83 protein-coding genes, 3 pseudogenes and 1 other annotated feature (1 of these 87 cut by a window edge) are annotated in these 115,343 nt (G+C 43.9%); of the genes and pseudogenes, 60 read left to right on the forward strand and 26 right to left on the reverse strand.

The genetic code is table 11. The annotated features are described in order from the left end of the window. The 6 genes from MKY28_RS07905 to MKY28_RS07930 all read left to right on the forward strand — a co-directional run. A protein-coding gene (locus MKY28_RS07905) for an aldo/keto reductase (protein WP_340935519.1) crosses the window boundary here: on the forward strand, nt 1-201 show its end. It extends 756 nt beyond the left edge of the window; only the last 201 of its 957 coding nucleotides appear in the window; the start codon falls outside the window, past its left edge; the stop codon is at nt 199-201. A gap of 138 nt (nt 202-339) precedes the next feature. Continuing rightward, complete coding sequence (locus MKY28_RS07910) at nt 340-936, forward strand: cupin domain-containing protein (protein WP_036613444.1); 597 nt, start codon at nt 340-342, stop codon at nt 934-936. A 206-nt stretch (nt 937-1,142) separates the two neighbouring features. Next, a complete protein-coding gene (locus MKY28_RS07915; protein ID WP_127549464.1) occupies nt 1,143-1,823 on the forward strand; it encodes a hypothetical protein in 681 nt (226 codons plus the stop codon). A gap of 549 nt (nt 1,824-2,372) precedes the next feature. After that, nucleotides 2,373-3,962, forward strand: coding sequence for a methyl-accepting chemotaxis protein (locus tag MKY28_RS07920; protein ID WP_340935522.1), 1,590 nt, complete (start codon nt 2,373-2,375; stop codon nt 3,960-3,962). Nucleotides 3,963-3,986: 24 nt separating this feature from the next. Further along, nucleotides 3,987-4,412: a chemotaxis protein CheW gene (locus MKY28_RS07925; protein ID WP_017687852.1), complete on the forward strand. Its 426-nt coding sequence runs from the start codon at nt 3,987-3,989 to the stop codon at nt 4,410-4,412. Between the two features lie 14 nt (nt 4,413-4,426). Further along, nucleotides 4,427-6,442: a chemotaxis protein CheA gene (locus MKY28_RS07930; protein ID WP_340935523.1), complete on the forward strand. Its 2,016-nt coding sequence runs from the start codon at nt 4,427-4,429 to the stop codon at nt 6,440-6,442. Between the two features lie 98 nt (nt 6,443-6,540). Here the strand turns inward: MKY28_RS07930 and MKY28_RS07935 are convergent, their stop codons facing one another. Beyond that, entirely contained in the window at nt 6,541-7,425 is an 885-nt protein-coding gene (locus MKY28_RS07935; RefSeq protein WP_036613457.1) for a LysR family transcriptional regulator, read from the reverse strand. Between the two features lie 112 nt (nt 7,426-7,537). Between MKY28_RS07935 and zwf the strand changes: the two genes are divergently transcribed. The 4 genes from zwf (at nt 7,538) to MKY28_RS07955 (ending at nt 12,592) form a co-directional block, all read left to right on the forward strand. Further along, nucleotides 7,538-9,061: a glucose-6-phosphate dehydrogenase gene (gene zwf, locus MKY28_RS07940; RefSeq protein WP_036613459.1), complete on the forward strand. Its 1,524-nt coding sequence runs from the start codon at nt 7,538-7,540 to the stop codon at nt 9,059-9,061. A gap of 36 nt (nt 9,062-9,097) precedes the next feature. Next, entirely contained in the window at nt 9,098-9,763 is a 666-nt protein-coding gene (fsa, locus tag MKY28_RS07945) for a fructose-6-phosphate aldolase (protein WP_340935526.1), read from the forward strand. Between the two features lie 60 nt (nt 9,764-9,823). Next, entirely contained in the window at nt 9,824-11,242 is a 1,419-nt protein-coding gene (gene gndA, locus MKY28_RS07950) for an NADP-dependent phosphogluconate dehydrogenase (RefSeq protein WP_340935528.1), read from the forward strand. A gap of 246 nt (nt 11,243-11,488) precedes the next feature. Further along, a complete protein-coding gene (locus MKY28_RS07955) occupies nt 11,489-12,592 on the forward strand; it encodes a metallophosphoesterase (protein WP_100527321.1) in 1,104 nt (367 codons plus the stop codon). A 170-nt stretch (nt 12,593-12,762) separates the two neighbouring features. On the opposite strand, the gene MKY28_RS07960 is transcribed toward MKY28_RS07955, so the two are convergent. Further along, on the reverse strand, nt 12,763-13,785 hold the full coding sequence (locus MKY28_RS07960) for a hypothetical protein (RefSeq protein WP_340935531.1): 1,023 nt from the start codon (nt 13,783-13,785) through the stop codon (nt 12,763-12,765). Between the two features lie 272 nt (nt 13,786-14,057). Between MKY28_RS07960 and licT (MKY28_RS07965) the strand changes: the two genes are divergently transcribed. The 4 genes from licT (MKY28_RS07965) (at nt 14,058) to MKY28_RS07980 (ending at nt 19,211) form a co-directional block, all read left to right on the forward strand. Beyond that, nucleotides 14,058-14,912: a BglG family transcription antiterminator LicT gene (gene licT, locus MKY28_RS07965; protein WP_340935533.1), complete on the forward strand. Its 855-nt coding sequence runs from the start codon at nt 14,058-14,060 to the stop codon at nt 14,910-14,912. 132 nt (nt 14,913-15,044) lie between these two features. Beyond that, nucleotides 15,045-16,964 carry a beta-glucoside-specific PTS transporter subunit IIABC gene (locus tag MKY28_RS07970; protein WP_340935535.1) on the forward strand — a complete coding sequence of 640 codons (1,920 nt, stop codon included), beginning with the start codon at nt 15,045-15,047 and terminating at the stop codon, nt 16,962-16,964. A 49-nt stretch (nt 16,965-17,013) separates the two neighbouring features. Next, entirely contained in the window at nt 17,014-18,477 is a 1,464-nt protein-coding gene (locus MKY28_RS07975) for a glycoside hydrolase family 1 protein (RefSeq protein WP_076328481.1), read from the forward strand. Nucleotides 18,478-18,644: 167 nt separating this feature from the next. After that, nucleotides 18,645-19,211 (forward strand): 5' nucleotidase, NT5C type, encoded by a 567-nt coding sequence (locus MKY28_RS07980; RefSeq protein ID WP_047843459.1) that lies wholly within the window; start codon nt 18,645-18,647, stop codon nt 19,209-19,211. 9 nt (nt 19,212-19,220) lie between these two features. Here MKY28_RS07980 and MKY28_RS07985 read toward each other — a convergent pair whose 3' ends face one another. Continuing rightward, entirely contained in the window at nt 19,221-20,105 is an 885-nt protein-coding gene (locus MKY28_RS07985; protein ID WP_340935538.1) for an AraC family transcriptional regulator, read from the reverse strand. A 134-nt stretch (nt 20,106-20,239) separates the two neighbouring features. On the opposite strand from MKY28_RS07985, the gene MKY28_RS07990 reads away from it, so the two are divergent. From MKY28_RS07990 to MKY28_RS08040, 11 genes are all read left to right on the forward strand, one after another. Continuing rightward, nucleotides 20,240-22,969, forward strand: coding sequence for a family 78 glycoside hydrolase catalytic domain (locus MKY28_RS07990; protein WP_445670887.1), 2,730 nt, complete (start codon nt 20,240-20,242; stop codon nt 22,967-22,969). A 114-nt stretch (nt 22,970-23,083) separates the two neighbouring features. Next, on the forward strand, nt 23,084-23,566 hold the full coding sequence (locus MKY28_RS07995; protein WP_340017731.1) for a putative immunity protein: 483 nt from the start codon (nt 23,084-23,086) through the stop codon (nt 23,564-23,566). Further along, on the forward strand, nt 23,532-24,071 hold the full coding sequence (locus tag MKY28_RS08000) for a GNAT family N-acetyltransferase (protein WP_340017730.1): 540 nt from the start codon (nt 23,532-23,534) through the stop codon (nt 24,069-24,071). Before MKY28_RS07995 ends, MKY28_RS08000 begins: the two co-directional genes overlap by 35 nt. Nucleotides 24,072-24,142: 71 nt before the next feature. Then, nucleotides 24,143-25,300: an acyltransferase gene (locus MKY28_RS08005; RefSeq protein WP_340935543.1), complete on the forward strand. Its 1,158-nt coding sequence runs from the start codon at nt 24,143-24,145 to the stop codon at nt 25,298-25,300. Nucleotides 25,301-25,465: 165 nt separating this feature from the next. Next, nucleotides 25,466-26,026, forward strand: coding sequence for an AAA family ATPase (locus MKY28_RS08010; RefSeq protein ID WP_339304702.1), 561 nt, complete (start codon nt 25,466-25,468; stop codon nt 26,024-26,026). Nucleotides 26,027-26,083: 57 nt separating this feature from the next. Next, complete coding sequence (locus MKY28_RS08015; protein ID WP_340017728.1) at nt 26,084-26,389, forward strand: hypothetical protein; 306 nt, start codon at nt 26,084-26,086, stop codon at nt 26,387-26,389. Nucleotides 26,390-26,613: 224 nt separating this feature from the next. Then, on the forward strand, nt 26,614-27,453 hold the full coding sequence (gene licT / locus MKY28_RS08020; protein WP_036613486.1) for a BglG family transcription antiterminator LicT: 840 nt from the start codon (nt 26,614-26,616) through the stop codon (nt 27,451-27,453). A 167-nt stretch (nt 27,454-27,620) separates the two neighbouring features. Continuing rightward, nucleotides 27,621-29,558, forward strand: a complete 1,938-nt coding sequence (locus tag MKY28_RS08025) for a beta-glucoside-specific PTS transporter subunit IIABC (protein WP_036672803.1) — start codon at nt 27,621-27,623, stop codon at nt 29,556-29,558. 445 nt (nt 29,559-30,003) lie between these two features. Then, the gene (locus MKY28_RS08030) at nt 30,004-31,917 is read left to right on the forward strand and encodes a beta-glucoside-specific PTS transporter subunit IIABC (RefSeq protein WP_036672802.1); all 1,914 of its coding nucleotides are present in this window, start codon (nt 30,004-30,006) and stop codon (nt 31,915-31,917) included. Between the two features lie 34 nt (nt 31,918-31,951). Continuing rightward, entirely contained in the window at nt 31,952-33,394 is a 1,443-nt protein-coding gene (locus MKY28_RS08035; protein WP_036613491.1) for a 6-phospho-beta-glucosidase, read from the forward strand. Between the two features lie 314 nt (nt 33,395-33,708). Next, on the forward strand, nt 33,709-34,107 hold the full coding sequence (locus MKY28_RS08040) for a RidA family protein (protein ID WP_036613496.1): 399 nt from the start codon (nt 33,709-33,711) through the stop codon (nt 34,105-34,107). A 121-nt stretch (nt 34,108-34,228) separates the two neighbouring features. Here MKY28_RS08040 and MKY28_RS08045 read toward each other — a convergent pair whose 3' ends face one another. Then, nucleotides 34,229-35,386 carry a S8 family peptidase gene (locus MKY28_RS08045; RefSeq protein WP_036613498.1) on the reverse strand — a complete coding sequence of 386 codons (1,158 nt, stop codon included), beginning with the start codon at nt 35,384-35,386 and terminating at the stop codon, nt 34,229-34,231. A 221-nt stretch (nt 35,387-35,607) separates the two neighbouring features. Between MKY28_RS08045 and MKY28_RS08050 the strand changes: the two genes are divergently transcribed. From MKY28_RS08050 to MKY28_RS08075, 6 genes are all read left to right on the forward strand, one after another. Further along, entirely contained in the window at nt 35,608-36,129 is a 522-nt protein-coding gene (locus MKY28_RS08050; RefSeq protein ID WP_340935547.1) for a GNAT family N-acetyltransferase, read from the forward strand. Nucleotides 36,130-36,246: 117 nt separating this feature from the next. Then, on the forward strand, nt 36,247-37,107 hold the full coding sequence (locus MKY28_RS08055; RefSeq protein ID WP_100527337.1) for a Cof-type HAD-IIB family hydrolase: 861 nt from the start codon (nt 36,247-36,249) through the stop codon (nt 37,105-37,107). A 420-nt stretch (nt 37,108-37,527) separates the two neighbouring features. Continuing rightward, nucleotides 37,528-38,733 (forward strand): ACP S-malonyltransferase, encoded by a 1,206-nt coding sequence (fabD, locus tag MKY28_RS08060; protein ID WP_100527338.1) that lies wholly within the window; start codon nt 37,528-37,530, stop codon nt 38,731-38,733. A gap of 274 nt (nt 38,734-39,007) precedes the next feature. After that, nucleotides 39,008-50,893: an amino acid adenylation domain-containing protein gene (locus MKY28_RS08065; protein ID WP_340935550.1), complete on the forward strand. Its 11,886-nt coding sequence runs from the start codon at nt 39,008-39,010 to the stop codon at nt 50,891-50,893. Nucleotides 50,894-50,927: 34 nt separating this feature from the next. Continuing rightward, nucleotides 50,928-60,749: an amino acid adenylation domain-containing protein gene (locus MKY28_RS08070; RefSeq protein ID WP_340935552.1), complete on the forward strand. Its 9,822-nt coding sequence runs from the start codon at nt 50,928-50,930 to the stop codon at nt 60,747-60,749. A 472-nt stretch (nt 60,750-61,221) separates the two neighbouring features. Then, entirely contained in the window at nt 61,222-61,404 is a 183-nt protein-coding gene (locus MKY28_RS08075) for a YjfB family protein (RefSeq protein WP_036613510.1), read from the forward strand. A 130-nt stretch (nt 61,405-61,534) separates the two neighbouring features. Here the strand turns inward: MKY28_RS08075 and MKY28_RS08080 are convergent, their stop codons facing one another. The 5 genes from MKY28_RS08080 to MKY28_RS08100 all read right to left on the reverse strand — a co-directional run bounded on the left by MKY28_RS08080 (nt 61,535) and on the right by MKY28_RS08100 (nt 67,178). Further along, the gene (locus MKY28_RS08080; protein WP_340935554.1) at nt 61,535-62,272 is read right to left on the reverse strand and encodes an HAD family hydrolase; all 738 of its coding nucleotides are present in this window, start codon (nt 62,270-62,272) and stop codon (nt 61,535-61,537) included. Nucleotides 62,273-62,343: 71 nt separating this feature from the next. Continuing rightward, complete coding sequence (locus tag MKY28_RS08085) at nt 62,344-63,393, reverse strand: zinc-dependent alcohol dehydrogenase (RefSeq protein WP_340935555.1); 1,050 nt, start codon at nt 63,391-63,393, stop codon at nt 62,344-62,346. A gap of 274 nt (nt 63,394-63,667) precedes the next feature. After that, nucleotides 63,668-64,906 (reverse strand): aspartate aminotransferase family protein, encoded by a 1,239-nt coding sequence (locus MKY28_RS08090; RefSeq protein ID WP_100527344.1) that lies wholly within the window; start codon nt 64,904-64,906, stop codon nt 63,668-63,670. A gap of 89 nt (nt 64,907-64,995) precedes the next feature. Then, entirely contained in the window at nt 64,996-66,204 is a 1,209-nt protein-coding gene (locus tag MKY28_RS08095) for an MFS transporter (RefSeq protein WP_339283066.1), read from the reverse strand. 341 nt (nt 66,205-66,545) lie between these two features. After that, nucleotides 66,546-67,178, reverse strand: a complete 633-nt coding sequence (locus MKY28_RS08100) for a DUF1963 domain-containing protein (protein WP_340935558.1) — start codon at nt 67,176-67,178, stop codon at nt 66,546-66,548. Between the two features lie 205 nt (nt 67,179-67,383). Between MKY28_RS08100 and MKY28_RS08105 the strand changes: the two genes are divergently transcribed. Next, nucleotides 67,384-68,085, forward strand: coding sequence for a pseudouridine synthase (locus MKY28_RS08105; protein ID WP_340935559.1), 702 nt, complete (start codon nt 67,384-67,386; stop codon nt 68,083-68,085). Between the two features lie 71 nt (nt 68,086-68,156). On the opposite strand, the gene MKY28_RS08110 is transcribed toward MKY28_RS08105, so the two are convergent. From MKY28_RS08110 to MKY28_RS08120, 3 genes are all read right to left on the reverse strand, one after another. Continuing rightward, nucleotides 68,157-69,095, reverse strand: coding sequence for a DMT family transporter (locus MKY28_RS08110; RefSeq protein WP_340935560.1), 939 nt, complete (start codon nt 69,093-69,095; stop codon nt 68,157-68,159). After that, complete coding sequence (locus MKY28_RS08115; protein WP_340935562.1) at nt 69,092-69,943, reverse strand: AraC family transcriptional regulator; 852 nt, start codon at nt 69,941-69,943, stop codon at nt 69,092-69,094. The genes MKY28_RS08110 and MKY28_RS08115 overlap by 4 nt, the downstream gene beginning before the upstream one ends. A gap of 226 nt (nt 69,944-70,169) precedes the next feature. Next, nucleotides 70,170-71,285: an NADH:flavin oxidoreductase gene (locus MKY28_RS08120; protein WP_076328504.1), complete on the reverse strand. Its 1,116-nt coding sequence runs from the start codon at nt 71,283-71,285 to the stop codon at nt 70,170-70,172. 223 nt (nt 71,286-71,508) lie between these two features. On the opposite strand from MKY28_RS08120, the gene MKY28_RS08125 reads away from it, so the two are divergent. The 3 genes from MKY28_RS08125 to MKY28_RS08135 are packed head-to-tail and all read left to right on the forward strand — an operon-like array spanning nt 71,509 to nt 73,260. After that, entirely contained in the window at nt 71,509-72,090 is a 582-nt protein-coding gene (locus tag MKY28_RS08125; RefSeq protein WP_036613529.1) for a TetR/AcrR family transcriptional regulator, read from the forward strand. Between the two features lie 53 nt (nt 72,091-72,143). Further along, nucleotides 72,144-72,443 carry a Dabb family protein gene (locus tag MKY28_RS08130; protein WP_036613530.1) on the forward strand — a complete coding sequence of 100 codons (300 nt, stop codon included), beginning with the start codon at nt 72,144-72,146 and terminating at the stop codon, nt 72,441-72,443. A 46-nt stretch (nt 72,444-72,489) separates the two neighbouring features. After that, nucleotides 72,490-73,260, forward strand: a complete 771-nt coding sequence (locus MKY28_RS08135; RefSeq protein ID WP_340935567.1) for an NRDE family protein — start codon at nt 72,490-72,492, stop codon at nt 73,258-73,260. A 73-nt stretch (nt 73,261-73,333) separates the two neighbouring features. On the opposite strand, the gene MKY28_RS08140 is transcribed toward MKY28_RS08135, so the two are convergent. From MKY28_RS08140 to MKY28_RS08150, 3 genes are all read right to left on the reverse strand, one after another. Next, entirely contained in the window at nt 73,334-74,056 is a 723-nt protein-coding gene (locus tag MKY28_RS08140) for a hypothetical protein (protein WP_340935569.1), read from the reverse strand. Between the two features lie 65 nt (nt 74,057-74,121). Continuing rightward, nucleotides 74,122-75,117, reverse strand: coding sequence for an ABC transporter substrate-binding protein (locus MKY28_RS08145; RefSeq protein WP_340935571.1), 996 nt, complete (start codon nt 75,115-75,117; stop codon nt 74,122-74,124). A 129-nt stretch (nt 75,118-75,246) separates the two neighbouring features. Further along, on the reverse strand, nt 75,247-76,899 hold the full coding sequence (locus MKY28_RS08150) for an AraC family transcriptional regulator (protein WP_340937863.1): 1,653 nt from the start codon (nt 76,897-76,899) through the stop codon (nt 75,247-75,249). A gap of 332 nt (nt 76,900-77,231) precedes the next feature. On the opposite strand from MKY28_RS08150, the gene MKY28_RS08155 reads away from it, so the two are divergent. The 5 genes from MKY28_RS08155 to tyrS all read left to right on the forward strand — a co-directional run bounded on the left by MKY28_RS08155 (nt 77,232) and on the right by tyrS (nt 83,049). After that, the gene (locus MKY28_RS08155) at nt 77,232-78,548 is read left to right on the forward strand and encodes a nucleobase:cation symporter-2 family protein (RefSeq protein WP_307411299.1); all 1,317 of its coding nucleotides are present in this window, start codon (nt 77,232-77,234) and stop codon (nt 78,546-78,548) included. Between the two features lie 316 nt (nt 78,549-78,864). Then, on the forward strand, nt 78,865-80,334 hold the full coding sequence (locus MKY28_RS08160) for a protein adenylyltransferase SelO (protein WP_340935574.1): 1,470 nt from the start codon (nt 78,865-78,867) through the stop codon (nt 80,332-80,334). 95 nt (nt 80,335-80,429) lie between these two features. Next, nucleotides 80,430-80,873: an Imm63 family immunity protein gene (locus tag MKY28_RS08165; RefSeq protein WP_340935575.1), complete on the forward strand. Its 444-nt coding sequence runs from the start codon at nt 80,430-80,432 to the stop codon at nt 80,871-80,873. Nucleotides 80,874-80,893: 20 nt separating this feature from the next. Further along, nucleotides 80,894-81,343: a DMP19 family protein gene (locus MKY28_RS08170; RefSeq protein ID WP_340935576.1), complete on the forward strand. Its 450-nt coding sequence runs from the start codon at nt 80,894-80,896 to the stop codon at nt 81,341-81,343. A gap of 98 nt (nt 81,344-81,441) precedes the next feature. Next, nucleotides 81,442-81,669, forward strand: a binding site (T-box leader). 117 nt (nt 81,670-81,786) lie between these two features. After that, nucleotides 81,787-83,049, forward strand: a complete 1,263-nt coding sequence (gene tyrS, locus MKY28_RS08175; protein WP_340935578.1) for a tyrosine--tRNA ligase — start codon at nt 81,787-81,789, stop codon at nt 83,047-83,049. 154 nt (nt 83,050-83,203) lie between these two features. On the opposite strand, the gene MKY28_RS08180 is transcribed toward tyrS, so the two are convergent. The 4 genes from MKY28_RS08180 to MKY28_RS08195 all read right to left on the reverse strand — a co-directional run bounded on the left by MKY28_RS08180 (nt 83,204) and on the right by MKY28_RS08195 (nt 85,399). Then, complete coding sequence (locus MKY28_RS08180; protein ID WP_017687903.1) at nt 83,204-83,482, reverse strand: YxcD family protein; 279 nt, start codon at nt 83,480-83,482, stop codon at nt 83,204-83,206. Nucleotides 83,483-83,487: 5 nt separating this feature from the next. After that, a complete protein-coding gene (locus tag MKY28_RS08185; RefSeq protein WP_036613538.1) occupies nt 83,488-83,985 on the reverse strand; it encodes a hypothetical protein in 498 nt (165 codons plus the stop codon). A gap of 98 nt (nt 83,986-84,083) precedes the next feature. Then, the gene (locus MKY28_RS08190) at nt 84,084-84,650 is read right to left on the reverse strand and encodes a PadR family transcriptional regulator (protein ID WP_036613540.1); all 567 of its coding nucleotides are present in this window, start codon (nt 84,648-84,650) and stop codon (nt 84,084-84,086) included. A 173-nt stretch (nt 84,651-84,823) separates the two neighbouring features. Continuing rightward, nucleotides 84,824-85,399, reverse strand: coding sequence for a beta-class carbonic anhydrase (locus tag MKY28_RS08195; protein ID WP_100527356.1), 576 nt, complete (start codon nt 85,397-85,399; stop codon nt 84,824-84,826). A 349-nt stretch (nt 85,400-85,748) separates the two neighbouring features. Between MKY28_RS08195 and MKY28_RS08200 the strand changes: the two genes are divergently transcribed. The 19 genes from MKY28_RS08200 (at nt 85,749) to glnA (ending at nt 110,578) form a co-directional block, all read left to right on the forward strand. Beyond that, on the forward strand, nt 85,749-87,263 hold the full coding sequence (locus MKY28_RS08200; RefSeq protein ID WP_340935580.1) for a carboxypeptidase M32: 1,515 nt from the start codon (nt 85,749-85,751) through the stop codon (nt 87,261-87,263). A 159-nt stretch (nt 87,264-87,422) separates the two neighbouring features. After that, on the forward strand, nt 87,423-88,427 hold the full coding sequence (locus tag MKY28_RS08205; RefSeq protein WP_307411315.1) for an ABC transporter substrate-binding protein: 1,005 nt from the start codon (nt 87,423-87,425) through the stop codon (nt 88,425-88,427). 29 nt (nt 88,428-88,456) lie between these two features. Beyond that, the gene (locus tag MKY28_RS08210) at nt 88,457-89,251 is read left to right on the forward strand and encodes an ABC transporter ATP-binding protein (RefSeq protein WP_047843426.1); all 795 of its coding nucleotides are present in this window, start codon (nt 88,457-88,459) and stop codon (nt 89,249-89,251) included. A 38-nt stretch (nt 89,252-89,289) separates the two neighbouring features. Continuing rightward, complete coding sequence (locus MKY28_RS08215) at nt 89,290-90,081, forward strand: ABC transporter permease (protein ID WP_370511416.1); 792 nt, start codon at nt 89,290-89,292, stop codon at nt 90,079-90,081. Nucleotides 90,082-90,429: 348 nt separating this feature from the next. Further along, a complete protein-coding gene (locus tag MKY28_RS08220; RefSeq protein ID WP_036613548.1) occupies nt 90,430-91,407 on the forward strand; it encodes an aromatic acid exporter family protein in 978 nt (325 codons plus the stop codon). Between the two features lie 75 nt (nt 91,408-91,482). Continuing rightward, entirely contained in the window at nt 91,483-92,043 is a 561-nt protein-coding gene (locus tag MKY28_RS08225; protein ID WP_017687912.1) for an outer spore coat protein CotE, read from the forward strand. A gap of 201 nt (nt 92,044-92,244) precedes the next feature. Continuing rightward, complete coding sequence (locus tag MKY28_RS08230) at nt 92,245-93,495, forward strand: putative amidoligase domain-containing protein (RefSeq protein ID WP_340935583.1); 1,251 nt, start codon at nt 92,245-92,247, stop codon at nt 93,493-93,495. A gap of 208 nt (nt 93,496-93,703) precedes the next feature. Then, the gene (gene mutS, locus MKY28_RS08235; RefSeq protein ID WP_340935585.1) at nt 93,704-96,505 is read left to right on the forward strand and encodes a DNA mismatch repair protein MutS; all 2,802 of its coding nucleotides are present in this window, start codon (nt 93,704-93,706) and stop codon (nt 96,503-96,505) included. A 21-nt stretch (nt 96,506-96,526) separates the two neighbouring features. Then, nucleotides 96,527-98,761, forward strand: coding sequence for a DNA mismatch repair endonuclease MutL (mutL, locus tag MKY28_RS08240; protein ID WP_340935587.1), 2,235 nt, complete (start codon nt 96,527-96,529; stop codon nt 98,759-98,761). A gap of 17 nt (nt 98,762-98,778) precedes the next feature. After that, complete coding sequence (locus tag MKY28_RS08245) at nt 98,779-99,564, forward strand: class I SAM-dependent methyltransferase (protein ID WP_340935588.1); 786 nt, start codon at nt 98,779-98,781, stop codon at nt 99,562-99,564. Beyond that, complete coding sequence (gene miaA / locus MKY28_RS08250) at nt 99,545-100,495, forward strand: tRNA (adenosine(37)-N6)-dimethylallyltransferase MiaA (protein WP_340935589.1); 951 nt, start codon at nt 99,545-99,547, stop codon at nt 100,493-100,495. Before MKY28_RS08245 ends, miaA begins: the two co-directional genes overlap by 20 nt. A 373-nt stretch (nt 100,496-100,868) precedes the next feature. After that, nucleotides 100,869-101,111, forward strand: coding sequence for an RNA chaperone Hfq (hfq, locus tag MKY28_RS08255; RefSeq protein WP_017687918.1), 243 nt, complete (start codon nt 100,869-100,871; stop codon nt 101,109-101,111). 170 nt (nt 101,112-101,281) lie between these two features. Continuing rightward, entirely contained in the window at nt 101,282-103,942 is a 2,661-nt protein-coding gene (locus tag MKY28_RS08260; protein ID WP_340935591.1) for a PBP1A family penicillin-binding protein, read from the forward strand. 288 nt (nt 103,943-104,230) lie between these two features. Beyond that, entirely contained in the window at nt 104,231-104,794 is a 564-nt protein-coding gene (locus tag MKY28_RS08265; RefSeq protein ID WP_062835000.1) for a DUF402 domain-containing protein, read from the forward strand. A 110-nt stretch (nt 104,795-104,904) separates the two neighbouring features. Next, nucleotides 104,905-105,876, forward strand: a complete 972-nt coding sequence (locus tag MKY28_RS08270) for an AAA family ATPase (protein WP_340030600.1) — start codon at nt 104,905-104,907, stop codon at nt 105,874-105,876. Between the two features lie 124 nt (nt 105,877-106,000). Then, nucleotides 106,001-107,287 (forward strand): GTPase HflX, encoded by a 1,287-nt coding sequence (gene hflX / locus MKY28_RS08275; protein ID WP_036613565.1) that lies wholly within the window; start codon nt 106,001-106,003, stop codon nt 107,285-107,287. A gap of 83 nt (nt 107,288-107,370) precedes the next feature. Continuing rightward, complete coding sequence (locus MKY28_RS08280; RefSeq protein ID WP_036613567.1) at nt 107,371-108,624, forward strand: methionine gamma-lyase family protein; 1,254 nt, start codon at nt 107,371-107,373, stop codon at nt 108,622-108,624. Nucleotides 108,625-108,706: 82 nt separating this feature from the next. After that, on the forward strand, nt 108,707-109,120 hold the full coding sequence (locus tag MKY28_RS08285; RefSeq protein ID WP_017687924.1) for a MerR family transcriptional regulator: 414 nt from the start codon (nt 108,707-108,709) through the stop codon (nt 109,118-109,120). A 129-nt stretch (nt 109,121-109,249) separates the two neighbouring features. Further along, entirely contained in the window at nt 109,250-110,578 is a 1,329-nt protein-coding gene (glnA, locus tag MKY28_RS08290; protein WP_036613569.1) for a type I glutamate--ammonia ligase, read from the forward strand. Nucleotides 110,579-110,647: 69 nt separating this feature from the next. On the opposite strand, the gene MKY28_RS08295 is transcribed toward glnA, so the two are convergent. Both MKY28_RS08295 and MKY28_RS08300 read right to left on the reverse strand, forming a co-directional pair. Beyond that, a complete protein-coding gene (locus MKY28_RS08295; RefSeq protein ID WP_340935594.1) occupies nt 110,648-110,944 on the reverse strand; it encodes a tyrosine-type recombinase/integrase in 297 nt (98 codons plus the stop codon). 127 nt (nt 110,945-111,071) lie between these two features. Continuing rightward, nucleotides 111,072-111,227, reverse strand: a complete 156-nt coding sequence (locus MKY28_RS08300) for a hypothetical protein (RefSeq protein WP_256719985.1) — start codon at nt 111,225-111,227, stop codon at nt 111,072-111,074. A gap of 711 nt (nt 111,228-111,938) precedes the next feature. Here MKY28_RS08300 and MKY28_RS31695 point away from each other — a divergent pair. Then, a pseudogene (locus tag MKY28_RS31695) lies at nt 111,939-111,992 on the forward strand (hypothetical protein); the annotation flags it as partial. On the opposite strand, the pseudogene MKY28_RS31700 reads toward MKY28_RS31695, so the two are convergent. From MKY28_RS31700 to MKY28_RS08320, 5 genes and pseudogenes are all read right to left on the reverse strand, one after another. Then, a pseudogene (locus tag MKY28_RS31700) lies at nt 111,988-112,035 on the reverse strand (toxin-antitoxin system HicB family antitoxin); the annotation flags it as partial. The pseudogenes MKY28_RS31695 and MKY28_RS31700 sit on opposite strands and share 5 nt — an antisense overlap. Before the next feature lie 77 nt (nt 112,036-112,112). Next, the gene (locus MKY28_RS08305; protein WP_047843417.1) at nt 112,113-112,577 is read right to left on the reverse strand and encodes a hypothetical protein; all 465 of its coding nucleotides are present in this window, start codon (nt 112,575-112,577) and stop codon (nt 112,113-112,115) included. A gap of 334 nt (nt 112,578-112,911) precedes the next feature. Next, complete coding sequence (locus tag MKY28_RS08310; RefSeq protein ID WP_179087839.1) at nt 112,912-113,238, reverse strand: hypothetical protein; 327 nt, start codon at nt 113,236-113,238, stop codon at nt 112,912-112,914. Nucleotides 113,239-113,538: 300 nt separating this feature from the next. Then, nucleotides 113,539-114,318: a bacterial surface protein gene (locus tag MKY28_RS08315; RefSeq protein WP_340935599.1), complete on the reverse strand. Its 780-nt coding sequence runs from the start codon at nt 114,316-114,318 to the stop codon at nt 113,539-113,541. A gap of 151 nt (nt 114,319-114,469) precedes the next feature. Next, nucleotides 114,470-115,142: pseudogene (locus tag MKY28_RS08320) on the reverse strand (SOS response-associated peptidase). Nucleotides 115,143-115,343: the final 201 nt, after the last annotated feature.

Raw genomic sequence — 115,343 nt, forward strand, 5'->3', positions numbered from 1 at the left:
ACGGTCTCTCAACTTGCTCTGGCTTGGTTGCTTGGAAAGGGAGAACATATCGTTCCGATCCCGGGGACTCGCAATCTGGAAAGAGTTCACGAGAACTTAGGAGCGCTACAGGTTTCACTTACGGATGATGAGATGAACCAGATAGATCACATATCTCCCCAAGGCATTGCAGCCGGAGGCAGATTCCCTGGTCAAGTCTAGTTTGTTTATACAAGATTCTAAGAAATCTAAAGTTCAGGATTAAAAACAATATATAACATGTGTCAACGGTATTATCTTTCTATTCTCCGGCATACAGTACAACAATGAGATGTATGCCCAAGGAGGAGAAATGATCGAATGATGAATCCGATTTTACAAGCCCCGAATGTTCCGCTGGCAGCCGATTCCAATGCGGTTGTCAATTATCAGAGGGATTCACGCAACTATGTAACCCAGTTGTTTGGAGAACAGCTGCCGACCATTGCAAATGGGTTCTTCAACGTGTACTTAAGCAAAGGAATCATTGTGCAGCCACACTGGCACACCAATGTCACGGAGATGGTTGTGGTCATCACCGGTGAAATTACAGCGTCAGTCTTCAATCCGTTTACGCGTGAACGATTGACATATCGTCTGAAACCAGGTCAGGTAGTGGTATTTCCGAAAGGCTGGTTTCACTGGTTTGTCGCTGAGACAGATGATGTATATGTATTAACTATCTTTGATCAACCAACGCCTGATATTGTGTTTGGAGCGGATTTCTTGGCAGCTACACCGCCGGAGGTGGCTCACCGCGCGTACTGTTTGGATGAAGAGGCATATGCGAGAGCTGTTGCTTCCATTAAAAATGATGCGATTCTGGGCCCTCCAATAGGGTGTGATACGCAGGTTTCTGATCAATCGACCTCACCTTCCAAGACGTCCGTGTCACCATCCAATAAGCTGAAATCTTAATTCAAGATTCCGTATTCATGATCAAAGTACACAGCCTGTAACTGGAGAATATCAGTTGCAGGCTTTTTGATGTGTCGATGTAATAATCGTATGAAGTCCATAGAGGGGCTGGTATTCTATTAGAAAAAATTCAAAATGCCTGAGTCAGTGGGTTACGTTCTCTGTTAGTATAGTATGAACATCCAACCAAAACGGAGGACTCACGAATGAACATGTCAGAAATGAAAACGCTTGAAACTGCAATGAGTTATGCACCTATTTTGATGTTTGACAGAGCCGAACCCTTTTATCCTGATTTTGTTGGCATTTCTGTGTTGCATCAATCTGGGCCTTCACCATCGTTCAGAAGGGACATTAAGTTTCCGACCGAGGTAGTACAATATGTAATTGAATATGCAATCTGGTGGGATTATGAGATTGGACATCTGTATGAAATGGAGCATGTATGGGTTTATGTGGGTCATGACGGAGAGGTAGTAGACTGTGAAGCCAGCTTTCATGGGAAGGTGCTGCGCGGATTATTGAAGGAACGGGTCAATGTGGTTGGACATCATGTATGTCTGTACTCACAGCCTGGCAAACATGCTTTCTCACCACTTCCGGTTGTATTTGAGTTATTGCCAAATCTGTATAGTGCAGCAGGTGCCGAAGCTGGATGTGATGGGCTACTTGTGAATGAGTTGTTTCAAGATTATTTTGAAACAAATGAACAGATCGATGATCAGGTAGAGCGTTATCTGCAGACCAAAGCGTTTGTACCTACCATGGAGTTCGAAGAATATTTACTAAAACCGGAGATGTTCATGACGTGGGATAATCTGTTTGGAATTATTCCGCACAGGATTAAGGACCGCTTAATGGAACTGGAGCAGCTATATAACACATAAGTAATTAGTTTTAAACGGGTTTAATGTTAATTTAAAGTGTATTTTTTCGCTTCAAAACCAAACTTTGTTGATTCGGGTTTGGTTTTTTTTATGGGAAAATGGACTCAGTATAAGTAATCATTTATTAGACTTAGGTCTTGAAATGTTGAGTGTGTACAGAAAAAATACATAATTTTTTGTGTGGAAAATGATATTTGTTAGACGTAAGAACTATATAACTTCTTGTATAAATATAAGAAGATCATCTCACATGAAATTTTTGTATGGAGATGTATGTGAAAGTCAATGCAGAATGCTGAATATACGTATATGTGTAAGTAGAAATAACCGTTAAATAGGTAAAAAGTATAATTTATATTAAAAAGAAGATTCTTTATATCTGAAATAAAAATTCATAATAGTGCAAATTTATAGAAATAAAAATCTCCTATTCAGTTTTAATATATTTATGTCGAAATAGATCGTAAGTTGTCTGGAGCGCGACCAAGAGAAGGGTTTACCAAGCGTTATATACATAACTGGACACTACGATGCCTAGGAGGAGATTACATGAAGTGGTTTGGAAATTTGAAAACAGCAACAAAGATTATCTCAGCGTTTTTAGTTGTGTCGATAATCCTTGCGGCGCTTGGCGTCTACTCTGTAGTAACATTGAGAAGTACGAATGAACGAATGCAAGAGATGTATAACAACAATCTAATCTCTGTGAAAGAATTATCCTCTGCTCAGATTGATTATCAAAGAATGCGTGTGAACGTGCGTGATTTGAGCTTCGAAACCGTTGAAACCGAAAAAACTCGGATCACGGAGAACATCGCTTCGATCCGTCAGAGTGTGAATGATCGCCTGACCATCTATCGTCCGCTTGCAACAACCCCTGAAGAAATAGAGTTACTCCGTAATTTTGATGCGGAATATCCAGGATATTTAACAATGTTTGAAAGAGCAACTAATCTGGCTGTCGCAGATGATCAAAGTGCCTTTAATACCTACCTTAAAATTGAGCTTAAACCACAAGGGGACAAAATTGTTGAACTCCTTACCAATTTGATCGACCTTAATGAAAGTATGGCTGAACAGGCGAATATACAATCTCAGGCTGCCTATTCACAAGCATTTAAAGTAACGATAATTCTTGTGGTTCTGTCCGTACTCTTCAGTATTCTCATTGGATATATCATCTCTCGCTCCATTTCGAAGCCACTCATGGCCATGCTGGGTCTAGCTACGGAAGTTGCCAACGGAAATCTGATCCTTAAATCAGACATCTCTAGCAAAGACGAAGTGGGTCAACTGGCTGCGGCATTGAATCGTATGGTCGACAACCTGAAAGAGTTAATCAACAATATCGTGATGAACTCTCAAAGTGTTGCAGCTTCTTCGGAACAGATCTCAGCCAGCACACAGGAAATTGCGAGCACCAGCACGAGCCAATCCAGTGAGGCAGGAAATATCTCCGAATTGTTCAAGGAGCTTTCACTTGCCATTAACTCCGTCGCTGCAAGTGCAGAAGAAGCGGCTGAACTGTCCAACGATACGGTGAAGACTGCTCGTGAAGGTGGACTTGTTGTACAGACTTCATTGGAAGGTATGCAAGCTGTTAATACAAAAATGACCAAGCTTGAAGATGATTCTCGTAAAATCGGTGACATCATTGAAGTGATTGACGATATCGCTGAGCAGACCAATCTGCTCGCGCTGAATGCTGCAATTGAAGCGGCACGTGCCGGAGAACAAGGGCGAGGATTCGCCGTAGTAGCAGATGAAGTCCGGAAGCTTGCCGAACGAAGTGGCGAGGCGACCAAAGAAATTACAGCCATCATCAAAGCAATGCAGGAAAATACGAGACAAAGTGTGCAAGCCGTAGCAGCCAGTGTTGAGCAGTCTTCCATGACGGGACAGGCGTTTGATCAGATCATTGATATGGTCAATAACTCTTCACAGAAAGTAAACGAAATTGCTGCTGCATGTGAAGAAGAAGCAGCCCAAGCCGCAGAGGTGATGAGCTCTGTTGAATCCATCTCGGCTTCCAGTGAGGAATCCGCAGCAGCGTCTGAAGAGACAGCGGCAACATGCCAGTCTCTGGCAAATCTGGCGGAAGAACTGGCGAATTCGGCAGCTGCCTTCAAAACAAATTAATAAAATTGAATTGAGGGTGAATTGATGTCTTCACTTCAGAAGGAACAATATATTGAACTGTCTGTAGGTGCAGAGACTTGCGCCATTCGAATCGAAGAAATTCACGAAATTATTAAAATGCTCAGCATTACAGATATCCCATTCAGCCGCCCAGAGATCAAAGGGGTAGTTAATCTGCGTGGCAAGGTTGTATGTGTGATGAGTCTGCGGAACCTGCTGGGTATGCCGGATGAACCGGACACCAGAGCAACGCGTATTATCGTAGTTCGACATCAGGAAGAATATATTGGCTTGATCGTGGATCGCGTGAACAAGGTAACCACATATTCCGAAATTCATCCGCCAACCGGCGGATATGGTCGTAACCGTGAAGGTTTATTCCATGGTGTGGGTCAACAGGAAGACAAGCTTGTGGGCATTTTGAAACTGGACGAAATATTGGGCGGTTAGGGAGGTATATACGAATGATGGATTTGTCTGCCTACCGTGACATCTTTATCGAAGAACTGAATGATCAACTGGAACGTATGGATCAGTCTTTATTGGCATTGGAGCTTTCGCCATCTGTAGAACTGGTTCAGACGCTGTTTCGGGCAGCCCATACCATCAAGGGATCGGCATCCACAATGGATTTCCGTGAATTAAGCGACCTCACGCATGAAGTGGAGTATGCTCTTGAATGGGTCCGGGAGAAAAAACCGGAGATGACTTCGGAGCTAATTGATACGTTGTTCCGCTCTTTGGACGCCATGAAGGTACTTCGTGATCAGTACATCCGTGGGGAAGCCTATGCAGATTTTCGAGCAGTAGTAAGAGAAATAAAGGATTTAATTCAGACTCCGGCAGTAGTCGGAAAACTTATAATACCTCAATTGCAACCAGCAGAATCGATTATGGCACAGGTAGCTATTGTGTCAGGGAAGCAGTTATTGTCCATTCATGTTGTGCTGGAGCAGAAGTGCATGATGAAAGCGGCCAGATATCATATTTTACGACAACGCATTGAGGACATCTGTGGTACGGTTGTCGCTACTTCGCTCATGGAGAGTCAACCGGGCGCGCAGAATGAAGATGATCATTATGGTCAGTTCATCATCATCGTAGCAACGTCGAATGACCAACAGCAGCTTAAGGCAGAGCTGTCTTCAGACTCGGATATTCATATGCTGGAGATTGATCCATATCTGCTGGAATCCAATGAGGTTGCAGCGACTTCTGCACCACTTGAATTAATCTCTGAAACAGAGCAAACGAAACAAAGCTTGCCTACCGTAAATACAACTGGGCCGGATGAGAAAGTGAAAGCTGCTCAACCTACAGTTCGTGTGAGTGTTGAACGTCTGGACCATTTGATGAATTTGGTCGGTGAACTGTTAATTGATCAGACATCCCTTGCAGATCTGAGTGGATCGGGTGCGCGTAAGGAGTCTTCAACACTCATCCGGAGTATTAGTGGTGTATCCGATCATATGGGCAGGGTAATCAAGGAACTCCAAGAAGGTGTAATGAAGACACGGATGTTACCCATTGATCAACTATTCAGTCGCTTCCCGAGATTGGTTCGTGACCTATCACAGAAGCTGGGTAAGGATCTGGAACTGGTTATTCAAGGTGGAGAGACTGAGCTTGACCGGATGATTATTGAAGAACTGAGTGACCCGCTGATCCATCTCATCCGCAACAGTGCAGATCATGGCATTGAAAGTGCAGAGGTTCGGGCGGAGAACGGTAAGCCGTCCAAAGGACGTATTACATTAACTTCGTTTCATGAAGAAAATCATGTTGTCATTCGTTATTCGGATGATGGCAAAGGTATCGATGGTGAGAAGATTAAAGCTTCTGCCTTGGGCAAGGGCATCATTAGTGAGGAACAGGCTGCACGCCTAACAACACAGGAAGCTGTCCACCTCATATTTGAACCTGGCTTCTCGACGGCCTCTTCTGTCAGTGAAGTATCAGGACGCGGTGTTGGAATGGACATCGTGCGTAGTCAGATCGGGCGACTCAACGGCATCATTGATATTGATACGGAGGTTGGTGTGGGTACCACGTTTACGATTCGTCTACCGCTCACACTGGCGATTATTAAAGGTCTGTTAGTCAAAGTATCGGGTCGTGTGCTGATCTTGCCGATGTATAATGTTGCTGAGATTGTTCGAATTTCACCTGAAGATATTCAGATGATCCAGGGGCAACAAGCGATCCTGAATCATGGACGAATTGTACCTTTTCACCGACTGTGTGACAGGCTCAACTATCCACGAACAGACCGCAAATCCAAGACCATTCCACTGGTGATCGTGCGTTCCGTTGATAAAATTGCAGCTTACGCAGTAGATGAGATTATAGGAAATCAGGAAGTCGTTATTAAGACACTTGGTACGTATCTGGGAGCGATGAACCATCTATCTGGAGCAACGATCCTCGGTAATGGTAAGGTTGCCCTTATATTGGACGCGTCCTATCTGGTGAGTGTTTAATCGTTAGATAAACACAAATTTTTATGAAGGCCAAAAAGCCTCATCATCCATAACTGGACGGTGGGGCTATTTGTTGTACCTTTTGACATTGTGACCACTCAGGATTTGAAAATGAGATCCATAAACCGGTTGGCTGCCAGAGAGATCGGCATATTGCGTTTGGTCATAATCCCCACATGGGAAGGGGGGAGCGGGACATCAAGCTGAATTTCGAAGAGAGAGCCTTCCTCCAGCTCTTTGGAGATAAATTCACGTGTGACATAGGAAATACCCAGTCCTCGACGCGCAAACTCAATCAACAGATCAACACTACCAACCTCAATCTCAGGTTTTAACGTGTAATTATAGCTGTTAAACAACTCAGTTATAGCCATCCGAACACGGCTGTTCCGGGAGAAGAGGATCAGTTGATGCTCCAGAAGCATCTCAAGTGTCATGATTTTACCCTTCAACTGAGCATAACGTTCCCCAGCTACAAAACAGTCCTTCAACTGAATACTTTCCCTGACTTCTAGCTGTGGATCAACAATGGGCATCCGAACAACACCAAGATCAATCTTGCCTTCTTTCAGAAAGGTGATGACTTCCGGCGTAGTTCCATGACTCAGATGTAGCTTGATATTAGGGTACAAGGTGTGAAATTCCTCTAGATACGCCAGCATGTAATGCTTGAACAGGGAGTCACTGCCACCAATTCTCAATTCACCATTGTCGAGATTCTTCAGTGCGGCCATTTTTTCTTCTGCAAGTGAGATCAGAATCTGGGATTGTTCAATATAGGAGTATAGACTGGCACCTTCCTGTGTCAGCGCTACACCCTTGGAATTTCGATAAAACAAGGTAAGACCAAAGCTCTCTTCCAATTGCTTAATGGCATGACTGACGCTGGGTTGAGTGATATACAGTGCTTTCGCAGCCTGTGTCAAACTTCCCGTTTTGGCGGCCCAATAAAAGACTTTATATAGTTCGTAATTTGTAGTCATAGATGTGGTCTATAGCTCCTGTGAAATATATTAATTACTTGTATGGCTATAAAACGTATTATAGTGTAACTACAACAAAGAAACCAGAGTTACTTGGAAGGAGAACGGTAAGATGGAACCAACTACCATTGTTTTATTTGGTGCAACTGGCGATTTAGCCAAAAGAAAAATATATCCTGCCTTATATAACTTATATCTTGAGCAGAAGCTTCCTGAAACCTTCTCATTGATTGGTCTGGGGCGTAGAGATTGGTCTGATGAATTCTTTCAGGCACAAGTGGAAAAATCATTAAATGAATTTTCCAGACGCCAAGCTGATCCTGAAGTTGTGAAGTCATTTGTGAAAGCTTTCCGCTACAGTGTATTGAATATAAGCCATAAGGAAGATTATATAAAGCTGTTGGGATTAGTTGAACAAAGAGAAGCTGAACTTGGCATTCCGTCCAATCGCTTGTTTTATCTCTCGGTTGGTCCGGAATTTTTCGAACCGATTGCCGAGAACATTCAAGAAAGTGGACTGGGTTCCACAGAGGGATGGAAACGCCTCGTTATCGAGAAGCCATTTGGTCACGATCTACAGTCCGCCAGAGACCTTAATCGCAAATTAAGCGAATCGTTCACGGAGGAAGAGATTTATCGGATTGACCACTATTTGGGCAAACCGATGGTACAGCGTCTGGAGACGTTGCATCAGAGTAACCCAATCATGAAGGCGTTATGGAACAACCGTTACATCTCCAATGTGCAAATTACGGCGAATGAGACTGTAGGTGTCGAAGAACGTGCATCCTATTATGATCATGTTGGTGCAGTGCGAGACATGTTCCAGAATCATATGTTGCAATTGCTCATGATGATGGCGATTCAGCTTCCATACAACAGTACTTCCGAAAAAGTTGGATTGAAGAAAAAACACATTATGGAATCGATCCAGCCGTTACAAAAACAAACTGTGGGCGCAAACATCATCCGTGGACAGTATGCAGAAGGCAACATTCAAGGTAAACCGGTAAATGCGTATACTGCTGAACCGGGTGTAGCCGAGAATACGATGAATGACACATTCATTGCTGCCAAATTGCAAATTGATGATTTCTTCTGGCGTGGTGTTCCGTTTTACATTCGCACGGGTAAAAGAATGAAGGAGAAATCAACACGTATCGTGATTGAATTCAAAGAACCTTCAGGACAGACAAATGTGCTGAAAAATAAGGGTTCCAAGCCAAACCTGCTTGTCATTGAGATGAGTCCGGATCAGAGCATGACATTGCAACTGAATGCAAGTGATCCTGAGAATAAAGGTGAATTCAAACCGGTTCATATTGATCTTTCTCCGGACAAAGGTGACCTTGCGGAAGCTTATGAGAATCTGATTCGTGATGCTTTGCTGGGTGATCCAACCTTCTTTGCCCACTGGGATGAAGTAGAATTGTCATGGGCATGGGTGCAGCCAATTCTGGATGCATTCCAGGAAAATCTGTTGCCACTTCACCTGTATCCTGCGGGTAGCTATGGACCGGTTGAATCAGATGTTATGCTTGAAGAAGAAGGTCACCACTGGTGGTTTGATGAGCCGGCGGATCAGGAGTCTGTAGTTACAAATAGCATACCCTTGGCGGTTAATGCGAATCTCTAAACCAAAATAAAAAATATATCTGGAGGTAATTTAATCATGAAATTTTTTATCGATACAGCTAACGTGGAAGATATCCAAAAAGCATACAAAATCGGCGTATTATCTGGCGTAACAACAAACCCATCTTTGGTAGCCAAAGAGGGCGTGAAATTCGAAGATCGTATTGAAGAAATCTTGCGTTTGGTACCTCAAGTGGAGTCCGTTTCTGCGGAAGTGACACCAGATGCCCTTACTGCTGAAGAAATGATCGCGCAAGCAGACGAATTGATCAAAATTAACAACAGTGACAAAAACATTACGATCAAATTGCCAATGACACTTGCAGGACTTGAAGCTTGCCGTTACTTGACCAAAAAAGGCGTGAAAACCAACGTAACGTTGATCTTCACTGTGAACCAGGCGCTCCTGGCTGCTCGTGCTGGTGCGACATATGTATCCCCATTCCTGGGACGTCTTGATGATATCTCCGAGGATGGCGTACAATTGGTTACCAAAATTGCTGAATTGTTCCGTACACATAACCTGGATGCACAGATTATTGCGGCTTCTGTAAGACATCCGGATCACGTTACACGTGTAGCGATGGCTGGAGCACATATTGCTACTGTTCCATTCTCCGTCATTGAACAGATCTCCAAACACCCGCTGACAGATCAAGGTATGGACAAATTTGCAGCGGACTGGAAAAAAACAGTACAATAATCTATAACCATTCATTCGTTTCAACTTACTATATAAATAATGGAGTATTGGGAGGACATAATGAGTAAACAACAGATTGGTGTTATTGGATTGGCAGTAATGGGTAAAAACCTGGCTTTGAATATTGAAAGCAAAGGTTTCTCGGTATCGGTATTTAACCGTTCCCCGGAGAAAACGAACGATCTTCTGAAAGAAGCCGAAGGTAAAAACCTGACAGGTGCGTTCACTATTGAAGAATTCGTGGAATCCCTGGAGTCTCCGCGTAAAATTCTGATCATGGTGCAAGCAGGTAAAGCAACAGATGCAACGATCGAGCAACTGCTTCCTCACCTGGATGAGGGCGACATCATCATTGATGGAGGTAATGCTTACTTCCCTGACACACAACGTCGCAGTAAAGAACTGGAAGAAAAAGGTTTCCGCTTCATCGGAGCAGGTGTATCCGGTGGTGAAGAAGGCGCACTGAAAGGCCCGGCAATCATGCCAGGCGGTCAGGAAAGTGCTTATCAGTTGGTAGAACCGATCCTTACAGCGATCTCTGCCAAAGTTGGCGATGACGCTTGCAGCACATATATCGGACCAGACGGTGCCGGACACTATGTGAAAATGGTGCATAACGGTATCGAGTACGGAGATATGCAGTTGATTGGTGAAGCTTATCACTTGCTCAAATCCGTATTGAACGTTTCCGTTGAAGAGCTGCATGAGATCTTCACCGAGTGGAATCAAGGGGAGCTGGACAGCTACCTGATCGAAATCACGGCAGATATTTTCTCCAAATACGATCCAGAAACAGGCAAACCAATGGTTGACGTTATTCTGGACGCGGCTGGACAAAAAGGAACAGGTAAATGGACAAGCCAAAGTGCGCTGGATCTCGGCGTTCCCTTGTCCATGATTACGGAATCCGTATTCTCCCGTTTCCTGTCTGCCATGAAGGACGAGCGTGTAGCAGCTAGCAAAATCCTGAGTGGACCAGCAACTGAAGCATTCTCTGGCGACAAAAAAGCGTTCATCGAGAACGTGCGTAAAGCATTGTTTGCAAGTAAAATCGTATCCTATGCACAAGGATTTGCACAAATGCGTGCAGCTTCCGATGAATACGGCTGGGATCTGAAATACGGCAACATTGCCATGATCTTCCGTGGCGGCTGCATCATTCGTTCGCAGTTCTTGCAAAACATTAAAGAAGCATATGACAAAGATGCAGAACTCAAAAACCTGCTGCTTGATCCTTACTTCCAAAACATCGTTGAGTCTTATCAAGGCGCATGGCGTGAAGTTATAGCGGCTGCTGTAAAACAAGGTATTCCAGTACCTGGTTTCTCCAGTGCACTGTCTTACTATGACAGCTACCGTACAGAGCGTTTGCCAGCAAACTTGCTGCAAGCACAACGTGACTACTTCGGTGCTCACACATTCAAACGTGTGGACAAAGAAGGTTCATTCCACTTCCAGTGGATGGACACAAACGAGTAATTTTAATTCCGAAAATATAGCATTCCTGCAGTTGCCCTTGAATTTAGCTATTCAGGGCGGCTACGGGAATGCTTTTTCTCGTTAATGGTTCGAATTTGAATATCATCAAATTGTAATAAAATGTACGAATCTGAGTTTGGCAAACAGATGATCTGACCCTTCAACTACGTTATACTTGTTCAGACGGACCTGTGTCCGTGATGAAAATTCAGAATACAACTTATTGACGTGGAGGTTAGACCGGGCATGTTTGTATTAGCAGGTATATTGTTTTTGGTCGTATACGGTTTATTAGTGTTCTACATAGGTTGGAGCGGTTGGAGTTGGATGAAACCAGTTGTGTCCGCCAGATTTCGATGGTTTTATATTATAGCGCTTGTATTCCTTGCCGTTTCTTTCATTTTGGCACGGGTATTTGGAAGCATTTCGTTTCTAGGTATCATCGGTTCTTACTGGCTGGCAATCTTCTCGTTGTTATTGTTGATCCTGCCCGTCGTCCACCTCACGATGTGGTTGCTGAGATTAACCCGCATTCCGAGACATCACACACAGAAATGGGCGGGAGTTGTTACGCTGGTGCTGTTAGTGTCCACAATGGGTTACGGAATTTTCAACGCTTACAGCCCTGTAGTGAGAACATATAATATCCAGATTGATAAAAAAGTAGAAGGTGTAGACAAGCTCAACATTGTCATGGCTGCCGATATGCACTTTGGACTTCTGTCTGGCCCTGCACATGCCAAACGCATGGTGGAGGAAATTAATGCACTGAAGCCGGATCTGGTGCTGTATCCTGGAGATATTATTGATGACAATCTGGATATGTACCGCAATAGCGGAATTGCCGACATTATCAGTGACATTCAGGCTCCATACGGTGTCTATGCTTCACTCGGGAATCACGATAAGTTCGATGGTCCGATTGAAGATCTGATTGCTGCGCTGGAGAAGAGCAACATGCAAGTTTTGTACGATGACAAGATTGTGCTGAATGACAAGATCACCCTCATTGGTCGGAAAGACCGAACAGAGAAGGATCGGGCAGAAGTAGCTACGTTAATGCAAGGTACTGACTTGAACCAACCGGTACTTATGATGGATCACCAGCCGTATGATCTGGATATTGCGGAGCAGAATAATGTAGATCTGGTCGTATCTGGTCACACCCATCGTGGTCAGATTGCACCGGCTCAGTTCATCACACAGGCCATTTATGAGAACGATTGGGGTTATCTGCAAAAGGGCTCTATGCACTCCATCGTAACCTCAGGATTTGGCTTCTGGGGACCACCAATTCGTACTAGCAGTCGTTCGGAGATTGTACAGATTAATGTGACGTTCCAGCAATGATGAAAGGCCCTTCGAAAGAAGGGCTGCCTAATAAGCACGTCAAGCGTAGATTGATGATACCGGCTCCGCTTTTATGATGACAAGATTAAATCTACTGTCGTCATAAAGCGGAGTATTTCTTATGCAATTTTAAATCGGCGCTTCAAGCCGCCTGTTTCTTATTATGTAAGTTAGTTTCTTACCCCTTTTGAAGGAATGGCTTCAAACGAATAAAATGCGCCTTTTGTATTGATTTTACCGATAAGCGTTGTGGCTCCTTTTTTCGTGAAGGTGTACTCGTTCTCTTGGATACGAACGGAATAACCTTTTAGCTCAATACCAAATATAGATCTGACTGTAGGTACAGCGATAGATAGTGCTTTGTTTTTGCTGAGCTTGGGCTTGGCAAAAGACTTTTTGAAATCAACATCATTTTTCCAGTTGATACCTAATTCGTTGGTGACTTTCCATACCTTTCCGGTCTTGCTGCCGATATGTACGTAATTTAGATTGTCGTCATCCCTATACTGCCATAACATATCTTTTCCTTCTACGGTAAATAAGGTGTAATCAAAAGCTTTTACTGAGGGTATTCCAAGTGTTTTGAGTGAATTTCGTGCTATGTTTGTCATCCAGGCATAGGAATCATCAATTTTATATTGCAGAATTGCCGACATTTGATTTCCTTTGTCCACATCGATGTAAAGTTGTTGACTTGGTCCAAAGATTACCCAGTAGTTTTGGAGTAAATGTCCATGGTCCTGATCATTGGCTTTGAAACGCCAAAAACCACTTTTAATGAAGATATCTTCATCCTCAAATGTTTTTAAGAAGGCATCAAGCTTCAGGCGCAGCGCATTATCCATGACTTTATTGAGATCAGCGGTATCATACATGATAAGGGTGGACGCGACATGATTTGTATCAGGATCGTATCTTTGTGTGAAATCTGCGAATCCAGTTCCATCTATAGTTCCGTTAATGACCCACGGATCAAATGATGTGTCTATTTTGATGAATTGAATGTTCTGTTTCCCCACGAGTTTAACTATTTCATCATTCAAAAGTTTTTGTGTCTTCCGATCCAGCTGGTCAGCGGACATGTAATTCTCTATTAACGAGAGTTCATTGGATTTTGCGGCCAAGGTGGGCGGCGCTGATAACAATAGCGAGATGGCAGCAATGACGGCGGTAAACGAAGTGATTTTTTTCAAAGTGAATCCTCCTGATTAGTTTGGGTCATATCATTAAATATCAAAGGTTATATCTCATTTCAAAATAACATAAAAGGTAAATGTTTCATATGATCTAAAAAAGTGGAATAGAGCGGTAGTATTTTTGGGTTGACACCGTTTTCAGGTTATGATAAATTATATCCGAGGCTTGTTACCGGTAATGCGGGCAAAACCACTATGGAAATGATTTTATTATTTCTGTTTTGGTTTTGCCCTTTTTTATTCCTCAAAAAAAACCAGGTGGGTCCATAATGATTATTAAACAGATATTTAATAACAATATTGTCAGTACCGTGGATGACAAAAATCAGGAACTACTGATCCTCGGCCGGGGTATCGGATTTAAGTTCAAAGCAGGCGATGAGATTGATGAAGAGCGGATTGAGAAGGTTTTTCGTCTTCAGGATACATCGATCTATGAGAAATTTAAATCCATCGTAGCTGAAGTGCCTATTGAGATTCTGCAGGCAACAGATGATATTGTGACACTGGCGCGAACGCAACTGAACAAAACCATCAGTGACGGGATCTATGTCTCGCTATCTGATCACATTCACTTTGCCGTTCAACGCTTGGAAAAAGGAATGATTACTCGTAATCCACTTTCCTGGGAAGTTCAGCACTTCTATAAGGCGGAGTACGATGTGGCCAGAGAAGCACTGACCTTGCTGAAGGAAAGACTGGATATTGAGTTCCCCAAAGATGAAATCTGTAATATTGCTTTGCATTTCATCAATGCGGAAGTCAATGATTCCATGAACGATGTCACTCATCTGATGCAGCTGTTGCAGGAGATTATGAATATCATCAAATATCACTTCAACGTCGAATTGGATGAAGATAGCGTCAACTATTTCCGCTTCATTACCCATTTGAAATATTTCTGTCAGCGTGTCATTACCCATTCTTCACATGATGATGCCGAGGAGTATTTATATGAAGTGGTTCGGAAAAACTATCCGGAGACATTCAAATGTATTGGCAAGATCGAGACTTTTATCCATAAGAACTATCAGTATGACATGACTCACTCTGAGCAGTTATATCTAACGCTCCATCTGGAACGTTTGATGAAAACCAAGCGGGACGAAAAGTCCACGCAATAGAATCAAATTACAACTGGATATCCTATGGGCTTGTTACTGTTCAATCAGGCAATACCCGAATGAGATGGCGCCATCAATATGCGCTAGATTCGTTCGGGTATTTTTTATTGGAAAAATGAGGAGGAAAACATCATGAAACATCAGGATACGGCGCAGGAAATCATTAAAGCCGTTGGGGGAACAAACAATATTAACTCAGTTTATCACTGCGTCACACGTTTGCGCTTTGATCTGAAAGACAACGAGAAAGTTGATAACGGCTCACTCAAGAAACTGGATAAGGTCATGGGAACTAACATTTCCGGCGATCAATTCCAGGTCATTATCGGTAATGATGTGGCAAAAGTATTCGATGCCATGGTGAAGGAAAATCCAGCAATCCAGCAAACTACAGAAAAGAAAGAGCCAAAGTCGGATAAAAAACAAAATGTCGTGCTGAAAATTTTCGAAACAATTGCAGGTGTCTTTGCGCCGATGCTTCCAGCGATTACTGCGGCAGGTATGCTCAAGGGATTACTTGCACTATTCGTGTCTGTAGGTTGGATGTCTGCTGGAACGGATACGTACCGTATTCTTTCAGCCATTGGTGACGGCGTATTCCACTACCTACCTTTACTGATTGCAGTCAGCACTGCTCGTAAATTCGGCAGTAACCCGTTTGTTGCGATTGCACTAGGTACGGCACTCATGTATCCAGACATGACAGCATTGTTATCTAGCGGTGAATCGGTTGGATTTTTGGGAATCCCGGTTACAGCAGTAAGTTATGCTTCATCGGTTATCCCGATTCTTCTTGCAGTATGGTTGATGTCCTATGTTGAGAAATGGGTTGACCGCGTTATCCCTGCTGCACTCAAGCTGCTGCTTGTGCCGCTGATTACCTTACTTGTTATGGTTCCGGTAACGCTGATTGCGATCGGCCCATTGGGTACATTTGTAGGTAGTGGATTGTCTGGTGGCATCAACTGGCTGCTGAATGAAGGCGGATTGATTGCAGGTATTGTTCTTGGCGGCGCGATGGCGCTCATTATTATGACAGGAATGCACTATGCACTTGTGCCGATCATCCTGAGTAATATCGCTACACTGGGCTTTGATAAATTCTTGCCATTAACCTTTATCTCCAATATGGGTCAGGCTGGTGCAACACTCGGCGTATTCTTCCGGGCAAAAGATAAAAAACTCAAAACCGTGGCATTGTCAACGAGCTTCACCGCACTCATGGGTGTAACGGAGCCAGCCATGTACGGGGTTAACATGAAGTATAAAAAACCATTTGCCGCAGCGATGATTGGTAGTGCAGTGGGTGGCGGATTCGCCCTTGCTTTTGGCGCGAAAGCGTATGTACTTGCGGGTAACGGTGGTCTGCCAGGACTTCCTTCCCTGATCGGACAAACCTTCTGGTATTCCTTTGGGGGTATGATTTTGGCCTTTATCGTAGGTGCAATCATGTCTACGATATTTGGTATCAAGGAAGAAGAAGGAGACGCAGAGGCGTTAGCTCAATTCTCACCGGGTGCTTCTACAGCACCAGCGAAAGTTGTTTCCAACGATGCTGCAACCGTAAATGTGGACGACATGAGCGATCCAACACCAACAAGTGATGCAGTAGCTGTTGCACCGATGACAGGTAAATCCATCCCGCTCAAAGAAGTCAACGATCCAACATTTGGTGATGAATTGATGGGTAAAGGTGTAGCATTTGTTCCAACGGTGGGCGAATTGGTTTCTCCAGTGACAGGTACCATCATGAATGTGTTCAAAACAAAACATGCGATCGTTGTCCGCAGTGATAACGGAATGGAATTGTTGATTCATGTTGGAATTAACACGGTGAAGTTGCGTGGACAGTATTTTGATGCACATGTTGCTACAGGAGCACGTGTACAGGCTGGAGACAAGTTGCTTACATTTGAACTGGCCGAGATTGCAAAAGAATACGACATCACAACCGCTATGGTTGTTACCAATACGGCTGATTACAAGCAGGTTCTACCTGTGAAATTGGGCGAAATCACGATGGGTGAAGACGTCTTGAAAGCTGAGATTTAAACTGTCCGTCTTAGGACTAACAATATCAACTAAAGAAGGAGAGATACGAATGATTAATCGACAAGGGTTTCCGGAAGGTTTTCTATGGGGCGGCGCTATTGCCGCCAACCAGGCTGAAGGTGGATTCGACGCTGGCGGCAAAGGATGGTCGACAGCAGACATGGTTCCTTATTTTGAGAAAAAGGACTACACCAACCTTAGAGAACTGATGCATGTTACCAGTGCAACGGTTGAGAAAGCAATGGCACATCACAGTGCAGAAGGTTATCCGAAGCGTTACGGGATTGATTTTTACCACCGTTTCAAAGAGGATATTGCGCTGTTCGCTGAGCTAGGCTTCAAGACATTCCGTCTGTCCATCAACTGGCCGCGTATTTTCCCAAATGGTTATGATGCCGAGCCCAATGAAGAGGGACTGCGTTTCTATGACGAAGTGTTCGATGAACTCCGTAAATACGATATTGAACCACTTGTAACACTCTCGCATTATGAGATGCCTATGGCGCTTGTCCTCAAATATAACGGCTGGGCTGGCCGCGAAGTGATTGGACATTTTGTAAGATATGCAGAAACGGTGATGACCCGGTACAAGGACAAGGTTAAATACTGGTTGACGTTTAATGAGATTAACACAACTATTATTGAACCGTTCACAGGCGGCGGTATTATTGAAGACCGGGTTGAAAACACGATGCAGGCTTCTTATCAGGCACTTCATCATCAATTTGTAGCCAGCAGCCTGGTAACAGAAAAAGCACGTCAGATTAACCCGAACTTCCAGATCGGATGTATGCTTGCACGCATGATTCACTACCCAGCGACGTCGAAGCCAGAGGATGTGCTACAAGCACAGATCGATAACCAGCTGAACCTGCTGCATACGGATGTACAAGTTCGTGGTAGTTATCCAACGTTTATGGCTCGGTACTGGGCAGAGAACGAAATTACCATTGCCATGGAACCGGGGGACGAGCAGATCCTGCGTGAGCATACGGTTGATTTCATCTCGTTCAGTTATTACACATCCTTGGTGTCTGCAGTGAACCCAGAGGAATATGGAGTAACTGGAGGCAACCTGTACAGTACGATCAAGAACCCGAACCTGGAGCGTACGGAATGGGGCTGGCAGCTTGATCCGATCGGTCTGCGCGTTGCACTGAAAGAGCTGTATGACCGTTATCAATTGCCATTGTTTGTGGTAGAGAACGGCCTTGGTGCCAAAGATACCGTTGAAGCAGACGGTTCCATCAACGATGATTACCGGATTGATTATCTGAGAAAACATATTACACAAATGAAAGAAGCCGTTATGGACGGAGTGGACCTGATGGGATATACCAACTGGGGAGCGATTGATATCATCAGTGCATCCACTTCGGAAATGTCCAAACGTTATGGCGTGATCTACGTGGATCAGGATGACAACGGACAAGGCACATTGAATCGGTATAAGAAAAAGAGCTTTGGCTGGTACCAAAAAGTCATTGCCTCGAATGGTGAGAACTTGGAATAGATTAATCTATAAAGGCACTCCGGGCGTAGCTGGTATTAGGCGCCGGGGCGCCTTTTTAATATAATCAGGTAGAATTCTCATCAACGTTATTGGCATTTCAAGGTAAAAAAGATGACTACATAACATTCTGGATGGTATACTGTGTTCGTATTGGGGGAGGGATAACCATGAAGAAGCCTATTATTGCTGTAGATATGGATGACACGATATGTCATCTGGTCAAGCGGGCTATATATCACAACAACCTCAACTTCCCGACCCATCCGTTGCGCTATGAGGATATGATTCATTGGGATACATCCCATTTGCGTCATCCAGAGAGCACGCATGATGTATTTTATGGTCGGCCGGGTCTGTTCGAGGAATTGGAATTATACGACGAGTATGTTGTAGATGAGATGCGAAAGTTGAACGATGCTTATGATGTTATTGTTGTGACGGCAGCAGAACCAAGAACAGTCGTTGAGAAGTGGAACTGGCTTCAGCAGCATATGCCTTTTATAACCGCAGAACAGTTTATTACATGCAAAAGAAAAAACCTGCTCGCTTTTGATTTGCTCATTGATGATGGAGCACATAACCTGATTCCCGCGCATGAGGACGGCAAAAAGGTCATCTGTATCCCACATCCATGGAACATACAGGAGCGTGAGCGATACAACTTTCCGTTGATGTCTTCATGGAAAGAGGCCAAGGCATACATAGATGAAGTGTTACAGGTTGTTGGTGTCTGAAAGTAAATCTTATTGTCCAGAGTGCTGTGCTCTGGATTTTTTGCGATAGGCGAGAGGTGTTTCGCCTGTTATTTTTTTGAATGCAGCATAGAATGAATCCAAATCCCGATATCCAACCAGCTCTGCAATCAGGCTGACTTTGTGCTGTGAACTCTTAAGCAGTTCACAGCTTTTTTGTATACGGAGGTGTTGCAGGTGGCCGCTAAAGTTCTGTCCGGTATGTCGCAGAAACATTCGCCCAATCTGTTTTTCGCTAAAGCCCGATACACGTACCAGATCAGACATTCGGATTCGGTCGCTCACGTGTTGTTTGAGATAATGAAGAATGTAATCAAAACCGGTGGAATGATGCTCTTCATCATGATCCTTTTGATAAAGTTGTCTGTAGGTCATCAATACCAACTGGCTTACCAAGGTGTATAACATGGTAGACGAACCGATTCCCGGAACGGAGGATTCACGGTACAGCTTCACCATTAGTTCTTCAATCCGGTCGTTGTGATCCACAACGGATATATAAGGAACCTGATTTTGTTCCAGATCCATCAGATGTTGAATGATTTCTTTTTCCTGAATGATTGCTGTCAGCGTGTGGATCAATTCAGCATTAAATAAGCAATTATATATAATTAACGGATGCTCGGTTACGTTGGTGCTGACAGGACGAAAGACATGAGGAACGCCGACAGGAATGACAAACAGCATCCCCTTTGTCACCGGAATGACATCTTCACCGATATGATGAAAGCCCTTTCCTTCGGCAACGTAGCTATATTCAATAAAATCATGTGCGTGAAAAGGAAGCACAAAATCTTCAGAGCAACGATTGACAAAAAGTTGCAAATGATTATGCAGAAAGTATTCACTTTTCATGAGTTGTACAGATGAATTCACAAGCAACCTCCTCGCACAGATGGCTGAATCACCGGATGAAATAGTCCTGATTACCGGGTATTTAGGGCAACAGGATCGATATAATTATATCGTAACCCCGAATGGGAAGCCAAGATGGAAAGGACGATCTGCTAATGTTCAACGTTAGTCACCTTCGCTGTGAGTATAGAATCAATCCGATAGGCCTTGATGTCAAATCACCGAGATTAAGCTGGCAGTTACAGTCTGATCGTCGAAATTGCATGCAATCTGCATACCAGATCCAGCTGTCCCTGTCAGAAGATTTTGATGAGATTGCATGGGATTCTGGCAAGATAAACACGGATCAATCCATACATGTGGAATTAAACCATTTTCAGCCTTCCCCGCAAACGCGATACTATTACCGGATTCAGGCATGGGATGATGCAGGAAATGATTCGGGCTGTTCCGAATCGGCTTATTTCGAGATGGGACTTATGGATAGTCATAACAAGTGGCAAGCAGAATGGATCACAGCTCAACCATCAGATGATGGAGATACGTCATGCCCGCGTATGCGCAAGCAGTTTAATGTGAAACAACCTGTTACTTCTGCCCGCATATATGTTACAGCACTTGGATTATACGAGTTGCATATGAACAACACAAGAGTAGGAGAAGATTATTTTACACCTGGTTGGACCTCTTATCGTAAGCGATTACAATATCAAACTTATGATGTCACCCACCTGCTTCAGGATGGACAGAATACTTTAGGTGCTAATCTGGGAGATGGCTGGTACCGAGGATATCTTGGCTGGAACAAAGAACGGGAGATATTTGGTTCAACGTCCGCATTGCTGCTGGAACTGCATATGAAATACGCAGATGGATCAGAGGAATGTATTATATCCAATGGGGATTGGACCGCTGCTCCAAGTGCCATTCGTATGTCGGACATCTATATGGGGGAGACGTATGATGCACGTATGGAGTCCGACTGGTCGGATTCATCTCAGACGAATTGGTCACCCGTGAACGTACTGGATCATCCCAAAGATATCATCGTTGCTCAGGAGAACGTACCCGTTACCCAAGTAGAACAGCTACAGCCAATCGCCTTGTTAACAACCCCAAAGGGAGATCGTGTAGTAGACATAGGGCAGAATATGGTGGGATGGGTGAGATTCAGCATTCAAGGTGAGGCGGGTCAGACGGTTGAGCTGCACCATGCTGAGATATTGGATCATGAAGGCAACTTTTACACCGATAATCTTCGTGCCGCCAAGCAGTGTATTCGCTACACGTGCAAGGGGGATGGCGTGGAATCATTTGAACCGCATTTTACATTCCAAGGCTTTCGCTATGTGAAGCTGGTTGGCTTCCCGGAACACATTCGTCTGGATGAATTCACCGGAGTAGTGCTGCACTCTAATATGGAGCAAACAGGTCAGTTCTCATGCTCCAGTCCACTGGTGAACCGACTGCATCACAATATATTGTGGGGGCAAAAAGGAAATTTCCTTGATGTGCCGACAGACTGTCCACAGAGGGATGAACGGCTTGGATGGACCGGGGATGCACAGATGTTTATCCGAACGTCCTCCTACCTGATGAATACGGCTCCCTTCTTTACCAAATGGCTGCGGGATCTGGAAGCGGATCAGGGAGAAGATGGCGGTATTCCATTCTTCGTTCCGGATCTGAGAGGTTCCACCTCAGAAGGGTGGGGAGACACCAGTCATTCTTCCGCCGCTTGGGGGGATGCAGCAGTTATTTGTCCTTGGACCATCTATGAGATGTATGGGGATGCCAGATTACTGGCCGAACAATATGAGAGTATGAAGCAGTGGATCGAGTATATTCATGTGCAGGGTGACAATCCGTATCTGTGGAACACGGGATTCCACTTTGGCGATTGGCTGGGACTGGACTCCAAGCCTGATAGTTATGTTGGCGCAACGGACACGGAATATGTGGCATCTGCCTTCTATGCCTATTCGGTTTCGTTAACTCAAAAAGCGGCTGAGGTCCTTGGAAAGACAGATGATGCTGAATATTACAAGGAGTTGCACACAAACATTGTTCATGCGTTTAGAAATGAATTCGTGACTCCAGCTGGCAAAATTGCTGTTCCTACGCAAACAGCACATGTTCTTGCGCTCCAATTTGACCTGCTGGACGCCACTGCCCGAACTCGTGCTGTCGATCAATTGGCAAAACTCGTGAAAGAGGCGGGCAATCATCTTACTACAGGCTTTGTGGGTACACCTTATCTGAATCCGGTATTGAGTGATGCAGGTCTTCACGACCTGGCATATACATTACTTTTTCAAGAGGATTATCCGTCCTGGCTATATCAGGTGACTCAAGGCGCAACGACCGTCTGGGAACATTGGGATGGGATCAAAGAGGATGGCAGTCTCTGGAGTGCTGATATGAACTCATTTAACCACTATGCGTACGGAGCGATTGGAGAATGGTTGTATCGTTACGTTGCCGGCATTCGGTCCGATGAACATCAGCCAGGATTCCGAATGGTGCATATCGAGCCGCAACCCGGACCTGGACTGGATTGGGTGGAAGCGAGTCTGGAGACGATGTATGGTCATGTTGCTTCAAGCTGGCACCGGTTGGCGGATGGTAAAATGGATATACGGGTGCATATTCCCGCCAACACGAGAGGTACGGTACGTCTTCCTGGAGCAGGTGCACAGATCGTTCTGGAACAAGGGAAACCGTTGAATCAGTTGGATCAGATAAGTGGAGTTCAGGATATTCAAAACATTGGAGACGATGTTGAAGTCACACTTGGATCTGGAAGTTACCGATTTACGTACAAAGACACGGATGCGAAAAAGGATCGGGATGTTCAGGAGGCTACATTGACAGAGTCCGTATAATGATAGAATAAGTGGTAAGATGTACACTTGAAGAGGATCTGCACACACGCAGGTCCTTTTTCGAACTTGTTGAGAGTAAATTTGTAGTATTTGAACAATGAAAGGAGCATGACCATGGCAAAACCTGCATTCAAAGATGCACCTTTACGTAGTGAAATAGAGGATTTGGCTAAGCAACAGGATCACCATACATTGGCTTGTTGGGCTGCGGAGTGTGCGGCACGTGTCTTGTATATATTTGAGAAGAAGACGGAGGATCTCCGCGCCCATGATGCCATTGATGCAGGAAGAGGTTGGATCCGTGGAGAGATTGCCATGGTTGATGCACGAAAGGCGGCTTTTGCAGCTCATGCTGCTGCACGGGAAGCCGATCATGTCGCTGCCTCTGCTGCCTCTCGTGCGGCGGGACACGCAGCTGCAACGGCACATGTCAAAGGCCATGCGGTACATGCCGCAACCTATGCAGTGAAAGCTATCTTTTATGACTCTTTGATGGAAGAACAAGAACGTCGTGTCTTGGAAGAGAGAACGTGGCAATATCAATATCTGTTGGGAGGATGTAATGATCATGGGGAAAGAACACGTGAGATTAATTAAACCATCAAAAGCCTATAAGGATGCGTATTTGGCATTTTATGAAGACTGGGTCAGAAGTGGAGAATTGATGGTTCCTTGGATCATTTCCAAAGATCCTTATGCGTTCGATGAGATGTTGGCATTTTTGCAGCGTAATGAACAAGGGATCGACATCCCGGAGGGCTGGGTCAAAGACAGTACATATTGGCTGGTCACGGAGAGTCAACAAATCGTGGGTGCTGTGAATATAAGGCATGAGCTTAATGATAAATTGTTCAACAGTGGAGGACATATTGGATATGGTATTCGTCCAGGAGAGCGGCACAATGGCTATGGTTCCGAAATTCTCAGGCTTTCTTTGGAGAAAACGAGAGAGCTTGGAATTTCCAAAGTATTGGTCGTATGTGATGCGGTTAATGAGCCTTCCAGAAGGGTTATCCTTCGAAATGGTGGCATTCGGGATGAAGACTATGTGGAGTCCAATGGCAACGTTGTTGAACGATTCTGGATAGAGAATGTCGAATAATGCAGAATAATGATGAAATAAAACGAAAATAATATGGATTATGATTGTATTACCCTCGTGTGCTGATTAAAATGAAGCATAGAATCTGGATTGCGGCCGGAAACTATCATCCCATATCAGGCACAAGTGAGGTTATCTTTATGAATCAACCGGTTAATCGGCCCCGGCGAATTGAGTATCTGGATCTCTTTCGTGCTTTTGCCATCATGGCAGTGGTAGCTATTCATGCAACTTCAACAGCAGTTGCGCATTACCCCAAGCATACATTAGATCATGATGTGTATTACTTCTGGAACACGTTTTTGCAATTTGCCGTTCCAGCGTTTCTGTTCCTGTCATCCCTGGTCTTGTTCTACAACTACAGCTCCAAGGTGAATGAGAAAGGTTGGATGCTCGCTTTTTATAAGAAGCGTTTATTTAATGTATTTGTTCCCTATGTGGTGTGGTCCCTTATCTATTTTGCCATTAAACAGTTGCTTGCGGGCAAAGAACCTTTGACCCATAGTGTTCAATTTGCCAAACAATTAGTGATGGGAACCGCTCATACGCACTTGTACTTTTTTCTGATTATTCTTCAATTCTATATCGTTTTTCCGTGGCTTCTGTACCTTACACGCCATCGTTTGTTTAATCGTTATTTGCCACTATTCTTTATTGCGGGCCAAGCGATCTTCTATGCACTACATTTGCAGTTTCACTTCGAACGGACAGGAAGTTTGTTACCCAGTTATCTGATCGTGATTGGATTTGGCGCATGGGTTGGGTTGAACTTTGAGTGGGCATTGAACAAACTGTATACTCACCGTTATGTGCTCATAGCTGCGTTGATAGGTGGAGGTGCCATTTTTATATATGGTAATGCTTATATCAAAACCACTTTTGCTGCATACCCGGTTATTACCTATACCGTGCTGTTCCTGTTCCGTAATCTGTTTACCTTGTCAGCCTGCTTGCTCCTGTTGATCTTTAGTGAACGAATCGGCACAGGAAAACATACCGAGGTTCGTAAAGCTACTCGTATTCTGGACTCCTTGGGTACAGTTGCGTTCGGTGTATTTTTAATGCATCCACTCGTATTGCTCTTCTGGAGACGTGAATTCACAGATGACCTGGCTCGGCACTTCAGCGTGGGCATCATTCTATCTTATATTGTGGCGCTCCTGATCTCATGGATCTGCGCGATGGGATTGCGCCGGATGAAGTGGGGATGGGTACTGATTGGACGTTAAGTTAGAATAAACATATGTAATTTAAGATAAGAGATTTCAAGCCCTCACGCGTTGAGGGAATCACTTGAAACCTCTTTTTTATTTGCCCTAAAGAAGTTATTATAGAGTTTAATGTCCATAAAATTGAATTAATGGAATGAACACTACCTTGTCAGGAGTGATCAAATGAAATTAGTGATTATTTTTGGCCCACAGGCTGTGGGCAAAATGACGGTGGGGCAAGAACTGGAGAAGATAACAAAGCTAAAATTGTTTCATAACCACATGACCATTGAATTGGTGTCTCCTTTCTTCAGCTATGGCACACCACAAGGCAAAAGACTGGTGAGTCTGTTCCGGCAGGAGATTTTTGAAGAAGTGGCAAAGAGTGATTTGCCGGGTCTGATTTTTACATTTGTGTGGGCATTGGACGCGGAGTCAGATGGTGAATACATCCGTAAGATCAGTGAGTTGTTTACATCTCAAGGGGGTCAGGTCTGTTATGTGGAACTGGAGGCCGATGCATCAGAAAGACTAGAGCGCAATAAAAGTCCGCATCGTCTGTTACATAAACCAACAAAGCGTGACATTGCGTGGTCTGAGCGAGATTTGCTAGATACGATGAAGCATTATCGATTGAATTCGGAACCGGGAGAAATCAAGCATGAGCACTACATAAGGATTGATAACACACACAAGAGCCCGGATGAAGTGGCAAAGTTAATTCAGGAACGATTTAATTTGTAATCTGAGAAACGTCTAACTTAGCAAAGTAGATACTTTATATGAGAGGGGCACTACATCATGTACTTTGTTATATTTTTGCTCATAGGACTTGTTCTATGTTATCTGATCCCATTCGGTCCGATTTTGGCTGGGGGCATTGTTTTCGCACTTGTGATAGATCATTACCGTCAGACGATGCATATGCGTGAAGATGTCCGGGATATCAAAAATCATCTGGGGTTAATGAACAAAGGTGAGGCGAAAGAGTACGAGATGGATAAGCAATTTAAAGATGTCGATCGTTTGAGTTCAGAAGAAATGAACATGATTAATCGAAGAATCGAAGCAGAGCTGGAGAAAGAAAGCAAAAACAATAAACCGTGAATTCCTGTAAAATAATTCTTGATTTGCTCACTCCTGTGAGTATATTTACCTAGATCAGGAGTCATGCTAATTCGATATTAACTTTTTGTTGCACTGTGTAGAAATATGTAATATTATGAGGGAAGCGCGTACAACATATCGGGTTGTAACTGTTGAATCAGGCAAAGCCGTATACCTTGAGAAAAGGGATTGGTTTGTCTTTTTCTGTATATTGGAGTGATAAAGTGAAAATCGAGAAGGTGCTGAACAATAATGCTGTAGTTGCAATGAATGACGAGCAGGAAGTTATTATCATTGGCCGGGGGATTGCTTATCAGAAGCGGGCGGGTGATATGGTTTCCGAGCAGCATATCGACAAGATATTTACTTTACAGAATGAAGATATTCAGGAAAACTTCAAGGCATTAATCTCAAGTATTCCTCTGGAATACATGAAAGTATCCGAGGAAATCATCGCTTACGCCAAATTAAAACTTGGCAAGAAATTAAATGAGAGCATTTACTTACATCTTACAGACCATATTCACTTTGCCATTGAGCGGTATCGCAAGAATCTGCCCATACGCAACGGTTTAATCTGGGAGACAAAGCAGTTATACAAAGAGGAATATGAAGTTGGAATGGAAGCGCTCAATATGATCTGTGATCAGTTTGGTGTGATCTTGCCCGAGGACGAAGCCGGTTTTATGGCACTTCACTTTGTCAATGCAGCTTTGAACGAGGAAATGCCCAACATCAAGAGTATGACGCAGGTCATGCAGGAAATCCTGACAATCATCAAGTATCATTTCAAGATTGATTTTGATGAGAACTCACTGACATTTTATCGCTTTGTGACACATTTGAAGTTTTTCGCCCAACGTTTGGTGAAGGGAAAACATTACAAGAGCAACAACGATGATGAACTGTTCCTGATGATTCAGAAAAAGTATCCAGCAGCGCACAAGTGCTCGGAGAAAATCAAGAAATTCATTGAAAGCAACTACACGTATCAACTAACTGACGAAGAATTGATGTACTTAACGATTCATATTGAGAGAGTTGTGAATGCAACTTCTGAATAATCCCATAGATCAGCTTGCAGGGTTGCAACCACTAGGGCAAAACCTGAACGCTTGAATGACTGAACATACCGTTAACCGGGTGTTCCATACATTCAGATGTTCAGGTTTTTTTATTCTCTCCAATATGCTTTGAATCCGTGTCTAGCCAGAAAGGAAGAAAAGACTTCATGAAACACGAGCAATTAGCCAAAGACATTCTGTCTGGCGTTGGTGGAAAACAGAACATTAACAGCGTGGTGCACTGTGCGACCAGACTTCGTTTCAAATTAAAAAATGACAATAATGCCAAAACAGACGAACTCAAAAATCTGCCTGGAATCATAACGGTAATGCAAAGCGGGGGGCAATACCAGGTAGTTGTGGGTAACGAAGTGTCTGATGTTTATAAAGCCTTGTTACAGGTGGGTAATATGAATGCGGATGAACCGGTCTCAAGTGATGATTCAGAATCTTCCGGTAAAAAAGAGAGTCTCTTGGGTCAGTTTATCGACTTGATCTCAGGTGTCTTTACACCAATTCTCGGATTGCTAGCTGCAACAGGGATGATCAAAGGTTTCCTGTCCATGTTTACTTCTCTCGAATGGTTGGACCCGTCTTCAGGAACATATCAATTGTTGAATGCTGCAGGTGACTGTCTATTCTACTTCTTCCCGATCTTCCTGGGTTACACAGCTATGAAAAAATTCGGTGGATCTCCATTCCTCGGGATGGCTATCGGAGCATCACTTGTATATCCGACCTTATCTGGTCTTAGTGGTGGGGAACCGCTCTATACGCTGTTTGCAGGCACATTGTTTGAATCACCGATTCATATCACGTTCCTGGGTATTCCCGTTATCTTGATGAGTTATTCCTCATCCGTCATTCCGATTATTATTGCTGCTTATTTTGGAGCAAAGGTAGAAGCATTCTTCAAAAAGATCATTCCATCTGTTGTGAGAACGTTCCTCACGCCATTCTTTACAATTCTGATTGTTGTCCCTGTAACATTCCTCTTGATTGGTCCAATTGCGACATGGGCAAGTCAGCTGATTGGTGCCGGGGTATCGGGTATCTATGACTTGAGTCCGTTGGTGACTGGTATTGTTGTTGGTGGATTGTGGCAAGTATTGGTTATCTTCGGGTTACACTGGGGTATCGTACCAATCATGCTGCTGAATCTGTCCACACTGAAAGCAGATCCGATTCTGGCTATGATGTTTGCTGCTTCCTTTGCTCAGATTGGTGCTGTTCTTGGCGTTATGCTTAAAACGAAAAATACCAAACTCAAATCACTGGGTGTTCCTGCCTTTGTGTCCGGGATTTTTGGTGTAACTGAGCCTGCTATTTATGGACTTACTTTGCCATTGAAAAAACCATTTATTATGAGTTGTATTGCTTCTGCAACCGCTGGTGGTATTATTGGCTTCGCTGGCTCCAAAATGTTTGTATTTGCTTCAGGAATCTTTGGTGTTCCAGCGCTGATTAGTCCCACAGAGGGAATCAACTATGAATTCTGGATGGCCATGATTGCCACTATCATTGCTTTTGTACTAGGCTTTGTTCTCGTTTATTTTGTAGGATTCAAAGATCCTGCTAATCCAGAGGCTGCCAAACAGGCTCCAGAGCCAGTAAAAGAAGAGAAGGCTGCACTTGAGCCTAATCCAAACAATCGCTACGAAATTGCCAGCCCGATGACGGGTGAGGTAGTTCCTTTGCAAGAAATTAATGATGCTACATTTGCTGGTGAACATATGGGTAAAGGGATTGCTATTCGCCCAACCAGTGGGAGAGTTGTATCCCCGATTAATGGTGTGGTACAGACGATTTATCGTACCAAACATGCAATTGGACTTGTAGATGATCAAGGTGTAGAGATTTTGATCCATATCGGTCAGGATACGGTACAGCTCAAAGGTCAACATTTCACTGCACATGTGAAAGATGGGGATCGTGTGAGTGTTGGCGATCTGATCGTTGAATTCGATCTGCAGGCCATTATTGAGGCGGGATATGAGACCGTAACACCGATTATTGTAACGAATACGGCTGATTATTTGGACGTGGTTGCTACAACAAGTCGTGAAGTGCAAGAAAAGGATAAATTGGTTACGGTTATTGGTTAATTCTGCTTTAGTGCGTATTTTATTAATCTGAGCATTAGCTCTATAGAGACCACTTTGATGTTTTCGAAGTGGTCTCTTTTTTTCATTTTCGGTCACTCAAATGTATTTGTGAAATTAATAAAAATAAGTGTTGCAAACGTAGTTCAGATGTACTATGATGAGTTCAAGAAGTAAGCGCATACATCAATCGGATTGTAACTGTTCAATCAGGCAATGCCGACCATCCTCAGTTCAGAGGGTATGGAATGTAACTTACTTTCGTTATCCAAATAATTAAATACCAATGTGTACAGCCTTACAGGGTTGCAACCGTTAAGGGCAAAACCTGAATTGCTGAATAACACGACTGATTTCCGGACGATCCGGTATGTTGTGTATGTTCAGTGGTTCAGGTTTTATTTGTTTCAAAAGTCATGGGGAGTCTACTTAGAGAGGGAGAATTACAATGAGCAACTACGATCAATTGGCTAAGGACATTCTGGCACGTGTAGGTGGTCGCGAGAACGTAAATAGTGTATTCCATTGCGTAACAAGACTGCGGTTTAAACTGAAAAATGAAAGCGTAGCCAAAACAGAAGAACTTAAAAATCTGCCAGGTGTTATTACCGTTATGCAAAGTGGTGGACAATATCAAGTTGTTATCGGCAACGAAGTGCCGGATGTATATAAAGCAGTCGTTAAAGTAGGGAATTTCCCAAGTGAAGGACAAGTGGAAGAGGAAACGGACAACTCAGGCAAAAAAGTAGGGTTGTTCAGCCGATTTATCGACATGATCTCGGGTGTGTTCACACCACTACTCGGTTTGCTGGCTGCCACAGGTATGATCAAAGGTTTTAACGAGATGTTTGTAGCCTTTGGCTGGATAACTCAGGATTCCGGAACGTATCAATTATTGAAAGCAACGGGGGACTGTCTGTTCTACTTCTTCCCGATCTTCCTGGGTTACACTGCGATCAAGAAGTTTGGCGGTTCACCGTTCCTGGGTATGGCGATAGGTGCATCTCTTGTTTATCCGACATTGGGCGGTCTTAAGGCAGGAGATCCACTGTACACCTTGTTTACAGGTACATTGTTTGAATCACCTATCCACATTACGTTCCTGGGTATGCCGGTTATCTTGATGGACTACGCTTCATCGGTTATCCCAATCATTATAGCGACATTTGTAGCTGTAAAATTAGAAAGATTCTTCAAGAACGTTATTCCGAAAGTGGTAAGCACATTCCTTGTTCCCTTTTTCACCTTGCTTGTAATTGTTCCAGCGACTTTTTTGGTCATTGGTCCAATCTCCACATGGGCAGGACAATTGATTGGCGCGGGAGCTACTAATATTTATGAATTAAGTCCTATTGTTACAGGATTGATTATCGGTGGACTATGGCAAGTGTTTGTATTATTCGGACTTCACTGGGGACTGGTTCCGGTTGCATTATTAAATCTTAGTACGTCAGGCGCTGATCCGGTTATCGCAATGTCATTTGCTGCTTCTTTTGCTCAAATCGGTGCTGTACTTGCCGTATTACTCAAAACAAAAAATACGAAAATAAAAACACTCAGTGTACCAGCATTTATCTCCGGTATATTTGGAGTAACAGAGCCTGCGATCTATGGTGTTACGCTTCCATTGAAAAAACCGTTTATTATGAGTTGTATTGCTGGGGGGATCGGAGGCGGTATTCTCGGTTATGCAGGTTCGAAGATATACATGATTGGCGGACTTGGCGTATTCGGTTATCCAACTTTTATTAATAAAGAAACAGGATTAGACTTCGCGTTCTACATGGCTATAGTTGCTTCATTGATTGCATTCGTTCTTGGTTTCGTATTGACGTATGTGGTTGGATTCAAAGATCCGGTGGAAAAAGTAGCTGCACCTGCACCAGTACTTGATCCAAATCCGAACAGCAGATACGAAATCGTCAGCCCAATGGCTGGTGAAGTTGTTGCACTGAACGAAATTAATGACGTAACGTTTGCAGGAGAGCACATGGGTAAAGGGATTGCAATTCGTCCAACCAGTGGTAGAGTGGTATCTCCAATCACAGGTGTTGTTCAAACCGTATATCGTACCAAACACGCCATTGGTCTTGTAAGCGATGATGGTGTAGAGATGCTGATCCATATTGGACAGGATACGGTCAAGCTGAAAGGTCAACATTTTACAACCCATGTGAAAGATGGAGACCGTGTTAACGCAGGTGACCTGATTGTTGAGTTTGATCTGCAAGCGATTAAGGATGCAGGATATGAGACGGTTACACCGATCATTGTCACTAATACTTCAAATTATCTGGACGTTGTAGGAACAAAAGATGCATCCGTTCATGAGAAAGATAAATTGATCACGGTATTAAGCTAATTCTAACTAAGGATGGTTAAGGAGGAACTCCTCGATGAATGAAAAGTTTACAGCCTTCCCGGAGAATTTTCTCTGGGGAGGAGCAACCGCAGCGAATCAATTGGAAGGTGCTTATCTGGAAGGTGGCAAAGGTTTAACAACGGTAGATCTGATTCCGATTGGTGCCAATCGATGGAATATTGCTCTGGGTAACCTGGATTCGTATGAACCAAAAACAGGGGAATTCTATCCTTCACATGAAGCCATTGACTTCTATCATCGATATAAGGAAGATATTGCGTTATTTGCAGAAATGGGATTTAAGTGCCTCAGGCTTTCCATAGCCTGGGCACGGATTTTCCCTAATGGTGATGAAGCGGAGCCAAACGAAGCAGGCTTGCAATTTTATGATGATGTCTTTGATGAGTTATTAAAATACAACATTGAACCTGTCGTGACGATCTGCCATTTCGATGTACCTGTACATCTGGTCGAGTCTTACGGCGGTTGGAAGAATCGTAAGATGATTGGTTTCTTTGAGAAATATGCGACGACGCTTTTCAATCGATACAAGAATAAAGTGAAATACTGGATGACGTTTAATGAAATCAATATGTTGCTGCATCTCCCGTACATTGGAGCGGGTATTGTTCTGCAGGATGGTGAAAACAAAGATCAGGTTCTGTATCAGGCAGCACATCATGAATTGGTAGCGAGTGCACTTGCTGTTAAGGCTTGTCATGAGATCATTCCGGGTGCACAGATTGGTTGTATGTTAGCCGCTGGAATGGTGTATCCATACAGCTCTAATCCGGATGATGTATGGAAAGCCATGGAGAAAGATCGCGAATCATTCTTCTTCATCGACGTGCAGTCGAAGGGAGCATATCCGGGTTATACAAAAAGATTTTTCAGGGAAAATGACATTCAGATTGAAATGCAACCTGAAGATGCAGAGATCTTGATGCAGAACACAGTCGACTATATCGGTTTTAGCTATTACGCAAGCCGGTGCACCAGTACGGACCCTGAGATTTTGAAAGATTCGACAGAAGGCAATGTATTTGGTTCAGTAAAGAACCCTTATCTGCAAGCTTCCGAGTGGGGGTGGACCATTGATCCTAAGGGGCTTCGAATTACGCTTAATCAACTGCATGACCGCTATGGCAAACCTTTGTTTATCGTAGAAAATGGACTTGGAGCAACCGATGTGTTGTTAGACAATGACTCCGTAGAAGATGATTATCGCATCGAATATTTGAATAGTCATTTTGCCGAGATGGCTGAAGCGATTCAAGACGGTGTAGAGCTCATAGGTTACACAAGCTGGGGACCGATCGACCTGGTCAGTGCGGGTACCGGAGAGATGAAGAAACGTTACGGCTATATCTATGTAGACAGAAATAATGATGGTACGGGCACACTTCGCAGACTGAAAAAGAAGAGTTTTCACTGGTACAAAGATGTCATTGCGAGTAATGGCGCACAATATTTCTGATACAAGATGTCCGACGCTATAGAATAAACAAAGAGCAGTCTCGTTATTATGGGATTGCTCTTTGTTTATGAGGGGATGAATTTGACCCATGATGTGGCTTTCAGATATAATAAAGAAATGAAGAGAATCTTGTCACTTAAGAAGGGAGGAGCATCCACTCATGAAGAAAAAATCACTTGCGTTTATATCTTCGGGATATGGATACTCCACTGCTGTCTTTTTCTAGAATCTATTCCAAGGGTGAAGTCTGCCCAAAATCGGAAGAAAACTAGGAAATAACGCAGAAAAATCTTAAGAATGATGAGGTAATCCAAATGAATATTGACAAAATTACTAGAAAAAATCCAGAAAATATGCCAGCTCCTGTAGGTCAGTACACGCATATTACAAGAATCCCGAGGAATGCAGAGTTATTTGTGACTTCGGGTCAAATTGGAGCAGATCAGAATGGACTCTTTCCAGAGAGTCTGAATGAGCAAGTCACTAATACATTTAATAATATTAAAACAGTGCTCGAATCTGAGCGCTTAGATGCTGAACATATTATCAAAGTGAACGTATGGGCAACCGAGGAAATCGATTGGGATTTCTTATATGCCGAGTGGGGACAATTATTTAGTACGGATTATCCTGCAATGACGATTGGATATATTACGGCGTTAGGTCTACCAGAGATTAAAATTGAAATAGAGCTTTGGGCAGCAAAAGTGTAACATCGAATACTTTTTAACCGAACGAAGGAGCATCTTACTTACAGATGTCCCTTCGTTTTTTATTTGTGAAAAATGGAAAGGATATGCCTGTGTGCAATCATGAGCGATAGTAGGTGGTGTATTATGGCACCTGCAAGCTCTGATAAGCATTCAGTCGACCATATGTCCAGTAGATCCCGGAGCCTGATACCGGATCAGAAGCGAAACACAGCGCGTCCCGAATCTGAGCATTTGTTTTCCCTTGTGCAGCGAGAAGTGCAGCCACTCCAGCCACATGAGGGGTAGCCATGGATGTCCCGCTAAGGTAGGCATAGGAACCACCCAGGTATGTGGATAGAATGGTATCACCCGGTGCAGCCATATCCACCCAGGAACCATAGTTGGAGAAATTGGATTTGAGATCGGAAGGGTTGGTTGAAGCGACAGCAATCACATTGGGATACGATGCGGGTACGATTGGGAATGAAGTGTTATCGTTACCGGCTGCGGCAATAATCACAGCTCCTCGATCCCAAGCATACTGTACGGCAGCTTGAAGGAAAGCATTTCCCATCGGCCCACCAAGGCTCAGGTTAACAACCTTTACACCGTTGTTGGCAGCAAAGACAAGCCCATTACCGACATTACCTATCGTTCCTTGCCCCTTGTTATCCAGTACCCGGAGCGGAACGATGGATGCGAGTGGAGCAGCGCCTGCGATGCCCACACCATTGTTGGTAACGGAGGCAGCGATCCCAGCTACATGGGTGCCGTGGCCGTTCCCGTCCTCAGGAATGTTATCATAATCAACATAATCATAACCGGGGAGGAGCTTGGAGGCCAATTCTGGATGATTCAGCTGTACACCGGTATCGATAATGGCGATTTTGACAGAGCTGTTACTCTGCGTAATATCCCATGCAGCGGGTGCATTGATTTTGGACAGGTTATACTGATAAGGAAAGAAAGGGTCATTAGGAGTGAAGGAAGCCTCAACGAGGTAATTCGGCTCTGCATGTTCAATAAGCTCATGATCTTTGTAATGTTTCAGCATCCGGTGCATTTTTTTGCGGGATTCCACACGGTACCATCCTAAATCTTCATAGGTCTCAGCGACCTTACATCTCCCTTTTTTGTGAAGGGTATGCATCTCATCCTCGGTTGTACCTTCCTTGAATTTGACGAAGAGCTGCTTGGGAGCGTGCGGATGAAACTTGCTCTCGGCAAGTTGGTCCAGATAACGATACATGAACCCGATTACTAGCAAAATGAAAACAAAAATACCTAACCATAACCACATGAGCGTTTATCCCTCCAATATGATTTGTGACACGCCTTATCGTATGCGAACTCTATCAGACTGCGCGGGCACTCTTGCAATTTGGATAGTAGTGTAGATAGATTGATAGGAAGGGATAAATTCGGTAAGATGATATGAAGAGAGCCGCTTTGGCATGAACAAGATTTAAGGCAGGGCCGAGAGGTAACTCCTAAATACAGAGGATAAGGAATGTGGTTTTATTGACACAACTTCAGAGTATACCGACAGTCACACCAGTTCAGGTACACCAGATTCATGACGCCATTGATTTTGCCATGCGTGTACGCAGAGAAGTGTTTCCGATGATGGATCATACGAAATTGCCTGTGGACTTCGAGCAGTTCAGAGAACATTATCTGCACTCCGATGGTTCGATCTTTCTTGTTGCAATGATGGAGGATGCGGGCATCGTCGGTTCTATTGGAATATTACCTTATGATGGACGTATCGAAGCTGTGGAAGGTCGATATGCAGATCGATCGGCTGCAGAAATAGTAAAATGTTATGTAGATCCCGCGTATCGTAGGTTTGGCATTGGTTCGATGTTGATGAACGAACTGGAGAACGTGGTAAAGGATATGCACTATACCACGCTGTATTTGCATACACATCGCTTCTTGGCAGGAGCCGTAGATTTCTGGAAACGCCAAGGGTTTACGGTTATTGCTGAGCAGGATGATGATTGGCAAACCGTACATATGGACAAGTTGGCATGTAAGTGACCATTGGAAACAGAACCGAAATTCTGACCACATTTTTGGAAAAAATGATTGATGATACTATAACTCTTGTATACAACAACATAGACATATACAACATACATGATGGGGGCTAGGCAGATGAACGAAACGAAGCGGAAAATTGTTTTTATTGATATTGATGGGACATTGGTAGATGATGACGGAAGCATTCCGTTGTCAGCACAGAAGGCTTGTAAACAGGCTAGAGAGAACGGACATCTGCTCTATTTATGTACAGGCCGATCCAAAGCAGAAATTTATGATTCCATCTGGGATGTCGGATTCGATGGTCTGATTGGTGCAGGTGGGGGTTATGTGGAGTTTGGCAAGGACGTGTTATATCACAAAAGGGTGACAGCGGAAGATGTTCGACATATGGTCGATTTCTTCAATGAAAACGGCATTGACTTCTACCTTGAATCCAACTCGGCATTGTATGCGAGTAGCAATCTTCAACCTCACCTGGAACGCCGTATCTATGGCGATGTGGAGAATGACCCTGTAGCCAGAGAGAAGAAGGAGCTGAAACCGCACCCGTTTATTGCCGGATTGACGTATGGAGAGGCTGACCTTTACAAGGATGACGTGAACAAAGTATGTTTCTTGGAGAGCTCAGCCATCCCGTTTGAGCGGATCAAGCAAGAGTTTGAAGGGAAATTCGAAGTCATTCAGTGCACTGTGCCGATCTTTGGTGAAGGAAGTGGTGAACTGATGATCCCTGGCATTCACAAAGCCATTGCGATCGCCGATCTGCTGAAGCATTTAGGCATGACCCAAGAAGATACATTCGCCATCGGTGATGGCATGAATGATGCCGAGATGTTGGAATTTTGTAACGTCGGAATTGCCATGGGTAATGCGAAGCCAGGTCTGAAAGCCATTGCAGATGATATTACTGGAACAGTAGAGGAAGATGGATTGTATCATAGTTTTGTGAAGTATGGATTGATTGAGGGATAAGATAATCCGATTCACACGAAAAAGATGGTAACACACATATCTGAAGGAATTGTCGTTGAACTTGAAATTAGTGTATTCAGATACTTAAGATAATGAGGAATAATAAGCATCGAATGATCAGATCAGAACAAAACAGGCATCTCCGTATTGGGGATGTCTATTTGTCATGTTCAGGCTTCAGTAAATATCCAGTGTAGAACTACACTAAATGCCCCGACACAGAGTCCAAAAAGGAGTCCAAAAATGATCACGAATTTCTTCCCATTCATAGGAATTGATAACCCTCCTCTTGACTTTATTATTGCATAACTCACAATGAAAGTTTATCATTAATTTTGAAAACAAGGAATTTATTGGTTTATGAGTGGCTGAATTAGTGTAGTAGATGAAATGTAATGTTGAATACATGGAGGATGCTGGATGAGTAAAGTAGCTCTGTTGTTTCCTGGACAAGGTTCTCAGGTGGTTGGTATGGGTAGAGACTTTTGGAATAACTTCGATGTGGCTAAGAAGTTATTTGAAGAAGCCAGTGATGCCCTTTCTTTGGATTTGAGAAAGTTATGTTTTGAAGGTAGCATGGCTGATTTGACAATGACGATGAATGCTCAGCCTGCACTTTTGACTGTTAGTGTCATAGCGTATCAGGTGTATATGCAAGAAATAGGGATGGAACCCGCTTATTTGGCTGGGCATAGTTTGGGAGAATATTCGGCTCTGGTATGCGCAGGTGTTCTCTCATTTCATGACGCCATTAAACTGGTAAGACAGCGAGGTATCATTATGCACAATGCAGACCCATATCAGAAAGGTACCATGGCCGCCATTTCAGGCATTCATTTAGATACACTTCAAAACATGTGCGAAGAAGTTTCAACAAAAGAACGTCCTGCCTGTGTGGCTTGTATGAACGCTGACCAGCAGTTTGTCATTTCAGGACATCGCCAGTCCATACAAGAAATTATAAAGAGAACTGAATCCAAAGGCACCAAACATTCTTTTTTAAATGTATCTGGCCCATATCATTCTCCCATGATGCAAACCGCAGCAGAACAATTCAAAGTTGAATCGGATCAATATCAATATGCCCATGCAAAGTACCCGATTATTTCCAACGTTACAGCAGCACCCTATGAGTCTGATCGATCTGTCGTGGATTATTTAACCATGCAGATGACGATGCCTGTAAGATGGTCAGAGTCTATGCTCTATCTGGTTGCAAATGGGGTTACTGAAGTTATAGAGTTGGGTTCTAAACATGTGTTAGTTAGTCTTATGAGTAAAATAACGAAGCGTATTATACCTTACTCGCTAAGTCAGCCTTCTGATTTACTTATGCTTACAAATACACATGAAAGAAAAAATAAGCTGTTAACAATTCGTAAAAAATGGTTGTCTGAGCTCATGGTAACCGCACTCATCTCCCGGAATTATAACCCTGATTCGATATCATACACCCAAACGGTTGAGCCATTATTCCACCAATTACAACGGGCAAAGGAACAAGTAAACAACAATGAATATGAACTTAGTGAAGAAGAGATAAATGATGCTCTACAGGTATGTCATTCCATTATTATAGCAAAAAAAATTCCATTGGATGGAACCGCGTTGATTGATGCAATCTAGTAATGCTGTATATTCTCTCGCAGGATCTGTAATACAGCGCCAGACTGCCTTGTTACAAGGCGGTCTTTTTTGTCGTTTGATACGTCTGAACTTGTTGAAACTCCAAACGTCAGGTAATAAATATGTCAATAACCCACAAATCAATCTCTATTTTTTACCAAAAAGTAACAATGAATTGATTGATTTTACATATATTTCTATGGTAAAATTTTGCTTGGAATATGTGTAAATAATTAGATAAGCATGTTAGAGATGATTCATTTGGAGGAGAGATATGTATACTAATCAGTTTCAAACATTAGTGGATATTATCCGCGACAGAGGTAAAATAACGGACCGAGGTATTCGTTTTATCGATGCGGACAAACGCGAAACTTTTATATCTTATCATCAATTATTTACTGAGGCAAAAGGGTATCTAGGTTATCTACAAGCCATCGGAATTAAACCTAAACAAGAGATTATTTTTCAGATTCAAGAAAACAAACGGTTTTTAGTCGCATTCTGGGCTTGTATACTCGGTGGAATGATCCCTATCCCTGTAAGTATTGGTGAAGATGAAGAACAAAACTTGAAAGTATGCCGTATTTGGAATTTGCTAAATAACCCTTTCATGATTGCATCTGAGAAGGTGCTGGATAAAATGAAGAGATTTGTTTTGGAACATGACATGCTTGATTTCCATCATCAATTAGAAGTCAGAACGGATCTGATCCAAGACACCATATACTATTATGAATCTATTAATAATATAGTTGAACCTCAGTCTGATGACTTGGCATTTATTCAATTCTCTTCTGGATCAACCGGTGATCCCAAAGGCGTCATGCTCACCCATCGAAACCTGATTTATAATACTTGTGCTGCTATTAATGGCACACAAATTAGTTCAAACGATAGTTTTCTCTCCTGGATGCCCCTTACCCATGATATGGGTTTGATTGGATTTCATCTCGTACCCCTCGTGGCAGGAATTCATCAGCACTTGCTCCCAACGGAATTATTCATTCGTAAACCGATTCTATGGATGAAAAAAGTAAATGAACACAAAGCAACCATACTGTCTTCTCCTAACTTTGGTTATAAATACTTCCTGAATTTCTTTCGCGAAGACAAAGCGGAGGGATGGGATCTGTCATCTGTAAGAGTCATTTATAACGGGGCGGAACCTATATTACCCGAAGTGTGTGATGAATTCCTAAATGTATTGTCAGCATATCACTTAAAGAAAACAGCCATGTTTACCGTATATGGATTAGCAGAGGCCTCTGTTGCCGTCTCCTTTCCCAAGGTAGAAGAAGAATTTACTGCGGTGTACGTTCACCGGGATCATCTGAACTTAGGGGAGTGTGTCATCGAAGTCGAGAAACATGCTGAACATGTGGCATCATTTGTTGCCGTTGGCGAAGCGATTGATTATTGCCATGTTAGAATTTGCGATGAGGAAATGAACAGTGTTCCCGATTTGGTTATTGGAAAAATTCAAATCAAGGGGGATAACGTCACCCAAGGTTATTATAACAATTCACTAGCAACGGAGAAGTTATTAACGCACGACGGATGGGTGAATACAGGAGATCTGGGTTTTATCATGAACGGAAAACTGGTTGTAACAGGGCGGGAAAAAGACATTATCTTTATCAATGGTAAAAATGTATATCCCCATGACATTGAACGTGTCGCCATACAATTAGATGATATTGAACTCGGAAGAGTTGCTGCTTGTGGTGTGTATGATTCGAATAGTCAAAGTGAAGAAATTATTGTGTTTGTCGTGTACAAAAAAAAGATCGAACACTTCTTACCGCTTGTTAAAGAAATCAAAAGACATCTATATAAACATGGGGGATGGAGTGTCAAAGAGGTACTGCCCATCAAAAAATTACCCAAAACAACAAGTGGGAAAATCCAGCGGTATCAGTTAGCCAAGCAGTATGAAGCAGGCAAATTCTCAACAGAATCTGCATTCATCCATGACTGGATCAAGAATGACAATGACAAGACAAAAGAAGAGGCTGCTGTTTCGGTTCGAGTCATAGAACGTGAATTAACTTCACTATTTTCTGAAGTGCTGGTTGGGAAAAAGGTTGAACTTGAGGATAGCTATTTTGATATGGGTGCAACTTCATTACAGCTGGCCCAAATCGCTGAACGTATAGAACAAAAATACGGAGAAGAGCTTGCTGTTACGGATCTCTTTACCTATCCCTCGATAACTGAATTGGCAGCATATCTGGCTAGAGGTTACAGCGAGACCATGCAAGTCAACAAAACTCAAGAGGATCATACGCCATCCAAAGATATTGCTATTATCGGTATGTCTTTGAATCTCCCTGGTGCATCAAATGCAAGCGATTTTTGGCGTGTTTTGGAAAATGGAACGCATAACATTCGGGACTACCCGGAAAGTCGGATAAAAGACGCAGCGGATTATATACAATCCATGCGAAGTGCAATGAGCGAAGTTCAATGGATCAAGGGTGGTTACTTGGATCAAATTGATCAATTCGACTATTCTTTCTTTGGCATAACCCCTAAAACTGCACAATTTATGGACCCGAATCAAAGGATGTTCTTGCAAACGGCATGGCATACGATTGAAGACGCTGGGTATGCAGGGGAAGGAATCAATGGAAGAAATGTGGGCGTGTACGTGGGATATTCCAAAGTTGGGTATGATTACGAACGGCTCGTGACGGCGAGTTACCCCGCAGAAACCAAAAATTATATCATTGGAAATTTACCATCTGTACTGGCGAGCAGAATTGCATATTTCTTGAATTTAAAAGGCCCGGCCTTAACGATTGATACCGCTTGTTCCTCCTCACTTGTTGCTGTTCACATGGCATGTAAAGGATTGCTCGCCGGAGACTGTGAAATGGCAATCGCAGGCGGCATTCGAACGGCATTATTACCGATAAGTATCGGACTGGATATGGAATCTCCAGATGCATTGACGAGAACGTTTAGCGAAGATGCCAACGGCACGGGATTTGGCGAAGGTGTTGGGTCGGTCATGTTGAAGCCAATGCAGCAAGCGATTAAGGACGGGGATCATATCTATGGTGTGATTAAGGGAAGTGCGATTAATCAGGATGGAAAGACGGTAGGAATCACAGCACCTAACCCGGAGTCACAGACCAATGTGATCGAACAGGCATGGAAAGAAGCCGGCATTTCGCCTGATACGCTTAACTTTATTGAAGCACATGGAACAGGAACAAAATTAGGTGATCCGGTTGAGTTCAATGCTTTGCGTAAAGCTTTTGAGAAATATACGGATCGGAAACAATTTTGTGCAATCGGATCTGCCAAAGCTAACATTGGACATGGTTTTGAAGCGGCGGGGATCGCTGGATTAATTAAATCTATTCTTATGTTTCAACATAGAAAGATTCCACCATTGGTTCACTTTGACAAGCCTAATCCCCTGCTTAAGTTTGAAGCTTCACCTTTTTATGTGAATCAGGAACTAATGGCTTTTGGTGAAAAAGAGGGTCCATTAAGATGCGGGGTTAGTTCTTTTGGTTTCAGTGGTACCAATGCACATGTGGTTCTCGAAGAATATGTTCCTTCCCCAACCGTAGATAAAAGAATGTCCCAAGAGCCTCATCTATTTGTTCTGTCTGCTGCCACGGAACGGGCGCTGGATGAATTGGTTAGAACGTATCATGAATATCTAACCGATCACACGGATGTTTCCATTCAACAAATCTGTTATACAACCTGTACGGGAAGGGCTAATCTGGATTATCGGCTTGCCATCGTAGTCACGAGTACACAAGAATTACATGAAAAATTGAAACGAATTGCAAGCGGAGAGGGTAAACTGCCAAATGTTTATTTTGGTTATGCCAAAAAAGACAAAACGCTTGTTAGCGATCATATCTATGTTCAGGGAAAGGCAGAATCTTTAAATGAACTCGGTCAGTTATATATACTGGGGGCAGTGATTGATTGGGAAAGGTTTTATAATCATGAAGTCATTCGGAAAATTCCATTGCCTCTATATCCATTTGAGCAGAAGCGCTGTTGGATTGAAGTCAAACATACGATACCAGCGGGACATAGGTCAGAGAGGAATGAGGTTCAAATGGAGATGAATACAAACGATATTGAATTAAAGATTAAAACAAGCATCTGTCGTGCATCTGGTTTGAAGTTGGAAGAGCTGGATCATCAAGCTCATTTTCTCCAAATGGGATTGGATTCCATTATTCTTGTGCAAATTCAGAAGGAAATCTCAGAGCTGTTCCGTTTGAATATCCCGATGGAAATGTTTTTTGAAACCCTTACAAATATTAATTCCTTAGTTAAATATGTGTCAGAGAATATAAAGCATCATGATGTATCTGAAAATATAAACAATCAAACAGTTCAGGAGCATACTGAACAACGAAATATGGCATCTGTGAACAATATAAACACGGCAAAATCCTCAGGGAATGTGTCGGAGCAAATTGTAATGTCTGCCATTCAGCTCATGGAATCTCAATTAAAAAGTTTGAATGTGCTGTTAGGCGAGCAAATGAATGCTGTTCAATCGCCTCTTTTGGAAATGAAACATCATGAAACCAAACCAACCAAAGAGATCCAACCCAATTCGGAATCAAAGGAAGCTAAACCTTTTATACCGTATCAATCGTTGAAAATTCATGAAGAGAGCGGATTATCACCGCTTCAGAACCAGTATGTTGAACAATTTATAGCCAAGTATACCGCAAGAACCATAGGCTCCAAATTAAAAACAGGCCAAACACGTTTGGTTCATGCGAATAATCGCAATGTGTCCGGATTTCGCTCGTATTGGAAGGAAATGGTGTATCCCATCATTTCAACGCGTGCAGAGGGGTCTAAGCTATGGGATATGGATGGGAATGAGTATTTGGATCTGACGATGGGATTTGGTGTGAATCTATTTGGTCATAATCCAGCTTTTATTCAAAATGTAATAGCAGACAGCCTCCAGGAACAATTGCCTCCATTGGGCCCTATGTCAGACTTGGCAGGAGATGTCGCAGCTAAAATTTCCGAGCTAACGGGTGTAGAACGTGTCGCATTTTATAATTCAGGAACAGAAGCTGTTATGGTTGCACTTCGTTTAGCGAGGGCAACAACGGGGCGTTCCAAAGTTGTATTATTTTCAGGATCTTACCACGGTACACATGACGGTGTGTTGGGTGTAGCGAATCCTGGGGATGCTTTATCGTCTGCGCTGCCTATGGCTCCTGGTATTGTAAATAGCGCTATGGAAGATTTGATTATTCTTAATTATAACCATCCGCAATCCCTGGATATGATTCAGAACCTGGGTGGTGAATTGGCTGCTGTGCTTGTAGAGCCGGTGCAAAGTCGAAGACCTGATATGCAGCCAACACAATTCTTACGGGAACTTAGAGAAATAACAAATCAAACTGGGACTGCACTTATTTTCGATGAAGTCATCACTGGATTCAGAATTGGTCTGGGTGGAGCACAGGATTGGTTTGGGGTTCAAGCAGATTTGGTTACGTATGGGAAAGTGGTCGGTGGCGGGCTGCCTATTGGCATAGTCGCGGGTAAAGCTGAATTTATGAATCCGGTAGATGGTGGAACCTGGAACTTTGGTGATGATTCTTACCCTTCCGACGCAGATAAGAAAACGTTTGTCGGTGGAACCTTCTGTACACACCCTCTTACGATGAGAGTGATGTTAACGGTACTACAGTATCTTCAATCTGAAGCAGAAACCTTATATAAGGAATTAAATGAAAAAACAGATTATCTTGTTAATGAATTAAATACGTTTTTCAAAACAGCGAATGTACCGATGCAAATGGTGAACTATGGATCTTTATTTCGATTTATATCATTTGGAGATATGGAATTATTCTTCTACCATTTAATTTATAAAGGTTTATATATTTGGGAAGGTCGTAACTGTTTTATATCGACTGTGCATTCCATGGGTGACATGGATACGATAATCAGTATTGTGAAAGAGACGATCCATGAACTACGCGAGTGGAGGTTTATCCCTGGTGAATCGCCTGTTTCGGAATATCCGCTCTCTTTAGAGCAGCAACAATTATTGTTAACTTCATTACATGGGGAAGATGCGAATGCTGCATTAAATCAGAGTGTTATTTTAAAAATGACAGGTGGAATCAAGCCTTCCACACTGGATCAGGCCGTGAATCAGATCGCACAGCGTCATGAAGCCCTGAGAACAGTCATTCATGCCGATCGTGAAACACAACAAATCAGATCCGTAATGGAATTTCAATGTACATGGTTGGATTTCTCAGCATATGCGGGTGAGGATCAAGAACGGGAAATTTCCAATTGGTTATCTGCCGATGCAAATGAAGCCTTCGATTTACAGTATGGGGAACCTCTATTTAGAATCACCTTGCTTAAAAAGGCAACTGATCAATACCTTATGGTGCTGACATTTCATCATATTGTTGTAGATGGCTGGTCGATTGCTGTATTCATTCAAGAGTTGGAACATACCTATTCTGCTCTGGTCCGAGGAGTTCCGGTTCAATTACCTGAAGCCACTCCATTCCGTGAGTATTTAAGATGGCAACGACTTGAACATGAAAAAGGCTCATTTACCGAAGGGATTCAGTTCTGGAAAGAACAATTTTCCTTATCCTATCCCAACATTACACTTCCAACGGCACCGTCCGATGATGTGCCCAAGGGATATGACGGTGAAAGATATTCTATTAAGCTGGATCATCAATTAACAGAGTCATTGCGAACGTTAAGCATCAATAATAAGAGCAGTTTGTTTGTAACAATGTTTGCAGCGTTTCATTTATATTTGCATCAACTAACAGGGCAGTCTCACCTTGTTATCGGCGTGCCTACAGCGGGTCAGTCTCATATGCGAAAAAATACGCTGATTGGCAACTGTGTCAACATTGTACCTGTTCATCATGCCTTGTTAACGAAGCAATCCGTTGTAGACCATGTTCTTCAGCTCAAGGAAACGCTGGCTCTAGTCATGAAACATCAGCATGTTCCATTGACCCTCGTATCCGAACAGCTTGCTCATATGACTGCACCGGATACCCGGATTTTATTTAATATGGACAGAACGATTCATCATCTCCAATTTGAAAATATCAAGACTGAATTCATGTCGTATCCGATCAAACATATTTCTTACGATTTATTTCTTAATATTACGGATGTTAGCCATGAATTGTACCTGGATTTTGATTACAATACCGAGCTTATTGGACCTGAGATGATGAAATTGTGGTCTGAAGGATTTAAGGGTTTGCTGCAAAAAATGGTGAGTCATCCAGAGGCTGAAATCTCGTCTTTGACGTTGTTCTCATCCGAGCAACAGGACCAATTACAGGGAATATATAATCGGTTTGTTACGGAGCGTCTTCCTCACGTTAATCATGCAGCCATATTCGAGTCTCCAGTCAATGACGTGGAGAAAAAGCTGGCTTTGATCTGGGAGGACGTATTATCCCTCGATCAAGTGGGGAGACATGATCACTTTTTTGATCTCGGAGGTAACTCGCTCAAGGCGACAGTAATGCTATCCAAGGTACATGAGCAGTTTCAACACAAAATTTCAATCGTTCAATTCTTCCAAAACCAACGTCTGAAGCAGCTTGCCAGTCTGATTACAGGCGAGAATGAGGAAACATTCATTCCGATTAAGGCATTGGACGTCAAGGAATTCTATGAGACGTCAGCTGCACAACAGCGAATCTACTTTCTGGATCAATTTGAGCCGAATAGTGTGTTTCAGAACATGTGCGGCCATATTACGGTTACAGGAAATATCGATGAAGCTAAATTGATTTCGTCATTGGAACAAATCGTGCACCGTCACGAAGCTTTTCGCACCAGTTTCCATCTGATGGATGGAGAGCTTTACCAGCGTATCGCGCCAACGATTGATTTTGAAGTGAAACGATCTCAGGAAAGTTCTGCTTCATTCGAACAACATGTTAAGGCGTTTGCCAAACCATTTGATTGCTCCAAAGCGCCATTAATACGTGCCGAATTCATTCGTGTAAACGATGATCATGCAGAGATCCTCATTGAGATGCATCATATTATATCGGACGGATATTCCGTTGGTATTCTTGCGAATGAATTGATTGATGCGTATGACGGAAGAAGCATGTCGGACATTGAGGTTGAATACAAAGACTTTGCAGCTTGGCAGAAAGAATTTCTGGCGGGGGAGTCTTATAAGCAGCAAGAAAAATATTGGCTAGATCAATTCAAAGGAGAACTCCCGAACCTTAATCTGCCTACTGATTTTGTTCGGACACCTCATTTGACTTCGGCAGGTTCTAGATTGTCATTTGTGTTGGACGCACACTTGAAGCAGTCGCTGGAGAAGCTTGCGAAACAAACGGGAACTACGATGTTTATGGTGTTATTGGCAGCGTATAATGTGCTACTTCATCAATACACAGCACAAGAAGATATGATTGTAGGCACGCCAACCTCAGGAAGAAACCATCCGGATGTCGAGAATATGATAGGTGTCTTTATCCAGACGGTAGCGATTCGCTCACAGCCGGTGGGGAATAAGTCGTTTCGATCCTATCTCGAAGAAATTAAAAAACAATCCCTGGATGCATTGGATAACCAGGACTATCTTTTTGACAATCTTGTAGAGAAATTAAACACACGTCGGGATACCACTGGGACAGCACTTTTTAATACGATGTATATCTTCTTAAATACCGCGTTGAATCAACGGCAAGAACAGGATTGCAGCTTTAAAGTTAGAGAATTAAATGTCGGTGTATCGTTGTATGATCTGATGTTCATCGTTGAGGATGATAACGAGTGTCTGGAAATGCACTTTAATTACAAGACGGAGCTGTTTGAACGGGATACCATCGACAGAATGAAAACACATCTGTTCAACATCCTCAGAGACATTGTGATCGAATCGGATATTGCCTTGTCCGATATTCAAATGCTGTCTGAACATGAGCAGGACGTTCTTTTATATGACTTTAATGATACCAACATAGAATATTCCCGGGATCAGGCCATTCAGGAGTTATTCGAAGCACAGGTGGAACGGACACCCGATCAATTAGCCGTCGCTTTTGGAGATGAGCGATGGACGTATCGTCAATTGAATGAACGGGCGAATCAGTTAGCATATACGCTTAGAGCTGCGGGAGTGCAGCAGGATCAATTTGTAGGTATTCTGACAGATCGTTCGATTGAGATGATCGTTGGCATCTTTGGCATTCTAAAAGCAGGCGGGGCGTATGTACCGATTGATCCGGATTCTCCTGAAGAGCGTATCCGGTACATCCTGCATGATTCGGGGACAACACTATTAGTCACGCAAACCCATCTCAAGCAGTTGGTATCATTCAATGGCCAAATCATGGATTTGAATGATAAAGAAACCTACGCAGCTAATCTGTCGAATCTGGAACCCGCAGGGAATTCCGAGCAGTTGGCTTATGTGATCTATACTTCAGGCACAACAGGTATGCCAAAAGGTGTAATGATCGAACATCGTCAGGTTCATCACTTGGTTAAAGCGTTGTACAGTCAAGTTATAGATGATCAGCTTAGCGGTTTGCATGTCGCTTTACTTGCGCCTTACTATTTCGACGCATCTGTGAAGCAGATTTTTGGCGCACTGCTGTCAGGACATGCTTTGTTTATTGTAGACAAGGACACGGTACTGGATGGACAAGATTTAATGAATTATTATCAGCACCACCAGATTGATTTGACAGACGGTACGCCTGCACACCTGAAATTACTTTCGAAGGCAAAAAACGTTCAAGGCATATCGCTAAAATATATGCTTATTGGCGGTGAAGCTCTTTCTCAGCAAAGTGTAAATGAAATCACATCATTATTTGCTCTCAATCAGATCACGCCGCCAGCCATAATTAATGTGTACGGTCCAACAGAATGTTGTGTGGATGTTGCGACATACCGTGTACTTCCAGAACACTTGGATACAGCGAATCAACGAGCTCACCTGCCGATTGGTCGAACATTAGGAAATAATCGCCTGTATGTATTGAACAAACATGGCAAAGTTCAGCCTGTAGGCGTCGTAGGGGAATTATGTATCTCTGGTGATGGGATTGGTAGAGGATACTTGAATTTACCTGAGCTGACAGCAGAAAAATTTGTACGTGATCCGTTTGTCCAGGGAGCGACAATGTACAAAACGGGAGATTTGGTGAGATGGCTTCCCGATGGCCATATCGAGTATCTGGGAAGAATGGATCACCAAATTAAGATTCGCGGATACCGGATCGAAGTAGGAGAAGTCGAAGCGGCGCTGTTAGATCTAGAGTGTGTGAAAGAAGTTATCGTCATTGCACATGAGGATGATCACGGGGACAAATCGTTATGTGCATACTTTACAGCGGATTCCACGCTGACGGTGGGAGAGTTAAAACAAAGCCTCTCTAAGGTGTTGCCGAATTACATGGTACCAGCCTACTTTATACAATTGGATCACATGCCTCTGACATCGAACGGGAAAATCGATCGCAAATCGCTTCCGAGTCCAGAAGAAAACATACAAACGGGAAGTGAATATATAGAACCCCGAACTGGGGTGGAAAAACAGTTGCTGCCTATTTGGCAGGATGTGCTTGCCGTGAAAAAAATCAGTGTAAAAGACAGTTTTTTTGATGTAGGAGGCAACTCTTTACGTGCGACCAAGCTGGCCGCCAAAATCAATCAAAAGCTGAATATCCACATATCTGTAAGAAACGTCTTTGAATGGCAGACCATTGAACAGATGGCTCAATCTATTGAACAAATGGAACAGGAAGTATCAGTTTCCATTCCTCAAGTGGAGGAAAAAGAATATTATCCTATTTCTTCGGCGCAAATGAGAATGTACATTATGAGCATCAAAGCTGGCAAGGAACTCATGTACAACATGTCAGGTATGTTTATGTTGGAAGGATCGCTTGATCGGACCAGATTGGAAGAAGCATTCCAACAATTGATTCATCGTCATGAATCGCTTCGGACTGGATTCAAAGTCATACACGGAGAACCGAAACAGATCGTATACCCTAAAGTTATCTTTGGAATTGAATTGATCGAGTCAACGGAAGTAGAGATCGAAGATCGAATTGAACAGTTTGTTCGCACATTTGATCTCGGGCAAGCACCTCTTATGAGGGTGGGACTTATTGAACTTCAGCAGGAGCGTCATGTATTGCTGGTAGATCTCCACCATATCATTGCAGACGGACTATCCGTGCATCTTCTGATGACTGAACTTAGCCAGTTCTATAAGGGAGAGGAGATCTCTCCTCTTCGAATTCAGTATAAGGACTATGCTGAATGGCAGCAAATGCAACTTCATAGTGAGTGGATGAAAAAGCAGGAGAAGTATTGGCTTACTGTGTTTGGTGAAAGTATCCCGCTATTGGATCTGCCAACAGACTACGAAAGACCTGAAACGCTAAGCTATGCGGGAGATGTATTGGACATTGTTTTGCAGGAAGACATCCTTCCAGGCTTGAGAAACATGGAAGCACGGACAGGAACAACGTTATACATGATTCTATTAGCCGCCTATACCATTCTGTTGTCCAAATACAGCGGACAAGAAGATATCATCGTGGGCACGCCGATTGCAGGAAGGACACATGCCGAGCTGGAGCCGGTTATGGGGATGTTCGTGAATACACTGGCTATTCGAAATTATCCTGCGGCGGATAAAACTTTTACAGAGTATCTGCTGGAAGTGAAAGAAAATATGTTGAACGCATATGAGAATCAGGATTATCCGTTTGAAGAATTGATTGAGAAAGTGAATGTAACCAAAGATGCTCGGCGGAATCCGTTGTTTGACACCATGTTTGTATTGCAGAATACAGATGCTTCAGAGATTCAGATGGATGGAGTAACCTGTAAGCCTTATGCTCCAAATACGAGAGTATCCAAATTCGATTTAACGTTGTATGTTACCGAATTGCAACACAAGTTAGAAGTGGCCTTTGAATACAGTACGATTTTATTTGAGAAAACAACGATTGAAGCGATGTCACAAAATCTATTGGTCATATTAACATCCATTGCCAACGACCCTCATATTGAAATCAAGAAGATTCAATTGGTTGAAGAATTAATAGATGGGGATACGCTGGCTGATCTAATTGAAGTAGATTTCTAAAATAACCTAAATATACAAGTGATCGGGGTGCCGTATGTCTATTTTTAAGAAACAGGAATCGTATTGGGCAAGCCGATTTGAAGATGATGATCATCTTGTTCATTTGCCTTATTGCAAGACAACCTCCAAACACCTAGACGATACGCAGCACCAGAATGATATATATAAGTCTTTGTCAGCCGATGTTTCATATAAAATCAAGTCCATGTCGCGAAATGCTCCTATGGCGATCTATACGATCTTATTAACGGGAGTTCAGTGTCTGTTATATAAATACACGAATGAAACCAAGATGATTATTGGTATACCAACGATGGAAGAAAAGAACACTGATCTATCGCTCTCGAATAAGGTTCTTATCTTAAAAAATAATATCAATCATGTGATGTCATTCAAATCCTTATTTAATCAAGTGAAGGCAAGTTTAACGGAAGCCGTTCAGCATCAACGAATCCCTTTCAGAAAAATGGTTGAACGTTTAAATGTTCAGTATGATTCGAACCATGTACCTCTAATTCATACCTTGGTTTCGTTAAATGAAATTCATCCTGCCCTTGATGAAAATAACGTAAAAGCGGCGACGATGTTCCACTTTGATCTCGGGAACGACTTCATTCAGTTAAGATTAGTTTATGATGATGATCGTTATGATCGCGATTATATGGTTCAAATTGTAGAGCATCTTGACCAATTGTTTTCCATTGTGCTGAACCAACCTGATCTGGAGTTAAGTCAAGTTGATATGCTATCAGAGTTTCATCGAAACAAGCTGTTATATGACTTTAACGATACAAGGGTGGGGTATCCACAGAACAAAACGATGCATCAATTATTTGAAGAACAGGTGGAACGAACACCGGAACATCCGGCAGTCGTATTTGAGAATAGACAGTTAACGTACAGAGAGTTAAATCAAAAATCCAACCAATTGGCGCGATTGCTTCAAGCTAAGGGGGTACAGGCGGGTCAGTTCGTTGGCATTATGGCAGAGCGCTCACTTGAGATGATCATAGGTTTATTCGGTATTCTAAAAGCTGGCGGGGCATATGTCCCAATCGATCCGGAATATCCGGCAGATCGTATTCACTATATCCTTGAGGATTCAAAAGTGGCTTGGTTGCTGCATCAAAGTCATATACAGGAACCTGAACATTTTGCAGGGACATGTGTCATTCTGGATTCTGAAATAAATCACTATGAGGATCATTTAAATTTGGACGATGGAGCGATCTCCAGTGATTTGGCATATATGATCTACACGTCTGGAACAACAGGTCATCCCAAAGGCGTAATGATTGAACATGCCAGCATTGTGAATTCCCTGCAATGGAAATCGGATTTTTATCATTTTACCGGAGATGATCGGGTATTAATGCTGAATCCTTTCGTTTTTGATTCATTTATTACTCATTTCTTTGGTCCGATGATATCTGGCTCGACAGTGTATTTGTTAAACCAGCAACAGTGTAAAGATGCTATAGCCATCAATACGATGGTCAAAAAACAGCAAATCACGCACATCCAAAGTCCACCCAGTTTCTTGATGACGCTATTGGAACAAGTCAACGCGGAAGATTGGGCATCCATGAAAAATGTGGTGGCTGCGGGAGAGAAGATTGTTCCTGCCTTAATACACAAATTGCAGCGCATCAATCCACGCATCGAAGTGTGTAATGAATACGGTCCAACCGAAAATAGTGTTGTATCCACAGTTCTGTCGATCAAGTCGGCAGATCAAAATATCTCAATTGGGAAGCCTATTGCGAACAATAGAGTCTACATTTTAGGAGAACGGAATGAATTGCAGCCTATTGGAGTTCAGGGAGAGTTATGTGTAGCCGGAGCAGGGCTATCCAGAGGTTACTTGAACCGTCCAGATCTGACTGCGGAGAAATTCGTGGATGATCCATTTGTTTCGGAAGCAAAAATGTACAAGACAGGTGACTTCGCAAGATGGCTGCCCGATGGGAACATAGAGTATATAGGAAGGGTGGATCATCAAGAGAAAATTCGTGGACATCGGATTGAACTTGGTGAAGTGGAGACGGCTCTTCTAAATAGTACCAAGATAAAAGAGGCCATCGTCATAGCCAGAGAAGATGAAACGGGAACCAAACAATTATGTGCGTACCTGGTAGGAGAGGATGCAATCACGATCGGGGAACTGCGGGAGGCGCTGTCCCAGCAGTTGCCAAACCACATGATTCCGTCCTATTTTGTACAGCTGGATCAGATGCCGCTCACGTCTAACGGGAAAATCGATCGCAAAGTGCTGCCTGCTCCTCAAGAACATATGTTGAAGGGCATGGAGTACGAAGCACCCCGAACGATGGTGGAACAACAACTTGTATCGATCTGGGAAGAGGTACTTGGGGTAGAGAACATCGGGATTTTGGATAATTTCTTCGAGCTTGGAGGAGATTCGATTAAATCCATTCAAGTTTCTTCGAGGTTATATCAAGCAGGTTACCAGGTGCAGATGGATCATCTGTTTAAAAATCCAACCATAGCAAGCTTGATTCCCTATGTTCAACCCATAAGTACCCTGTCAGAACAGGGAATCATCACTGGAAAAGTGATGCTGACTCCAATCCAGCATTGGTTTTTTGAGCATTACAAGGTGGACGCCCATCATTATAATCAGTCCGTGATGTTGTACCGGAAAGAAGGTTTTCATGAAGTCACACTTCGCCGTGTATTCGATAAATTGAGTGAGCATCATGATGCACTTCGTACAGTATATTGCCTTACAGAACAGGGTTATGAAGCGTGGAATGAAGGGTTGGCAAGGGAATCCTTATATACACTTGAAGTGATGGACTTCAAGTCATTAGCAGATCCGTCTCGAGAAATCGAGAAGAAGGCAAATGAAATGCAAAGCACGTTCATTTTGGAACGTGGACCTTTGATGAAGCTGGGCGTGTTTCAATGTGCAGATGGAGATCATCTACTCATCGTTATTCATCACCTCGTCATCGACGGGGTTTCATGGCGAATTTTGATTGAAGACCTATCAAGGGGATATGAACAATTAAGTGATGGAAAATCGATTCAACTACCGCAAAAAACGGATTCATTCCAATTATGGGCAGAACAGCTTCAGTTGTATGTGAACAGTGATGCGATAACGAAAGAGATTGCATATTGGAATGAAATTGAACAAGCAACCTATAAGCCGTTACCTACAGATTTTAAAGCGGATCATGCACTGGAAAAAGACAGCGAAGAAATCACGATGGAATGGTCAGCGGCAGAAACGGAACAATTATTAAAACAAGCGAATCGCGCGTATAAAACGGAGATTAGCGATTTGCTGCTCCATGCATTAGGCATGTCTATTCACCAATGGACGGGCATGGATAAAGTGCTGGTCAATCTGGAGGGACATGGAAGAGAACAAATTTTACCGGATCTCGATATTACACGAACGATCGGATGGTTTACGAGCCAGTATCCGGTTGTACTTGATATGGAAGCAAGTTCAAATATGTCTCTTTTCATCAAAACAAACAAAGAAATGATTCGTCAAATCCCTAAAAAAGGGATTGGTTATGGTATTTTACGATATTTAAGTGCACATCAGCAAGAAACGCCCTTTACCTTGAATCCTGAAATTAGTTTTAACTATTTGGGTCAATTTGATCAGGATCTTCAGAATAGCGGGATGCAGATCTCTCCCTATCTAGGCGGAGCAACAGCAAGCGACAATCACAGAAGAAATGTTCTTATCGATATGAATGCCTTAATTGTGGAAGGCAAATTGACGTTGTCACTTCGGTATAGTCGCACCCAATATCAAAAAGAAACGATGGAGCGAGTGGTAACATATTTTAGAGATCATCTGCAAGAAATCGTGATGCATTGTGTGACAAAGGAGAAGCGGGAATGTACACCAAGTGATCTAACGTTAAAAGGAATTACCATTGAAGAATTAGAAGGATTTGTTCAAGAATCGGAACACATTGGTGAAATTGAAGATATATATGCTTTGTCACCAATGCAAAATGGGATGTTCTTTCATCATTTGCTTCATTCAAAATCGGAAGCGTATTTCCTTCAAACTACGCTGGATCTTCATGGTCCGTTAGACGTGGAAGCATTTACGGAGAGTCTGGATCAGTTGATGCAGCGTAATTCGATTCTCAGAACAAATTTTCATAGCAAATGGAATAATGGACCTCTGCAAGTGGTATACCGTCATAAACGGAATGGGCTAACATACGAAGATTTGCGTGAGATGAATAAAGAAGATCGTGAAGCATACGTGGCAGACTATACAAGAGCAGATAAAATAAAAGGTTTCGACCTGTCTCAGGATGTGTTAATGCGTATCTCGATCTTGCAAACGCATGACCAAACCTATCGTTTCATTTGGAATTATCATCATATTTTAATGGATGGCTGGTGCCTGTCTCTTGTCATCCAGGAGTTGTTTGATGGATACTTTGCTATTCAGGAACAACGAAAACTGGAGGCAAAGAGTACGATTCCATACAAACACTATATTGAATGGCTGGACAACCAAGATCATGAAGAGTCCCTGAAATACTGGCGTGACTATTTGCAAGGTTATGATGAGCAGACCACTTTGCCAAAAGAACATTCGATTACGAAGAGTGATGAATATCATTCAGAGCATATGATTTGTACATTAAGTCAGGAATTAACCGGACAAATCGCACAAGTGGCCAGTCAGAATCAGGTGACGCTGAATACGTTTATGCAAACAGCCTGGGGAATGTTGCTACAGATATATAACGGCAGTGAGGATGTTGTATTCGGAAGCGTGGTGTCGGGCAGACCTGCGGCGATTGTTGGAGTTGAGCGAATTATTGGTTTATTCATCAATACCATTCCTGTACGCGTTCAGACTCAAGCTAACGAGACATTTGCAGCGGTTATGAAGCGGAATCAGGAACAAGCTGTCGCTTCGCATCCACATGACACGTATCCGTTATACGAGATTCAAGCGGAAACATCGCAAAAGCAAAATTTGATTGATCATATCCTGATATTCGAAAATTATCCTGTACAGGGCATTATGGAACAGTTTGGGGATCAGGAGGAGACAGCTCTTCGGATTACGAATGTAGAAGCAGACGAACAAACGAACTATGACTTTAACCTGATTATTAAACCAGGCCAATCGATGAAATGCATGTTCTATTACAATGCTAATGTCTATGACCGGGCAAGCGTAGAACGCATTCAAGGTCACTTGATTCAGATGTTGGAGCAAGTGGTCAACAATCCGAATATTCCGATCCATGACATTGACTTGACCACAACACAGGAGAAAACTCAAATTTTGGAACATTTTAATGATTCTATGGCTGAATACCCAATGGACAAAACGATTCATGGACTGTTTGAGGAACAAGTGGCAAGAACTCCTGAACACGTTGCGGTTGTATTCGAGGATCAACATGTGACCTATCAAGCGCTGAACGAGAAAGCCAACCAATTGGCAAGAACGTTGAAGGCTAAAGGCATTCAAAATGATCAGTTAATCGGGATCATCGCTGATCGTTCGCTAGACATGGTTGTAGGAATCCTTGCGATTTTGAAAGCGGGTGGCGCATACGTGCCGATTGATCCTGAATATCCAGAGGATCGTGTAAACTACATGCTTGAGGATTCGGGCGTACATGTATTATTGCTGCAAAGTCATTTGCAAGAACGCATCTCTTTTGCAGGAGAGGTCGTTTGCCTGGATCTACCTGAGTCCTATCATGAAGATTATTCCAATTTGGGAATTACTGCTAAACCAACAGGCCTGGCATATGTAATTTATACCTCAGGAACAACAGGTAAACCAAAAGGGACATGTATTGAACATAAAAATGTGGTGCGATTGTTGTTCAATAGTAAAAATTTGTTTGATTTTAATGCATCAGATACATGGACATTATTCCATTCCTTTTGTTTTGATTTTTCGGTATGGGAAATGTACGGAGCATTGCTCTATGGCGGAAAACTGGTTATCGTACCTCAAATGACGGCAAAAAGTCCGGAACAATTTCTACAATTGTTAAAAATCGAGCAAGTGACGATATTGAATCAAACGCCAACGTATTTCTATCATCTTCTTCAGGAAGAACTGGCAGGTCATGCAGCAGATCTGAAATTAAGAAAAGTGATTTTTGGAGGAGAAGCCCTCAATCCCGTGTTATTGAAGGAATGGAAGCTGAAATATCCATTTATCCAGTTAATTAATATGTATGGGATAACCGAAACAACGGTTCATGTAACGTATAAGGAAATAACCGACATTGAAATACATGCTGGAAAGAGCAATATTGGCAAACCAATCCCAACGTTGCAGACCTATATTTTGGATAAACATCAACGCATTCAACCGATCGGTGTTCAGGGAGAATTAGTTGTAGCAGGTGAGGGGCTTGCCAGAGGTTATCTGAACCGGCCTGATTTAACCGCAGAGAAATTTGTTGATCATCCCTGGATTACAAAAGGGAAAATGTATCGCACAGGAGATGCCGCAAGATGGCTGCCGGATGGAAATATTGAATATCTGGGACGAATCGATCATCAAGTGAAAATTCGCGGTTACCGAATTGAGCTTGGCGAAGTGGAAACTGCGCTTTTGCAAATAGAATCCATTCAGGAAGCAGTCGTTATTGCCCGTGAGCATAAGGATGGTTCGAAGCAGTTGTGTGCGTACTGGAAAGGCGACAGCTCACTGACAGCGAAGAAAATCAGAATGGCATTATCTCATGAAATCCCGGATTATATGATCCCGTCTTATTTTGTTCAATTAGAGCATATACCGTTAACTTCCAATGGGAAGGTTGACCGAAAGGCATTGCCATCTCCACAAGAACGTATGCAAAAAGGCACCGAGTATATGGCGCCGCAAAACGCTGTAGAACAAGCGATCGTCTCTGCCTGGGAAGCTGTGCTTGGTGTTCAAAAGGTTAGCACATCAGATCATTTCTTTGAACTCGGGGGCGATTCGATTAAATGTATTCAAGTTTCCTCACGACTGCTTCAAGCAGGGTATAAAGTGGAAATGAAGCATTTCTTCACCTATCCGACAGTAGCGGAGTTGAGTGAACACGTTACTTCCGTGAGCACTATTTCTGACCAAGGGGAAGTTACGGGACAAGTGATGCTGACACCTGTTCAGCGCTGGTTCTTTGATCAACATATGGTGGATGCACATCATTACAATCAGGAAATGATGTTCTTTCGTGAAAAAGGGTTTGATGTTCGCTTCATTCACAGCATCATGGATAAGATCGTTAAACAGCATGATGCTCTCCGCATCCTTTATCGACAAGCGCCTGAAGGCGGATATGAAGCGTGGAATCGAGGGGCAGACGAAGATGGATTATACAGCCTTGAAATCGTTGACCTCAAAACAGAAGCAGATCCTGCATCGTTCATTGAAAATAAAGCAAAAGAAATTCAGAGTGGTATGGATCTGTCTCACGGACCTTTGATCAAACTTGGGTTGTTCCAATGTGCTGAAGGGGATCACCTGCTTATTGCCATTCATCATTTGTTGGTAGACGGGGTATCATGGCGTATTTTATATGAAGATATTCAGACAGGGCAAGACCAGTTCTTGAGAGGTGAAGAAATTCGGCTTCCTCAAAAAACGACCTCGTTTAAACAATGGGCAGAACAATTGTCGACGTTTGCAGACAGCCCGGCGATGAAGCAAGAGAATCCATACTGGAGTCGTGTGGAGCAGGCCCAGCTAAGCCCGCTGCCTAAAGATATGGATTGTGATGAGACGATTGGCAAAGATAGTGAAACGATCACTATTCATTGGACAGCAGCGGAAACCGAGCAATTATTAAAGCAAACACATCATGCGTACCATACGGAAATTAATGATATATTGCTAACGGCATTAGGAATGGCTGTTCATGATTGGACAGGCATGGGAGAAATCCTCGTAAATCTGGAAGGGCATGGTAGAGAAGACATCCTGCCAGAGCTGGACATTACGCGTACAGTGGGATGGTTTACGAGTATGTACCCCGTTATGATTACAATGGAGTCCGGGGCTGACTTATCAAGGAAGATTAAGACCGTCAAGGAAGGACTGCGCCAGATCCCAACCAAAGGCATTGGTTACGGGATTTCGAGGTATTTGTCACATGGAAATGAAGGATTCAAGTTAGCGAAAAATCCCGAAATTAGTTTCAACTATATGGGACAGGTGAATCAGGATTCGGGCCAAGATGGCATTAAATTCTCGCCTTTTTCCAGCGGACCATCCGTAAGTGAAAACAACAAGAGACCATTTGTGCTTAATATCAATGGCATTGTTACAGAGGGTCGGTTGTCGCTGTCCATTAACTATAGCTCAAAACAATATCGCCGGGAAACGATGGAGCAATTGGCTTGTCTCTATAAGGAAGGTCTTAATAGAGTCGTTGAACATTGTGTAAGGAAGGAACAAACCGAGCTTACGCCAAGTGATATTTCATGCAAGTCATTAACCATTGATCAATTGGATCAAATCGTGGAACACACTGGGCACATCGGTCGAATCGAAAATGTGTACCCACTTACACCATTACAGAAGGAAATGTTGTACGAAAATGAACGGAATCCAATTTCGGGCGCTTACTTTGTACAAATCATGTTTGATATGCGTGGAGATTTGGATGTTACCTCTTTTGCGCAAAGTTTAGATCAATTAATGCAAAGGCATGCGATATTAAGAACTAATTTTTACAGTGATTTCGTGGATATCCCTCTTCAAATCGTGTATCAAGAGAAGAAATTTGAATTTAACTATGAAGTTGTAGCTGGCACAAGTGAGCTGCAACGTAAAACGTATGTTGACGAGTATATCGAGCAGGACAAGGCAAGAGGATTTGACTTACAACGAGATTCGCTAATCCGTATGTCTGTTTTGAGAATAGAGCCTGAGGAATACCGCGTCATATGGAGTTTTCACCATATTTTGATGGACGGCTGGTGTATGTCTCTTGTAAGCAAAGAGATATTTGAAAATTACTTTGCAATTCGGGAAAATAGAAAGCCTCAAGTGACTCTATTAACCCCATATAGTCAATTCATTGAATGGTTGGAACAGCAAGATCATCAAGGTGCAATAACGTATTGGACTCATTACCTGAAGGGTTATGAAGGACAAACGAAATTGCCTGGAGAAAAAATCAAACCGAAACATGAAAGACAGGATTCCAGAACGTTAAACTGTTATTTGGATGATGTACTGGTCGAGCAAATGAAACAGATTGCAGAACAGCAGCATGTAACGCTCCATACGTTAGTGCAGACGGCCTGGGGTGTATTGTTGCAGCAATACAATGAAAGCAACGATGTTGTTTTCGGAAGTGTGGTATCGGGCAGACCGCCTGTCATTCCTGGGATCGAAAGCATGATTGGATTATTTATTAATGCGATTCCTGTTCGTATCCAGGCTCAGGTTGATGAGTCATTTATATCTCTAATGAAAAGGAATCAGGCACAAGCTGTGGAGTCACATGCATATGATACGTATTCGTTATATGATATTCAAAATCTGACCAAGCAAAAACAATCTCTGATTAACCATGTTGTTGTATATCAGAACTTCCCGGTAGAGAACCGAATGGAGAGTCTGGGTCAGAAAGGTGAAATACCGCTTGAGATTATGAATGTTGGGGGTACAGAACACAATAGTTTTGATTTTACCTTGATTGTCAAACCCCATGAAAATATGAAGATCATATTGATGTATAATGCCAATGTGTATGACCCATCTACCGTTGAACAGATTCAAAAACACTTTATTTCCATGATTCAACAGGTGGTAAGTAACCCGGAAGTTAAAATAAACGAACTTGCGTTGAGTACGTCGAACAGTTATTAATGCACAAGTAATGGGCCGCTCCAAAAGTGAGTTTCCTCCTCACTCAAAGCGCTAACAAATCTGACGCGTCTTAAGAGGTAGATTCGATGTGAATGGCAAACTTTAACGAACCTCAGTAACGTTATTTCATCATATCAGGGTGTCAGAACCTAAAAAACGACCCAATCGACGAAATAATGTCTCTGTGATTCGTTACACCACAGACCTGTGCAAATCAGAGCGAATAGCGTGTGCCAGGTTCATTAGAATAAAATAACTTTAATAAGGGATGTCCTCAGTCATGCTCATGACTTATGGGACGCCCCTTTTTATGCTCCGTTAATGAAGAAACTGGAAAATTACTGTAGATGGAGAAATGAAGTCTCTTACGTGGTCGGATCAACATTGTGATCGACCTTTTAACAATTCCTCCCTTCTAACCGATATATAATAAGTACATCTATGTAATCAGAAAGTGAAAGGAGTGCAGAACATGGATATTGCAGCATTATCAATGGCGATGAGCCAAGCTTCAGTAGTGCAGTCGGCAAGCTTGCAAGTGATGTCGATTACGAAAGACATGGCACAGCAGCAAGGCCAGCAGATGGCGGAAATGTTGAAGTCAATGCCTGCTCCTCATCCCAATCTGGGTAGAAGTCTCGATCTTTCGGTTTAGTTGAAATTACAGCATGTGTCCTCATGTAATACCCATTGCAGCAAGCAAAACCCAAACAGCTCCAATTCAAATGAATTGAAGCCGTTTGGGTTGTTTTATTTTAAATACTCATTCCTAAATTACGATCTTCTCAGCGAAGCTTTGACAAGCTTGGCAATCTGCCTTCAAAGGGCAGTGTGTCCTTCAATGTCCATAACTCATCGTAACTGGAAATCAGAAGATCGGCTTTGGACAAGTCCTGATTGCCTGATCCCGGATTGAGATATCCGATGCAACGCATGCCTGCACTTTTTGCGGCGTGAACACCATTGCGCGAGTCCTCGATCACCAGACAATTCGAAGGGGATGCACCAATCATCTCAGCGGTGGTCAGGAAAATATCTGGTGCCGGCTTGCCGTTTGTAACTTCCTCACCTGTCATTCGCACCTCAAAGTATTGTCCAAGTCCGGTTTTGTCCATGATCAAATCAATCAGTGCACGTGGAGAGGAAGAAGCTACCGCTATGGGGATGTGCTGCTCGTGCAGCCAACTTAACCAGCGTTCCACGGAAGGCATCGCCGTCAAGTTCGGATGGGCAAGCATGGTTTGCATCACATTATGCTGATGATAAGCAAATATTTCTTCCAGCGTAGCTGTCAGCTGATGTTTGTCCAGTACTTGCTGCCACATGGATTCCAGCGTAACTCCAACATAGGTATGATGTTCTTCATCAGTCACCCTTGCTCCAAAATGGGTAAAAGAGCTGCGCTCAATCTCAAAATAAATCGGTTCGCTGTCAATTAGTACACCATCCATGTCAAAAATGACCGCTTGAATGATGTCATCATTGGGTGCTCCCAGTCCGTTAGATTCTTTGTTTGCTGCCATGTTGTATTCCTCCTCCAGGATTGTGTAAACATATGTCTCTAATGTAATCCATTCATGGTTAACCTTCCACTTTAGAAACTGGAACCGCTGGATTGCAGCACAACTTTAATGGCATGTGAAGAGGCTTGAAGTGTGCGTCCCTGAATATCGCAGCCAAGTGTACGGAATGCCTCTTCGTAATCCTCCAACGGGAAGGAGTGGGTGATGATTTTTTTTGCCGGAATAATCCCTTGTTCAATCATATAATGTGCGGTAGCAAATGTCCCCAGAGAATCGATGGAACCAATAATTTTCAGACTGCGGTCCACAACTTCCTTGGGATTGAAGGATGTGTTTCCATCTCTCAGACCAACCAGCATCAGGTAACCGCCGCTGGCGAGTTGGGAAAGTACTTGTGTGCCCACAACGCCCGTTGTATCAACGATCATATCGACCTGCTGGGTTGCGGGTGACAGTGATTCTATGGCATTTTCGAAGGATGAATGAACTTCCCAACGATCAGGTGCAATGGAACCGGCAATGGCTAAGCGTTCTTCGGAGATGTCGACCAGACAGCCGGTAACCCCTTTGGAAGCGAGCGCGTAGCTGTACAGAATGCCAATCGGGCCTGCACCGAGGATGATTGTTCTGAAATTCGGCAGTAGATGAATCTGATTAATCCCCGTCAGCATACAGCTGAGTGGTTCCGTCAAAGTTGCTTCTTCATAGCTCACATGGTCCTTCAATTTGTACAAAAAACGATCCTCGGTCACATAATAATCTGTAAATGTTCCGTCAGCACTCACACCTGTCTCGGTAACAGACTTGTGTGTGCAATGATTTTGTCTGCCTGTTCTGCACATGTCACACTGTCCGCAATAGTAGGTAGGATCGATCACAACACGGTCGCCCGGCTGTAATGTCGTTACCGCAGAGCCAACATCAATGACTTCCCCGGCAGACTCATGACCGAGAATGACAGAAGGAACTGCATGATATTTGCCGCTTACAATACCGAGATCGGTACCACATACACCTGTCGCCCGAATACGAACCAACACCTGATTATCTCTTGTAATTTCCGGAACAGGCCGGTCCTCAAGCGCCACATCCCAAGCCGATTTGTATACCAATGCAAGCATGATATAACCTCCTTATAATTATATAAAATATAAAAATAGCGATTCATCTTAAAATAGTTTTTTCAAGATACGAAAGTAGTGAAGGGACGAAATCGATTCTGGAGAAGCGAAGTGTTCGCCTCAAAGCTTTCTGAAAGAAAGCTGCTTCGGAAGCATATGCTATCAATGGATTTTTCCCTTGGGAAAGGGAAATCAAGAAAATCCGTGGATAACAGCGATCATAAGAACGATTCGTAACCGAAACGACCACTTCGAACAGTTGCATTGAAATGTTTTAATTAACGCTGGCGAGCACTGAATCCAGCCGCTCTACAATCTCAACCAGTTCGTCTTCGGTTGTGGTAAGGGAAGGCCGGACCTTAACAACGTTGCCGAAGCCATATCTTGAACTTCTCAAGATCAGATGCTCATCTGTAAAAGCGCGGTCAACAATGGCATTGGTTTTGAGCGTATCCGGTTCATTACCGTCACCTACAATCTCGAGCCCCCACATTAACCCGACACCACGAGCTTCACCGATACTTGGGTATTTCATTGCCAATTCTTGCAGCAATTCACCCAAAATTTCACCTTTACGTTTCACCGCATCCAGGAATCCGGGTTCGGATACCACTTCCAAGGTGGATTTGGCAGCAGTTACGGAGATCAAATTGCTTCCTGAGGTGAAGGAGTGTTCGTGCTTTTCGAGCACATTCAACCGGGATTGCATTAATACCGCAGCAACAGGTACGCCGATCCCGCCAAGACCTTTTGCAAGGGTAATCATATCAGGCTGGATATCAAACAGTTCGCTGGCGAACATGGTTCCGGTACGACCGATGCCTGTCTGTACTTCGTCGGCAATAAGAATAATATTGTACTCATCACACAGTTTACGCAGTCGTTTGAAATATCCGGCAGGAGGAATGATATTGCCGCCATTCCCGAGAATAGGTTCAATAATCATGCAGGCGACTGAGCCGGAACTGGCATATTCTATGGCATCAGAGATGGCTTCAACACATTGATAGGCGCAGTCTCCGCTTGAAGATTTGAAGGGGCAGCGATAACAGTATGGGGCAGGTACATGGACAGCGTTAGCCACAGCCGAATTGGGGAACCGTTTCCGCCGGAAGGCATTTCCCGAAATTCCGGTGGCAAATTGGGTCTGCCCATGATGGGATAGATACAGGCTGATGATGTCTGTTGATTCGGTATACTTCTGTGCAATTTTGGTTGCACATTCGTTGGCAGTTGAACCAGTGATATCCCGCATCCATCCGGCATTAATGTCGTTTGGAGCATATTCGATTAAGTGATCAAGTACTTCATTTACGTACGGTTCAGTGAAGGAGGAAGACATATGCGTCAGATTGCCGACTTGTTCCTGAATTTTGCTGACAACATGTGGGTGATTATAGCCCAGTGACAGATTGAACGTGCCCGACACGCCATCCAGGTATTCAACACCTGAATCGTCAATCAACTTAATCCCTTTTCCGGCTATGAAGCGGTTGTTGGTTAAAGTTTGCATACGATTTCCTCCAATATAATGGTGTACTAGCTCGAACGAAGCTCAACAATCCGGATGATGCGGGCATCACCTCCCTTAAGAAACGATGTTTACATTTCCTTGCTATGTTGTGCGAGAGCAGTACGTACTGCATTATTTTTTACAGTCCATAGATGAGAGACCATCAATGTGAGCAGCAGGATCAGACAGAATCCGGCCAAAATCCAGATTGTATTCACGACAGGCCCTGTACTCATACTCCATCCAGTCACATACTGCAAGATGGCACCTCCAATACCACCCGATGCGATCAGGATACTGGTTGTCCGCTCGGTCATACCGGGAATCAGAACATTTGCGTAGACTAGTGCGATACAGAACAGCCCTGACATGAACAGACCGGTTCCGAAGATCAGCACATACGTTGCCCACTGTCCAGTTACAAATACCATAGCGACAGTAAACAAAAGCGTGCCAACCGTGCTCCAGATCAGGAATGGCATATAGTTGACGGCTTCCGCTATTTTCCCGGAGAAAAGACGACCGATGATCATCGCAATCCACAGGATGGAGACACTCAGCGATGCGACAGATTCCTGAAGGTGCAGTCGTTCTACGAGAATGGAGGGTAGGAAGTTCATCAATCCCAGTTCCAATCCCATGTAGATGAAAAAGAAGATGACGAAGATTGTCAGCAGACCCAGATGTTTTCTCGAATATCGGGCTTTACCTGCTGCATGTGCCACTGTATTCTCACCAGCCTGTTCCAGATACAGTGCGGCTGGCCGGGGCATAGTGATCCACAGCAGCATGAGAATCAGTGACAACACGGCCACCGTATAAAAAGTAAGATGCCACAGATCCATCCAGATAAATAAAGCAGCGACAGCCGGGATGAGAAGTGCTCCAAGAGCAAAGAAGACATCCAGCTTGGACATGGCGACCGCCTTTTGATTCTCAGTGAATTCGATCGTGAATGCACCTACAGAGGGTTCGATGATACCTGAACCGAAACCTACGATAATTGTGAGAAGAAGAACTACAGACCAGGATGGCAAAAAACCGAGTAATATATAAGCAACTACAATACAGATTAGGGCAAGGGTCAGCATCGCTTTTCTTCCGATACGGGCTGTCAGGGCAGGAGCTACAATTACACCGACAAGAAATCCAAGAAACTGCAGAAACAACAAAAATCCGCCATCACTGTAACCGCGCTCATAATGTGACAATAAAACAGGAAGAAGTGCACCGAGCACAACGCTGGTTATGCCGATTAACAGATAAAAACCGCAGCTTAGAGCGAATATTCTCTTCAAAAGCCCGCCTCCTAGTTGGATATAAATTTTATATTATGTAATTAATGTTTATTTCATATATAACTTATACCATAATTGTCCAAATGTACATGCTTTTTGTTGTAAAATAATGTTAAATTTTGATGAAAAGAAATATTTCTCGTGCTAAGTTTTTTCTAAAACAATTTCGTGTCGAAAGGATAAATATGATCCAATCCATATGACCTTTTAACAGGGTTTGGCATCTGTATTAATCGAGAATAGTAAAACGTGCATATATAAAAAAACGTTCCCTGTCTAGGTAGACGGGAAACGTTCTGATTAGCCATTTTATATAATGATACCTGACTCCACGTAAGCTATTAAGCAGTCTGTACAAAGAAAATTCCATCGAATGGCGCGTGAGCAGACTCGGGACCCCTTCGCAAAAATAAATAACCGTTTGCATCGGGAAGACCCAATATATCCCGATAAGGCTCAGGAAAATCTCCGGAATATATTTGACACACCAGTTGATGTTCCTCTAGCAAATGATCAATTCCTTTCACACCGTTTGGTAAAGTGGGAGAAAAAAATGAGAATGCAGGGAATGCCTGATCGTCTAACTCCATTTCAATCAAACGTACGCCGCTTAACGGAATGGGTGGAACGGGACATACGGAAGTGAGTGGATGCGAAGATACCGAGACATAAGTGCACCCGGCGAGAATATTCTCGTTCCATTCCAGCTCATCTCCCGTATAGGTTACCTGATCCAGAAAGTATTCGGAGGCGGAGTAGGTCGAGAAGACCGAGATATATTTATCTTGTGGTAAAGAAGGGATATGGACCTGCTGTGAAAGTGTATTGCAATTAATGGAGAACAGATGTAATAAAGGCTGCCCCTCAGGGTTGAGCGGCCAGTCGGACACGTATGCAGTGTCTCCACCAATCCACATGCCAGAGTCTTGGTTTGGATCATCGGGGTCAACTGTAATTCGAGTAACTTTGTACATGAGAAGCTCCTTCCAGAGTGTATTTTGGCCTTTCCTATGTAACGTTGTATGTGTTTTTATATAACCAATCATTGCTTCGTTTCAGTATAAATGAGATGATGTGGAATGAAAATCAGTACAAGGTACTAACTCATTGCATGAAGCGAATGAACGTACCAGCACTCTAAGCACCAGTGGCAATACTATAGATGAGAAGTGGTGACACATGTTAATTAACAAATACATAAGTGAAACGGGATTCTGCTCCCGCAGGGAAACGAACCGTTTAATTGCGGCCGGACGAATAACGATTAATGGCAGGGTATGTGAAAAAGGGGCGGAAGTTGAACCTCACGATGTGGTACTCATTGATGGCAAGCTGATTCCTCGTAATGACAGCGAACCTGTCTACATTGCTCTGAACAAGCCCATCGGTATTGTCTGCACAGCAGCAGAACATGTGGAGGGGAACATCATTCAATATATGAATTATCCTTCTCGCATATTCGCGATAGGCAGGCTGGATAAGGCATCTGAGGGGTTAATTTTGCTTACGAATGACGGAGGCATTGTGAACAAGATGATGCGTTCGGAGCATAATCATGATAAAGAATATGTAGTGACTGTAGACAAACCCATAACCGACGAATTTGTAAAGTCCATGTCGGATGGCGTTGAGATTCTGGATGTGGTGACCAAGCCCTGCGAAGTGTATAGACAAAGTGACAATGTATTTCGTATTATTCTGACACAAGGTCTCAACCTGCAGATCCGCAGAATGTGCAAAGCCTTGGGGTACCGAGTCCTCAAGCTGGAGCGTGTGCGAATTATGAATATTACGCTGGATCAACTGGAGCGGGGGCAATGGCGTCATCTGGAGCAAGAGGAACTGGAGATTCTGCTGTCTCAATTGAATGAGATAAAATGAATGACTTCTGCTGCATGTTAACGGTGGTCACACACGATGTCCAGTTATATCAGTGAAAAATGAAGCAAACACTAACCCCTATGCGGATTAGTGTTTTTGTTGTTAAGCTTGTGTCCTGTTCGTTCTGAAATGTAAGAGCCAAATAGGGTTAAGAACGCACCGAGTACAATCACCCAGGTTATCTGCTCTTGAAGAATCAGTGCAGATGACACAACAGTAATGACAGGCACCAGATAGATATATACACTCGCTTTAATAGCTCCAAGAAGACTCACAGTCCGGTTCCAGGTCACGAAACACAACGCAGAGGCACCCAGACCGAGGTAGAGAATATTGGAGAGATTGGTCATGTTCGTGAAGCGTCCGAGTTCCCAATGGAATTCAAACAAGAATAGAACTGGTAGCATGAAGATCAGGCCATAGAAGAACACTTTGCGAGTCGCGCCAATGGTGTGATAACGAAGCTCGCCAATTTTCCGCATTAACACAGAGTAGATCGCCCATACCGCAGGTGCTATGAAAGCAAGCAGATCACCTATCGGATTCAGTTGCAGAATGAAACTGCCGTTCAGTGCGATGAGTATTATGCCGCTCAAAGCAATCCCGAATCCGATGATAAAGCGGCGAGTTAACTTCTCACCATCTAAGAAGAAGTGTGCGAGTACGGCAGTGAAGAACGGGGCAATGGAGACAATAACACCCACGTTGGAAGCTGTTGTGTACACCAGAGCAATATTTTCAATAAGAAAATATAACGTCACCCCACATAGTCCTGCTCCAATAAATAACCATTCTTCTCTGAATGAGGCGATCCGCAGTGAACGTGGATAGATCAATAATAGTATTAAATATCCGATCAGGAAACGGAAAAATAGAATCTCCACTGGAGTAAAGTCAATCAACAGAACCTTCGTCGAGACAAACGTAGTTCCCCAGATGAGTATAGTAAACAAAGCGAGTAAATGTCCGGTAGAGGCTTTAGTGTTTTGATGATCAAGATGACTTGTCATACGATGTTAGTGGTGGCTCGTTTCAACTCCGAATCATGATTGAAGATACGTCTATATTGCTTGGGTGTCAGGCCGATCAGTTTTTTGAAAAAATTCGTAAAATGGCTCTGGTCACTGAATCCTGTCTGTGCAGCTACTTCAATCGGAAGCAGACCTTGTTCCAGCAGACGTTTGGCTTGATTAATGCGAATCGTTTCCAGGTAACGGTAAGGTGATATCCCTTTCTGGCGAGTGAATAAACGCAGCAGGTGGTACTTGCTCATCTCTGTCAAATCGGCTAACTCGTTCAGTGAGATGCTCTCCATGTAATGAGCTTCTATGTAATCACATATGCGTCTGATCTCTGTGGTCACATCCTGTGTGGAAACAGGTGGTTCAGCATCCGAATAATCTCGCAGCAATTGATCCAGTAGTAAGAGTAACAATTCTTCTTTGCAGAAATCCGATTGCTCTTCCAGAATCATCTGATGCAGCTCGTGCAGGGAACCCACAAGTTCACTTTGATAGAGAACGGGGGATGTGAACCGTGGCAAGTAAGCTTGTCCAGTAATCTCTCTCACATACTCTCGCATAACCTCAGGCTGGACGTTGATACAGCGATAATCGAGGGTTCTGCCATCCACCTGTTCGCAGGCGTGCGGATCATGTGGATTAAAAACAATCATGTCACCACTATTCAGAATGTATTCTTCGTTGTTGCAGACGAGGTGACGCTTGCCTTGCTCAATGAATCCAATGACGTAATAGTCATGAAAATGATTGGGAAACTTCTGCATAATGCCGTCAAATTGATAAGCTTCTAGCTGTAGATCGGTATCAAATACGACAGTCCGGACTTCCCGAGTCATGATGCACCTTCTTTCTGGTATGTTAACGTCATTATAGGTTGCAAAGAAGGAATTTTCTTGAACGATATTGCTATTGCTCGAAGTGTTTGATCGGACAGATATCTATAAAAACAAAATACCCGCAATCCCGGAGGGAAAGCGAGCCCTTTGCTTAGTATAGTTGATTCATGAGTTCAAACCTATATATAGGGGAGAAGAAATCTCTGGGAACAATAACTAATTGTTCTTAGTGTAACGTAGCGAGTACTTCAGGTGTAAAAGCTTGAATCTCGGATACGCGTCCTTCGCGTATTTTGGCAGCCCATGCCGGATCACCAAGGAGTGCACGTCCTACAGCTACCAGATCAAATTCCTCTTGCTCATATCTCTTCATAAGCTCGCTCATACCTGGATGTGTTGCTTTATCTGCTCCTGCTTCAGGCTCATCTGGCATACCCACAGAACCGACGGTAATGGTGGTTTGACCACTTAGCTTTCGCACCCAACCTGCAAATCCAAGCTCAGATCCTTCAAACTCGGGCTCCCAGAAGCGTCGTGTCGAGCAGTGGAAGATATCTACACCTGCGTCAACCAGCAAATGAAGGAATTGTTCCAGTTGTTCGGGGGTGTCGAACAGTCTGGCTTGATAATCATTCATCTTCCATTGGGAAATCCGCATCGCGATAGGGAAATCAGGACCTACCGCAGCACGAACTGCCATTACAACTTCAACCGCGAATTGAGTTCGTTTCTGTAGGTCACCGCCATAGCGGTCTGTTCTCCTATTCGTTGTTTTCCAGAAAAATTGATCGATCAGAAAACCGTGTGCACCGTGAAGCTCAATTCCGTCAAAACCAATGCTTTGTGCATTGGCTGCTGCATCTGCATAAGCTTGAATCACAGTTGCGATCTCTGCCTCCGTCATGGGCGCACCTACTTGAGTACCTTCCATATCAACTCCCGATGGACTAAGAGATTCAGCTTCTGGGTGAGGTTGAGATCCAGAAGGGCGGGTAATACCCAAGTGCAGAATTTGCGGGAAAATCTTGCCGCCAGCTTCATGGACTTGTTTGACTACTTCAGCCCAGCCGTGAAGAGCTGCTTCTCCATACATATGAGGGAGCCTAGGCTCACTTGATGCAGACGGATGCTCAATAGTTGCACCCTCTGTAATAATGAGTCCAACACCATGCTCGGCACGTCGGCGATAATATGCAGCTACATCGGGACTTGGCACACCATCCGGGGAGAAGGCACGAGCCATGGGGGACATGACGATGCGCGAGGATAGGGTTAACTTTTGAACAGTGTATGGTTGGAACAGAAGCTCCGTAGAAATAACGTTATGTTGTTGATTACTCAAACTAAGCACCTCCATTATTATGCACCTTCAAGCGGGTACAAGTGCAATCTTAACAAGGTGTATAGGCATGCTCAACCAACAATCGAAGCATTTTGTTGCTTAAGCGAAAGACACGGATTATTGTATGGTGTCTTTGCACTTACTTTCACTTGTTGAACAATTAACACTTATCTATAATGAAGGAGTCTAACCAAATATTTTGTGTACAAAGGAGGATTGGGACATGTCTGGTGTATTGTCTCCAAACTCGAATGATCCGCGTGTAATCCGCACGCGTCAATTAATTCTTGATGCGTTTTTAAACCAATTGAATATTAAAAATTTCAACAGCATTACGATTCAAAACATTACGGAACAAGCCACAATTAACAGGGCTACATTCTACGCCCATTTTCAGGATAAATATGCACTGCTTGAAGCCTTTTTAGCGGATGCTTTTATGGAATATGTGACGAAAAGAGTGAACCCGGATGCCCGGTTATCAGCCGAAACCATACAGCAGCTTATATTTTCATTATGTGATTATCACGTCTCAAGTAATGGTTGCATCAAAAAATATGAGACAGTTGCACCAATTATTGAAGAGAACATCAAGACTCAACTGGAGCAATTCCTTCTTGAATTATTGAGCAAAGTAGCGGGTGATGTAGATCCCAAAACGCTGAAAATTACGGCAACCACGCTAAGTTGGTCGATCTATGGAATGACGTATCGATGGAATATTGAAGGCGGGCAGGAATCTCCGGCTGAATTAGCCAACAGAGTGGTCCCTTATATGATGGGTGGATTGGAATTGTTGAATTAACTTTATTTAACGAAATTGCATTAATATTCGGATGGATATGGAGGAATAACAAGATGTTTGAACATTTGGTTGTTTTTAAATTTAACGATAAAACCACACTAGCTAAACAGCAGGAATGGGTGGATCAATTGCTCGCGTTACAGGAACAAATACCGGGGATTGTCGCGCTGACTGCAGGGATCAATGCAACGGAAGAAACGGACCGTATCCAAGGTTACACGATTGGCTTGCGAGTGACGTTTGAAGATCAGGAGGCATTGCGCGCCTATGGTCCACATCCTGCTCATCAGGCATTTGTAGCTTCCCTCGATGGTTGGGTGGAAGATGTAATTGTAGTTGATTATGCCATTTAAAGGCGCGAAATCAGAGGTTTAACGAATATAGGAGTTGAAGATTCCCATGTGTTTAATTTTATTTGCTTACAACATGCATCCAAAGTATCCGCTTATATTGGGATCAAATAGGGATGAATTCTATCACAGACCTACGGCTCAAGCACACTATTGGGAAGATCATCCTCATATATTGGCTGGCCGGGATTTGTCGAAAATGGGAACCTGGATGGGCGTAACCACAGAGGGGCGTCTGGCTGCTACCACGAATTATCGTGATCCGAATGAAGATGTACATGCCAAGGGCTCAAGAGGAGATCTGGTTGCTGATTTTTTAAAGGGAACGTCCACACCTGAGCAGTATATGCAACATGCGGAGCAAAGCCGAAATGATTATCCTGGCTACAATTTGTTAGTGGGTGATCTTGACGACCTCTATTATTATTCTAATGTAGGTAATGTTGTGATGAAGTTGAAACCGGGAATATACGGGATTAGTAATCACTTGATTAATACGGATTGGCCCAAGGTGAAGCGTGGAAAAGAAGGGCTGGAGAAAATCATCCAAGGGGAGGACGAAGCTACCCTGACAGAAGAAATATTAGGTTTGTTGCAAATGGCAGACCCTTCAGTGGATGAGCATCTACCTCATACAGGTGTTCCATTGGAATGGGAACGTTTGCTTTCTCCGATCTTCGTTAGAAGTGAGAAATTCGACTATGGAACCAGAGCTTCATCCGTTGTTCTGATGAACAGAGAAGAAGTGTTTTTTACGGAGAGGGTTCACCAGAACGGAGAGGTAATGGAGCAACGTTTAGAGATAGAGATTAAGAGATAGAGCACAACTTCCGAAAATAGAAACGGGTCATGTCGAGACATTGCTTCTCAACATGACCTGTTCTATTTCTCATTTAACCGCATGATCCTGCGCGCATGGATACTCGATCCACTTCTTTCAGGCGGGGACAAACGTAGCAGTATCCGAATTTGGCATCCAGACGATATGCTTGACAGCAGGAAGGTTTGATCAAAACTTGCCGACCAGGGTCATTTATATGCTGGGTAAATCTCAATTTGATTTCAAACGGATTTTTTAGCAGTCCCAAGGTACTGGCATCCAACCCATGGCGAAGAATATGTTTTTGGAAAGTAATACTTTGCTTGTTATTCTCATCTGATGTCCCGGATAGTTCTTCTTCCATGTAACTGTATAAAGTGCTGACGACTTGTCCCCATAAAGAGAGTACGTTGATCTGAGTTGTGCCAGATAACGCTTCTAACAGCAGCCGTACATTCTCTTTATAGAATACTTGTAGAACCTGTGTACACCATTCCTCACGGTTATGCTTGGGAATCTGGATACGCTTTGTATTTTTGATTTTAAATGAAAACAAAGGGTATTGTTCCTGGATGTACAGTTGCACACTGATATTAGATAAAGACAAATCGTAAATATAATCTTCATCTCCAAACAGCATGTTCTGAAGCGCACTACATACGGAAGCATACCAGTTGCAGAAAAAAGCTGCGGTGACAGAGTGTTCATCTGACTTGATCAGAGGGCCATACATGTCGAGCAAACGGTTCATTTGATTTTCGTGAAGAAGATCTGCAGCAGAAATGGTAAGAAGCATATGCATAGGATCGAGACCATGCAAAGTCAGGAAATAACGATTCTCCAGCTAGTCTATATCCACGTTTAATTTTCTTTCTTCTCAAAAGCTTGAAGCACATCGTTTACTGCATTGCTATCTGCCAGCGGAGACATGCCCAGACTAAACCATTCCTTGCCGCCCATCGTATATACCTGGTTTTTCTTGACTGCGGTCATATTTTCCCACAACGAACTATTCATCATTTCCTTGTATCTCTTTTGAACTTTATCACTGGACTCATCATCCAATTGCAAAATAATATGATCAGGGTTGTACTCAGGAATCTTTTCCAAAGAGATCGAGACACTCATTTCACTCTGTGGAAAGTCTTTGACCGGATTTAACCCCAGCTCTTGATGAATGAACTTGCCCCGATCGATATTTTCTCCATAAATAACGATCTCGTCAGCCATGATCATCATATACATGACCGTTTCATCACCCACCAGGGTATCTAGTTTCTTCTTGGCTTCTGCTTCTTGAACCTGCAGATCTGTGATGACCTTTTCAGCCAGATCTTTCTTGCCCAGAACTTCAGCGATATCTCGCAGTTCATCCCGCCAATTGTCTCGCTGCGGCAGAAGAACGGTTGGAGCAATGGCAGTCAATTGATCATAGTCCTTATCAGACCACCAGGCAGGAGCAATAATAAGGTCTGGTTGCGTGGATAGAATGGCTTCAAAATTAGGTGTTTGGGTGAGCCCGGTCTTCAATGTGTCTTTCAATGCCTCTTGCAGATAAGTCGGGAACTCTGGATGGTAGTTCTGTACCGCAACAGGTCTTACACCCAGAGCATACAGAAATTCCGGGTAAACAACTGAAAGACCAACAATTCTTTGGGGATCAGCAGGAATGCTAATATCTCCTTTTTCACTAGCTACAACACGAGTTTTATCGGATAACGCTGTTTCTGGTGTGCCGGAATCTCCAGTGGCAGTTCCTGAAGTATCTGACCCTGTTTTGCTTCCTGCACAGGCAGTGCACAGCGCGATTAACAATACAATAATGATGCTCGTACTCCAACCTCTTTTTTGCTTCATTTCTTGATGCTCCCCTTGAACTAATAAAATTGCAATTGACAATCTCACAATAAGATTGATTATCATTATCACATAAAAGGAGTATAAATGTTTTTCATCTTACGGAATATTGACGATCACGACAACGTTTTATGCACGATTACGCCAAAGCATCAGCACCTCATCCAAAACCAGTTCATGCGTAAATGCCGTGTATTCTATCCATGGATACGTAGGGAGGAAATCGATTCGACCATTTCGGACCGCTTTGAGATTACGCCAATGTTCAGATTGCATGAGTAATTGCCAACCCAACTGTGAGCGTGCATCATCATCGAGGATAATCACTAAACGATCAGCATCGTATTTTGCGAGCTCTGCAGGTGTAACCCTATGATCGGGCATCAAGCGATCGATATCATGTGGAGGAGCAATGTGCAAATCATCGTAAAAGACCGTAGCCAGACTCCTACATCCCAAAATGTGGTATGTATCTCCTGTGACTCTAATTACAAGAAGCGTATCCTCCTTAATAGTGTACTGAATTTGTTCTTTTACAAAGCGTGACTTCCGTTCGTATTTTTCAAACCAGGTGTCAGCCAGGGCCGTTTTGTCCAAAAATTCCGCAATCAGCTGTACATGTTCACGCCAGTTGTGGTCCATCCAGGGCACGAAAAAGGCAGGTGCGATTTGTTTAATCCAAGCCTGCTCCTCAGTGGAAACCATATTATCAATTCCAATAATATAATCCGGATTAGCGAGGAGAAGCTCTTCTCTTTTAACCGCTTCAATTGAATTCAGTGATAGAACCAGATCAGCTCCGTACTTTCTCTTGTAATAATCAGTCCAGGGATGATCCCCAGGTGCGGCAAAAGGCGTGATCTCTAAGGGCAACAGTTGTCCTATATTAAAAGGGTTATAGGCAGCAATTTTTTGCTTATTATTTCTAATATATGTGGCTGGAGGGATACCCGTAATCTGTTTGAATTTGCGACGGAAATAAATATCATCAGGATAACCTACGTGACTGGCGATGTCCTTGAGTCGGTATTCACTGTCCATTTTCATAAGTTTCTGAGCTTGATCAATTCGATAAACAGCCAGATACTCAATTGCGCTGCATCCATACCTTTTCTTGAAAAGCCTGATAAAATGACGGGAACTTACTCCTGCGACCTTTGCCAAATGTTCAATCGTTAACTCTTGTTGATAATGCTGTTCCATGTATGATTTTACATATTCGAGAACTTCCTCCGGATCATTTTCATGAACAAGTAGGTCATCTTGAAAGAGGTGATAAAGGAGTTCCTGAAAGTAAATTTGACTTCGAAATTGCTTCAGTTGATCATCGCTTTGCAAGTATTTCGTAATATTCTCGCACAAAGCGTTTATAGAAACTGGTGAAGAAAGAATAATCTTTTCTTTAATAGGAAAAGGAAGTTCGCCTTGGATTGGCCGAACGGAGTCAGTCGTCCTTGAATCGTAATCCTTGATAATATCGAATCGCAGAAGGTAAAGTCCGCGTTCATCCAGCGATTGTGCTGCTGCCTGTACCAGTTGACCAGGGTTACAGATGTATACACTACCTTCCTGCCATTCGATGTACTGTCCATCAAGGGTAAGCCATCCTTGTCCGCTTGCTGCAACAATAAACAAGTGGGATTCAATGAACTGGAGTTTAAGCTCCCAATCGGTGGCAGTGTTTTTGATATGTTGAATATGTCGGAGTTTAAAAGATGAATGTTCGAGTAACGAATATTTGGAATTTTCGTTGTTTCTGTTGATATGTACGATGCGAATCACCAATCCTTTGCTAATGAACATTCTAGCTCACCAGCATGCTTATCGCAATTGGTCAGAAATGGAGTGACGAGAGGAAGTTATTCATCTCTAGATACTTCTTCTGGAGTAAATAGGTTGTTGCTCAATCACGAATGTTAACTAATATGACGCAATGCGAATGATGTGGGGTGATCCTTTGTACAACACGCCCAATTTTAGTTGGACTCTTTATCTCTTATCACAATTTTATGTTATGAATCATGGAACTTCCCTGAATAGTTTATATAATGTGAATCAACATAACATGATTTTGCAGCGGTTCTGTTGATTCTAATTTCAGGGGGGCACGTGGGATGAAAGAAACCAAAAAGATGAGAGTTTTTTCACTGGGGATTCAGCACGTACTCGCGATGTATGCGGGAGCAATTCTGGTGCCTTTGCTTGTGGGCAGAGCACTAAATCTGACTGCAGAACAGTTGGCGTATCTGGTATCCATTGACCTGTTAACGTGTGGAATTGCAACATGGCTTCAGGCGCGAAAAGGGAAGTATCTGGGTATAGGTTTGCCAGCGGTGCTCGGAAGCTCTTTTGTAGCGGTGACACCCATGATTGCGATTGGATCGCAATACGGAATTCCTGCCATATATGGGTCGATCATCGCAGCCGGGTTATTTATCGTCATCTTTGCCGTATTTTTCAGCAAAATCGTCAAATTGTTTCCGCCAGTTGTGATCGGTACAGTGGTAACCATCATCGGTCTTGCGCTAATCCCAACCGGCATTAAAAACATGGCGGGTGGAGCAAACAGCGAGAATTTCGGAAGTTTGGACAATTTGGCGCTTTCCTTTGGTGTATTACTGTTCATTCTAATCCTGAATCGATATGCTCGCGGTTTTGTAAAATCCCTGGCTGTTCTCCTTGGTATTATCGTTGGGACCCTCATCGCAGCCATTATGGGAAAAGTGAATTTTGCCTCTGTACAGGAAGCTTCCTGGTTCCATTTACCTCAACCCTTTTACTTTGGATGGCCTACCTTCGAAATTGGCCCAATCATTACAATGATTATTGTAGGTACGGTGGTTATCATCGAATCAACAGGTGTATTTATGGCTTTGAGCAAAATCTGTGATCAACCGATCAACGAAAAAGATCTGGCACGGGGATATCGCGCAGAAGGTCTCGCGTTTGTCCTGGGCGGCATCTTTAATGCCTTTCCATACAATACATTTGCACAGAATGTTGGTTTGGTTCAGCTCTCCAAAGTAAAAACGACCAATGTTGTTGTTGCAGCTGGAGGTATTCTGGTCTTTCTGGGACTCATTCCGAAGGTAGCTGCTTTTGCAACCATTATTCCAAGTGCTGTCCTCGGAGGAGCGACTGTTGTCCTGTTTGGAATGGTCGTCTCATCCGGGATCAAAATGCTGCAAAACGTCGATTTTGGCAAACAATCCAATCTATTGATCGTGGCTTGCTCCGTTTCACTTGGGCTTGGTGTTACTGCTGTACCCGATCTGTTTGCCCAGCTTCCTCAAAGTATTCGGATTATTGTTAGCGATGGTATTATCACAGGAAGCCTGTCAGCCATCCTGCTTAATGTCTTCTTTAACCTCGCTTTGAAAAAAGAGAGCTTGCCAGTACAGCCTGTACAGGCTCAGGAAGCACATACGTAATCCTTGTAATAACAGACGTGTCATCTGGTAGTAAGTAAGCGGAATAGATCCAAGATGGTTTTCTGGGAAGTGGAGTGAAAGGGAATGACCCCACTTGGCAAAGAAACCTCTTGGATTTTTTGGTGCTTACGATTCATGAGGAATGCAAAAGGCATGCAAATATGCTAAAGTTTCATCAAGAACATTTTAGATGTTCGTTTAAGTCAACAACCTCTTGAATTGAATTTCCATGCGACTACATAAATGAGCATTGGTTCACAAGGCTACAATATAACCAAGGGATATCCCTTGGGTGCAGAAAAGGAGTTGTGATCACATGCAACAAGAAACGTTGAACAAAGGGTGGAACTTGGAGAATAGTTATGCGCAGTTACCGCAACCCTTTTTTACAAGTCAGGGCGCAGTGCCTGTTGAATCACCAAAGCTGATCATTTTCAACAGACTGCTTGCATCCAGCTTGGGACTGAATGTGGAGTCTCTTGACAGTGATGAAGGAGCGGGAATTTTTGCAGGTAACCTGATTCCGGAAGGAGCCGAGCCTCTGGCTCAGGCCTATGCAGGACATCAATTCGGCAATTTTAACATGCTTGGTGATGGACGAGCTTTGCTGCTGGGTGAACAGATTACGCCACAGGGCGAGCGAGTGGATATCCAGCTGAAAGGTTCAGGGAGAACACCGTACTCTCGTGGAGGAGATGGACGTGCTGCTGTTGGGCCCATGTTACGAGAGTATATTATTAGTGAAGCGATGTATGCACTGGGGATCCCAACGACACGCAGTCTGGCTGTGGTATCAACAGGAGAAAACATTATCCGCGAAACAGAGCGGCCGGGTGCCATTTTAACCCGGGTGGCTTCCAGTCATATCCGGGTAGCAACCTTTCAGTACGCAGCAAGATGGGGGTCTATCGACGATCTCCGGGCATTGGCTGAGTATACGTTGCATCGACATTTTCCTGATGTTGCTCAAGCTGAGAATCGCTATCTTCTGCTCCTTCAGGAAGTGATTAAACGGCAGGCGGCACTCGTTGCCCAGTGGCAGCGTGTTGGTTTCATTCATGGCGTGATGAACACGGATAACATGGCGATCAGTGGTGAGACCATCGATTATGGTCCGTGTGCCTTTATGGATGCTTACAATCCTTCGACCGTATTCAGCTCCATTGACAGGCAAGGTCGCTATGCTTATGGTAATCAACCGTATATTGCCGGGTGGAATTTGGCTCGTTTTGCCGAGACGCTTCTGCCGTTGTTGCATGAAGATGAAGAACAGGCCGTGCAACTCGCTCAGGATGCTATCGCACAATTTTCTGAATTGTACCATCATCATTGGCTCCAGGGAATGCGTGCCAAACTGGGCTTGTTGGATGAAGAGGCCGAAGATGAAGCATTGATCAAGGAGCTTCTTGAACTCATGGAGAAGCATAGTGCAGATTACACGAATACGTTCCTGGCATTGACCTTTGATAGGTTGGAAGGGACAGCTTTGTTTGGCACGACAGAATTTGCTGAATGGAATGAGCGGTGGCAAGCAAGATTGGACAGTCAGGGAGAGGAGAAGGAAGTCTCTCGACAGTTGATGAGAACAAGCAATCCAGCGGTCATTCCCCGAAATCATCGGGTCGAGGAAGCCCTTGAGCGTGCGGAGAATCACGGAGACCTTAGCGTGATGGAGAAGCTTTTGGCAGTTCTTTCAGATCCGTTTGCACACTCACCTGAACAGGCTGAATATGCCGAACTACCTGCACAATGTAATACTTCGTATCAGACTTTTTGTGGGACCTGATTGAACAGTAGGAATAAATATGAAGAGGCTGTCTGGGGCAGCTTTTTCATTTTTCATTCTGTCATCGACGTTACTTTATAGAGGCAGGTGCATTCATGTCCAATATGTTAAGCAAACAACAATTGGCAGACATCCTTTTACAGCTTTTAGAGCTTACATCTTTCCCTAGGGAACAGATGCAGAACTATGTTAACCGCTTGTTTGAGACCTTTAAATGGGATGGGGTGCCCTATGTAGAGAGTGGAGAAGATGCGTATATCGTTCGAATATACGAACGTGGTCTCGTCTCATTGGAGAAACGGGTGAAACAGCCGGATGAAGTCATCTATTGGTTGCTGGAAGATATTATTTTCACCGCGACGCATGTAGGGTTGTTGGAAAGACATGGCGTGGATAATAAAGAGACGCATTTGAACTATACAAATGAAGTGATGAAAGACCTGAACAGGGGTGTTCAGGAAGCCTTCCAGCAGATCGGTGATCCGTATTTACATTGGTATCAGACGGGTAAACGTCAGGAGTTAGAGGACATGAAATAAAGAAAAGTGAGGTGTGTTACGTGAGCGAGCAAGATATTAATGATGTATGGTATGACTATGCTGTGTTATTTGTCGAAAAAAAGAATGAATCTGAACAGGGCTGGGCATCGTTGACTTCGAACGAGCAGGACATTGCTGCTTTATGGTTATTAGAGGCGGATGTCTTTAATGGCGGTTTTATACAGTTTTTCTGCAACTGGGGGGAAGAGGTATACCGTTACGCGTTGCGGGCATTACATATCATTGGTGCGACTCAAGTCGTGGAGATTATAACGTCAGCATACGGCTGCATTGAGCATCTGAAAGAGGATGAAAGGCTTACTGAACTGTGGGATATTCCTAAATTCCTGACAAAGGAACAAGAGCAGCAGTTAGATGCGCTGGATCAGCAGTTTTGGAACAATGAGGATCAGATCGCGGAGAAAGCCTATGGTTATTATCACGGAAAATTGAACATGATGATTATATAATCTGGTTTTAACTATTCATCCGTTGTTCTGTTCGATGATTAATACTTGGTCTTGCAATGACTGAAACGTTCGGCTATACTTGCTATAAATTGAATACATGAATCACGTTGATAGAGCGCAGTAGCGGCTTTGTCCCTGTTACAGAAAGTCAGGGGTTGATGGAACCTGATACATACAAGGGCTGCGAATTACACTCTGGAGTACTTGGGTAATGCCAAGCGGCTGGGCAAACGATATATTGCCAAAAGTGGTATGGATAACGTGTTAAGGTCACGTGTTGTCCATGCAATTTGGGTGGTACCACGGTTATGATAATCGTCCCTGTGTCTAATGAAGACAAGGAGGCGATTTTTTTGTGTCCAAAAAAGCCGTTCTAGCGTGTAATTTTCGTAATTTAACGTAGATCATGACTGAATCTTGAGGATAGAAAAGGGGTTATACACATGAATATTATTAATGAACTACAGTGGCGTGACGCCATTAACCAGCAGACGGATGCAGAGGGACTGCGTGAGTTGACTGAAACCAAATCAGTCTCACTGTACTGCGGCGTTGACCCTACGGGGGACAGCATGCATATCGGACATCTCATTCCATTCATGATGTTGAAACGTTTTCAACTGGCAGGACACCGTCCAGTCATTCTGATTGGTGGAGCTACAGGTACGATTGGTGATCCAAGTGGCCGGCAGGCAGAACGATCTTTGCAAACGATGGAGCAAGTGCAGGAGAATGTGGATGCACTGACAGCGCAGATGAAGAAGTTGTTCGTAACAGACGGTGATAATCAGGTTCGCATGGTCAACAACTATGATTGGACGCACAAAATCAATGTGATTGAATTCTTGCGTGACTACGGCAAAAACTTTAACCTTAACACAATGTTGGCTAAGGATGTGGTTGCGAGCAGACTGGAAGGCGGAATCTCGTTCACCGAGTTTTCCTACCAGATCCTTCAATCACTCGACTACCTGCACCTGTTCCAGAACGAAGATGTACAGCTTCAAATCGGTGGTTCGGATCAATGGGGTAACATCACAAGTGGTCTCGATCTGATTCGTAAAAAAGAAGGATCTGAAGCGAAGGCTTACGGTCTGACCATTCCACTCATGCTCAAATCAGACGGTACGAAATTCGGTAAAACAGCTGGCGGCGCAATCTGGCTTGACCCGAACAAAACAACACCATTTGAGTTCTACCAGTTCTGGGCGAATACAGATGACCGCGATGTCATTAAATACTTGAAATACTTTACTTTCCTCAGCAAAGAACAAATCGAAGCTTTGGCTGAAAAGGTAGAGACAGAGCCGCACAGACGTGAAGCACAGAAAGCACTCGCGGAAGAAATGACAAAATTCGTTCACGGCGAAGAAATGCTCGAACAGGCTAAACGTATTACAGCGGCGCTGTTTAGTGGTGATATCCGTTCCCTGACAGCAGATGAAATCGAGCAGGGTTTCAAGGAAATGCCAACATTCGAAACGGACGGCGAAGCGAAAAATATCGTCGACTGGCTCGTAGATCTGGGGTTGGAGCCATCCAAACGCCAGGCCCGTGAGGATGTCACTAAAGGCGCTATCTCCATGAACGGTGAGAAAATCACGGAGCTTGAATTCACAGTGTCGGCAGAGCATGCCATTGGCGGTAAATTCATCATTATCCGTAAAGGTAAGAAGAACTACAGCCTGGTTAAACTACAATCGTAGTTTCCAAGAATTAGAACGTAACACAGAGACGTATAGAGACTATAATAGACACACAAATAAAGCTACAAATACAGAAACAAAAAGACCGCCTTCCATCTCTGTCAGGACAGAGGGGAGGCGGTCTTTCGTATATCAGGCCAGTGAGTGACCTATCTTATTGATTAACGATCGCTGTGATTTCTTCATCCAGATCAAGTCGTACATTCTCACGGTACGCCCGGATGTTGTATTCACTGTGCAGGTAACGAAGAATCGCTTCAATCATATTGGACTCCACCAGATATTGACTACGGCCTTGAATCCAAACTTCAGCGGAATAACCTGTATCTTCTTCCCAACTCAGTTCTACATTCACATCGGTTGGACGTACACCCTTACGTTCTGCCATATGAATACAGATTGCATTCACAATTTCATCCATGCTCAGAACCATAGAGATTAGTACCGTCCGTTTCTGTTACGGTCATCATCACGATCATTGCGACGGTCATAACGACCATCCGCTGCAGGTTTGCGACGATTGGAGATGGCTCTGAAGAGTGCCATAGCCAGCATAACAATCAACATAATTGCTGCAACGTTCACGAGCAATCCAAGGATGTTACCCAGAGCGCCCATGCCACCGAACAATCCGCCAAACATCATACCAGCAAGACCACCAAGCATCATGCCTTTCATGAATCCGCCACCGCCGCCGAAGAATCCGCCACGGTTCGTTGTAGCTGCTCCATTGCTGGAGTTGTTATTCGTATTCGATTTGCTTACATTGCTGTCGGATTTCTTAGGTGTATTGCTATAACTTTTCGTACCGGATTTGAATCCGCCACCACGTCTTGCATCCGCAGAATCCGGATTCGTTACTCCCACTGTTGCGAACAATAATGTAAAGGCCATAAATACCATCATTAGATGTTTAACTCCGAATTTTTTCTTCATTGTAAAGATCGTAACCCCCCGATTAATTTGTTTGAATCGCCCAAAAATGGGCCTTACTCATGTAATACGGTCAACTTGCAGGAACGTTTCAAATTTTATTAAATTTCTGAAACGCTAGGACTTGGGTCTTGAATTGCAGCTTGGCCATCAAGCAATTGGGTAACCCAATGACACCACTCCAGGCCTGTTTGTGCGTGCATTAACCCTTTTTGTACCAGGATGTAGCTTCCAAAATCTCGGTTGCCTACACGAAGATTATCCTGAGGTATACGTGACTTCAGATCCTCGAAATAACGTATGCGTTCCATAAACCAGCTTTTACGCTCGTTAAGAATGCGTCTCATGCTTCCGTCTTCCGCTATGCCAACACACAAAATACGCAAATTAAATTCATCGCGTGTAACCGGTGCGGTAACAGGAGTAATCATCCATTCCAAGAGCTTTTCAATGCCTTTTTCCGTAACTGCGTACATTTTCTTGTCCGGTTTGTCAGACTGTTGTACCCAGCGGGAGGCCAATAACTCATCGTTTTCCATCTTGGACAGGAGTGGATAGATCTGGCTGTGTTTCGCCTGCCAATGAGGCTGGATTTTCAGCATCAGATCATAGCCCGATGACTCCTCGCGGGTAAGCAGCCCGAGTAATCCGTAGGAAAGTATGTTCATGCACATGTCTCCTTAATATTAGGGCTAGGTCAGAGAGAACAATCGTTTTTACTTTCTTTGACCGCTTTCATAAAAAGTGTACACTGAAACTGTATGGTTTGACAACCTGACAGAACAACTGCCTTAATTTAGACAAAAAAAGTGCGAACCATAAGGTCCGCACTCCAAACCATTTAGAGAGATGCCTGTTGTCCATACCCCTCAGCGACAAGATCAAGTTCACCTGTAGCAGAATCGATAACCATGCCGTGGACGGGTACATTGGGAGGAAGTAAAGGATGCTTCTTGATCACTTCCACAGTATGTTTTACCCCTTCTTCGACGCTGTCAAACCCGCGCAACCATTTTTGCAAACGGATGCCAGAGTTCTCCAGAGTAGTCATGACTTCTTCCGATACGCCACGCTCAACCATATGTCCAATCATGGTCTCAGCGTGAAGGGAAGCCATACCACATTCCGTATGCCCCACTACCAGGACTTCATCTGCACCCAGTTCATAGATGGCGACAAGTACACTACGCATTACACTCCCGAAAGGCTGAGAGATAATTGCGCCTGCGTTTTTGATGATTTTCACATCACCGTTTTTCAGGTTCATGGCCTTGGGCAGCAATTCCACCAGACGTGTATCCATACAAGTGATGATAACCATCTTTCTGGTTGGAAACTTGCCAGCCGTATACTTTTCGTATTCTTTGGTCTCGACAAATGATTTGTTGTAAGCCAAAATCTCTTGAATGTTGTTCATGTCCATTGCCTCCTGTTATCCAATACGACGAGCACGGCCACTTGCATATGATGCAGCTTGTCCTACGCGCCTTTGCTTTAATAGTATTTCACGGTCAGCAGATGGAATTACTCCAACCCTTTAGAGGTTGTTCAAAAAGTCCACTTTTGATTACAAATCATGCCTGAGGGCATCATCAGCATCGAAGTTGAACGCCATTTCTATCTTCGCGGTAATGAAAACCAGACTTTTTGAACACGTATCTTTAGGAGAACAATGCAATTTTCATCTGTTAAAAGTTGATTATACGCAATGCAAAAAGTATCATCAATAGGGTATAACATTTTTTTTGAAGAGGTGAACGATAACAATGGATAAACAAACACAGGAACATTTGGAATCCTTCCGTAATCTGGCTCGTAAAATTAAGAGCTATCATGAAGCCATTGGTTTGCTTCACTGGGATCTGCGCACAGGTGCGCCGAAAAAAGGCGTTCCGACTCGTTCGGAGACGCTGGGTATGTTGTCCACCGAAGCATTCAAGCTGCAAACCTCGGCTGACATGAAGACTTACCTGGATGCATTAACGACTCCAGCAGTATTGGAACAGCTCGAAGATATAGATCGTCGTCTGGTTGAAGATTGCAAGAAAGAATATGATCGCAGTCAATCCGTACCACCTGAGAAAGTACAAGCTTATACCGTGCTAACAGCCAAGTCGGAAACGGCATGGGAAGATGCCAAGCATAATAGTGATTTTGCAGGATTCTCACCTTATCTCACAGATATCGTTAAGCTCAAACAGGAGTTTATTGATTATTGGGGTGTGAACGATACACGTTATGATACGCTGCTTGATATGTATGAACCGGATCTGACGGTTGAGAAAGTGGACGCTGTGTTCGCCCGCCTCAAAGCACGTTTGGTGCCTTTGCAAGAGAAGATTAATGCTTCAGAAAACAAGCCAAATACAGAGTTCCTGAATCAGTTGTTTGACACCAAACAGCAGGAAAAATTCAGTCTGTTCATCCTGGAACAAATGGGCTATGACTTTGAAGCTGGACGATTGGACGAGAGTGTTCATCCTTTTGCAACGGGTCTTAACCCGGGTGATGTGCGGATCACAACACATTATCTGCAAGATGATGTAGCAAGCGCAGTCTTCAGTTCACTGCATGAGGGTGGACATGCCCTGTACGAGCAAAATATTGATGACAGTCTGGCGGGTACCCTTCTTGCCGAAGGAACGTCCATGGGGATTCATGAGTCCCAGTCCCGTCTTTGGGAAAACATGATTGGTCGCAGCCTGCCATTCTGGACACGTTATTACAAAGATTTGCAGCAGCATTTCCCGCAACTGAGCGAGGTTGAACTGGAAGATTTCTATCGTGCAATCAACCGGGTGGAGAGTTCACTCATTCGGATCGAAGCGGATGAACTGACCTATAACCTGCATATTATTATCCGATATGAGATCGAGAAAATGTTATTCAACGATGGTCTGGAAGTGAAAGACCTGCCAGAGACCTGGAATGCAAAATACAAGGAATACCTAGGTATTATGCCAACGAATGATGGAGACGGTGTTCTTCAGGATGTTCACTGGTCTGGTGGTGACTTTGGTTACTTTGCTTCGTATTCTCTGGGTAATATGTATGCAGCTCAAATTCTACATACATTGCGCAAGGAAATGCCGGAATTTGATACCCTCATTGCCGAAGGTAATCTGATTCCAATTAAGGAATGGCTTACAGACAAGATCTACCGGTATGGTAGAAGTCGCACACCTTCCGAATTAATTGTTGCCATAACGGGTGAAGAATTGAACCCGAATTATCTGGCTGATTATCTGGAAGCCAAATATGCCGAGATTTACAAGCTGTAGATATCCCATATATAACATATTAAATAACATATCGAAGAGCTGAAGAGCCAGGCAACATTGCCCGGCTCTTTTTTGCATTTAAGTTCTTAACCTTTTGTTGGGCATCGGCATATCCATAATAGAGAGAAACTGCTGAAACCAGTGAAGGAGGGAAACAACATGAAATACACGCCATGGTTCGTCCGGGGCATCGTTATTCTGCTGATTATCATTGTGGCGCTCACCAGCTGTAATAAGGAAGAGAATGAAGCCAAGATTACGATTGGCGAAGTGACTCGTTCGGTATTTTACGCACCGGAGTATGTGGCTGTGGCTCAAGGTTTTTTTGAAGAGCAGGGACTTGAGGTGGACATTCAAACGACTGCTGGTGGTGACAAAACGATGGCGGCATTACTCGCAGGTTCGGTGGATATCGCACTGGTAGGAGCGGAGACGTCCATATATGTCTATCAGCAGGGAGCGGAAGATCCGGTCATTAACTTTGCCCAGCTCACCCAGACGGATGGTACATTTCTGTTCGCTCGTAACACAGAAGGTAGCTTCGATTGGGAGCAACTGAGGGATTCCACATTTCTCGGTCAACGCAAAGGCGGCATGCCGCAAATGGCAGGGGAGTTCGCACTGAGCAAACATGGCATTGATCCTCAAAGTGATCTGGAGCTGATTCAAAATGTGGACTTTGCCAACATTGCGTCTGCTTTCGCCTCAGGCACGGGAGATTATGTTCAACTGTTTGAACCCCAAGCATCCATCTTTGAACAAGAAGATCGGGGTAAGGTTGTTGCATCGTTTGGCACAGAAGGTGGTCTTCTGCCTTACACCGTCTTCATGACGAAGCAGAGTTATCTTAACGACAATAAGGATATCGTACAAAAGTTTACAAACGGTCTACACAAAGCGCAGGCGTGGGTGGATTCCCATACGGCTGAAGAGATCGCTGAAGTCATTTCTCCTTTTTTCAAAGACATCGATCCAGCCATTTTGGTAAGCAGTGTGAACCGTTATAAGGAACAGGGCAGCTATGCAACGGATCCAATCATTGATGAGGAAGAGTGGAACAATCTGCTTGATGTCATGAGTGCCGCCGGAGAGTTGAAAGAACGTGTGGATTTGAATGCCATTGTGGATAATGCCTATGCGGAAGAAGCTACGAAATCAAAGTAATGGGGTATTCAGGAAAGGAAGTGAGCAGAATGCCTGAATCCGAAAGTGTGATCCGACTGGAGGGGATCTCTCAAGTATACGTCAGCGAGCGGGAAGCTTCCTTGGTGCTTGAGGACTTGAGTCTGGAGATCCAAAAAGGAGAGTTCGTCAGTCTGGTTGGACCGAGTGGATGCGGTAAAACGACATTGTTGTCGATCATCGCCGGGCTGCTCACACCCACCCGAGGAGAGGTTAAGGTTAAAGGTAAACTCGTTGGCGGCCCCTCAGCACAGATTGGTTATATGCTTCAACAGGACTATCTGTTTCCGTGGCGGACCATTCTGGATAATGCATTAATCGGTCTTGAACTGACAGGCAGACTGGATGAACGGAGCCGTGAGCGTGTACGGGAACTGCTGGTAAGTATGGGATTGGCCGGAACGGAGAATCAGTACCCTTCAGAGCTTTCAGGAGGCATGAGACAGCGAGTAGCCCTGGTGCGCACGCTGGCAACCGATCCGGGGATTTTATTGTTGGATGAACCATTCTCAGCACTTGATTATCAAACCAAGCTGCAATTGGAGGATCTGGTCTCGGACACGTTAAAACAGTTTGGCAAAACATCCGTTCTCGTCACCCATGATTTGTCTGAAGCCATTGCGGTCAGTGACCGCGTCATTGTACTGGATCGCAATCCGGGCCGCATCCGTCGTGAATTTATCATTCCCGATGGAATTCGTAAATCTCAGCCGTTTCATGCCAGGGAGCAAGAAGGATTCAATGCGTTGTTTCAGGCATTGTGGAGTGAACTGGATCAGTCCGGGGGAGGTGAGGAAGACGCGTGAATCCAATGAATCCGAAGCAGGAAAAGCGTGACGAATGGATGGGGCAGCTGCATCGGAATCATATTCAGCAGGTGGCCAGATGGCGACATCAAGTGCTTGCCGTACAGTTATCTATGTTAGTATGTATGTTTTTGCTATGGGAAGTGGCAGGCAGACTCCGTTGGATTGATGTACTGTTATTCAGTTATCCGAGTAAGGTTTTTGCCCAGATTGGCAAGGACATCGCTAGTGGCGAGTTGTGGGCACATGTTGGGGTAACCGTAGGAGAAACGGCAGTTGGTTTTTTACTGGGAACACTGGTGGGAACCTTGCTTGCGGTTTTAATTTGGTGGTCTCCTTTTTTGTCCAAAGTGCTGGACCCCTATATGGTTGTATTCAACAGTATGCCAAAGGTAGCACTTGGCCCAATCTTTATTGTGATGTTCGGCGCGGGTTTTACAGCGATTGTTATGACCACATTGTCCATCACGGTCATTATCACTACACTGGTCGTGTATAACAGCTTCAATGAAGTCGATCCCAATTATATTAAAGTCATTCGTACGTTTGGTGGAGACCGTTCCGAGATTTTTACAAAAGTTGTATTACCTGCTTCTTTTCCAGCGATTGTATCTACCTTGAAAGTGAACGTTGGCATGGCTTGGGTGGGTGTAATTGTGGGTGAGTTTCTGGTCGCCAAACAAGGGCTCGGTTATCTCATTATCTACGGATTCCAGGTATTCAACTTCACACTTGTATTATCAAGTCTGTTAATTATTGCTGCAGTTGCAACAGCCATGTACCAACTTGTTGTCTATGCAGAACGCAAAATGCTGGCTGGCCGCAGGTGATTCGGAAGTGTTTTACTCGTAATGTGACCAGGTATGATATGTATACAATTTCACAAGGGGTGTCACGTTGCCCGATACCGTAAAATCAAGTACCATATTTAGTATGATTATTCCGCGCAGATCCGGAATGAATGCGATGATTGGAGAAGAGGGCCTTGAGGTTCTGTCGCAACGATCTAACTTGCCAGCGTCCCTCATTCGGGGCGTGTTGCTGTGACCGGCATGCATGCGCATGTCGGTTGATGTCGTCTAGTTTACTTTTGGATGAGACATACTAGTCATGATAAATGAATGAGGCGACGAGCTGGCTAAGAATTTTTTTGCAGCTTAGAGGAGATGGAATGTTAAATGGGTTTTAGGGTAATTAAAACTGCAATCGCCGCATTAATGGCTGTATTGATTGCAGACTGGTGTCGCTTGCCGGGACCAACATCAGCGGGATTGCTTGCCATCCTTGGTGTGGATGTAACGAGAAAACGAAGTATTCGCACCATATCGGCGCGGTTCTTTGCTTCCGTAGTTGGACTTTTATTTGCAAGTGTACTTTTTCACTTTCTAGGCTTCCATTATTGGGTGCTGGCGGTATACATATTGATCGCATTCCCGGCTATTGTCCGGGTAGGATTTAAAGAAGGCATTGTTACAGGTTCTGTTGTGGTGTTTCGGGTGTTCGGCGGCGGGGAGATGGACGTGCATGTCGTCCTCGTACAAATTGCTTTGTTGTTAATTGGTCTTGGTTCCGCAATGGCGGTTAACCTGGCCTATATGCCGGCAGCAGATCCACAGATGCTGCGCATTCGCAAACGAATCGATGAACTCTTCTCGAAGATTTTCAAGGAATTTGCGGCCACGCTGCGTAATCCCAATGAAGCATGGGCAGGGAGAGAGCTGATTGAAGCAGATAAAGCGATACTTGGCGGTATTGATGCTGCCAAACGTTCTCTGGAGAATCAGGTGATTCATCCGAATGAGGAATGGAGCGTCTACTTCTATATGCGCAAAACGCAGTTGGACTCCATCCAGCACATGATGCATCTCGTATCCCAGATCTATCAGAAGATGCCACATGCAGAAATGGTATCGGAACTGTTCGATCAGCTTAGTCAGGATGTACTTACTGAATCCTACACCGGACGAACTGAAAAACTTCTTGCAGATGTGCAAGAAGAATTCAAACGTATGGAGCTGCCGGATACAAGGGAAGAATTCGAGATTCGTTCCGCAATTCTCCAGCTGTGCCGTGAACTCGCGCTGTATCTGAAAGTCGCGAAGAAGGACAAAGCGCCGTCCCCAATCTCGGACCGGTCCCAATCTACAAACGAATAATAGAAAATAGTTGTCACCCTAGACGAATGCCCTGCATACACTTGTAGTGAATGATTGTATGGAGGAGGTTTAAAGATGTCATTGAGTCATAAACATCAATGTAGAGAGATTATCACGAAGGCGATCTGCGGCAAAGGTCGTAAGTTCTCTACCGTAACACATACCGTGACTCCGCCAAATGGTCCGACAAGTATTTTGGGGGCTTGGATTATCAACCACCAATATGAAGCCGTATCAGCGGGTGACGGAATTGAAGTTATTGGTACTTACGATATCAACATTTGGTATTCCTACGACAAGAATTCTCAGACGGATGTAGCCAAAGAAACGGTCTCGTATGTAGAACATGTGCCTTTGTCCTATCTGGACCCGAAACACCGGACTTCCACAGTGGAGGTATCTGCGGATGCAACGCAGGAACCTAGCTGTGTGGAAGCCACAGTATCAGCAGGTGGAAGCAGTGTAATTATCCGGGTAGAACGGGAATTCGCTGTGGAACTCGTTGCCGAAACCAAAGTTTGTGTGAAGGTCTGCACAGATGGTTGCGGTGACTACGAAGACAAGGACTATGACTTTGGCAGTGCCGATGGAGATTATGACGATCTCGATCCCGATCTGCTCGACGATGAGCTGTGAGTTTGACGCCTGTATTTGATAACCTAAGGTATCATATGCGCCATAAGGCGCGGTGAAGAGGGCGTAAGCCCTCTTTCTTCTTAAATATTGAAAAATGGGTGGTAACGAGCCTCGCAATGTGCCTGGAATACCTTTCACGGGAAGGCTCCGCATTGCGGGGTTATTTTTATTTTAGTTGCATGATCCGGGAGGGGGCACGTAATGAATGTGATGGAACAAGCGGAGGAAGCGCTGCGCCGATATGAAAGGATGACTTCTGGAGAACGTGCAGAACGGTTGAAACAGGCAGGCATTGAAGTATTGTCACTGCACGATCGGCGCAAACGTGAACCAGGCTTGCGTGTACGCTATGACGTAGAGATAAGCTGTCTGCAGGCGATTCGGATCAAACGTAAGGATACTAGTGGCATGGGAAGGGCACAGGAAACTCTGTTGGAGCGTGAAGCGAGTTCAACCTTGTTCAAGCGCATAGAACGACTTGCGATCAAAACGCTGTATACGCTAGGACTGGATCATGGAGCTGTACGAATGGAATCCTCAGGGAACGGCGGTTGTGCAGTGATTTCGATTGATCCATGTCCCTGGAAAGGGGTGACCAACCTTGCTACTACCTATAGGGAAAGCTGGAAGCAGCATCAGGAACTGCTGGATGAGGAAGTAAGTCACAGACCTATTCCAATACTCGGCATGGACCCGGAGTTTCTTCTGGTGCAGATGCCGGAATCCAAAATCGTACCCGCCTCCAGATTTCTTGAACGTACAGGAATGGCAGGCTGTGATTCCGTCACGATTGGTGGACGGCGCATATATCCGGTTGCCGAACTGCGACCGGCTCCCAGCTCCGAACCACGAGAACTGCTGGCTCATCTGATGAGGGCATTCGCAGCCGCTTCCCGCAGCATTAGTGATCACTCACTCATCTGGCAGGCAGGCGGGATGCCACAGCGTGGGTTACCTCTAGGCGGTCATATTCATTTTAGCGGGATGAATCTTACCGGGGAACTGCTTCGTGCACTGGACAATTATCTGGCATTGCCACTGGCATTTCTGCAAGACCCCCGTGGATCGGGAAGACGACCCCGTTATGGAGCACTTGGTGATTTTCGTCTGAAATCCTATGGTGGGTTTGAGTATCGTACGTTACCCAGCTTTCTTGTGTCGCCCCTTGTTGCGAAAGGTGTTGTGGCCTTGGCAGGTCTGATCGCGAGCGGGTATACTCAATTACGGCAGCGTCCGTTGGCGAAAGCTGAGGTTCATGCCGCTTTTTATGAGGGAAAGCGCGAAGTGATTAAGGAACACATCCCAGCACTCGTAGATGATCTGAAGAGGTTGGATGGATATGCACGTTATGAACGATATGCGTCTCCGTTAATCCTTCAATTAAAACTGGGAAGAACTTGGGATGAGAGTCGCGATATTCGCAAACTCTGGAATATTCGGGCAGGTTCATGAAGTACGGACGTTTTTTTGATATAATAAGAAACAAGTCTTTTATGAGTAATAAGCTACTACGGAAGATATGGAGCAGCAACCCTTGAAGGAAGTGGCGATTAGCCAACACATAAGGCGGAGGCGCAAACACAGTGCCTGACCGTCTTATTGTCCTTCCAGGACGCGTTTCTTCCTGACATTATAGGAACGGGATGGAGGGATATTCATCATGGCTCAGTATACGCCAATGATTCAACAATATTTGCAAGTGAAGGCCGAAGCACAAGATGCTTTTCTATTTTTTAGACTGGGTGACTTCTATGAACTGTTCTTCGAGGATGCGATTAATGCTTCCCGTGAACTTGAGATCACGCTGACCGCACGCAACGGAGGCACGGATGACAAAATTCCGATGTGCGGTGTACCATATCATTCGGCTGACAATTACATACAGCGTCTGATTGAAAAAGGATATAAAGTTGCGATATGTGAACAGATGGAAGATGCAAGTGTAACCAAAGGCATGGTACGACGCGAAATTGTACGTGTGGTTACACCCGGAACGGTGATGGAAGGAAAGACGCTGGGTGACAAGTCCAACAACTACATGGTCTGTCTTACAGGTAATCAAAATACGCTGGCCCTCGCGGCCTGTGATTTGTCAACGGGTGAGTTGTATGTGACATCCGTACCCTATTCCAAGGAATGGCTCAAGGATGAAATCGGCATCTACGAACCATCGGAGCTGGTGGGGGATGCAGCGCTGCTTGAAACAGTAGAAGCCGAGGCGTCTCCAATCGGTCGTCCTGTGGTCTACACGTCGTGGACAAAGAATAAGGAAGATCTGGTCCGTCAGCAGTTTGGCGAGGCTGTCTGGGCAAGATTAGAGCCTGAACGTCAAGCGTGCATTGCACGTCTTTTCTCCTATCTGAGTGAGACACAGAAACGTTCTCTGGGGCAGTTAACTCAAATCTCAACGTATGAGCCCGATCATTACATGATCTTGGACCCGTTTACCCGCCGGAACCTGGAATTGGTGGAAACTGTGCGTGAACGCTCCAAAAAAGGTTCATTACTCTGGTTGCTTGATCGGACCGAGACGTCCATGGGTGCAAGAATGCTGCGTCGCTGGGTCGATAAGCCATTGTTACAAAAAGGGAAGATTAGTGAGCGTCTTGAAGCAGTGGATACGTTGTACAACCAGTTTATATTGCGTGAGGACCTGCGGACAGAACTTAAAGACATCTATGATCTGGAGCGTTTGGTAGGCCGGATTGCGTTTGGTAATGCGAATGGTCGTGACCTGAATGCGCTCAAGTCATCGCTGGAGAAAATTCCAGGACTTCGTCAACATTGCGCAGGATCATCTTCCGCAACATTGCAGCATATTGCCGAAACGATGGATGATTGCAATGATCTGCGTGAAGCTATCGGGCAAGCCATTGTGGACGAGCCGCCGGTATCGGTAAGGGACGGAGGTCTGATTCGTGAAGGGTATCATGAACGTCTGGATGAATTGCGTGAGGCTTCGGTTAACGGGAAGCAGTGGATTGCGGAGCTGGAAGCGCGAGAGCGTGAGGCGACAGGCATTCGATCGCTGAAGATTGGATATAACAAAGTGTTTGGTTATTATATCGAGATCACCAAGTCCAATCTGTCCGCGTTGCCAGAGGGACGTTATGAACGTAAACAGACACTTGCCAATGCAGAACGTTACATTACGCCGGAGTTGAAGGAAAAAGAGACGCTGATTCTCGAAGCTCAGGACAAAATGGTTGATATTGAGTATGGGCTGTTCGCAGAGCTGCGCGAGCGGCTAAACAAAGAAATTGCAAGATTGCAGAAGCTGGCCGAACAGGTTGCAGAGATTGATGTATATCAATCTTTTGCGGTGATTAGCGCTGAGCGTAACTTTGTACGGCCTACGCTGACCGACGGTTATGACCTGGTTTTGGAAGAAGGACGCCATCCGGTCGTCGAGGCGGTCATGCGAGATGGCGCATTTATTGCCAATCACACGGCAATGACCAAGGAAGAGGCACGTATTCTGCTGATTACCGGACCAAATATGGCTGGTAAGAGTACGTATATGCGACAGGTTGCTTTAATCTCCATTTTGGCGCAAGTGGGTTGTTTTGTACCTGCCGGTCAGGCAGAGGTGCCGATCATGGATCGCATTTTCACACGGATTGGTGCCGCGGATGATCTCATTGGCGGACAAAGCACATTCATGGTGGAGATGGCCGACATTCAGGTCATGACGGACAAAGCCACACCACGCAGTCTGATTATTATCGATGAATTGGGACGGGGAACGTCAACCAGCGAAGGTATGGCTATCGCACAGTCTGTTATTGAATATGTACATGATATCATCGGCTGTAAAGCTCTTGTATCAACTCATTTCCATGAACTTGCTCATCTGGAGGAGAGTCTGGACAAGCTGGCCAACTACTCGATGGCGGTACAGGAGAGTGGAGACAAAGTTAATTTCCTGCGCAAATTGATTGCCGGGGCAGCCAGCAGCAGTTATGGTATCTATTGTGCACGCCTTGCAGGTCTGCCTGATAGCATTATTGAGCGGGCGAATGGACTATTGCATGGGTTCGAACATGCGGCCGCGCAAGTAGCTGTGGGCAGTGAATATATCGGAAACGAGAAGCAGGAAGAAGGCTTGAAATTAAAAGGTGGAGAATTCCAGCACACGGATTCAGCATCATTGATCCGGGAACACGAGATTGAGGAGAGTGCAGAGTACACACCTTCTATTGAAGATTCGGTTGGGAAGCAACATGCTAAGAACTCAAACAGCAAAGGACAGTCCAGCGCAAACCATTCGGATGTGGTTCAACTGTCCATCTTTGGGGATGATGAGCCGAGTGTGGCAACGAAACCGGATTTAGTTGCGGTGGATAAACCAGCGCGAGAATTCATCCGTACGATGAAAGATATCGATGTCATGAATATGACGCCTCTTCAGGCGATGCAGATATTGAATGATCTCAAATTGAAGGCACAGCAATTATCCTGAGTATAAGGGAGGGGAAAACCTGTGGCGAAAATACATGTGCTTGATGAACATATTGCCAACCAGATCGCGGCGGGTGAAGTGGTCGAACGGCCTGCTTCAGTTGTCAAAGAGTTGCTCGAAAACTCGGTGGACGCAGGCGCCACCAAGATTGAAGTGACGGTGGAAGAGGGCGGACTCCTCAGTATTCGTGTCAAAGACAATGGTACAGGTATTGAGCCAGAGGACATGGAAACCGCCTTTTATCGTCATGCGACCAGCAAAATAGCCCATGGCCGAGATCTGTTTCAGATCACAAGTCTTGGATTCCGTGGCGAAGCCTTGGCGAGTATTGCCGCCGTGTCCAAGGTAGAGGTATTGTCGGCAAGTGACAATGATGGGCGGGGGCGCCGCATCGTAATTGAAGGCGGGAACCTTCGCACTCATGAAGACGCAACCTCACCTCAAGGTACAGATTTTGCAGTGAGAGAACTATTTTACAATACACCTGCCAGACTCAAATATATGAAAACGATCCAGACGGAACTGGGACATATATCAGATGTCCTTTACCGGATGGCGATGTCTCATCCAAACATTTCGTTCCGACTGCGCCATAATGAGAATGTGTTGCTTCAGACGTTGGGCAACGGCGATCTGCTACAAGTGGTTGCAGCGATCTATGGGACAAGTGCTGCCAAAGCGATGCTTCCCATCCAGGGAGAAAGTCTGGATTACCGGGTGAGCGGGCTGATCAGCCTGCCAGAATGGACACGAGCGAATCGTAATGGTATGTCAACGATTGTTAATGGGAGATTTGTTCGCAATTACGGTCTCAATCAGGCGATTCTCAAAGCCTACCATACCTTGCTGCCCATCAATCGCTTCCCACTTGTCGTGGTGCAGTTGGAGATGCACCCCTCTCTTGTGGATGTGAACGTGCATCCGGCCAAGTTGGAGGTTCGCTTCAGCAAGGAACCAGAACTGTATGAATTTATAGAGACGACGTTGCGGGGTATACTCCGGCAGGAGGTATTAATTCCACAGGTCAAAAAACAGCAGATTCGACGTGGGGACGATAGCTCCTTTATTCAGGAGCAATTCCTCTTTCCGCGTGGTCCGCTGAAAGATGCATCTGATGCAGAAGGATATGGTCAACAGGGTCCACTAGGAAAACCTACTGCTGCACAGCTGAAGTTAACTACGGAAGATGATGATCTGGATTTGGATGCTCCGGCGGATGTGTCCACAGCACAGCCGGTATCTGAACAGGGTCACTCAGTGCCGTTGCCCGAAGCTCCACCTGAGATTACACAGCCCCCGGAGCAGTTAGAAAGTTGGAACGGGGATATTTTGCAGAAGATTGCTAGTTATGACGGGGGGCAGACATCCGCTAACGTGCAAGAAGGCACTAAGGATGTAAGTACAAATTTAAGTTCAAGTACAAGTACTACCGAAACTGTTCCCAAATCTGACCTCTCTTCTCAAGATGGTGGAGGGCGTGGAACAACAGAGAAACCGTTGGCTGAAGGTAAACTAGCTACGTATCGCTCCGAATCCGTAAATTCACCGGTTAGGGAAGCTCGGTCAACCTACAACCCGTCTTCGATTGCAAGAGGGGAACGGACGTGGAAAACCTCAGGTCTGCCTGATGCCACTAAACTTGCAGCTGCCATTAAATCAGATGCATCCATGCCTGAATTTCCGGAGCTGAGTCTGATCGGACAGCATCATGGTACGTATTTGATTGCGCAAAATGATCAAGGTTTATATTTGATTGATCAGCATGCCGCTCATGAACGCGTGAATTATGAGTACTATTACGAGAAATTTGGTAACCCTGCCCAGGCCTCACAAGAGTTACTGCTGCCTATTACGCTCGAATTTACACCTTCGGAGACGGAAAAGCTGAAAACAAGGCTGGCCTGGTTCGAACAGGCGGGGGTATATTTGGAGCATTTCGGTGGACAGACGTTCCGTGTGCGCTCCCACCCGTTCTGGTTCCCCAAAGGGGACGAGAAAGACATTATCGAAGAAATGTCCGAATGGGTTCTTAGCGAACGCAGCATAGATGTGGCCAAGATGCGGGAAGCTGCATCAATCATGTGCTCCTGCAAGGCATCCATCAAAGCTAACCAGAAGCTGACGGATCAGGAGGCAGAGGTGCTGATTCAGCGTCTGGGTTCATGTCGACAGCCCTATACGTGTCCACATGGGCGGCCAATTGTGGTTTCATTTTCAACATATGATCTGGAAAAATTGTTCAAACGTGTTATGTAGCTATTTAGGAGGAATCTATGTATATTACAACCGGTGAAAAGGAAGCGGCTTTACTTGTGGAGCGTGCCCGAAACCTTGCTGAAACAACAGGGGGTACTTACGTGCGCCGTAATAAAATGTCTCTGCCCACGATGATTGAACACTATGAGGCGGAGGAAGTTCTGGTTGTACTCCATGGTAAAGTGCGTCTATTTCGGAAGGATTCACCGTTGCTGGAGTTCCACCCCAGCATGGGATTTGTTCGTGCCAAACGTATATTGCGAGGAGAACCTGATCCACTGCTGGAGGCGGGGGCGGTGAATGAAGGGGATACCATCATCGATTGTACAGCCGGACTGGGCACGGATGCACTGGTGTTCTCGGTTGCAGTGGGTAAAAGTGGACGGGTGATTGCATGTGAGAGCTCTCTTCCGCTATATACACTATTAGTGGAGGGGATGTCTCAATATGAGACGATTAAGCCAGCGGTAAATGAAGCTTTCCGGCGTATTGAGCTGCATCATGCGAATCATCTCGATTTGCTTCGATCGTTGCCGGATCGAAGCTGCGACACCGTATATTTTGACCCCATGTTCCGTGAACCAATGATGGATTCAAGTGCTATACAGCCCTTGCGAGATTATGCAAATGCTCACGCGCTGGATAAACAGAGCATTATGGAAGCAAAACGGGTTGCCCGTAAACGGGTAGTCATGAAAGAAAAGCGCGGCAGCGCGGAGTTTGACAGGCTCGGATTTGAAATACTTGATCGGGCGAATGCAAAAACCCTGTACGGAGTGATTAATGTTGAAAGTGGAAGTTAAACCAAAACTGCTTGTGTTGGTTGGACCAACAGCAGTAGGCAAAACAAGAATGAGCATCGAGCTTGCCCAAGCTTTCAATTGTGAGATTATCTCAGGAGATTCGATGCAGGTATATCGTGAAATGGATATCGGAACTGCCAAGATTACCTCTGAAGAAATGAAGGGTGTACCCCATCATCTCATTGATATCCATGAACCGGAATATCCGTATTCTGTGGCCGAGTTTCAGGAGAGTTGCACACGATTGATTAGTGAAATCCATGAACGCGGTAAAATGCCTTTTATTGTTGGTGGCACCGGTCTGTATGTGGAATCGGTATGTTACGGCTTCCAATTTTCGGATAGCGGTTCAGATGAAGCGTTCAGAGAGCAACAATTCAGCTATGCTGAGCTAAATGGAGCTCAGGCCCTTCATGATCGACTGAGGGAAGTTGATCCCGTTAGTGCGGATCGTCTGCATCCGAATGACCAACGGCGAATTGTACGTGCGCTTGAGATCCATCATCTCACAGGAGAGAAGTGGTCTGATCAGCTGGCAGTACAGAAGAAAGAGTCGCCTTATGACCTTCTTATTGTTGGTTTGACAATGGATCGGCAGAAGTTGTACGCCCGGGTAGAAGAGCGGATTGATCTGATGATTGAACAAGGTCTGGTGGATGAAGTGAAGTCCCTGTTGGGACGTGGAGTGGCCAGAGGTCATATTTCCATGCAAGGGCTGGGGTATAAGGAGATTGCAGCGTTTCTGCAAGGGGAAGTGAGTTGGGAAGCTGCGGTTGAGTGGTTGAAGAGGGATACACGTCGGTTTGCCAAACGGCAGCTTTCCTGGTTCCGCCATATGAAGGATATTGAATGGGTGGACATGACGGATACCCAGGATTTTGAAGGGAAATACAAGCAGATAAGTGAATTGATTACACAAAAATTTGATTGATTTGAGCGATTGTTAGTATTCTTCTGACAGGCATCGATTAGATCAAGATATGTAAACCTCTACCTTCTGGTCATCAAAAGGATAGAGGTTTTTATTTATCACTAGAACAGATGGTAGAGATTAAGTATTCGGCAAACAACGAATAAATGTGCTTTAAAATGAAGAATTTGTCCCTCTTTTGCAAAACAGACAAGCGGTGTATAATGGATAAGTCTTCTATTTGTTCACCTCGCCAAGAATGGGGGTAAAATAGCAGACAAGGGGTTTTTGTGGATTATATGAAACTGTTCATGATATAATAGCACGAAAGCTACTCAGCGATATTGAATATTACTTGAACACGAATTCAAATGAACCAATGGGGGTACGGCTAATGAACAAGTCCATCAACATCCAAGATACGTTCTTGAACCAACTGCGGAAAGAAAATATTCCTGCTACGGTCTATCTGACCAACGGCTTCCAAATCCGCGGGACGATCAAGGCATTTGACAATTTTACGATCGTCATTGACAGCGACGGACGCCAGCAAATGGTCTACAAGCATGCCATCTCCACGTTCACGCCGCAACGCAGCGTATCGCTGATGCAGCAAGATAACAGCGGCGAAGCTTAAAAAAATTACGAAACCTTTTCACCAACCATTTCGTCTACAAGTATAGGTATTGAAACAGAGCAACCTGAATAAAGGGTTGTTCTTTTCATTCCGGGCGAAAAATGTTTAATATATGCCTGAGCCTACAGACGATTAGAAATTATGCAACCGAAAGGGAGTCAGGAGGTAACATGCCAAACGATCCGTTGTCGAGGTCTAACAATCGCAACAACAATAATAAGTCACCCAAAAAAGCGAAGCCAAAGACCTCTAAAAAGAAAAAAATTACGGGTAAACGTGTTGGATGGACACTGTTTTTCACAATGGCAATCGCCATATTCTGTGCACTTGGCGGATATTTATTTATTATGGTGAGTGGTGAAAATCTGCTCAAAGCCAATAAGGACAAAACCACAATTAATGAAACTTCAAAAGTATATGATCGCAATGGCCAATTAATGGGGGAACTATCCATTCAGAAGCTGGAACCCGTCAAAGAAGATGATATTCCTGAGCTGGTGAAGCAAGCCTTTGTTGCGACCGAGGATAAACGATTCTACGATCACCAAGGCGTGGATATCTGGTCCATTGGGCGTGCAGCGGTTAAGGATGTCATGGCTCGTTCCATGGTGGAAGGTGGTAGTACACTAACCCAACAGCTTGCCAAGAACATGTTCTTGTCCCGTGACAAAACGTTCTTCCGTAAAGCAACGGAAGTATCGATTGCCATGGCATTAGAGCGCAAGTACACAAAAGACGAAATCCTGACGATGTATCTGAACCGGATTTTCTTCGGTCATCAGCGTTACGGGATTAAAGCGGCATCTGAATTTTACTTTGGAGAAAAAGATCTGAATAAACTTGAATTGTGGGAAATTGCCACACTCGCAGCGATGCCCAAGGGGCCTTCTGCCTACAATCCGGTGAGCAATCCGAACGATTCCAAGGCACGTCGTGGCGTTGTTCTCCAGCTAATGCATGATCAAGGCTACATTACGAAGGAAGAGATGGATAAAGCTAAAGAGGTAGATTATAACTACAAGCGACCAGAGAAAGACAGGAAGTACCAAGGTTTTATAGATTATGTGCTCCGTGAAGCTGAACGTGTAACAGGCAAAACGGAAGATGATCTAAATATCGGTGGATACAAAATCTATACAACTATGGATGCTCAGGCTCAAACAGCCATGGAAACGGCCTTCACAGATGATAGTCTGTTCGAAGCAAGTAAAGACGATCAACAGGTCCAAGGCTCCATGGTTATCATGAACCACGAGAATGGCAGTCTCGTTGCCCTCCTGGGTGGACGGGATTATCAGACTAAAGGTTATAGCCGTGTAACGCAGAGTCGAAGACAACCAGGTTCAGCTTTTAAACCGATTGTGTCTTATGCACCGGCGCTTGAATCAGGAAATTACAGTGCCAACTCGTCGCTGAGTAATGCGAAGCAATGTTTTGGTAACTACTGTCCTGGTAACTTGCATGGATATTCTTCAACGATCAGTATGACGGAAGCCATTACGAAGTCGGAAAATATTCCTGCGGTTTGGCTGCTTGATAAAATAGGTGTTAACACAGGCATTAATTTTGCCAAGAGTGTAGGCATACAGCTGACAGATGAAGACAAAAACTTGGCGATTGCCCTCGGTGGTCTAAGTAAAGGTACAAATACACTGGAAATGGCGCAAGCCTATAGTGCATTTGCCAACCTCGGAGAATACCGACAAGCCTATGCGATTAAAGAAATCAAGGATAGCGCAGGCAAAACCACTTATAAACATGATAACTCGGACACAACGCGTGTCATGAGTGAGCAAAATGCGTATCAGCTTACACAGATGCTGCAGAACGTCGTTAATGACGGTACGGGACGTTCAGCACGTCTGGATCGTCCGGTAGCGGGTAAAACAGGAACAGTTCAAAGTGGTATCTCTGGCAATAGTGCCAACCGTGATGTATGGTTTGTTGGATACACCCCGGAATGGACTGCCGCTGTCTGGATGGGCTATGACAATCCGGATGCCAATCATATGCTTAAGAACAGCAGTAAGTTGTCGGCAGCTTTCTTTGCCAAAGTCATGGGAGATGCTTTAAAAGGCGTTCCAGTGAAGCAATTCAAAGCACCAGCTGGAGGGCAGGCACCTCCGCCAGTAGAAGAACCAGAACAGCCGGCTCTGTCCGTTAGTGGGCTGAGTGGATCATACGATCCAAATGCACAAACCGTCTCCCTAAGTTGGACTGGAACGGGTGACGCGAGTACGCAATATCGGATTTATCGTAAAGAAACCTCCGAAGCCCAGTTCACGCATCTTATTGATGCAATAGGATCGACTAGTGCACAAGATTTAAGTGCGTTGCCTGGTCTAACCTATGAATACTATGTGACAGCTTACGACTTGGCATCAGGACTTGAGACGGATCCTTCCAACACCATCTCCTTGATGATTGAAGCGCAGGAAGTGCCGCCGGAGGAACCTGATCCTGGTGTAGACCCTGGAACAGAGATAGATCCTGAGCAGCCAGGTACGGAGAATCCGGACAATGGTACACCGGATAATGGCAACTCGAACGGTAATAACGGTAATGGAAATGAAAATGGCAACAACGGAAATGGTAATGGTAATAACGGAAACAATGGCAACGGTGGTAATAACGGCGGAAACGGTCAACCTGGGGAAGGCAATACGACCCCACCTGGTCAGGGCACAACAGATCCTGGCGGAAATGGTGAAGGTCCCGATGATGGGGGCGTAACAACGCCGGGCGAAGTTGTAACTCCGGACAGCGGAACAAGTGGGGATACTGGAGGGACAGATGCACCTGCAGATTCCCAAGCTGGCACCGGCGGCTAAGCCAATGAATCACTAAATAGCTACATTGAAAAACTGCTTCCCGGGAAACCGGTGAAGCAGTTTTTTGTGTTATACAGAACCAACTGTAATGGAAGCTGATTTGATGAATAGGTGGGACAAAGCTTGATTTTGAGTGTAAACCTTAAATATGGTAAGCTGTAACTATTCGTAATACGTTGTGCAAGGGCGGACCCAGAGCGCTGGAATCCATCAGGCGGACGTTATTACATTGTTCACCAATAACATCAGAGCAGGTCACGGACCTGTAGTCGGCAAAGAGGGGTTCGTATGAAACGGAAATTCGGGGATCGCGCGAACTGGCGCCGGATTACGAACCGACAATTCACATGCCGGTTCGTTCAATCCAAAATTTTCACAGGTTATATTACGTTGTACACCATACAGGATTTGAAAGAACCTCTGTGGAAAACATATGGAGGCAGTACCTTCTGTATCGCAGATAAAGGTTATTCCTGGCTGCAATACTATCCGAAGGGAGAGCACTTTGTTGTTACGGCGATGTTTGACGATCAGGAACGGATTGTAGAGTGGTACATTGATACATGTCGTAGTCAGGGGATAACCGATCAGGGTGTTCCTTGGTTTGATGACCTGTATCTGGATGTCGTTGTACTGAAAGATGGAGAAGTATTTTTGCTGGATGAAGATGAGCTTGAAGATGCACTGTCACGGAAACATATTACAACGGGTGATTATGACCTGGCGAACAAGACGGCTAAGGAACTGCTGCATGCCATTGATGCACATGTATTCCCATACTTTCAGTTATCACTGAAGCATAGGCAGAGTTTGTTTGAGAACGGAGAGTTTCGAAAAAACATTCAGATTTGAGACATCTACTTATCCGTAGAATTCTTCATGATCCTTCTAATATTGGAGCACCTGATAGAATACATTAATAATCAGGATAGTTCAGCCCGATAAAATAGAGGTGATGGCGAATGAACGGACGGGTCATGGCTGCAGGAGAGCAACCAGGAGGCAGACCATCCAGACAAATTAATATTGTGTTGCGTAACCAGGAACCTCAGACGTTGGTCAAAGATGAAGCAGCGGCAGTACAGGCAGCCAAGAGTATAACCAAACATGCGCACTTCCAGGAGATACAGGGTGAATTGGAGCAACTGGTTGGACTTGAAAATATCAAAGACTTGGTGTTTGAGATCTATGCTTTCCTACAGATTGCTCAGATGCGTACTGAAGCAGGCTTACTTAGTGGTGCGCACGTGTATCATATGATCTTCAAAGGCAATCCCGGAACCGGTAAGACCACCGTGGCGAGGATCGTTGCCAAACTCTTTCAGAAGATGGGTGTGTTGAGTAAAGGTCATCTTATTGAAGTAGAGCGTGCGGATCTGGTTGGAGAATATATCGGTCACACGGCGCAGAAAACAAGAGATCTGGTTAAGAAGGCTCTCGGTGGAATATTGTTCATTGATGAAGCTTACAGTTTGGCCCGCGGGGGAGAGAAGGATTTTGGCAAGGAAGCAATCGATACGCTTGTAAAATCAATGGAAGATAACAAAAATCAGTTTATTCTCATATTGGCTGGTTATTCAGATGAGATTGATTTTTTTCTTCAGACCAATCCCGGATTACCTTCCCGCTTTCCCATTCAAGTGGAGTTTCCAGACTATAGCATTGATCAGTTGATTCAAATCTCTGAGATTATGGCCAAAGAGCGTGACTATATTCTAATGCCACAGACCATACTCAAGCTAAAGCAGCATTTGCTTCAGGAGAAAAATGATTCGCTGCATGCGTTCAGTAACGCCAGATACGTTCGTAATGCCATTGAGCGTTCGATCAGGCATCAGGCAGTTCGTTTGTTGGAACAATACTCGGAAGGCAGTCCAGGAAAACTGGAGCTGATGACAATCCGTACAGAGGATTTGAACTTTGAGCGAAAGTAAGCGATAATATAGTTTTTACACCAGCCGGCCGGGCCAACCGGTTCGGCTTAAGGCATGCCATGGCATATTCGTGGCAATGTATATCAACGGATTAATTTAGTAATTAGAGGGAGTGAACATATACATGACAAATGGCACGCATGATACAGATATGGTCAAAAAAGATCGCGCCGTCTTGGTGAGTCTTGTTACGGATGATGTAAAACGCACAGGTATCAACCCTGAGTACTCTTTAGAGGAACTGGTGAAACTTGCCGAGACAGCTGGAGTGGAAGTGCTAAGTGTACTTTCTCAGAACAGGGAAAAACGTGATACCAAATGGTTCATTGGTAAAGGTAAGGTGGAAGAGCTCCGTGCGATTGCAGAGGAACTGGGAGCAACTACGGCTATTTTTGATCAGGAATTGTCAGGTGCACAGGTTCGTAATCTGGAAGAAACACTCGACCTCAAAATTATTGACCGTACCCAATTGATTTTGGACATCTTTGCACAACGTGCCAACACTAGAGAAGGTATTATTCAAGTGGAATTGGCTCAACATAGTTACTTGCTACCACGTTTGTCGGGTCATGGTAAGAACCTGTCCAGACTCGGGGGAGGAATCGGGACAAGAGGCCCAGGTGAAAGCAAACTGGAGACAGACCGCCGTCACATTCGTGGTCGTATCGATGATCTGAAGCGTCATCTGGAAGAATTGACTCGTCATCGTAAATTGCATCGTGAACGCCGTAAAAAAACAGGTATTGTTCAGGTAGCCCTTGTTGGTTATACCAATGCTGGCAAATCAACCTTGCTCAAGCAGTTGACGGCTGCAGATGTGTATATTCAAGATCAGCTATTCGCTACATTGGATCCCACATCACGTACGATGGAACTTCCGAGTGGAAAAGAAATCGTCCTTACCGACACGGTTGGATTTATTCAAAATCTACCGCATGATCTGATTGCAGCATTCCGTGCAACACTGGAGGAAGTGAATGAAGCAGACCTGATCCTGCATGTTGTGGACGCCTCATCAGCTATGCGTGAAGATCAGATGCGGACGGTTAATACAATTTTGCAAGAACTTGGTTCAGGGGACAAGCCGCAGTTAGTCCTGTATAACAAAAAAGATGCGTGCACACCAGAGCAGCTTGAGATGCTTCCATTGGATAAAGACCATATTAAAGTAAGCGCATTAGACGCGGAGGATCTGCTTAAAATCCGTGAATTCATTCAGACAGAGCTGACAGGTGATACGAAGCGCTTCCGTATTCCGGCAGAACGTGGTGATCTTACGTCGGTACTCTATAAAATTGGTGATGTAGTGGATACCAGCTTTGAAGAGAATGATGTGATTTATGAAGTTGAATTGCAAAAAGGTGAATATGAGAAATTTGGTTATATGCTTGAAGAATTCATTGAATTGTAATATTCATGACATATTGATGTGATAAGTTACACGATAATGGATATTCGACGTCAGATTCGTGCTATGAAGGGGAATGAAGTAAGATGGTAAGCTTTGATTCAGAAATATCTGAACTTCAACGTCAAGTGGAGCGTCAGATTGAAGGACAACTGCAACAGATTGATCGGATCACAGATCACAATCAATGGAAGGTGATTCATGCTTTCCAACAGCGAAAAGTAAGTGATTTTCACTTTGCAGGTTCAACAGGTTATGCCTATAACGATCGTGGCCGTGAAGTGCTTGATGAAGTATATGCTGATGTTTTCGGCGCGGAAGCCGCGTTGGTGCGTCCTCATTTTGCTTCAGGTACTCATACGATTAGTACAGCTCTCTTTGGAGTTTTGCGTCCAGGTGACGAATTATTGTACATCACGGGTAAGCCTTACGACACATTGCATAAAGTTATTGGCGAACCCGGTGATGGTACAGGTTCATTACGCGATTTTGGCATCGGTTACCGTGAGACGGCCTTAACTGATGAAGGTGGAGTGGACTGGGCAGCAGTTGAAAAAAGCATTACACCGGCTACAAAAGTCATTGGGATTCAACGTTCACGTGGTTATGACTGGCGCTCATCCTTCTGTGTTGCTGAGATTGCTGACATGGTTACGCGTGTTAAAGAGCTTAAGGAAGATGTCATCGTATTCGTAGACAATTGTTACGGTGAATTCACGGAGGAACGTGAACCGACAGAAGTCGGAGTTGATCTGATGGCCGGATCACTGATCAAGAATCCTGGTGGAGGCATTGCGGAAACCGGTGGATACATATGTGGGAAGGAACAATACGTACAGTTGGCAGCTTATCGTCTGACAGCCCCTGGAATTGGGGGAGAGGTGGGAGCAATGCTGGGGACAACACGTGGCATCTACCAAGGACTTTACATGGCACCGACAATTGTAGGACAAGCTATCAAAGGAAGTACGTTTGCTGCTGCGATGTTTGCTGAATCCGGATTTGTAACCAAACCCGCCTGGAATGAAGCTCGCACAGATCTGATCCAGGCTGTTAAGTTTAGCTCTGCCGAGCATCTGATCGCCTTCGTGCAGGGGATTCAGCGTGCAGCAGCTGTGGATAGTCATGTGGTTCCTGAACCGTGGGATATGCCTGGTTATGAGCACCCTGTCATTATGGCGGCAGGTACGTTCATACAGGGTGGAAGTCTGGAATTATCAGCCGATGCGCCTATTCGGGAGCCGTATATCGGGTATATGCAAGGCGGATTAACGTACTCTCATGTCAAATATGGCGTTTTGATGGCGTTACAGACTATGAAAGATCGTAAATTATTGTGAGTTTATCTAACACGTCATTGACACTTGGTAATAACTAAATGTACAATAGGGTGAAGAATAGATGACTGGAAGGTTGATGAACATGGGTGATGAAATCCGCAGAAATATGGCCTTATTCCCAATTGGTATTGTAATGAAACTTACGGATCTGTCTGCACGTCAGATTCGTTACTATGAGCAGCACAGCTTGATCGTTCCTGCGAGAACGTCAGGTAATCAACGGTTATTCTCTTTTAATGACGTAGAGAGATTGCTAGAGATCAAGGCTTTGATTGAAAAAGGAGTTAACATCGCGGGCATCAAACAAGTGATGAATCCTGTTTCAAAAGAATCCGAGGAAGCTACAGTTATCACGCCAGATACTGAAGTTAAACGCAGAGAGCTGTCCGATACGCAGTTGCACCGCTTGCTGAAGCAGCAGCTTGTATCAGGTAAGAGACCAGGACAAGTATCTCTCATTCAGGGAGAGCTTTCCCGATTCTTTAATAAAAACTAAATTCGCATAACTTGGCGAGTGAGGGGAAAACATGGACTTTTGGTGTGAGACTCCTTGACCCGTGGAACTTTCTAATGTACAAATATAACAGGCAAGCCAAATACGAAGATAAGAAAGGGAGAGGTTATAGTGAGTTATACAAAAGAAGACATTCTCCGCATTTCGAAAGAAGAAAACGTACGATTCATTCGATTGCAATTTACTGATTTGCTTGGAGCTATCAAAAACGTTGAGATTCCTGTGAGTCAGTTGACTAAGGCTCTGGATAACAAGATGATGTTCGATGGATCTTCCATTGAAGGTTATGTACGTATTGAAGAGTCCGACATGTACCTCTATCCAGATCTAGATTCTTGGCTTATTTTCCCATGGGTTGCAGAGAACCGTGTTGCACGTCTGATTTGCGACGTATATCTTCCGGATGGTAATCCGTTCCCAGGAGATCCACGTGGTATCTTGAAACGTAACCTGAAGGAAGCCCAAGATATGGGATTCACTTCCTTCAACGTTGGTCCTGAACCCGAGTTCTTCTTGTTCAAAACAGACGAAAAAGGAAACCCGACTAACGAACTGAATGACCAAGGTGGTTATTTCGACCTTGCGCCTACGGATCTTGGTGAAAACTGTCGTCGTGACATCGTTATCACACTTGAAGAAATGGGCTTTGAGATCGAAGCTTCCCACCATGAGGTAGCTCCAGGTCAGCATGAGATCGACTTCAAATATGCTGATGCTCTGAAAGCTGCTGACCAGATCCAAACGTTCAAACTCGTTGTTAAAACGATTGCACGTCAGCATGGTTTACATGCTACATTCATGCCGAAACCACTGTTTGGTATGAACGGATCTGGTATGCACTGTAACCAATCCTTGTTCAAAGGCAATGAGAACGCATTTGTTGATGAGTCGGACGAGTTGGGTCTGAGCAAAACTGCTCGTCACTTCATGGCTGGAACTCTGAAGCACGCACGTGCGTTTGCAGCAATTACTAACCCAACTGTGAACTCATACAAACGTCTTGTACCAGGTTATGAAGCACCTTGTTATGTAGCATGGTCTGCTAGTAACCGTAGCCCAATGATTCGTATTCCAGCTTCCCGTGGTCTGAGTACACGTGTTGAGGTTCGTAACCCGGATCCGGCTGCTAACCCTTACCTGGCTTTGTCTGTTCTGTTGAAAGCAGGTCTGGACGGAATCAAACGTGAGCTTTCCTTACCAACTCCAATTGACCGTAACATCTACATCATGTCAGAAGAAGAGCGTGTGGAAGAAGGCATTCCAAGCTTGCCAGCTGACCTGAAAGAAGCATTGAATGAATTGATCCGCAGCGAAGTCATCTGTGATGCTCTCGGCGACCACGCCTTGGCTCACTTCTATGAGCTGAAAGAAATTGAGTGGGATATGTACCGTACACAAGTCCACCAATGGGAACGCGATCAATATATTACGTTGTACTAATCGAAAAAACCTTGTAACTACGGGGTTTTGAAGGAATGAACCGGGGGACGTTTTGAGGGAATTGCACTTCTATTGAGGTTGCGTCCCCCAAACGTCCCTCGGTTTTTGATTTTCTGATCCAACAATGTTGGCGGTATACTGATCAATATTGCGTTGCTCTAACTTTTTGGAGATGTGAGCATATATATCAGAGGTGATCTGCACACTTCCATGACCAAGCTGTTCTTGAACAAATTTTATGTCTTCACCGGCTTCAAGCATGGGTACAGCATAGGTGTGTGGAAGAGAATGGATTTCAAGATCTTCATTTAACTCTGCACGCTTTATAATCCTCTGGAAAGCATTGAAGAGGGTAGACTTTGGCATGTGGTTTCCGTCGTTTCGACACAACACTAAATTTTGATCATGCCTTTACATGGATTCTCCTAGGTTAATTTTATTTTTTGGTTTTGCTAAGTGGCGTGATATCTCAAATCATTGATTAAGCTAGCGCTTACAGTAATTGTGCGCGTGGATCTGAAGGTTTGGTATCTCCAAATAGCTCATCATCATTTTCTGCCTGAAAATCAAGCGTTTCATCAATGTGTATCTTTTTTTCTTTGAAGTTAATATCAGACCATTTTAAAGCAGCTGCTTCACCTTTTCTCATACCTGTTTCAAGAAGAAGCTTAAAGAAAATTCAATAGATATATCCATATCCTCTAGCTGCATGTAGAAAAATAGCAATGTCCTCCGAATCAATGGTATTATCCCCTCAAGGTAGACAGTGAAAAAAGAGATCATGTTAAAATGAACTCAACACTGAAAACAGGAGGGGATTTTTGTTATGCCAGCGAGCCAAACTTTTAATCAATATAGTGAAGAAACGAAGAAAGAAGTTGTTCGTCTGCGATTGGAAGAGGGTTAGACATACAGTCGGATCATGGAGAAGTTTGGTATTTAGAGTGATGGCCAGATTATTACTTGGGTACGGAAAAGCCAAAATGGAGAGAGTTTTGAGGATTAACGAGGACGTTGGACGAAGAAGCATTTTAGCAGTGCAGAAGAAGAAAATGCTTATCTGAAAGCGCAGGTAGAATATCTAAAAAAGCTCAATCCAAATTTGCACGGAGAGGGAAGCTGGATTTCGAAGCCCTGTGCCAGTCCGTTCGAGAAATAAGTAAGTGGGCATCTGTGGTTTGGTTGTGTAAAACTGCTGAAATTTCTCGTACGGGTTACTACAAATGGAAGAAGAATATCATCCTCAGAGAGAAACGAGCGGATCGGGATGCGGATCTAAAAGCACATATTTTAGGCATTCATCGGCTTCGTCCTTATTTCGGCTACAAACGTATGCGAACCGCGTCAGTAAAAGAAAGGCCTCGAGGTGAATCACAAAAAGGTACGTCGCTTAATGAGAGAACTCCAGATTCGTGGAGACTCTTTGGAACGCGTAGGTTAAACTTCCCATTGTACTCATCCTGTCGTCAAAGTACTATAAATAAAATGGCTCCCCTGCAGATTAAGCGGGGGAGCTTTTTGATAAAACTAATTATCAGTTTTTAGTGAATTGAATTGTATAAGGTTGGTTGTAGTTGTTGATACCATTATCCATAATTCTGAAGTAAACCTTCTCACCAGGTTTAGCGCTCATACCAACTGCCTCAGCGTATCCTGGTCCATTCCAGTTATCCATTTGAATGGACAGTATCGCACCGCTAGCATCCTTTTTAATAATACCCATAATAATATCGAAATTAGGTGGTGGGGTAGCAATAACACTAAATGTGACAACAGAAGATCCATTTGTGTTGTCTACAACATAATAATCGTTATCACTCATGCTATCTAAATACTGTGTTGCGCTAAATCCGGAAGACTGGTTAACACTTGAGTACATCACTTCTGCTGTCTCAAAGGAATCAGCCCAACCAGTTTTAGCGAATGCAGAGCCGGAACCGAATGCTAATAAACAAGCAGTTGCCATAACAGAAATAGAGAATTTTCTTAATCTTTTCATATTCAAACCTCCTAAATATACTAGAACCAATAAAATAGAGATTCTGGTTTGTGTGATTATTTGAACTTAGATGTCGAATAGCCTCTCACATATGACGGTTGGCCAACCATGGTTAAATATACCATATATAATTTAATATTGTAAATGCTTAACATGTAAAATATTAGTTCTGTGAATACTATATTGGAAATTTTCAGTAATTAAGAACTCTATTAATAACAAAAGAAAAGGCGACAGGGATAACCTGCCACCTTTGTTTATTCAAATATATTCAGTACATTGATATGGCACGGAGTAGAGCTAGTAATCTTTTCATAATAGTCTCCTTTATAGATTACTTATCATTTGCGTCACTAGCGCTAAACATGATTCCAAGAACATCAGAACCGGTAAGAGTATAACGAACGCCATTAACCTCTGTGGATTCATCAATTGTTGTCCAATCTACACCTTCATCGATGACTCCCAAATTTTTCATAATATCGCCTACGGCTGATGTAGGTATGTCAGCGTTGGTTGCCAATATAACCAATCCAATACTTATAATAATATCTGCTCCAGAGGACAGAGTACCATTTCCTTGTCCAATCATCATTACATCCCGTAACGATTCGTCTACTTTGTTTACTGAACTAGTGATGCGTATGTAATCTGTAGTCATATACTGAAATACATTTTGAGCTGGACCTTCTTTAATTTCAATCTTCTTCCTCCTGATTTAGTAATAATTAACAAAAGAAAACAGTCTATCAGACCTAGGTATATTTTTCTATAAAAATGTATGGATGTGGAAGAATGAATAGATATCGGGTACTACAAACAGATATGGATTACCTCACGGCAGCCTTAATTAAGGTCCGGGTATTCGTCTGGCATGATTTAGATGATCAAGGATACATCATTGAATATGGCTTAGGCTACAACAATAGAGCAGGAGGGATAACCTCACTGCTCTTTCGTTTTAGTTGCTTGTATACTCACTCACTTCAAACGTCAAAATTTTATCAAATATCACGTAATCTGTACGCTTGCTGAATGGACCTTTGTTGTTGCTGTATTTGTTGATACCAAATTTAGCTAGGCCAGTTCCTACATCACGAGCATCGTACCAGTTGAGGAATGCATTTACATCACTCATTGGAAGGTCGTATTCTTTTTCTAAACCACCTATCATTGATACTGTTAATATAGCGCGGTCTCCCGCTGGTTGAGGTTCTGGATTAGGAGTAGATGTGGTGGGATCTAGAAGTTCTCCATCAACGTCGATGGCATCAAAAATGAAATCAGCTTGTGGATTTAAGTTTATTAATTCTACATTATGCACTGAGTCTGTTAGACCCACTTTTTCAAAAATTAAAGATTGGTCTGTAGAAGCTGAATTATTGATACTATATGTATCAATGATTTCATTATCAATTTTCACTTGAACCTTATCTGTTCTGCTTATATGAGTCTGTGCAATGACTCTTAACTTTGTGCCTTGAAAATTAAATCTAACTGAATCGTTGTCGCTTGATTTTGTAATATATTTTACTCCGCCACCATACCATGCGACACTGCCGCTATTGCTAGTTTCCCATTCACCAGTGTAGATAAACTTACTGTTGTCATCGTCGAATCTGTTCCATCCAGCTTCTGGAGACTTTAAAGACTGTCCAAGATTAGCAGCGAAAACACTTGTCCCAAAACTTAAAACTAAAATGAATGATAATAAGATCGGTAAAACTATTTTTTTCTTCATGTTTATTCTCCTTCAGAATGTATTTGCATAAATGATAATACTTTTTCGAGAGAACCATGTATAAACAATTATGTCTATATATTCAAGTAAGTGTTAGATATAATAAAAAGAGCTTTAACGACCTCTCTAAGTCGATAAAGCTGATAACTTTCTATCCTATCTCTTTTAACAGCCCTTCACTGTTATTCCGCACATTGCCGACTTCCTTCGGCACCTCGTACGCTCGCATTTCTGAAGCTTGATATGGCTTAAGCAGACCAAGTAGTGACTGAACATCATCATTATCTCTTCCGAGCCACTCAGCCTCATCCTCAGATCGCAAGGTGATCGGCATACGATTATGGATATCCTCCATAAGACCATTTGGTTCCGTTGTAATAATGGTGTACGTACTCAATTTGTTTCCATCCGGATCTGTCCAGGTATCGTACAGGCCAGCAAGCGAGAACAAGCGGTCATCCTTCATCAAAATGCGCATTGGACGCTTTGCCGATTCTTCTTTCTTCCACTCGTAAAATCCATTTGTCGGAATGATACAACGCTTTGAACTGATCAACCTTTTAAAGGATGCCTTTTCATTCAATGTCTCAGCCCGGGCATTAATCATCTTATTACCGAACTTGTCGTTTTTGGCCCATGAAGGAACTAGTCCCCATCGGAAAGTACCCAATCGATTACCGTCTATGCTGCCAATAATTGTAGGAATGTACTTGCATAGGCGCTGCATTGTAATTAGGCTTGTAGTCAAAGCCATCAGCTATAGATGCATACTATCTGTCCATTATCGCGTCTATGGGATCTGAGATTGTGAATCTACCACACAGGATAATGCCTCATTTGAGACTCTATACTATGTAATTTTACTCAAATCTTTAAGGATAGAAACGGGTAATTTGTGGAGATGCGCATCCAATATAAAATAAAAATGCAATAAATTAGATGATTTTTATAGATCAGCAAGTTTATGTTTAGACATGATATAGAAGCGCATTGTATCTTTTAATCTGTTCAGATAACTATTTCAG

It is taken from the genome of Paenibacillus sp. FSL R5-0473 (genome assembly GCF_038004565.1).
In the GTDB taxonomy this organism is placed as follows: Bacteria; Bacillota; Bacilli; order Paenibacillales; family Paenibacillaceae; genus Paenibacillus; species Paenibacillus amylolyticus.

Bases quoted from the DNA above. Each gene is read 5' to 3' on its own strand.
- MKY28_RS07910 (WP_036613444.1), top strand. From the start codon at position 340: ATGATGAATCCGATTTTACAAGCCCCGAATGTTCCGCTGGCAGCCGAT.
- MKY28_RS07915 (WP_127549464.1), top strand. From the start codon at position 1,143: ATGAACATGTCAGAAATGAAAACGCTTGAAACTGCAATGAGTTATGCA.
- MKY28_RS07920 (WP_340935522.1), top strand. From the start codon at position 2,373: ATGAAGTGGTTTGGAAATTTGAAAACAGCAACAAAGATTATCTCAGCG.
- MKY28_RS07925 (WP_017687852.1), top strand. From the start codon at position 3,987: ATGTCTTCACTTCAGAAGGAACAATATATTGAACTGTCTGTAGGTGCA.
- MKY28_RS07930 (WP_340935523.1), top strand. From the start codon at position 4,427: ATGATGGATTTGTCTGCCTACCGTGACATCTTTATCGAAGAACTGAAT.
- MKY28_RS07935 (WP_036613457.1), bottom strand. From the start codon at position 7,425: ATGACTACAAATTACGAACTATATAAAGTCTTTTATTGGGCCGCCAAA.
- zwf (WP_036613459.1), top strand. From the start codon at position 7,538: ATGGAACCAACTACCATTGTTTTATTTGGTGCAACTGGCGATTTAGCC.
- fsa (WP_340935526.1), top strand. From the start codon at position 9,098: ATGAAATTTTTTATCGATACAGCTAACGTGGAAGATATCCAAAAAGCA.
- gndA (WP_340935528.1), top strand. From the start codon at position 9,824: ATGAGTAAACAACAGATTGGTGTTATTGGATTGGCAGTAATGGGTAAA.
- MKY28_RS07955 (WP_100527321.1), top strand. From the start codon at position 11,489: ATGTTTGTATTAGCAGGTATATTGTTTTTGGTCGTATACGGTTTATTA.
- licT (WP_340935533.1), top strand. From the start codon at position 14,058: ATGATTATTAAACAGATATTTAATAACAATATTGTCAGTACCGTGGAT.
- MKY28_RS07970 (WP_340935535.1), top strand. From the start codon at position 15,045: ATGAAACATCAGGATACGGCGCAGGAAATCATTAAAGCCGTTGGGGGA.
- MKY28_RS07975 (WP_076328481.1), top strand. From the start codon at position 17,014: ATGATTAATCGACAAGGGTTTCCGGAAGGTTTTCTATGGGGCGGCGCT.
- MKY28_RS07980 (WP_047843459.1), top strand. From the start codon at position 18,645: ATGAAGAAGCCTATTATTGCTGTAGATATGGATGACACGATATGTCAT.
- MKY28_RS07990 (WP_445670887.1), top strand. From the start codon at position 20,240: ATGTTCAACGTTAGTCACCTTCGCTGTGAGTATAGAATCAATCCGATA.
- MKY28_RS07995 (WP_340017731.1), top strand. From the start codon at position 23,084: ATGGCAAAACCTGCATTCAAAGATGCACCTTTACGTAGTGAAATAGAG.
- MKY28_RS08000 (WP_340017730.1), top strand. From the start codon at position 23,532: ATGATCATGGGGAAAGAACACGTGAGATTAATTAAACCATCAAAAGCC.
- MKY28_RS08005 (WP_340935543.1), top strand. From the start codon at position 24,143: ATGAAGCATAGAATCTGGATTGCGGCCGGAAACTATCATCCCATATCA.
- MKY28_RS08010 (WP_339304702.1), top strand. From the start codon at position 25,466: ATGAAATTAGTGATTATTTTTGGCCCACAGGCTGTGGGCAAAATGACG.
- MKY28_RS08015 (WP_340017728.1), top strand. From the start codon at position 26,084: ATGTACTTTGTTATATTTTTGCTCATAGGACTTGTTCTATGTTATCTG.
- MKY28_RS08025 (WP_036672803.1), top strand. From the start codon at position 27,621: ATGAAACACGAGCAATTAGCCAAAGACATTCTGTCTGGCGTTGGTGGA.
- MKY28_RS08030 (WP_036672802.1), top strand. From the start codon at position 30,004: ATGAGCAACTACGATCAATTGGCTAAGGACATTCTGGCACGTGTAGGT.
- MKY28_RS08035 (WP_036613491.1), top strand. From the start codon at position 31,952: ATGAATGAAAAGTTTACAGCCTTCCCGGAGAATTTTCTCTGGGGAGGA.
- MKY28_RS08040 (WP_036613496.1), top strand. From the start codon at position 33,709: ATGAATATTGACAAAATTACTAGAAAAAATCCAGAAAATATGCCAGCT.
- MKY28_RS08045 (WP_036613498.1), bottom strand. From the start codon at position 35,386: ATGTGGTTATGGTTAGGTATTTTTGTTTTCATTTTGCTAGTAATCGGG.
- MKY28_RS08055 (WP_100527337.1), top strand. From the start codon at position 36,247: ATGAACGAAACGAAGCGGAAAATTGTTTTTATTGATATTGATGGGACA.
- fabD (WP_100527338.1), top strand. From the start codon at position 37,528: ATGAGTAAAGTAGCTCTGTTGTTTCCTGGACAAGGTTCTCAGGTGGTT.
- MKY28_RS08065 (WP_340935550.1), top strand. From the start codon at position 39,008: ATGTATACTAATCAGTTTCAAACATTAGTGGATATTATCCGCGACAGA.
- MKY28_RS08070 (WP_340935552.1), top strand. From the start codon at position 50,928: ATGTCTATTTTTAAGAAACAGGAATCGTATTGGGCAAGCCGATTTGAA.
- MKY28_RS08075 (WP_036613510.1), top strand. From the start codon at position 61,222: ATGGATATTGCAGCATTATCAATGGCGATGAGCCAAGCTTCAGTAGTG.
- MKY28_RS08080 (WP_340935554.1), bottom strand. From the start codon at position 62,272: ATGGCAGCAAACAAAGAATCTAACGGACTGGGAGCACCCAATGATGAC.
- MKY28_RS08085 (WP_340935555.1), bottom strand. From the start codon at position 63,393: ATGCTTGCATTGGTATACAAATCGGCTTGGGATGTGGCGCTTGAGGAC.
- MKY28_RS08090 (WP_100527344.1), bottom strand. From the start codon at position 64,906: ATGCAAACTTTAACCAACAACCGCTTCATAGCCGGAAAAGGGATTAAG.
- MKY28_RS08100 (WP_340935558.1), bottom strand. From the start codon at position 67,178: ATGTACAAAGTTACTCGAATTACAGTTGACCCCGATGATCCAAACCAA.
- MKY28_RS08105 (WP_340935559.1), top strand. From the start codon at position 67,384: ATGTTAATTAACAAATACATAAGTGAAACGGGATTCTGCTCCCGCAGG.
- MKY28_RS08110 (WP_340935560.1), bottom strand. From the start codon at position 69,095: ATGACAAGTCATCTTGATCATCAAAACACTAAAGCCTCTACCGGACAT.
- MKY28_RS08115 (WP_340935562.1), bottom strand. From the start codon at position 69,943: ATGACTCGGGAAGTCCGGACTGTCGTATTTGATACCGATCTACAGCTA.
- MKY28_RS08125 (WP_036613529.1), top strand. From the start codon at position 71,509: ATGTCTGGTGTATTGTCTCCAAACTCGAATGATCCGCGTGTAATCCGC.
- MKY28_RS08130 (WP_036613530.1), top strand. From the start codon at position 72,144: ATGTTTGAACATTTGGTTGTTTTTAAATTTAACGATAAAACCACACTA.
- MKY28_RS08135 (WP_340935567.1), top strand. From the start codon at position 72,490: ATGTGTTTAATTTTATTTGCTTACAACATGCATCCAAAGTATCCGCTT.
- MKY28_RS08140 (WP_340935569.1), bottom strand. From the start codon at position 74,056: ATGCTTCTTACCATTTCTGCTGCAGATCTTCTTCACGAAAATCAAATG.
- MKY28_RS08145 (WP_340935571.1), bottom strand. From the start codon at position 75,117: ATGAAGCAAAAAAGAGGTTGGAGTACGAGCATCATTATTGTATTGTTA.
- MKY28_RS08155 (WP_307411299.1), top strand. From the start codon at position 77,232: ATGAAAGAAACCAAAAAGATGAGAGTTTTTTCACTGGGGATTCAGCAC.
- MKY28_RS08160 (WP_340935574.1), top strand. From the start codon at position 78,865: ATGCAACAAGAAACGTTGAACAAAGGGTGGAACTTGGAGAATAGTTAT.
- MKY28_RS08165 (WP_340935575.1), top strand. From the start codon at position 80,430: ATGTCCAATATGTTAAGCAAACAACAATTGGCAGACATCCTTTTACAG.
- tyrS (WP_340935578.1), top strand. From the start codon at position 81,787: ATGAATATTATTAATGAACTACAGTGGCGTGACGCCATTAACCAGCAG.
- MKY28_RS08180 (WP_017687903.1), bottom strand. From the start codon at position 83,482: ATGGTTCTGAGCATGGATGAAATTGTGAATGCAATCTGTATTCATATG.
- MKY28_RS08185 (WP_036613538.1), bottom strand. From the start codon at position 83,985: ATGAAGAAAAAATTCGGAGTTAAACATCTAATGATGGTATTTATGGCC.
- MKY28_RS08190 (WP_036613540.1), bottom strand. From the start codon at position 84,650: ATGAACATACTTTCCTACGGATTACTCGGGCTGCTTACCCGCGAGGAG.
- MKY28_RS08195 (WP_100527356.1), bottom strand. From the start codon at position 85,399: ATGAACAACATTCAAGAGATTTTGGCTTACAACAAATCATTTGTCGAG.
- MKY28_RS08200 (WP_340935580.1), top strand. From the start codon at position 85,749: ATGGATAAACAAACACAGGAACATTTGGAATCCTTCCGTAATCTGGCT.
- MKY28_RS08205 (WP_307411315.1), top strand. From the start codon at position 87,423: ATGAAATACACGCCATGGTTCGTCCGGGGCATCGTTATTCTGCTGATT.
- MKY28_RS08210 (WP_047843426.1), top strand. From the start codon at position 88,457: ATGCCTGAATCCGAAAGTGTGATCCGACTGGAGGGGATCTCTCAAGTA.
- MKY28_RS08215 (WP_370511416.1), top strand. From the start codon at position 89,290: ATGGGGCAGCTGCATCGGAATCATATTCAGCAGGTGGCCAGATGGCGA.
- MKY28_RS08220 (WP_036613548.1), top strand. From the start codon at position 90,430: ATGGGTTTTAGGGTAATTAAAACTGCAATCGCCGCATTAATGGCTGTA.
- MKY28_RS08225 (WP_017687912.1), top strand. From the start codon at position 91,483: ATGTCATTGAGTCATAAACATCAATGTAGAGAGATTATCACGAAGGCG.
- MKY28_RS08230 (WP_340935583.1), top strand. From the start codon at position 92,245: ATGAATGTGATGGAACAAGCGGAGGAAGCGCTGCGCCGATATGAAAGG.
- mutS (WP_340935585.1), top strand. From the start codon at position 93,704: ATGGCTCAGTATACGCCAATGATTCAACAATATTTGCAAGTGAAGGCC.
- MKY28_RS08245 (WP_340935588.1), top strand. From the start codon at position 98,779: ATGTATATTACAACCGGTGAAAAGGAAGCGGCTTTACTTGTGGAGCGT.
- miaA (WP_340935589.1), top strand. From the start codon at position 99,545: ATGTTGAAAGTGGAAGTTAAACCAAAACTGCTTGTGTTGGTTGGACCA.
- hfq (WP_017687918.1), top strand. From the start codon at position 100,869: ATGAACAAGTCCATCAACATCCAAGATACGTTCTTGAACCAACTGCGG.
- MKY28_RS08260 (WP_340935591.1), top strand. From the start codon at position 101,282: ATGCCAAACGATCCGTTGTCGAGGTCTAACAATCGCAACAACAATAAT.
- MKY28_RS08265 (WP_062835000.1), top strand. From the start codon at position 104,231: ATGAAACGGAAATTCGGGGATCGCGCGAACTGGCGCCGGATTACGAAC.
- MKY28_RS08270 (WP_340030600.1), top strand. From the start codon at position 104,905: ATGAACGGACGGGTCATGGCTGCAGGAGAGCAACCAGGAGGCAGACCA.
- hflX (WP_036613565.1), top strand. From the start codon at position 106,001: ATGACAAATGGCACGCATGATACAGATATGGTCAAAAAAGATCGCGCC.
- MKY28_RS08280 (WP_036613567.1), top strand. From the start codon at position 107,371: ATGGTAAGCTTTGATTCAGAAATATCTGAACTTCAACGTCAAGTGGAG.
- MKY28_RS08285 (WP_017687924.1), top strand. From the start codon at position 108,707: ATGGGTGATGAAATCCGCAGAAATATGGCCTTATTCCCAATTGGTATT.
- MKY28_RS08295 (WP_340935594.1), bottom strand. From the start codon at position 110,944: ATGCCAAAGTCTACCCTCTTCAATGCTTTCCAGAGGATTATAAAGCGT.
- MKY28_RS08300 (WP_256719985.1), bottom strand. From the start codon at position 111,227: ATGAGAAAAGGTGAAGCAGCTGCTTTAAAATGGTCTGATATTAACTTC.
- MKY28_RS08305 (WP_047843417.1), bottom strand. From the start codon at position 112,577: ATGAAAAGATTAAGAAAATTCTCTATTTCTGTTATGGCAACTGCTTGT.
- MKY28_RS08310 (WP_179087839.1), bottom strand. From the start codon at position 113,238: ATGACTACAGATTACATACGCATCACTAGTTCAGTAAACAAAGTAGAC.
- MKY28_RS08315 (WP_340935599.1), bottom strand. From the start codon at position 114,318: ATGAAGAAAAAAATAGTTTTACCGATCTTATTATCATTCATTTTAGTT.